General features: G+C 54.3%; 110 protein-coding genes, 5 tRNA genes and 1 other annotated feature (2 of these 116 only partly in view). Of the genes, 93 read left to right on the top strand and 22 right to left on the bottom strand.

Translation table 11 applies throughout. The annotated features are described in order from the left end of the window. The 16 genes from murA to KI379_RS19280 form a co-directional block, all read left to right on the top strand. A protein-coding gene (murA, locus tag KI379_RS19355) for a UDP-N-acetylglucosamine 1-carboxyvinyltransferase (protein WP_076169855.1) crosses the window boundary here: on the top strand, window positions 1–1,280 show its 3' portion. The gene continues 4 nt to the left of window position 1, outside the view; only the last 1,280 of its 1,284 coding nucleotides appear in the window; its start codon lies off the left edge, out of view; its stop codon occupies window positions 1,278–1,280. A 61-nt stretch (window positions 1,281–1,341) separates the two neighbouring features. After that, window positions 1,342–2,109 (top strand): cell division protein FtsQ/DivIB, encoded by a 768-nt coding sequence (locus tag KI379_RS19350; protein WP_212984438.1) that lies wholly within the window; start codon window positions 1,342–1,344, stop codon window positions 2,107–2,109. A 195-nt stretch (window positions 2,110–2,304) separates the two neighbouring features. Beyond that, window positions 2,305–3,585 (top strand): cell division protein FtsA, encoded by a 1,281-nt coding sequence (ftsA, locus tag KI379_RS19345; protein WP_076169857.1) that lies wholly within the window; start codon window positions 2,305–2,307, stop codon window positions 3,583–3,585. 61 nt (window positions 3,586–3,646) lie between these two features. Then, window positions 3,647–4,774: a cell division protein FtsZ gene (gene ftsZ / locus KI379_RS19340; protein WP_076169858.1), complete on the top strand. Its 1,128-nt coding sequence runs from the start codon at window positions 3,647–3,649 to the stop codon at window positions 4,772–4,774. 477 nt (window positions 4,775–5,251) lie between these two features. Beyond that, on the top strand, window positions 5,252–6,217 hold the full coding sequence (spoIIGA, locus tag KI379_RS19335; RefSeq protein WP_212984795.1) for a sigma-E processing peptidase SpoIIGA: 966 nt from the start codon (window positions 5,252–5,254) through the stop codon (window positions 6,215–6,217). 176 nt (window positions 6,218–6,393) lie between these two features. Then, window positions 6,394–7,116 carry an RNA polymerase sporulation sigma factor SigE gene (gene sigE, locus KI379_RS19330; protein WP_076169860.1) on the top strand — a complete coding sequence of 241 codons (723 nt, stop codon included), beginning with the start codon at window positions 6,394–6,396 and terminating at the stop codon, window positions 7,114–7,116. A gap of 77 nt (window positions 7,117–7,193) precedes the next feature. Continuing rightward, complete coding sequence (gene sigG, locus KI379_RS19325; RefSeq protein ID WP_076169861.1) at window positions 7,194–7,976, top strand: RNA polymerase sporulation sigma factor SigG; 783 nt, start codon at window positions 7,194–7,196, stop codon at window positions 7,974–7,976. 297 nt (window positions 7,977–8,273) lie between these two features. Continuing rightward, a complete protein-coding gene (locus KI379_RS19320; protein WP_076170149.1) occupies window positions 8,274–8,591 on the top strand; it encodes a YlmC/YmxH family sporulation protein in 318 nt (105 codons plus the stop codon). Between the two features lie 86 nt (window positions 8,592–8,677). Continuing rightward, complete coding sequence (gene pgeF / locus KI379_RS19315; RefSeq protein ID WP_373309596.1) at window positions 8,678–9,544, top strand: peptidoglycan editing factor PgeF; 867 nt, start codon at window positions 8,678–8,680, stop codon at window positions 9,542–9,544. Continuing rightward, complete coding sequence (locus KI379_RS19310) at window positions 9,541–10,233, top strand: YggS family pyridoxal phosphate-dependent enzyme (protein WP_212984437.1); 693 nt, start codon at window positions 9,541–9,543, stop codon at window positions 10,231–10,233. Before pgeF ends, KI379_RS19310 begins: the two co-directional genes overlap by 4 nt. Beyond that, the gene (locus KI379_RS19305; RefSeq protein ID WP_076169863.1) at window positions 10,233–10,679 is read left to right on the top strand and encodes a cell division protein SepF; all 447 of its coding nucleotides are present in this window, start codon (window positions 10,233–10,235) and stop codon (window positions 10,677–10,679) included. The genes KI379_RS19310 and KI379_RS19305 overlap by 1 nt, the downstream gene beginning before the upstream one ends. 7 nt (window positions 10,680–10,686) lie before the next feature. Next, on the top strand, window positions 10,687–10,959 hold the full coding sequence (locus KI379_RS19300) for a YggT family protein (protein WP_076169864.1): 273 nt from the start codon (window positions 10,687–10,689) through the stop codon (window positions 10,957–10,959). Window positions 10,960–10,968: 9 nt separating this feature from the next. Further along, complete coding sequence (locus KI379_RS19295; protein WP_116229546.1) at window positions 10,969–11,751, top strand: YlmH family RNA-binding protein; 783 nt, start codon at window positions 10,969–10,971, stop codon at window positions 11,749–11,751. 148 nt (window positions 11,752–11,899) lie between these two features. After that, entirely contained in the window at window positions 11,900–12,391 is a 492-nt protein-coding gene (locus tag KI379_RS19290; protein ID WP_076169866.1) for a DivIVA domain-containing protein, read from the top strand. Between the two features lie 1,088 nt (window positions 12,392–13,479). Further along, window positions 13,480–16,572 carry an isoleucine--tRNA ligase gene (ileS, locus tag KI379_RS19285; RefSeq protein ID WP_212984436.1) on the top strand — a complete coding sequence of 1,031 codons (3,093 nt, stop codon included), beginning with the start codon at window positions 13,480–13,482 and terminating at the stop codon, window positions 16,570–16,572. A gap of 179 nt (window positions 16,573–16,751) precedes the next feature. After that, the gene (locus KI379_RS19280; RefSeq protein ID WP_212984435.1) at window positions 16,752–17,081 is read left to right on the top strand and encodes a DUF5665 domain-containing protein; all 330 of its coding nucleotides are present in this window, start codon (window positions 16,752–16,754) and stop codon (window positions 17,079–17,081) included. Here KI379_RS19280 and KI379_RS19275 read toward each other — a convergent pair. Further along, a complete protein-coding gene (locus KI379_RS19275; RefSeq protein WP_089548179.1) occupies window positions 17,078–17,815 on the bottom strand; it encodes a TraR/DksA C4-type zinc finger protein in 738 nt (245 codons plus the stop codon). The genes KI379_RS19280 and KI379_RS19275 overlap by 4 nt on opposite strands. 227 nt (window positions 17,816–18,042) lie before the next feature. Between KI379_RS19275 and lspA the strand changes: the two genes are divergently transcribed. The 12 genes from lspA to pyrE all read left to right on the top strand — a co-directional run bounded on the left by lspA (window position 18,043) and on the right by pyrE (window position 31,202). Beyond that, on the top strand, window positions 18,043–18,540 hold the full coding sequence (gene lspA, locus KI379_RS19270) for a signal peptidase II (RefSeq protein ID WP_076170153.1): 498 nt from the start codon (window positions 18,043–18,045) through the stop codon (window positions 18,538–18,540). A gap of 47 nt (window positions 18,541–18,587) precedes the next feature. Further along, complete coding sequence (locus tag KI379_RS19265) at window positions 18,588–19,496, top strand: RluA family pseudouridine synthase (RefSeq protein WP_373309595.1); 909 nt, start codon at window positions 18,588–18,590, stop codon at window positions 19,494–19,496. Window positions 19,497–19,591: 95 nt separating this feature from the next. Then, the gene (locus KI379_RS19260; RefSeq protein WP_145158195.1) at window positions 19,592–20,845 is read left to right on the top strand and encodes an LL-diaminopimelate aminotransferase; all 1,254 of its coding nucleotides are present in this window, start codon (window positions 19,592–19,594) and stop codon (window positions 20,843–20,845) included. Window positions 20,846–21,064: 219 nt separating this feature from the next. Continuing rightward, on the top strand, window positions 21,065–21,808 hold the full coding sequence (tatC, locus tag KI379_RS19255; protein WP_244169251.1) for a twin-arginine translocase subunit TatC: 744 nt from the start codon (window positions 21,065–21,067) through the stop codon (window positions 21,806–21,808). A 91-nt stretch (window positions 21,809–21,899) separates the two neighbouring features. Further along, window positions 21,900–22,157 (top strand): twin-arginine translocase TatA/TatE family subunit, encoded by a 258-nt coding sequence (locus KI379_RS19250; protein ID WP_076169871.1) that lies wholly within the window; start codon window positions 21,900–21,902, stop codon window positions 22,155–22,157. A 346-nt stretch (window positions 22,158–22,503) separates the two neighbouring features. Further along, window positions 22,504–23,058 carry a bifunctional pyr operon transcriptional regulator/uracil phosphoribosyltransferase PyrR gene (gene pyrR / locus KI379_RS19245; RefSeq protein WP_105444544.1) on the top strand — a complete coding sequence of 185 codons (555 nt, stop codon included), beginning with the start codon at window positions 22,504–22,506 and terminating at the stop codon, window positions 23,056–23,058. A 1-nt stretch (window position 23,059) separates the two neighbouring features. Continuing rightward, a complete protein-coding gene (locus KI379_RS19240; protein WP_212984433.1) occupies window positions 23,060–23,968 on the top strand; it encodes an aspartate carbamoyltransferase catalytic subunit in 909 nt (302 codons plus the stop codon). Between the two features lie 110 nt (window positions 23,969–24,078). Further along, window positions 24,079–25,362, top strand: coding sequence for a dihydroorotase (locus KI379_RS19235; RefSeq protein ID WP_212984432.1), 1,284 nt, complete (start codon window positions 24,079–24,081; stop codon window positions 25,360–25,362). 98 nt (window positions 25,363–25,460) lie between these two features. Next, entirely contained in the window at window positions 25,461–26,591 is a 1,131-nt protein-coding gene (locus KI379_RS19230; protein WP_076169875.1) for a carbamoyl phosphate synthase small subunit, read from the top strand. Window position 26,592: 1 nt separating this feature from the next. Continuing rightward, on the top strand, window positions 26,593–29,805 hold the full coding sequence (gene carB / locus KI379_RS19225; protein ID WP_212984431.1) for a carbamoyl-phosphate synthase large subunit: 3,213 nt from the start codon (window positions 26,593–26,595) through the stop codon (window positions 29,803–29,805). Between the two features lie 21 nt (window positions 29,806–29,826). Further along, a complete protein-coding gene (gene pyrF, locus KI379_RS19220; protein ID WP_076169877.1) occupies window positions 29,827–30,564 on the top strand; it encodes an orotidine-5'-phosphate decarboxylase in 738 nt (245 codons plus the stop codon). Further along, the gene (gene pyrE, locus KI379_RS19215) at window positions 30,561–31,202 is read left to right on the top strand and encodes an orotate phosphoribosyltransferase (RefSeq protein ID WP_244879331.1); all 642 of its coding nucleotides are present in this window, start codon (window positions 30,561–30,563) and stop codon (window positions 31,200–31,202) included. Before pyrF ends, pyrE begins: the two co-directional genes overlap by 4 nt. Before the next feature lie 139 nt (window positions 31,203–31,341). On the opposite strand, the gene KI379_RS19210 is transcribed toward pyrE, so the two are convergent. After that, complete coding sequence (locus KI379_RS19210) at window positions 31,342–32,208, bottom strand: YitT family protein (RefSeq protein ID WP_076170154.1); 867 nt, start codon at window positions 32,206–32,208, stop codon at window positions 31,342–31,344. 211 nt (window positions 32,209–32,419) lie between these two features. Between KI379_RS19210 and KI379_RS19205 the strand changes: the two genes are divergently transcribed. The 7 genes from KI379_RS19205 to KI379_RS19175 all read left to right on the top strand — a co-directional run bounded on the left by KI379_RS19205 (window position 32,420) and on the right by KI379_RS19175 (window position 34,506). Beyond that, a complete protein-coding gene (locus KI379_RS19205; protein ID WP_163879495.1) occupies window positions 32,420–32,584 on the top strand; it encodes a hypothetical protein in 165 nt (54 codons plus the stop codon). A gap of 106 nt (window positions 32,585–32,690) precedes the next feature. Further along, window positions 32,691–32,767, top strand: a tRNA-Met gene (locus KI379_RS19200). 38 nt (window positions 32,768–32,805) lie between these two features. After that, window positions 32,806–32,882: transfer RNA gene (locus tag KI379_RS19195), tRNA-Ile, on the top strand. Window positions 32,883–32,907: 25 nt separating this feature from the next. Further along, window positions 32,908–32,993 (top strand) — tRNA-Leu (locus KI379_RS19190). A 152-nt stretch (window positions 32,994–33,145) separates the two neighbouring features. Beyond that, a tRNA-Leu gene (locus KI379_RS19185) sits at window positions 33,146–33,231 on the top strand. Between the two features lie 163 nt (window positions 33,232–33,394). Then, window positions 33,395–34,063: a uracil-DNA glycosylase gene (locus tag KI379_RS19180; RefSeq protein WP_076170155.1), complete on the top strand. Its 669-nt coding sequence runs from the start codon at window positions 33,395–33,397 to the stop codon at window positions 34,061–34,063. A 32-nt stretch (window positions 34,064–34,095) separates the two neighbouring features. Continuing rightward, window positions 34,096–34,506, top strand: coding sequence for a hypothetical protein (locus KI379_RS19175; protein ID WP_212984430.1), 411 nt, complete (start codon window positions 34,096–34,098; stop codon window positions 34,504–34,506). A gap of 30 nt (window positions 34,507–34,536) precedes the next feature. Here KI379_RS19175 and KI379_RS19170 read toward each other — a convergent pair whose 3' ends face one another. After that, window positions 34,537–35,619: an AI-2E family transporter gene (locus tag KI379_RS19170; RefSeq protein ID WP_212984429.1), complete on the bottom strand. Its 1,083-nt coding sequence runs from the start codon at window positions 35,617–35,619 to the stop codon at window positions 34,537–34,539. Window positions 35,620–35,830: 211 nt separating this feature from the next. Between KI379_RS19170 and KI379_RS34120 the strand changes: the two genes are divergently transcribed. After that, window positions 35,831–35,944: a sporulation protein YjcZ gene (locus KI379_RS34120; protein ID WP_084203873.1), complete on the top strand. Its 114-nt coding sequence runs from the start codon at window positions 35,831–35,833 to the stop codon at window positions 35,942–35,944. 104 nt (window positions 35,945–36,048) lie between these two features. Further along, on the top strand, window positions 36,049–36,540 hold the full coding sequence (locus KI379_RS19165; protein WP_212984428.1) for a hypothetical protein: 492 nt from the start codon (window positions 36,049–36,051) through the stop codon (window positions 36,538–36,540). A 32-nt stretch (window positions 36,541–36,572) separates the two neighbouring features. Here KI379_RS19165 and KI379_RS19160 read toward each other — a convergent pair whose 3' ends face one another. Continuing rightward, window positions 36,573–36,734 carry a mechanosensitive ion channel protein MscL gene (locus tag KI379_RS19160; RefSeq protein WP_076169882.1) on the bottom strand — a complete coding sequence of 54 codons (162 nt, stop codon included), beginning with the start codon at window positions 36,732–36,734 and terminating at the stop codon, window positions 36,573–36,575. A 173-nt stretch (window positions 36,735–36,907) separates the two neighbouring features. Between KI379_RS19160 and KI379_RS19155 the strand changes: the two genes are divergently transcribed. After that, window positions 36,908–37,648, top strand: a complete 741-nt coding sequence (locus tag KI379_RS19155; protein WP_212984427.1) for a glycerophosphodiester phosphodiesterase — start codon at window positions 36,908–36,910, stop codon at window positions 37,646–37,648. 76 nt (window positions 37,649–37,724) lie between these two features. Here the strand turns inward: KI379_RS19155 and KI379_RS19150 are convergent, their stop codons facing one another. From KI379_RS19150 to KI379_RS19140, 3 genes are all read right to left on the bottom strand, one after another. Further along, window positions 37,725–37,898 carry a hypothetical protein gene (locus KI379_RS19150; RefSeq protein ID WP_212984426.1) on the bottom strand — a complete coding sequence of 58 codons (174 nt, stop codon included), beginning with the start codon at window positions 37,896–37,898 and terminating at the stop codon, window positions 37,725–37,727. 164 nt (window positions 37,899–38,062) lie between these two features. Beyond that, on the bottom strand, window positions 38,063–38,257 hold the full coding sequence (locus tag KI379_RS19145) for a hypothetical protein (protein WP_089548166.1): 195 nt from the start codon (window positions 38,255–38,257) through the stop codon (window positions 38,063–38,065). Between the two features lie 203 nt (window positions 38,258–38,460). Next, window positions 38,461–38,640 (bottom strand): YjfB family protein, encoded by a 180-nt coding sequence (locus KI379_RS19140; RefSeq protein WP_234489327.1) that lies wholly within the window; start codon window positions 38,638–38,640, stop codon window positions 38,461–38,463. Between the two features lie 174 nt (window positions 38,641–38,814). Between KI379_RS19140 and KI379_RS19135 the strand changes: the two genes are divergently transcribed. Continuing rightward, window positions 38,815–39,132: a hypothetical protein gene (locus KI379_RS19135; protein WP_212967774.1), complete on the top strand. Its 318-nt coding sequence runs from the start codon at window positions 38,815–38,817 to the stop codon at window positions 39,130–39,132. A gap of 92 nt (window positions 39,133–39,224) precedes the next feature. On the opposite strand, the gene KI379_RS19130 is transcribed toward KI379_RS19135, so the two are convergent. After that, a tRNA-Val gene (locus KI379_RS19130) sits at window positions 39,225–39,297 on the bottom strand. Window positions 39,298–39,464: 167 nt separating this feature from the next. Here KI379_RS19130 and KI379_RS19125 point away from each other — a divergent pair. From KI379_RS19125 to KI379_RS19115, 3 genes are all read left to right on the top strand, one after another. Next, window positions 39,465–39,662, top strand: a complete 198-nt coding sequence (locus tag KI379_RS19125) for a hypothetical protein (protein WP_076169887.1) — start codon at window positions 39,465–39,467, stop codon at window positions 39,660–39,662. 384 nt (window positions 39,663–40,046) lie between these two features. Continuing rightward, on the top strand, window positions 40,047–40,490 hold the full coding sequence (locus KI379_RS19120) for a GNAT family N-acetyltransferase (RefSeq protein WP_076169888.1): 444 nt from the start codon (window positions 40,047–40,049) through the stop codon (window positions 40,488–40,490). 90 nt (window positions 40,491–40,580) lie between these two features. Next, on the top strand, window positions 40,581–40,820 hold the full coding sequence (locus KI379_RS19115) for a DUF3892 domain-containing protein (protein ID WP_076169889.1): 240 nt from the start codon (window positions 40,581–40,583) through the stop codon (window positions 40,818–40,820). 106 nt (window positions 40,821–40,926) lie between these two features. Here the strand turns inward: KI379_RS19115 and KI379_RS19110 are convergent, their stop codons facing one another. Next, window positions 40,927–41,664, bottom strand: coding sequence for an MBL fold metallo-hydrolase (locus tag KI379_RS19110; RefSeq protein WP_212984425.1), 738 nt, complete (start codon window positions 41,662–41,664; stop codon window positions 40,927–40,929). Between the two features lie 520 nt (window positions 41,665–42,184). Between KI379_RS19110 and KI379_RS19105 the strand changes: the two genes are divergently transcribed. Both KI379_RS19105 and KI379_RS19100 read left to right on the top strand, forming a co-directional pair. Next, the gene (locus KI379_RS19105) at window positions 42,185–42,736 is read left to right on the top strand and encodes a copper amine oxidase (protein ID WP_145131771.1); all 552 of its coding nucleotides are present in this window, start codon (window positions 42,185–42,187) and stop codon (window positions 42,734–42,736) included. 94 nt (window positions 42,737–42,830) lie between these two features. Further along, entirely contained in the window at window positions 42,831–43,148 is a 318-nt protein-coding gene (locus KI379_RS19100; RefSeq protein ID WP_076169893.1) for a DUF1292 domain-containing protein, read from the top strand. A gap of 100 nt (window positions 43,149–43,248) precedes the next feature. On the opposite strand, the gene KI379_RS19095 is transcribed toward KI379_RS19100, so the two are convergent. After that, on the bottom strand, window positions 43,249–44,724 hold the full coding sequence (locus KI379_RS19095; protein ID WP_145131773.1) for an aminotransferase class I/II-fold pyridoxal phosphate-dependent enzyme: 1,476 nt from the start codon (window positions 44,722–44,724) through the stop codon (window positions 43,249–43,251). 181 nt (window positions 44,725–44,905) lie between these two features. On the opposite strand from KI379_RS19095, the gene KI379_RS19090 reads away from it, so the two are divergent. Further along, window positions 44,906–46,189 carry an MFS transporter gene (locus tag KI379_RS19090; RefSeq protein ID WP_373309568.1) on the top strand — a complete coding sequence of 428 codons (1,284 nt, stop codon included), beginning with the start codon at window positions 44,906–44,908 and terminating at the stop codon, window positions 46,187–46,189. Between the two features lie 85 nt (window positions 46,190–46,274). On the opposite strand, the gene KI379_RS19085 is transcribed toward KI379_RS19090, so the two are convergent. Beyond that, window positions 46,275–46,901 carry a YktB family protein gene (locus KI379_RS19085; protein WP_212984424.1) on the bottom strand — a complete coding sequence of 209 codons (627 nt, stop codon included), beginning with the start codon at window positions 46,899–46,901 and terminating at the stop codon, window positions 46,275–46,277. A gap of 306 nt (window positions 46,902–47,207) precedes the next feature. On the opposite strand from KI379_RS19085, the gene KI379_RS19080 reads away from it, so the two are divergent. Both KI379_RS19080 and gndA read left to right on the top strand, forming a co-directional pair. Continuing rightward, entirely contained in the window at window positions 47,208–47,804 is a 597-nt protein-coding gene (locus KI379_RS19080) for a hypothetical protein (RefSeq protein WP_076169896.1), read from the top strand. A 181-nt stretch (window positions 47,805–47,985) separates the two neighbouring features. After that, a complete protein-coding gene (gene gndA, locus KI379_RS19075) occupies window positions 47,986–49,398 on the top strand; it encodes an NADP-dependent phosphogluconate dehydrogenase (protein ID WP_076169897.1) in 1,413 nt (470 codons plus the stop codon). On the opposite strand, the gene KI379_RS19070 is transcribed toward gndA, so the two are convergent. Beyond that, window positions 49,389–49,724 carry a hypothetical protein gene (locus KI379_RS19070; RefSeq protein WP_076169898.1) on the bottom strand — a complete coding sequence of 112 codons (336 nt, stop codon included), beginning with the start codon at window positions 49,722–49,724 and terminating at the stop codon, window positions 49,389–49,391. The genes gndA and KI379_RS19070 overlap by 10 nt on opposite strands. Window positions 49,725–49,902: 178 nt before the next feature. Between KI379_RS19070 and KI379_RS19065 the strand changes: the two genes are divergently transcribed. After that, window positions 49,903–50,418, top strand: a complete 516-nt coding sequence (locus KI379_RS19065) for a shikimate kinase (protein ID WP_244169252.1) — start codon at window positions 49,903–49,905, stop codon at window positions 50,416–50,418. Between the two features lie 310 nt (window positions 50,419–50,728). Here KI379_RS19065 and KI379_RS19060 read toward each other — a convergent pair whose 3' ends face one another. Continuing rightward, window positions 50,729–51,031, bottom strand: coding sequence for a rhodanese-like domain-containing protein (locus tag KI379_RS19060; protein ID WP_076169899.1), 303 nt, complete (start codon window positions 51,029–51,031; stop codon window positions 50,729–50,731). 135 nt (window positions 51,032–51,166) lie between these two features. On the opposite strand from KI379_RS19060, the gene aroA reads away from it, so the two are divergent. The 4 genes from aroA to ptsP all read left to right on the top strand — a co-directional run bounded on the left by aroA (window position 51,167) and on the right by ptsP (window position 56,761). Beyond that, on the top strand, window positions 51,167–52,459 hold the full coding sequence (aroA, locus tag KI379_RS19055; RefSeq protein WP_076169900.1) for a 3-phosphoshikimate 1-carboxyvinyltransferase: 1,293 nt from the start codon (window positions 51,167–51,169) through the stop codon (window positions 52,457–52,459). Between the two features lie 65 nt (window positions 52,460–52,524). Continuing rightward, on the top strand, window positions 52,525–52,968 hold the full coding sequence (locus KI379_RS19050; RefSeq protein WP_076169901.1) for a CoA-binding protein: 444 nt from the start codon (window positions 52,525–52,527) through the stop codon (window positions 52,966–52,968). A 131-nt stretch (window positions 52,969–53,099) separates the two neighbouring features. Continuing rightward, window positions 53,100–54,986 carry a glucose PTS transporter subunit IIA gene (locus tag KI379_RS19045; RefSeq protein ID WP_076169902.1) on the top strand — a complete coding sequence of 629 codons (1,887 nt, stop codon included), beginning with the start codon at window positions 53,100–53,102 and terminating at the stop codon, window positions 54,984–54,986. After that, on the top strand, window positions 54,983–56,761 hold the full coding sequence (ptsP, locus tag KI379_RS19040; RefSeq protein WP_212984423.1) for a phosphoenolpyruvate--protein phosphotransferase: 1,779 nt from the start codon (window positions 54,983–54,985) through the stop codon (window positions 56,759–56,761). Before KI379_RS19045 ends, ptsP begins: the two co-directional genes overlap by 4 nt. 107 nt (window positions 56,762–56,868) lie before the next feature. On the opposite strand, the gene KI379_RS19035 is transcribed toward ptsP, so the two are convergent. Beyond that, the gene (locus KI379_RS19035) at window positions 56,869–57,393 is read right to left on the bottom strand and encodes a type 1 glutamine amidotransferase domain-containing protein (RefSeq protein ID WP_212984422.1); all 525 of its coding nucleotides are present in this window, start codon (window positions 57,391–57,393) and stop codon (window positions 56,869–56,871) included. A 353-nt stretch (window positions 57,394–57,746) separates the two neighbouring features. Between KI379_RS19035 and KI379_RS19030 the strand changes: the two genes are divergently transcribed. From KI379_RS19030 to KI379_RS19015, 4 genes are all read left to right on the top strand, one after another. Next, a complete protein-coding gene (locus tag KI379_RS19030; RefSeq protein WP_144025411.1) occupies window positions 57,747–58,052 on the top strand; it encodes a hypothetical protein in 306 nt (101 codons plus the stop codon). Between the two features lie 111 nt (window positions 58,053–58,163). Further along, window positions 58,164–58,511, top strand: a complete 348-nt coding sequence (gene ytxJ, locus KI379_RS19025) for a bacillithiol system redox-active protein YtxJ (protein ID WP_076169905.1) — start codon at window positions 58,164–58,166, stop codon at window positions 58,509–58,511. 90 nt (window positions 58,512–58,601) lie between these two features. Next, window positions 58,602–59,615, top strand: coding sequence for a catabolite control protein A (gene ccpA / locus KI379_RS19020; RefSeq protein ID WP_076169906.1), 1,014 nt, complete (start codon window positions 58,602–58,604; stop codon window positions 59,613–59,615). A 206-nt stretch (window positions 59,616–59,821) separates the two neighbouring features. Next, window positions 59,822–60,520 (top strand): 5'-methylthioadenosine/adenosylhomocysteine nucleosidase, encoded by a 699-nt coding sequence (locus KI379_RS19015; protein WP_089548157.1) that lies wholly within the window; start codon window positions 59,822–59,824, stop codon window positions 60,518–60,520. A gap of 177 nt (window positions 60,521–60,697) precedes the next feature. Here KI379_RS19015 and KI379_RS19010 read toward each other — a convergent pair whose 3' ends face one another. Then, entirely contained in the window at window positions 60,698–61,330 is a 633-nt protein-coding gene (locus KI379_RS19010) for a GNAT family N-acetyltransferase (protein WP_089548156.1), read from the bottom strand. A 283-nt stretch (window positions 61,331–61,613) separates the two neighbouring features. On the opposite strand from KI379_RS19010, the gene acsA reads away from it, so the two are divergent. Next, entirely contained in the window at window positions 61,614–63,338 is a 1,725-nt protein-coding gene (gene acsA / locus KI379_RS19005; RefSeq protein WP_105444570.1) for an acetate--CoA ligase, read from the top strand. A 203-nt stretch (window positions 63,339–63,541) separates the two neighbouring features. On the opposite strand, the gene KI379_RS19000 is transcribed toward acsA, so the two are convergent. Then, window positions 63,542–66,658: a transglycosylase domain-containing protein gene (locus KI379_RS19000; protein ID WP_212984421.1), complete on the bottom strand. Its 3,117-nt coding sequence runs from the start codon at window positions 66,656–66,658 to the stop codon at window positions 63,542–63,544. 148 nt (window positions 66,659–66,806) lie between these two features. Further along, window positions 66,807–67,071: a binding site (T-box leader), on the top strand. A 57-nt stretch (window positions 67,072–67,128) separates the two neighbouring features. Here KI379_RS19000 and tyrS point away from each other — a divergent pair. After that, entirely contained in the window at window positions 67,129–68,382 is a 1,254-nt protein-coding gene (gene tyrS / locus KI379_RS18995; protein WP_212984420.1) for a tyrosine--tRNA ligase, read from the top strand. 143 nt (window positions 68,383–68,525) lie between these two features. Here the strand turns inward: tyrS and rpsD are convergent, their stop codons facing one another. Then, window positions 68,526–69,125: a 30S ribosomal protein S4 gene (rpsD, locus tag KI379_RS18990; protein WP_076169912.1), complete on the bottom strand. Its 600-nt coding sequence runs from the start codon at window positions 69,123–69,125 to the stop codon at window positions 68,526–68,528. Window positions 69,126–69,601: 476 nt separating this feature from the next. Between rpsD and KI379_RS18985 the strand changes: the two genes are divergently transcribed. From KI379_RS18985 to KI379_RS18965, 5 genes are all read left to right on the top strand, one after another. Continuing rightward, window positions 69,602–71,587, top strand: coding sequence for a sensor domain-containing diguanylate cyclase (locus KI379_RS18985; protein WP_212984419.1), 1,986 nt, complete (start codon window positions 69,602–69,604; stop codon window positions 71,585–71,587). Window positions 71,588–71,723: 136 nt separating this feature from the next. Beyond that, window positions 71,724–72,545, top strand: a complete 822-nt coding sequence (locus KI379_RS18980) for a hypothetical protein (RefSeq protein ID WP_076169914.1) — start codon at window positions 71,724–71,726, stop codon at window positions 72,543–72,545. Between the two features lie 207 nt (window positions 72,546–72,752). Then, on the top strand, window positions 72,753–73,868 hold the full coding sequence (locus tag KI379_RS18975; protein ID WP_212984418.1) for an aminopeptidase: 1,116 nt from the start codon (window positions 72,753–72,755) through the stop codon (window positions 73,866–73,868). Window positions 73,869–74,012: 144 nt separating this feature from the next. After that, window positions 74,013–74,258 (top strand): HPr family phosphocarrier protein, encoded by a 246-nt coding sequence (locus KI379_RS18970; protein ID WP_076169916.1) that lies wholly within the window; start codon window positions 74,013–74,015, stop codon window positions 74,256–74,258. 308 nt (window positions 74,259–74,566) lie between these two features. Further along, window positions 74,567–74,857, top strand: a complete 291-nt coding sequence (locus KI379_RS18965) for a YlaN family protein (protein WP_076169917.1) — start codon at window positions 74,567–74,569, stop codon at window positions 74,855–74,857. Between the two features lie 215 nt (window positions 74,858–75,072). Here the strand turns inward: KI379_RS18965 and cax are convergent, their stop codons facing one another. Continuing rightward, a complete protein-coding gene (gene cax, locus KI379_RS18960; protein ID WP_212984417.1) occupies window positions 75,073–76,146 on the bottom strand; it encodes a calcium/proton exchanger in 1,074 nt (357 codons plus the stop codon). A 152-nt stretch (window positions 76,147–76,298) separates the two neighbouring features. Here cax and KI379_RS18955 point away from each other — a divergent pair, with 152 nt between their 5' ends. Beyond that, window positions 76,299–76,685, top strand: a complete 387-nt coding sequence (locus KI379_RS18955; protein ID WP_076169919.1) for an Asp23/Gls24 family envelope stress response protein — start codon at window positions 76,299–76,301, stop codon at window positions 76,683–76,685. An 89-nt stretch (window positions 76,686–76,774) separates the two neighbouring features. Here the strand turns inward: KI379_RS18955 and ftsW are convergent, their stop codons facing one another. Next, window positions 76,775–78,034: a putative lipid II flippase FtsW gene (gene ftsW / locus KI379_RS18950; RefSeq protein WP_089548150.1), complete on the bottom strand. Its 1,260-nt coding sequence runs from the start codon at window positions 78,032–78,034 to the stop codon at window positions 76,775–76,777. 11 nt (window positions 78,035–78,045) lie between these two features. After that, window positions 78,046–78,393, bottom strand: a complete 348-nt coding sequence (locus KI379_RS18945) for a YugN family protein (RefSeq protein WP_076169921.1) — start codon at window positions 78,391–78,393, stop codon at window positions 78,046–78,048. A 206-nt stretch (window positions 78,394–78,599) separates the two neighbouring features. Between KI379_RS18945 and KI379_RS18940 the strand changes: the two genes are divergently transcribed. The 9 genes from KI379_RS18940 to thrS all read left to right on the top strand — a co-directional run bounded on the left by KI379_RS18940 (window position 78,600) and on the right by thrS (window position 89,587). Beyond that, the gene (locus KI379_RS18940) at window positions 78,600–79,775 is read left to right on the top strand and encodes a M20 family metallopeptidase (RefSeq protein ID WP_105444578.1); all 1,176 of its coding nucleotides are present in this window, start codon (window positions 78,600–78,602) and stop codon (window positions 79,773–79,775) included. Window positions 79,776–79,958: 183 nt separating this feature from the next. Next, a complete protein-coding gene (locus KI379_RS18935; RefSeq protein ID WP_212984416.1) occupies window positions 79,959–81,722 on the top strand; it encodes a DNA repair helicase XPB in 1,764 nt (587 codons plus the stop codon). After that, window positions 81,719–83,632, top strand: coding sequence for a helicase-associated domain-containing protein (locus tag KI379_RS18930; RefSeq protein ID WP_212984415.1), 1,914 nt, complete (start codon window positions 81,719–81,721; stop codon window positions 83,630–83,632). The genes KI379_RS18935 and KI379_RS18930 overlap by 4 nt, the downstream gene beginning before the upstream one ends. A 114-nt stretch (window positions 83,633–83,746) precedes the next feature. After that, a complete protein-coding gene (locus tag KI379_RS18925) occupies window positions 83,747–84,184 on the top strand; it encodes a YlbF family regulator (protein ID WP_076170160.1) in 438 nt (145 codons plus the stop codon). 35 nt (window positions 84,185–84,219) lie between these two features. Beyond that, window positions 84,220–84,483 (top strand): YlbG family protein, encoded by a 264-nt coding sequence (locus tag KI379_RS18920; protein ID WP_076169924.1) that lies wholly within the window; start codon window positions 84,220–84,222, stop codon window positions 84,481–84,483. 316 nt (window positions 84,484–84,799) lie between these two features. Continuing rightward, window positions 84,800–85,237, top strand: coding sequence for a hypothetical protein (locus tag KI379_RS18915; protein ID WP_076169925.1), 438 nt, complete (start codon window positions 84,800–84,802; stop codon window positions 85,235–85,237). A gap of 171 nt (window positions 85,238–85,408) precedes the next feature. Beyond that, window positions 85,409–86,314, top strand: a complete 906-nt coding sequence (locus KI379_RS18910; RefSeq protein WP_212984414.1) for a selenium metabolism-associated LysR family transcriptional regulator — start codon at window positions 85,409–85,411, stop codon at window positions 86,312–86,314. 59 nt (window positions 86,315–86,373) lie between these two features. Then, complete coding sequence (locus KI379_RS18905; RefSeq protein ID WP_212984413.1) at window positions 86,374–87,234, top strand: PHP domain-containing protein; 861 nt, start codon at window positions 86,374–86,376, stop codon at window positions 87,232–87,234. Between the two features lie 436 nt (window positions 87,235–87,670). Further along, the gene (gene thrS / locus KI379_RS18900) at window positions 87,671–89,587 is read left to right on the top strand and encodes a threonine--tRNA ligase (RefSeq protein ID WP_212984791.1); all 1,917 of its coding nucleotides are present in this window, start codon (window positions 87,671–87,673) and stop codon (window positions 89,585–89,587) included. Between the two features lie 168 nt (window positions 89,588–89,755). On the opposite strand, the gene KI379_RS18895 is transcribed toward thrS, so the two are convergent. Next, window positions 89,756–91,513: an Rqc2 family fibronectin-binding protein gene (locus tag KI379_RS18895; protein ID WP_212984412.1), complete on the bottom strand. Its 1,758-nt coding sequence runs from the start codon at window positions 91,511–91,513 to the stop codon at window positions 89,756–89,758. A gap of 190 nt (window positions 91,514–91,703) precedes the next feature. Between KI379_RS18895 and KI379_RS18890 the strand changes: the two genes are divergently transcribed. The 19 genes from KI379_RS18890 to spoVM all read left to right on the top strand — a co-directional run bounded on the left by KI379_RS18890 (window position 91,704) and on the right by spoVM (window position 112,801). After that, window positions 91,704–94,499 carry a calcium-translocating P-type ATPase, SERCA-type gene (locus KI379_RS18890; protein ID WP_076169929.1) on the top strand — a complete coding sequence of 932 codons (2,796 nt, stop codon included), beginning with the start codon at window positions 91,704–91,706 and terminating at the stop codon, window positions 94,497–94,499. 79 nt (window positions 94,500–94,578) lie between these two features. Further along, window positions 94,579–95,418, top strand: coding sequence for a diaminopimelate epimerase (dapF, locus tag KI379_RS18885; RefSeq protein ID WP_145023716.1), 840 nt, complete (start codon window positions 94,579–94,581; stop codon window positions 95,416–95,418). A 211-nt stretch (window positions 95,419–95,629) separates the two neighbouring features. Beyond that, window positions 95,630–97,513, top strand: a complete 1,884-nt coding sequence (locus tag KI379_RS18880; protein WP_212984411.1) for a bifunctional homocysteine S-methyltransferase/methylenetetrahydrofolate reductase — start codon at window positions 95,630–95,632, stop codon at window positions 97,511–97,513. A 35-nt stretch (window positions 97,514–97,548) separates the two neighbouring features. Continuing rightward, on the top strand, window positions 97,549–98,445 hold the full coding sequence (locus tag KI379_RS18875) for a YicC/YloC family endoribonuclease (RefSeq protein WP_076169932.1): 897 nt from the start codon (window positions 97,549–97,551) through the stop codon (window positions 98,443–98,445). 58 nt (window positions 98,446–98,503) lie between these two features. After that, window positions 98,504–98,764: an extracellular matrix/biofilm regulator RemA gene (gene remA / locus KI379_RS18870; protein ID WP_006209218.1), complete on the top strand. Its 261-nt coding sequence runs from the start codon at window positions 98,504–98,506 to the stop codon at window positions 98,762–98,764. Between the two features lie 16 nt (window positions 98,765–98,780). Continuing rightward, window positions 98,781–99,353: a guanylate kinase gene (gene gmk / locus KI379_RS18865; RefSeq protein WP_089548140.1), complete on the top strand. Its 573-nt coding sequence runs from the start codon at window positions 98,781–98,783 to the stop codon at window positions 99,351–99,353. 45 nt (window positions 99,354–99,398) lie between these two features. Continuing rightward, the gene (gene rpoZ, locus KI379_RS18860) at window positions 99,399–99,623 is read left to right on the top strand and encodes a DNA-directed RNA polymerase subunit omega (RefSeq protein WP_076169934.1); all 225 of its coding nucleotides are present in this window, start codon (window positions 99,399–99,401) and stop codon (window positions 99,621–99,623) included. A gap of 160 nt (window positions 99,624–99,783) precedes the next feature. Continuing rightward, window positions 99,784–101,010, top strand: a complete 1,227-nt coding sequence (gene coaBC / locus KI379_RS18855) for a bifunctional phosphopantothenoylcysteine decarboxylase/phosphopantothenate--cysteine ligase CoaBC (protein ID WP_212984410.1) — start codon at window positions 99,784–99,786, stop codon at window positions 101,008–101,010. 5 nt (window positions 101,011–101,015) lie between these two features. Beyond that, complete coding sequence (gene priA / locus KI379_RS18850) at window positions 101,016–103,553, top strand: primosomal protein N' (RefSeq protein WP_212984790.1); 2,538 nt, start codon at window positions 101,016–101,018, stop codon at window positions 103,551–103,553. 87 nt (window positions 103,554–103,640) lie between these two features. Then, window positions 103,641–104,123 (top strand): peptide deformylase, encoded by a 483-nt coding sequence (def, locus tag KI379_RS18845; RefSeq protein WP_076169936.1) that lies wholly within the window; start codon window positions 103,641–103,643, stop codon window positions 104,121–104,123. Window positions 104,124–104,129: 6 nt separating this feature from the next. Continuing rightward, on the top strand, window positions 104,130–105,062 hold the full coding sequence (gene fmt, locus KI379_RS18840; protein ID WP_212984409.1) for a methionyl-tRNA formyltransferase: 933 nt from the start codon (window positions 104,130–104,132) through the stop codon (window positions 105,060–105,062). Between the two features lie 56 nt (window positions 105,063–105,118). Further along, the gene (gene rsmB, locus KI379_RS18835) at window positions 105,119–106,444 is read left to right on the top strand and encodes a 16S rRNA (cytosine(967)-C(5))-methyltransferase RsmB (protein WP_144025416.1); all 1,326 of its coding nucleotides are present in this window, start codon (window positions 105,119–105,121) and stop codon (window positions 106,442–106,444) included. 154 nt (window positions 106,445–106,598) lie between these two features. After that, window positions 106,599–107,639 carry a 23S rRNA (adenine(2503)-C(2))-methyltransferase RlmN gene (gene rlmN, locus KI379_RS18830; RefSeq protein WP_076170163.1) on the top strand — a complete coding sequence of 347 codons (1,041 nt, stop codon included), beginning with the start codon at window positions 106,599–106,601 and terminating at the stop codon, window positions 107,637–107,639. Between the two features lie 7 nt (window positions 107,640–107,646). Then, entirely contained in the window at window positions 107,647–108,423 is a 777-nt protein-coding gene (locus KI379_RS18825) for a Stp1/IreP family PP2C-type Ser/Thr phosphatase (protein WP_076169939.1), read from the top strand. Further along, window positions 108,420–110,603 carry a Stk1 family PASTA domain-containing Ser/Thr kinase gene (gene pknB, locus KI379_RS18820; protein WP_212984408.1) on the top strand — a complete coding sequence of 728 codons (2,184 nt, stop codon included), beginning with the start codon at window positions 108,420–108,422 and terminating at the stop codon, window positions 110,601–110,603. Before KI379_RS18825 ends, pknB begins: the two co-directional genes overlap by 4 nt. A 120-nt stretch (window positions 110,604–110,723) precedes the next feature. Next, complete coding sequence (gene rsgA / locus KI379_RS18815; protein WP_212984407.1) at window positions 110,724–111,638, top strand: ribosome small subunit-dependent GTPase A; 915 nt, start codon at window positions 110,724–110,726, stop codon at window positions 111,636–111,638. A gap of 4 nt (window positions 111,639–111,642) precedes the next feature. Beyond that, complete coding sequence (gene rpe / locus KI379_RS18810) at window positions 111,643–112,305, top strand: ribulose-phosphate 3-epimerase (protein ID WP_089548135.1); 663 nt, start codon at window positions 111,643–111,645, stop codon at window positions 112,303–112,305. Between the two features lie 4 nt (window positions 112,306–112,309). After that, window positions 112,310–112,570, top strand: a complete 261-nt coding sequence (locus KI379_RS18805; RefSeq protein WP_076169943.1) for a hypothetical protein — start codon at window positions 112,310–112,312, stop codon at window positions 112,568–112,570. Window positions 112,571–112,720: 150 nt separating this feature from the next. Beyond that, the gene (spoVM, locus tag KI379_RS18800) at window positions 112,721–112,801 is read left to right on the top strand and encodes a stage V sporulation protein SpoVM (protein ID WP_036707696.1); all 81 of its coding nucleotides are present in this window, start codon (window positions 112,721–112,723) and stop codon (window positions 112,799–112,801) included. Window positions 112,802–113,155: 354 nt separating this feature from the next. Here the strand turns inward: spoVM and rpmB are convergent, their stop codons facing one another. Beyond that, window positions 113,156–113,344, bottom strand: a complete 189-nt coding sequence (gene rpmB / locus KI379_RS18795; RefSeq protein ID WP_047910965.1) for a 50S ribosomal protein L28 — start codon at window positions 113,342–113,344, stop codon at window positions 113,156–113,158. 284 nt (window positions 113,345–113,628) lie between these two features. Between rpmB and KI379_RS18790 the strand changes: the two genes are divergently transcribed. Next, window positions 113,629–115,343 carry the 5' portion of a DAK2 domain-containing protein gene (locus tag KI379_RS18790; protein ID WP_212984406.1) on the top strand. Its footprint extends 91 nt past the window's final position, so the window shows 1,715 of its 1,806 coding nt (coding positions 1–1,715); the start codon lies at window positions 113,629–113,631; its stop codon lies beyond the right edge, outside the window.

Below are 115,343 nucleotides of genomic sequence, written 5' to 3'. Positions count from 1 at the left end.
ACAAATTGGTGATTGAGGGTGGCAAAGCCCTATCAGGAACCATACGTATCCATGGAGCAAAAAATGCCGCATTGCCGATTTTGGCAGCAAGCTTGCTGGCCGCAGGCGAAGTTCGGCTGAATAATGTCCCCCGGCTGCTGGACATTGATGTGATGCTGGGCATTCTCGAAAGGATCGGCTGCAAGACGCTGCATGAGCAGGAGACGGTCACCGTGGATACATCGTCCGCCAATTCGTTTCATGTGCCGGAAGACTTAATGGGGCAAATGCGTTCCTCCATATTTCTGATGGGTCCCCTTCTGGCCAGGTTCGGCGAGGTTGCCGTTTATCAGCCGGGCGGATGTGCGATTGGCGAACGGAAAATCGACCTTCATCTGCGGGGGCTTCAGGAGCTTGGTGCGGAAATTGAGGAGAGAGATCAGCAAATTATTTGCAGGGCGCGCAAATTAACCGGTGCCGACATCCATTTGGATTTTCCCAGCGTAGGGGCTACCGAAAACATTATGATGGCGGCGGCCACCGCCAGCGGAACGACGACGATTTCGAACGCTGCGCGCGAACCGGAAATCCAGGACTTGGCCAACTTCTTGAACAGGATGGGAGCCAGCATTATCGGCGCGGGTACCGATACGATCACGATCCAAGGGGTTCAGCAGCTGACCCCGTGCACTTATGAAATTATTCCTGACCGGATCGTAGCCGGAACCGTCATGATTGCCGCGGCGGCGACGCGGGGGAACGTCACTTTGACGCACTGCAATCCCGCGCACTTGTCTTCGCTTATCCACGTGCTGAAGCGCGCTGGTGTTCAAATCAGTATTCTCAATGATATAATGAGCGTAAGCTGCATGAGCCGCCCCAAAGCGGTGGAACGGATCGTAACATCACCGTATCCGTCGTTTCCCACCGACTTGCAGTCCCAGGTCATGGTGCTGCTGTCGTTAGCCGACGGTTTCAGCGTCATGAAGGAGACGGTATTTGAAGGCCGGTTCAAGCATGTCGACGAGCTGACCCGTATGGGCGCGGATATTACAATCGACCTGAACAGCGCTTTTATCCGCGGGGTGCAGCGCCTATACGGGGCCACGGTTGAAGCCACGGACTTGCGGGCCGGCGCGGCGCTGGTCATTGCCGGTCTGGCTGCGCAGGGCAAAACGGTTGTGGAGCAGGTGCATCATATCGACCGCGGTTATGATCATATCGAAATGCTGTTCCAAAAACTCGGAGCGGATATACATCGGTTTACGCCGGTACCCAAACCGCTTGATTTAGCTAATTAACGCCACGCTTATCCCCTTCGTCAGTTGAAGGGGATAAGAGGCATTTTATGGAGAGTATCCTATGCCTAACGCCCAAATTCCTGTTTTAAAAGAAGACAAGCCTAAAAGAAAAGCCAGCAAACGTATTATTTGGATCCTGCTGCTGCTATTTATCGTGATCCTATCCGTTCTGTTCTTTCGTTCGACGATGAGCCAGGTCACGGAGGTTCATTTCAAAGGCAATACATTTACGACAAGGGACGAGCTGCTGAAGGCCAGCGGTATTCAGGTTGGCAGCCAGTTCTTCGGCGTATCTCCGTCCAAGGTGGAGAGCAGCCTGCTTAAGGTGAAATCGATCCAAAAGGCGACGGTGGACAAGCAGTTTCCGGGCGTCATTAACGTCACGATCGAGGAGTATCCTACCGTTGCGTACGAGCTTGCCGCGGAGGGGGATCTGCAGGCGATCCTTTCCAGCGGTGCGACGGTGTCGGTGAACAACACCGGAATCGCGGTAGAGAAGCCGATCCTGACGAAATGGAATGCCTCCGATCCGAACAAAGCCGCGCTCTGCAAAGTGCTGGGGCAAATTCCGAATGAACTGACCTCCGACATCTCGGAGATCATCCCGTCGCCGACGGAGTCCTTCCCGGACCGGATCAAGCTGTACACCCGCTCGCGGTTTGAGGTCATTACGGCCATCTCGCTATTAAAAGACAAGGTTGAATATCTTAACCAAGTCATAGAGACGGAAGAGCCGGGTATCATCACAATGCTGGAGGCTGATTCCTACGTTCCTTTCGAGCCTTCCGGCGAGGAAAACGGCGACCAAAATGCCACTACTCATGAATAGTAAAAAATGCTACAATTAAAATTACGGACAAGTATGAAATCTCCCTCTTTTTTCTTCTGATTTTGAAGAGATTCGTAACAAAGATTGGCAATTGAAAAATTTGTAGAAAAAAGAGGGAAAGAATCATGTATGTTGAATATGTAAAGTTGAGTGTCTTTTTACGCAGTTATTTTATAAAAACAGGAGGTGCCACGGTTGAGCAACAATGACATCATTGTTAGTTTGGACATCGGTACATCCAAAGTTCGTGCTATTATTGGGGAAGTTAATAATGGAACCTTTAATATTATTGGAGTTGGATCTGCCGACTCGGAAGGAATTCGCAAGGGTGCAATCGTAGATATTGACCAGACTGTACAATCCATCCGCAGTGCCGTTGACCACGCGGAGCGTATGGTCGGTATTCAAATATCGGAGGTCTATGTCGGCATTTCGGGGAATACTATCGGACTTCAATCAAGCCACGGTGTTGTGGCGGTATCGAATGAGGATCGGGAAATCGGCGAGGAAGACATCGAACGCGTGCTTAAGGCCGCTGAAGTTGTCGCTCTACCGCCGGACCGGGAAATTATTGATGTAGTTGCCAAACAATATGTTGTAGACGGGCTGGAGGGAATTCATGACCCGCGCGGCATGATCGGTGTCCGCTTGGAAGTGGAGGCCATCATTATTACCGGCGCTAAGACAGCCATACATAATCTTTTGCGCTGTGTGGAGAAGGCAGGACTCAAGATTAAGGATTTGGTCCTGATGTCTTTGGGAGCGGGCCAGCTGGCTTTGTCCAAGGATGAGAAGACGATGGGATCCGTTCTGGTCGACATCGGAGCGGGCTCAACGACGATTGCCGTGTTTGAAGCGGGAACGATCGCAGCGACATCCTCTTTGCCGATCGGCGGGGAATTCGTAACCAACGATATCGCTTACGGGTTGCGGACGCTGACCGACCAGGCCGAGAAAGTGAAACTGAAATACGGCTGTGCGTTAATGGCCGATGCCGCTCCGGACGTCACCTTCAAGGTGGTCCGCATCGGAAGCAATGTGGAGAAGGAGTTTACCCAGGAGGACTTGGCGGCTATCGTTGAGCCCCGGGTACAGGAAATTTTCCACCTGATCCGCGAAGAAGTGAAGCGTCTTGGTTACAGCGAGCTGCCTGGAGGTTATATTCTTACAGGCGGAACTGTTTCCATGCCTGGTGTGCTTCAGGTGGCACAGGGCGAGCTGGCGGCTTCGGTCCGAATCGCCGTGCCTGATTATATCGGGGTCAGAGATCCCGGATATACGAGCGGTGTGGGGGTACTGCACAACGTGATCCGCAACATTCGCGTACGCAGCACCAACAACACGGCGAGTGCCAATACCAGCAATGTGAAGAAAACAGTGAACCGACCGAAAGCGAATCCTGCTACCAACTCGGAGTCAGCTCAGAATCCGGGTATTATCGAACGGTTGAAGAAAATGTTCAGCGAATTCATCTAAGCAGGTTTTCCATATAACGTGGACGGGCCATCCATGCACAATGAGGGGGAGATGGGGAAATATGTTGGAATTTGATTTTGAAATGGAGAGCTTGGCTCAAATTAAAGTGATCGGTGTGGGCGGCGGCGGCAGCAACGCTGTAAACCGGATGATCGAGAATGGCGTGCAAGGCGTAGAATTCATTACGGTGAACACAGACGCCCAAGCATTGCATATGGCCAAATCGGAACACAAACTGCAAATCGGGGACAAACTGACCCGCGGATTGGGCGCAGGCGCAAATCCGGAGGTCGGCAAGAAAGCAGCCGAAGAATCCCGCGATTTGATTATGAATACGCTGAAGGGTGCAGACATGGTCTTCGTTACTGCGGGGATGGGCGGAGGTACCGGAACGGGTGCCGCTCCTGTCATCGCGGAAATCGCCAAGGAATGCGGCGCACTGACGGTCGGTGTGGTAACACGGCCGTTTACATTTGAAGGACGCAAGCGTTCCACCCAGGCTGTGCTCGGTATCGAAGCCTTAAAGGAAAAAGTCGATACACTTATCGTTATTCCGAATGATCGGCTATTAGAAATCGTTGATAAAAAAACACCGATGATGGAGGCATTCCGCGAGGCGGACAACGTGCTGCGTCAAGCGGTACAGGGCATTTCGGACTTGATCAAGGTGCCCGGCCTGATCAACCTTGACTTCGCCGACGTCAAAACGATCATGACCGAACGCGGTTCGGCTTTGATGGGGATCGGCATAGCGACAGGCGAAAACCGTGCAGCCGAAGCTGCACGTAAAGCGATTATGAGCCCGCTGCTCGAAACTTCGATCGAAGGCGCACTCGGCGTCATCATGAACATTACGGGAGGCGCGAATTTGTCGCTGTATGAAGTCAATGAAGCGGCGGAAATCGTTACCTCGGCATCGGATCCGGAGGTCAATATGATCTTCGGTGCTATTATTGAAGAGAGCATGAAGGATGAAATCAAAGTAACGGTCATCGCGACCGGGTTTGAGAACCGTCCTGTGCAGCAGCCTCAGGTGCGCAAGCAGGGAACACCGGCGCCGTCGGAACCTGCGGAATCGCGCAGCAACAACACGAACAATCTGCGTCCGTTCGGGAACCAGACAAGCAGCGATCAATTGGACATTCCAACGTTCCTGCGGAATCGTTCCCGTCAGAACAATAACGACTAAGGATGTCATTCCATCCGTCAAACACCCGCATTTCTTCGGAAATGCGGGTGTTTTTTTGTGGAAACGGGAATCCGTAGGAAACGAAACATCGCTGCTCAAAAAACTTTTGTGTGATCGGGCTCGGTCATTTCTGTCATCCGTGCCAGTGCCTGAAGGCGTTCCTCTTTACAGAGTTCATCATATGTCATTAAAGCCGGATGTAATACTTATAACAATTTGATGATAGATATGGGAGTGTCGAAACCCATTACAACGGCGGCTTACGCTTCTTTTTCCCCGAAACTTCCTCTATAAAAGAACGGAACTCGACAAAAAAAGTTCAGGAGTCCCTTCCAATTTTAGACAGACTTTGAACCGTATTGTTTTTATACTAATCACATCTCCCAAAAATGCTTAAGAGAATATCGGCGGTACCGTGTATGCGTTATGGATCCAATCATTCCATAAACATGAAAGGCGTCAGGCAGGTGATAAGCACTGATTGTGTATATTGATTTGATATTCATCACGAATCTGCTGATCGACGGTGCACTGCTCTGGCTTACAGCCTGGATGCGGAAGCTGAAGCCCCCGTGGTGGAGATTGATTGTGGCGGCTGTGGTGGGTGCCCTGTATGTCGTCATGATGTTTGTGCCGCAGCTCTCGTTTATGTATACCTTTTTAGTCAAGCTGGGTTTATCCCTGCTGATGTTATGGATAACCTTCGGTTTTGGAAGTCTTCAAAACTATATCCGGAATATGGGGGCCTTTTATATTATCAATTTTGCGGTGGCCGGGGGGATTATCGGGATACATTATTTGCTGCAAAATTCGGGAGAAATTTTTAACGGGATTTGGTTCACGGCTTCCGGCGGCATGTCGTTTGAGCTGAAGATCGGGTTCTGGTTTACCTTCATCGGGGTGTTTGGCATGCTGCTGTGGTTCAAAATGGTTCACTCGACCCGGAAGCAGCTGGAAAGCCGTTCCGTATTTATGGGCGAGGTCGCCGTCGAGATCGGCGGTCACCGGGTGACCTGCAGAGGGCTGCTGGATACGGGCAATCAGCTGAGCGATCCGCTGACGAGAACGCCGGTGATGGTCATGGAAGCTTCGCTGTGGGCGGACCGCCTGCCTTCGGGATGGTGCGAAAGACTGGCCGATGGAGAGCCGGACAAACTGGTAATGGAGCTGGAACATATGGATTTTGCGTGGCAGGACCGGCTTCGTCTCGTTCCCTATCGGGGGGTGAACCGCAGCGCCTCATTCATGCTGGCTATCAAGCCGGACACCGTTGAGGTTCGGATCGGCGACGGCGTCCATCGTTCCAGCAAGGTGCTGATCGGCCTGGACGGCGGGCAGCTGTCGGGCGACCGGTCGTATCAGGCCATTATCCATCCGAAGCTGGTTGAGGATGATGTCCAGAGTCCAGCAGCGGAGCCATTGGAAACGGCGGGTAACCTGTGATCGCAGGGGAAGGTCGAAGACCGTTTGCCTGCGGAAGACGAAACAGACGCTTACGAAGATCGTTTTCCTATGGAAAACTAATGCTTATGCTAACGATGAGAGTTTTCCTGCGGAAAACTAATGGCTTATGCTTACGAAGATCGTTTTCCTGCGGAAAACGTATAGGAGGATCAATTATGCGTGTGAAATGGAGATTGGTGGCGCAGCTGCAGTACTACAGATTCCTGTTTCTCTTAGGACTCAAAAGCGAAGAAATCTATTACATAGGCGGCAGCGAGGCTCTCCCTCCTCCCCTGACACGCGAAGAGGAAGAATATTTGCTCCAGCGGCTGTCCACCGGGGATGCGGCCATCCGGGCGATGCTGATCGAGCGCAATCTGCGGCTCGTCGTGTACATCGCCCGCAAGTTCGAGAATACGGGCATCAACATCGAGGACCTGGTGTCCATCGGAGCGATCGGTCTGATTAAGGCGGTCAACACGTTTGACCCGGAGAAAAAAATCAAACTGGCTACGTATGCCTCCCGCTGCATCGAAAACGAAATTTTGATGTATCTGCGGCGAAACAGCAAAATCCGGAGCGAGGTCTCCTTCGATGAGCCGCTCAATATTGACTGGGACGGAAACGAGCTGCTGCTTTCCGATGTGCTCGGAACCGAAAATGATACGATTTACCGGAACATTGAGGAGCAGGTCGACCGCAAGCTTTTGCACAAGGCGCTCGACAAGCTGACCGACCGGGAGCGAACCATTATGGAGCTGCGTTTTGGCCTTCAGGACGGGGAGGAGAAGACGCAAAAGGACGTGGCGGATATGCTCGGCATTTCCCAATCCTACATTTCCCGACTTGAAAAACGCATCATCAAGCGGCTGCGCAAGGAGTTCAACAAAATGGTCTAGGCAAAATTTTTATCAGGAATAAAATGACCCTCCAGGGAGATAATGTACATTAGTTTCTCCTTGGGAGGTATATCATCATGACCCGAAACAAAGTCGAGATCTGCGGTGTGGATACTTCGAAGCTGCCCGTCCTGACCAATGTGGAAATGCGGGAGCTGTTCCATGACTTACAGCAAAACAACGAACGTACAGCCAGAGAAAAGCTGGTGAACGGCAACCTGAGACTGGTGCTCAGCGTCATCCAGCGATTCAACAATCGGGGGGAGTTTGTCGACGATTTGTTTCAGGTGGGCTGTATCGGACTAATGAAAGCCATTGATAATTTTGATTTGTCTCAAAATGTGAAATTCTCAACCTATGCGGTGCCGATGATCATCGGGGAAATTCGCAGGTATTTGCGGGACAACAACCCGATCCGGGTATCCCGATCGCTGCGGGATATTGCGTACAAAGCGCTGCAGGTTCGTGATTCCTTAACGAATCAAAACTCAAGGGAACCGACGATTTTCGAAATTTCGGAAGTGCTGAACGTCCCCAAAGAGGACGTCGTCTTCGCACTGGATGCCATCCAGGACCCGGTGTCGCTGTTCGAACCGATTTACCATGACGGCGGCGACCCGATCTACGTGATGGACCAGATCAGCGACGACAAAAACAAGGACGTCTCCTGGATTGAGGAGATCGCGCTGCGTGAAGCGATGCAGAGACTGGGTCAGCGGGAAAAAATGATTTTGTCCATGCGCTTCTTCGAAGGCAAAACCCAGATGGAGGTCGCCGACGAAATCGGCATTTCCCAAGCTCAGGTATCACGTCTTGAAAAATCGGCCATCCAGCAAATGCAAAAGCACGTGAAATCGTGAATAGATGAAGTAAAGCAAGGCGGTCCGCGCTACGGGCCGTCTTTTTTTTATGGATGAGATGCTGACTGCTGCTCGGCTTCTGTCATGGGTCGTCAACTTAAAGCTCCGAGAAACCGTACACAAAGACCCTTCAAACCAACACGGAGAGGCTGAGTATTGCGGAGCATTTCGCTTCAAAACATGGGCATTTTGCCCGGCGCCGGCATATATTAATCATATATATTGAACGAGTCTGATGAATAGACTGCTAAAGGAGAGGAACATGTGAATCCAGAACGTTGGGCGGTGGACAGAAACATGAAAATATCCGATTTTCAAACGAAGGATGTCATCAACATCGTGGACGGCAAAAGGCTGGGGCAGATCAGCGATCTGGAGCTCGACCTCCGCCAGGGGCGGATCGAAGCGATCGTCGTCCCAAGCTACAGCAAGTTCAGGGGGCTGTTCGGAGGCGGCAGCGACCTGATCATTCCTTGGAGCAATATCGTCAAAATCGGATCGGATGTCGTCCTCGTCAAGATGGAGGAACTGCGGACGCTCCAGGACGAGAAGGAAGCCGCCTCCTACAGAGAGAGAACGGAGCAGGCGGACCGCCGCGGCTACCGGGATGTGTAAGGAAAGGACCGCCTTGTCAAACCAACCATTTTTGGTTTTATGCAAGCCGTGTCCATGTGGTACACTGGAGGTTGAGGTGATTGAAATTGGAACCGTTCAAGTTAAAAGAGGGCGATTCGCGCCCTTCGTTATTTATGCTGGAGCCGTGGGTTCATGAATGGAACGGCATCAGCGCCGGATTTACCGGACGGCATGGCGGCGCGGGAAGCGCGCCTTACGATACGCTTAACACCGCCTTTCATGTGGGAGACCAGCCGGAGACGGTGGTAGCCAACCGCTTGAAGGTTGCGGAAGAGCTGGGCTTTACGTTGGATGACTGGACGTGCGGGGAACAGGTTCACCGGGCAGACATCGCGGTGGTGACGAATGAAGGCCGTGGACGCGGCAGCCGGAACAGAGAGTCGGGATTTCAGGATACAGACGGGCTTCTGACAAACGTGCCCGGGGTGCTGCTGACGTCGTTTTATGCGGACTGCGTACCGCTATATTTTTACGATCCCGTTCACCAGGCTGTCGGACTGGCCCATGCCGGCTGGAAAGGGACTGTGGCCCGGATTGCCGCGTCTATGGTGGAGAAGATGGGGCAGGCTTATGGCAGCCGGCCTGAGGAGATACGCGCCGCAATCGGTCCGTCCATCGGCTCCTGCTGTTACGAGGTAGATGACAAAGTGATGAGTCATGTGCACGATTTGGCAAGTCATTTCCTGGGTAATGAACAGTACTCCCCTGCCGATTTTTACATTGCCAAACCCGACGGCAAAACCATGCTGAACTTGAAAGAATTAAATCGACAGATTATGATGAAAGCAGGAATATTGCCGACTCATATCGAATGTACATCATGGTGTACGAGCTGTCGCAACGATTTGTTCTTTTCCTACAGAAAAGACGGTGGAACGACAGGGCGTATGGCGAGTTGGATCGGGCTTAGAGAAGGGGTGAATCTTCCTTGACACTGGAAGAACGGATAAGAGAAGTCAATACGCGCATCGAGGAAGCCTGCCTTCGCAGCGGAAGATCCAGGGAAGACGTCAATGTGATCGCTGTAACCAAGTACGTGTCGACATCCATGACAGAACGAGTGCTGGATAGCGGTTTGACGCATATCGGCGAGAATCGCTGGCAGAACGCCGAGGAGAAATGGAATGCGCTTGGTTCCCGCGGGACCTGGCATTTTATTGGACATCTGCAGACCAACAAAGTCAAAGACGTGGCAGGCAAATTCGAATATATACATTCGCTGGACCGGCTTTCATTAGCCAAAGAGCTGGAGAAGGTGGCGTCAGCCCGGAATCTGGAAATTAAAACCTTTGTTCAGGTTAACATTTCTGGAGAAGATACCAAATACGGTTTGGAGCCGGAGCAGGCCGTCCCTTTTTTGAAAGAACTTCATCAATTTCCTCATATCAAGGTCGCCGGCTTGATGACCATGGCCCCCTTTGAAGGGGAGGCGGAGGATACCCGGCCCGTTTTTCGCGGGCTGCGGGAGCTAAGAGACGACATAAACCGGCATGCAATTACGCGAGAGCCATTAATCGATCTTTCCATGGGAATGTCCAACGATTTCGAAGTGGCCATTGAAGAGGGAGCCACCTGGATCCGTTTGGGCTCGATTCTAGTAGGTAAACAGGAAGGGGAATGATGAGCGTGATGAACAAGTTTATGTCTTTTTTGGGATTACAAGAGCAGGAGGAAGTCGTAGAACGGGAGCAGCTGCCGGTGGAGGAAGAAGAAGTTGAAACCCCGAGCATTGAGACACGTAGAAATACTAGAACCAACAATGTGGTCAGCATTCACTCCCAGAAAAATGTAAAGGTCATTTTGCATGAGCCGCATTCGTATGACGAAGCACAGGCCATTGCCGACCATCTGCGTGCGCACCGCACGGTGGTTGTCAATCTGCAGCGGGTCCGTTCGGATCAGGCGCTCCGCATTATCGATTTTCTCAGTGGGACGGTTTATGCCCTGAACGGCGGTATTTCCAAGATCGGCCATAACATCTTTTTGTGCACACCGGATACGGTCGAGATTCAGGGTGCCATTTCGGAATTATTATCCGAGGAACATGATTACAACAGAATGAGGTGAGCCAAGTTTGGCCCAAAACATTGATACGATTTTAACGCTGCTCTTTAATATCTACTTCTACATGATCATCATCTATGTTCTCATGTCATGGCTTCCGAACATTCGCGAGAGCTTTATCGGTGAGCTGCTCGGCAAGCTCGTGGAGCCATACCTGTCCCCTTTCCGCAAAATTATCCCGCCAATCTTCGGCATGCTGGATATTTCCCCGATCGTCGCTCTGTTCGTGCTCCAGTTCGCTATGCAGGGATTGCGGTTCATTATTTTTTCACTATTGTTTTAGGTGACTGAGATGAAATTAGACATCTATGATCACTTTCACCCGGATGAACGCGAGTTTGTGGATCGGGCATGGGAATGGGTCGTTCACGCCGGGGAATATCACGAAGTCAAGCTTACCGATTTTTTGGACCCGCGGCAGGCTTTTATTTTGCAGTCGCTGGTGAACCGACACCCCGACGTTCAGGTGCGCCTGGACGGCGGATATGAGGGGGCGGAGCGCTGCCGGGCGCTGGTGGCTCCCGATTACCGGGATTTAAGCCAAGAGGACATGGGACTGAAGGTGCTTAGCATCTACTCCGGGGATCAGAAATTTTTATCGCTGGAGCATGGCGATTATATGGGCTCCATTCTGGGACTCGGCGTAAAACGAAGCAAAATCGGGGATATCCATGTCCTTGAGGATGGATGCCATACCGTGGTTTGCGAAGAGATCAGTACGTTTCTCGACATGAACTTAACACAGGTGCACCGGATTCACGTGCTGCGCGAAATTTTGCCGATCGAACAACTGCGGACAAGCCAGGTTGAGCTGGAGCTGCAGGATATTACGGTCGCTTCTTTGCGTTTAGATGGAATTGCTTCTGATGCTTACCGCATCAGCCGGACCAAAGTGGTCGTTCCCATCCGCGCCGGCCGCTGCCGCGTCAATTGGAAAGTCGTCGAGGATCCTTCCTATCTGCTGAAAGAAGGGGACCTCGTTTCAATGCAGGGGTTTGGGCGGTTTAAAGTTATCGAAGCGGGCGGCATGACGAAAAAAGGACGCCAGCGCGTAAAAATAGGGAAATTTGTGTAGACCTACAGCAGGAATTGTCTTTTTGCTGTCGAAATGAATTATCCAAGAATATTAAAGATATCGTAACTTTTGACCGATACATTTGGGTGAGGCCCATCAGGACCGCTCGTCGACAGGGAAACCTGAACATTTTAGGAGGTGCGCATCAATGCCATTAACACCACTGGATATACATAACAAGGAGTTTGCCCGCCGAATCCGGGGTTATGACGAAGATGAAGTGAACGAGTTTCTCGACCAAGTCATTAAGGATTATGAGAGCGTGATCCGCGAGAACAAGGAACTTCAAGGTCAGCTGGCCTCATTGCAGGAAAGACTTGACCATTTCGTGAACATCGAGGAGACGCTGTCCAAGACCATCATCGTTGCGCAGGAAGCTGCGGATGAAGTGAAGAACAACGCGAAGAAGGAAGCGCAGCTCATCATCAAGGAATCGGAGAAGAATGCTGACCGCATCATTAACGAATCCTTGTCGAAGGCCCGCAAGATCGCGATGGAAGTCGAAGAGCTGAAGAAGCAAGCATCGATTTACCGTACCCGTTTCCGGACGCTGGTGGAAGCCCAGCTCGAGCTGCTCAGCCAGGATGGATGGGAAGCGCTGGAAACCCGGGAGACGCGTGAAGCGAACGAAGTATACTAGGTTTCTGCTTGGTTGACTTTTGCGGAAAAAAGGAATATAAATATATTCATATCGGTTTTTTAGCAAGTGATTGGGTTAGACTTGAAACGTAATATGAATTCGATGACGGGATAAGTAAGCTTGGGATTTGTTCCCCAGAGAGTTGGCGTATGCTGAAAGCCAATGTTCAGTCCGAAGCCGAAGATCCTCCCTGAGAAGTGAAGCTGAAACGCAGGTTTGCGTGCGTAAGCCGAACCGGGCCGCCGAACGTTATATCGGCTCCATGCCAGAAGCTTGGCATGGACTGAGGAGTCATTCTTTGATCAATGTGCTTGACCTTGCGGTTCAAGGACGATTGTTGAAAGAATGGAATTAGGGTGGTCACGCGAGCAGAAGCCTCGTCCCTTAGGGGATGAGGCTTATTTGTTTTGTTTCGGATCCCCCTAAATCCCCCTTATCCTAAGGGGGACCCCAGAGGGTTCTACCCTCTGGACACCCGAAAGTCTCCGAGGACGGAGCTGGTTTGGAGTATTGATGCCGGTTCGGATCCCCCTAAATCCCCCTTATCCTAAGGAGGACTCCAGAGGGTTCTACCCTCTGGACACCCGAAAGCCTCTGAGGACGGATCTAGTTTGGAGTTTTGATGCGACGGTTGGTGAGGTGCCCGGTTCTTCTCCGGCTGCCCCCCTTTAGGGGACCGCCTTCGGAACCTCTCATGCGAGATGGGTCTTACGCGGCTCCGCACCCGCTCGACCTGGGGCACATGCGCAGGCTGTGTGTCGGGCTGACGTAGAACATTTGAGGATAGGGCGTGTGTTTGGCTGGGAATGGGGAAGTGTGTAGAAAATCTAACTAACCAGTAGCTAGCTAACCCAACTAAACCAGTAACAAGGTAACACCATCGTCAAGCGTGCCCATCTTCACTTTGCGGGGCAAAGGAAGATGGGCGGCAAGCGGGGATACACTCAAGCACAACTAAGTCCGCTCCAAATGATGCGCCACGGAGGTTTCCGGGTGTCCAGAGGGCAGCGCCCTCGGGGTCCCTCTTACGAAGAGGGATTTAGGGAGATGGGAAGTTTTTCAAAGAATGAAAGTGAGGTATGGTGACCATGCATAAGGTCGATGTCAAAGAAAAAGCGCGCACGAGAGATCAGCGCATCCTGAAAAAATGGAACGAAGAAGGCACCTTTAAAAAATCCATCGAAAACCGTTCGGGCAAGCCGAACTTCGTATTTTTCGAAGGCCCGCCGACAGCCAACGGGGCTCCGCATATCGGGCACGTGCTGGGGCGCGTGATCAAGGATTTTGTGCCGCGTTACAAAACGATGAAGGGCTACCGCGTCGTGCGTAAAGCCGGCTGGGACACCCACGGTCTGCCGGTGGAGCTCGGCGTAGAGAAGCAGCTCGGCATCTCCGGTAAGCAGGATATCGAGAAATACGGCGTGGAAGAGTTTGTGAAGAAATGTAAGGACAGCGTGTTCGAGTACGAGAAGCAGTGGAGAGAGCTGACCGAAGCGATCGGGTACTGGACGGATCTGGACCATCCGTACATCACGCTGGAGAACAATTACATCGAGAGCGTATGGAACATCCTGTCCACGATTCACGGCAAAGGGCTGCTGTACCGCGGACATCGCGTCAGCCCGTACTGCCCTTGCTGCCAGACGACGCTCAGCTCCCACGAAGTGGCGCAGGGCTACGAAGACGTCAAGGATTTGAGTGCTACGGCCAAATTCAAGCTGCATGACAGCGGCGATTATGTGCTGGCCTGGACGACCACGCCTTGGACGCTGCCGTCCAACGTGGCGCTGGCCATGAACCCGGATATGGAATATGCCCGCGTCCAGCAGGAAGACGGCGTCTACATCGTCGCCAAAAACCTGGTTGAAGACGTGATGAAAGGCGACTATACGGTTTTGTCCACACACAAAGGCTCCGAATTTGTCGGCCAGAGCTACACGCCGCCGTTTACTTACTTCAAGCCGGAAAAAGGCAACATCATCGTCGGCGCATCCTTTGTTACGGATTCGAGTGGTACGGGGATCGTGCATATGGCGCCGGCCCACGGGGAAGACGACTACAAAACCTGCCGGGAAAACGGCATCAGCTTCGTGAGCGTAGTGAACGCCCAAGGACGTTATACCGATGAGGTTACCGACTTCGCCGGACGCTTTGTAAAAGATTGCGATCTGGACATCGTGAAGATGATGTCGGAAAAAGGAACGTTGTACAGCAAGGAAAAATATGAGCACAGCTATCCGTTCTGCTGGCGCTGTAAGTCTCCGCTTCTCTATTATGCGATGGAGAGCTGGTTTATCGAAACGACGGCCGTCAAGGATCAGCTGATCGCCAACAACAATGGCGTTACCTGGTATCCGGGCCATGTCCGTGAAGGACGCTTCGGCAAGTTCCTGGAAGAGCTGGTGGATTGGAATATCAGCCGTAACCGCTATTGGGGCACGCCGCTAAACGTTTGGGTCTGCGAATCGTGTAAAGGCGAATTTTCGCCGCACAGCTTTGCGGAGCTGAAGGCGCAGGCGGTCGGCGAAATCAGCGACGATCTGGAGCTACATAAGCCTTACGTCGATGAGGTCAAAGTGCGCTGTCCGCACTGCGAAGGCGGCGTGATGGAGCGGACGTCCGAAGTGATCGACGTTTGGTTCGACAGCGGCTCGATGCCGTTCGCGCAGCACCATTATCCGTTTGAGAACGTGGACACGTTTGAGGAGCAGTTCCCGGCGGATATGATCTGCGAAGGGATCGACCAGACCCGCGGCTGGTTCTACAGCCTGCTGGCGGTCTCCACCCTGTTCAAAGGCGTTGCGCCTTACAAATCGGTCATCGCCACGGGGCATATCCTAGACGAAAACGGCCAAAAAATGTCCAAATCGAAGGGCAACGTCATCGACCCTTGGGACATCATCAACGAATACGGCACGGACGCGTTCCGCTGGGCGCTCCTTTCGGACAGCGCGCCTTGGAACAGCAAACGCTTCTCCAAAGGCATTGTCGGTGAAGCCAAATCCAAAGTGATCGACACGCTGGTCAACACGCACGCGTTCCTGACGCTGTATGCGAACATCGACGGCTACAACCCGGCGGAGCATCCGTACCAACCGTCGGAAAACAAACTCGACCGCTGGATCCTGTCCCGTCTGAACAGCCTGATCCTGCTGGTGGACAAAGCGCTGGAAAGCAATGACTTCCTCAACTCGGCCAAGGCCATCGAAGGATTCGTCGACGAGCTGAGCAACTGGTATATCCGCCGTTCGCGCGACCGCTTCTGGGGCAGCGGACTCGGAGAAGACAAACTGGCCGCTTACGGCACACTGACGCATGTGCTGGTCACGCTGGCCCAACTAATGGCGCCATACACACCGCTGCTGTCGGAAGATATCTACACGAACCTGACCGGCGGGGAAAGCGTTCATCTGACCGATTATCCGGTTGCCGATGAGGCTCGGATCGACAAGGCGCTCGAGGAAGATATGGAAACCGCCCGCCAGGTCGTCGAGCTCGCCCGCAACGTGCGGAACGAAACGGGAATCAAGACCCGCCAGCCGTTGTCCGAGTTGATTGTGTCGCTGGACCGCGATTTTGATGTGGCCGGATACGAGGAGATCATCAAGGAAGAAATCAACGTGAAGAACATCGTCGTGGAGACGAGCGACAGCGGATTCGTCGACTTTACGCTGAAGATGAACCTGAAGGTAGCCGGCAAGAAATACGGTAAAAACATCGGGTTCCTCCAGGGCTTCCTGAAAGCGATGAGTCCGGAGGATACGCGGAACGTCGTCAATACCGGCAGCCTTAACGTCACTTCGCCGGATGGTGATGAGCTTCAGATTACAGCCGACGAGCTGCTCGTCGAGAAGCAGGCGAAAGCCGGATTTGCATCGGCCTCGGGCTATGGCATCACCGTTGCCCTCAATACAGAAATCACGCCTGAACTGGAACAGGAAGGCTGGGTCCGCGAAGTGGTGCGTGCCGTACAGGACTACCGCAAAAAACTCGACCTGCCGATCGAAAAACGCGTCACCCTGGTTCTTGATGCGGATGAAGAATTGACGGCTGCCATCCAGGCATTTGAGCATGTGCTCCGGGAAAACGTGCTGGTGAACGAGCTTGCGTTCGGGCAAGAAGCCGAAATGGAGCGCGTTGATCTCGCCGGCAAAACGCTGGGTATCCGCATTGCCGGATAATCTGCCTTTTTACCGCCATTGAATGGCAATCGCCGCTTTGGCGCATAATAGCACAACAAACGAACAAACGAGCCTTCTGGCCCGTGCGGAAATGAAAGACCATTTTCGCGCCGGCTTCGGCTCGTTTGTTGTTCATCGGAACGATGGATACCGCGCTGATCCGAGAGGAGAATGCAGAGATGCCGAATAAGAAGAGCATCATTCCCGAATCGGAAGAGGAGAAGCTGAACGTTGTGTACCGTTTGACCGTGCGAATTGCCGAAGAATTGGAGCAGGCCCGGATTGCGGAATATACCCAGCTTTTGCACAGACCTTTCCGGTTGATTATGTTAAACCTGCTGTCCGGTGCGGCGCGCGGCGTCGGGGTCGCCATCGGGTTCACCTTTTTTGCCGCTACAATTATATATGTGCTGCAGGTGCTGGGAGCGCTCAATCTTCCGATTATCGGAGACTATATTGCCGATATCGTCCGGATCGTCCAGCGGCAGCTTGAGCTGAAAACGTATTAAATGAACCCTTCATCCTCTTCGCCGAGCTGGTCCATACTGACCCCTTCGCCTTGGTCCATATATTTTCGGTACTCTTGGTTACGGACAAATTCGATCTGATTCCCGTAAATATCGGTGGCGACAAAAGCTTCATACGGCTCTACGCAGCCTTCCAGCTCGTCGGAAGCTTCGATTTCGAGCTCGTTGTAGCTGTGGACCTCACGGTCTTCAGCATAAGCCGGGCTGGTGGAGCTGCCGAAGTTTTCTACGATTTGCCACGCGTCTTCGCCGTCGAAACCGTTCTGGTCATCGCGTTCGTCCAGGCTCGTCCGGCCAAAAGGAGGCATCAGAAATTCCTCTTCAACCGGGCGGTAATTCTCGACATGCACTTTAGGCGAATGCTCTTTGCAAAAAGACGTCGTCGGAACGGCTTCCAACCGCTCGTACGGGATCGGCTTTCCGCATTCCTCGCAGACGCCATAGGTTCCCTGCTGGAATCGGTCCAGCGCCATTTCAATGCGGTCCATGTGATGGTCATCATGGTCCTGCAGCGTTAAATCGACTTCCCTGGAGTAAAGCTCGGTAGCCACGTCGCCGGGATGGTTGTCGATGTTCGACAGCTCGCCGGTCTGGTCGCGCATGGAGTCTTCCAGGCCGTAATGCTCGTTGCTGTCATCCTTTTGGCGGATGGATTCCTGCTGTTCCTTAAGCATGCTGTGCAAATGATCCAGCTGTGATTGTGTGAGATGCTGCATGACAAAGCCCCTTTCCGCTTCGGATCAACAAAACGATAAAGACGATTTCTTTTCATATCTAGAATGTGCGGATGAAGCCTGTTTTACAGAAGGAAATTGTTTTCGCCATTCCCCGTTTATGGACGGTTTCCGGCGCCCTATGCTACAATAAACAAGTCTTTACATGACGTGAAAGGCTGTGTCCGAGCGGACGGGCCTAATGAATAAGAACGGAGTGACAAATGGCTGTGGTGTACTACTTAATCGCTTTAATCGTGTTTTTGGTGGATCAGGGCGCCAAGTATTTAATTGCCACCAGATTGGAATTAGCAGAGGAAATTCCGGTGATTGGCAACTTTTTTCTGATTACCTCCCACCGGAACACGGGTGCAGCCTTCGGTATTCTTCCCAACCAGCGCTGGTTTTTTATCGTGATTACCATCGTCGTGGTGGTGGCGATTATCTGGTATATGAACCGGGTGAGAAAATCGTCTTCGCGCAAGCTGCTTCCGGTAGCGCTTAGCCTCGTCCTGGGAGGGGCGATCGGCAACTTTCTCGACCGTGCGCTGAACGGCGAAGTGGTGGACTTTTTACAATTCAATTTCGGCAGCTATACGTTTCCGATTTTTAATGTGGCCGACTCCTGCATCGTGATCGGGGTGGCGCTCATTATACTGGATTCGCTGATGGACATGAACCGAACCGAATCGAACAACAAGAGCAATGAAGGGAATGAACCGGTTTGATCGAAGAACAAACATCCGGAGCGGGGGAAAACCCGGAGAGTGCGGATATCAGGGAGTGGGTCGTTGACCCTGTCCATGCCAAAGAACGCATCGATAAATATATTACGGAATCCTGGGAGGAGGACATTTCCCGGTCCCAGGTCCAGCTCTGGATCAGCGCAGGCCATGTGCTTGTGAACGGTCAGCCGGTCAAAGCCAATTATAAGCTGGCGGCGGGCGACCACTTGGAAGTGACCGTCCCGGAGCCGGCCGCCGTCGAGATCGTACCGGAGGACATTCCACTGAATGTCGCTTTCGAGGACAAGGATGTCATCGTGGTCAACAAGCCGAGGGGGATGGTCGTTCATCCTGCGCCCGGGCATGCCTCGGGGACTCTGGTGAATGCGCTGATGTACCACTGTAAGGATTTGTCCGGCATTAACGGGGAGCTGCGTCCAGGCATCGTTCACCGGATTGATAAGGACACTTCCGGCTTGATCATGGCCGCAAAGAACGATATGGCCCACGCCTCTTTGGCCGCCCAGCTCAAAGACCACAGCGTGACCCGGCGCTATTATGCCCTGGTCCACGGCAATGTCAGCCATGATCAAGGAACGATAGACGCTCCGATCGGGCGCGATCCAATCGACCGCAAAATGTATACCGTGACGGAGAAGAACAGCAAGCACGCCGTCACCCATTTTACGGTCAAGGAGCGCTTTGGCGACTACACCCTGCTGGAGCTTCAGCTCGAAACCGGGCGGACTCACCAGATCCGGGTGCACATGAAGTTCATCGGCCATCCGCTCGTCGGAGATCCGGTGTACGGACGGAGCAAAGGCATCAAAATGAACGGACAAGCGCTGCACGCCGGCGTGCTTGGGTTCATCCATCCGGCAAGCGGCGAATATATGGAGTTCTCAGCGCCGATTCCCGGCGATATGGAGGATCTGCTGACATCGCTGCGCAGCCGTTGAAAGTACAAATCATACGATAATTAGTCCATGGCATTCCGCCATGGATTCCTTCATATTTAGGGGTGTAGAAATTGAAGTAGGAGATGAAAGAATACATGAGCATCGAACAGTACCAGCAAACGTACATTCAGAACAGCTTTGCGGACCGGATCGGCGGTTCCAATTATGGTAAAGACACAGCCATCTATAAATTTGAAAAAATCAAGCGGGCCAAAGCCCAGGCTAAAAAGGACTTCCCGGACGTAGAACTGATCGACCTTGGCGTAGGCGAACCGGATGAAATGGCTGATGCCGGCATCGTGGCCAAGCTTGCGGAAGAAGCGGCCAAGCCGGAGAACCGCGGCTATGCAGATAACGGAATTCCTGAATTCAAGGAAGCAGCAGCCAAATACTTGAAGGAAGTCTTCAACGTGGACGGCATCGATCCGCAGACAGAAGTGCTCCACTCCATCGGCTCCAAGCCAGCCCTGGCGATGCTTCCATCGGTGTTCATCAACCCTGGCGACGTGACCATCATCACCGTGCCGGGTTATCCGGTTCTGGGAACCCACACGAAATACCTCGGCGGGGAAGTATACACCGTTGAGCTGAAGAAGGAAAACAACTTCCTGCCGGATCTGAAGAGCATTCCGGAAGACATCGCTCAGCGCGCCAAGCTGATCTACCTGAACTATCCGAACAACCCGACGGGCGCAAGCGCCACGGTCGAGTTCTTCACCGAAGTGGTGGAATGGGCAAAGAAGTACGACATCGTCGTCGTTCATGACGCTCCTTACGCAGCCCTGACTTATGACGGACTGAAGCCGCTGAGCTTCCTGTCGATTCCAGGTGCGAAGGACGTAGGTGTCGAGCTGCACTCCCTGTCCAAATCCTACAACATGACCGGCTGGCGGATCGGCTTTATCGCTGGTAACCCGCTCGTCGTGAAAGCCTTCGGCGACGTGAAAGACAACAACGACTCCGGCCAGTTTATCGCCATCCAGAAAGCGGCCGCTTACGGTCTCGCCCATCCGGAAATTACGGAGAAAATTGCGGAGAAATATTCCCGCCGCCACGATATGCTGGTAGCCGTGCTGAACGAGCTGGGCTTCCAGGCCGAGAAACCGAAAGGCTCCTTCTTCCTCTATGTGGAAGCGCCTAAAGGCATTAAAGGCGGAGTCCGCTTCAATTCCGGCGAGGACTTCTCCCAGTTCTTGATCCGCGAGAAGCTGATCTCCACCGTGCCTTGGGATGATGCCGGCAGCTTTGTCCGCTTCTCCGTCACTTTCGAAGCGAAGGGCCAAGAAGACGAGAAGCGCGTCATTGCCGAAATTAAACGCCGCCTGAGCGACGTGGAATTCGAATTTTAATTCAATGTGCAGCAAGATCCGTCCCTGACATGCAGGGCGGATCTTTTTTTTTGCCGCAGCGTTATACAGCCTGCTGGAGCGGCTGAAGGAACTGGAAACAAGCCCATGATTTTTGCGGTCAAACATGGTAAAGTGGACATAGCAATACGGGCGCTTGTTTTTGAGAACAAGGCCTGAAGTGGGAGTTGAGCAGCTCTGTTTAAACATTGGAAATGGGATTTGTATGTCGAACATTTGGGCGAATTGCGGAAGCGCCTGTTCTGGATTTTGGGCGCGTTTTTGGTGTCAATGATCGCGGCGCTGTTCGTGGTGGGCGACGTGCTTCACTTCTTGAGGGGCAGGCCGCCGGCCTCACTGGTCGAATGGAACGCGTTCAGCCCGTGGGAGGGCGTTCGCATGTATATGTACATTGCCGCAGCCTTGTCGCTGGTCGTAGCGGTACCTTTTACGATGCTGCAAATTTGGGCTTTTGCCAAAAAGGGACTGCGCAAGAGCGAGCAGAAAGCGGCGCTAAAGTATGTGCCAGCTGCGTTCGTACTGCTGCTTGTCGGGTTTGCTTTTGCCTATTTTGTCGTGTTCCCGATGGCGTTTCGCTTTACGACGAGTATGACCAAAAACCTGGGATTGGTGGAGACGTACGGCATTGCGCAGTACTTTACGTTTCTGACCAACATCGTGGTTCCGGTGTCGCTTGCCTTTGAGCTGCCGGTGCTGGTGATGCTGCTGACAAGGCTGCGTGTCATCAACCCGGGACTGCTGGGGAAAATGCGTAAAGTCTCGTACATGGTGCTGGTTTTCATCGCGTGCATGATTTCTCCGCCGGAGTTTTTTTCGCATATTTCGGTGTCGGTACCGTTTATTCTGCTGTACGAAATCAGCGTTTTGATGTCCAAGCTGGTATACCGCAAGCAAATGCAGATGGATGCGGGAACCAAGGACCGGATGAATTATGGATCTGCTTAATGCAGGTTCGACCGTGGGCGTTGAAAGTGTACTGAAATCAAGTGGAGAAGATGGTTTATAAATTGGGTTTTAAGGGAGGACGATTTACGTTATGCTAAGCGATATCGGTTTGCCGGGTTTCATATTGCTGGCCGTGCTTGCGCTGCTATTATTCGGACCAAACAAGCTGCCCGGACTGGGCCGCTCGGCCGGACGCATGCTGCGGGAATTTAAAAACGAAATGAGCGACATTATGGGCGACTCGCCGCGCCAGAAGCGCAGCTCCGCCCAGGAGCCCATAACGGAACAGGGGCAGCAGCCTCAAGCGGCTCGGACGGAATCCGCCGCATCCCCGCGTCTGCCGGAATAAAATTCCACGGATCGGGAAGGCTAAGCTCGGTTGACAGCAGACGTTCAGTCTGTCATAATCATCTTTAGTTGAATAGCACCTTTAAATCAGTCCCGTGAGACTGGCAAGGTAACGTGAACCGAGGTTCACTTCGCGGCAGCATACTGTCTGCTTTAAGCCGCCCAGCGAATCTCTATGTCTATCAGCGCATGCTGATGGCTTCTAACTCCTTGCCTACGGGCAGGGAGTTTTTTTGTTATCTGGGTCCCCTCCAAGCATCTGAAGAGGCATCAAAGCCTCGCTTTGTGGGGAACCTTCACGGGTCAGCTATTTAAATCCCTTTTAGACGGAAGAAGGAGTGTGGAGCATGAGCAACGAGGTGCATGTCATTATGGATGAAACGGCAATCCGCCGTGCACTGACAAGGATTGCACACGAAATACTGGAGAGGAACAAGGGGATTGAAAATTGCGTGTTCATCGGCATCAAAACCAGGGGAGAATTTCTGGCCCAGCGCATCGCCGGCAAAATTCTCGAAATCGAAGGCACACCGGTTCCATGGGGCGCTGTTGACGTCACCCGGTACCGGGACGACCAGAAAGACAGCGCAGCTTCCTTGACTGAAGCAAACATTGGCCTGGAAAAGCTCGATATTCATGATAAAAAAGTGATTTTGTTCGACGACGTGCTGTACACGGGACGGACGATCCGCGCCGCAATGGACGCCCTGATGGACTGCGGCCGGCCGCAGATGATCCAGCTGGCGGTGCTGGCGGACCGGGGACACCGGGAGCTGCCAATCCGGCCGGATTACATCGGCAAGAACGTACCGACGGCAAGGTCCGAGCAAATTGAAGTAGCCCTCACGGAAACGGACGGCAAGGACGAAGTGACGATTATGCAAAACCGGGAGGAGAAATAACATGCTAACGATGACGCAGCTGAAGGACCGGAGCCTGCTCGGACTGAAGGATCTGGGCCGCGACGAAATCGAATCGATCCTGAACCGGGCCGCATACTGGGAAGCACAGCACGAAAAGCTGGTGCCGGTGCTGGCCTCCAAATTCGTAGCCAACATGTTTTTTGAGAACAGCACGCGGACGCGCTTTTCCTTCGAAATGGCAGAGAAACGCCTGGGTGCCCAGGTGCTGAACTTTACGGCGGCTGCTTCGAGCGTAGAGAAAGGCGAATCGATCTACGACACGGTAAGAACGCTCGAATCGATGGGGATTGACGCAGGCGTCATCCGGCTGAAGCCGGCCGGGGTACTGGAGGAGCTGTCCAGCAAAATCTCGGTTCCGCTCATCAATGCAGGGGACGGAAACAATGAGCATCCGACGCAGGCGCTGCTCGACCTGTACACGATGAAGAAACGGTTCGGCAGCCTTCAAGGCCTGACGGTGTCGATCATCGGCGACATTAAGCACAGCCGGGTGGCCCGATCGGACCTGTGGGCGCTGCGCAAGTTCGGGGCCGAAGTCAAATTCTGCGCGCCGAATAATATGACGGCACCGGAGCTGGAGCCGTTTGCCAGATACGTAACGATGGAAGAGGCGCTCCGCTCGGATGTGGTCATGATGCTGCGGGTTCAGCTTGAGCGTCATGCGACCGGCATGCTGAAATCGGCGGAGGAATACAGAGCGCAGTACGGATTGACGGAGGAGCGGGCTTCCAAATTGTCCAAGCATACACTAATTATGCATCCTGCTCCGGTGAACCGGAACGTGGAGATCGACGATGCGGTTGTCGAGTGTGAACAGTCGGCGATCTTCCCGCAAATGAGCAACGGCGTTCCGATCCGTATGGCGGTCATGGAACGGGCGATGAAATAATCAGGGATATATAGGCATACACAAATTTTATTAATAAATATACACAAAAATGAATTATTATTATACAATAGATTGGAAGCCACAGTGCCAATCAACGACCGGAGGTACTCATGATACAGATCATAACGAACGCCAGCGTACTGAACGAACAAGGGGAACAGGTAAGCAAGCATATCGTCATCGAGGACGGCATCATCAAAACATTGGTGGAACCCGATGCCGGCTGGAGTGCTCCCGAAGGGGCCGAAGTGACGGACGCTGCCGGCAAGCTGGTTACGCCCGGCTTGATCGATATGCATGTCCATCTGCGCGAACCTGGATTTGAACATAAGGAAACGATCGAGACCGGGAGCCGCTCGGCTGCCAAAGGCGGCTTCACGACCATCGCCTGCATGCCGAACACGAAACCGGTGACCGACAACCCGGAAACGGTCCAGCTGGTGCTGGAGAAGGCCCGCGAGGCGGGAATCGTGAAGGTGCTCCCTTATGCAGCGATTACAGTACGGGAGCTCGGACGGGAGCTGACGGATTTTGAAGCGCTCAAAGCAGCGGGGGCGGTCGGCTTCACCGACGACGGCGTTGGCGTACAGAACGCCAAGATGATGAAAGACGCCATGCGCCGGGCGAAAGAGCTGAACATGCCGGTGATTGCGCACTGTGAAGAGAACTCCCTGGTCGAAGGGGGTAGCGTGACGGAAGGCAAGTTTGCCGAGCAGCACGGACTGATCGGTATTCCGAACGAGTCGGAAGCGATTCATGTGGGGCGGGACATCCTGCTGGCAGAAGCGACGGGCGTGCACTACCATGTATGCCACGTCAGCACGGAACAATCAGTCCGGCTGATCCGCCAGGCCAAGGAAGTCGGCATTCACGTCACCGCCGAGGTGTGTCCGCACCATCTGCTGCTGTCGGATGAAGACATTCCGGGGCTGGACGCCAACTGGAAAATGAATCCTCCGCTGCGCTCGCCGCGGGACGTGAAAGCCTGCATCGAAGGGCTGCTGGACGGAACGCTCGACATCATCGTGACGGATCATGCGCCGCATGCGGCGGAAGAGAAAGCGAAAGGCATGGAAATGGCGCCTTTTGGCATCGTTGGCTTCGAGACGGCCTTCCCGCTCTTGTACACCAAGTTTGTGGCGACTGGCAAATGGGATCTGGCCATGCTGGTTCAGCGGATGACTTCCGATCCGGCGCGGGTGTTCGGTTTGAACACCGGGCGGCTTGAGGAAGGCGCTCCTGCTGACCTGACGATGATTGACCTGGAAACCGAAAAAGCGGTGAATCCGGAAGAGTTTGCCTCAAAGGGACGGAATACGCCGTTTACCGGGTGGAAGCTGAAGGGCTGGCCGGTTAAAACCTGGATGGACGGCAAAGTCGTGTTTGAAGCCTAAAACCGGATATAACCGGGCCGGATCGGTTGATAAAAAAGAAACAGATATAGATACTACTAGATACTAACTTAACGTAATTTGACAGAGGAGTGAGTGGGATGCAGGCAAGATTGCTGCTGGAGGACGGAACACTGTTTACGGGCAGTGCTTTCGGAGCAGAAGGTGAAACGACGGGCGAAGTCGTGTTTAATACAGGGATTACGGGATATCAAGAGGTGCTGTCAGACCCGTCGTACTGCGGGCAAATCGTCACGATGACGTTCCCGCTGATCGGCAACTACGGCATTACGCGCGACGATTTTGAGTCGGTTGCGCCATATGTGCACGGATTTGTCGTACGCCGCCATGAAACGGTGCCGAGCAACTGGCGCGCCGAGTACAGCGTGGATACGCTGCTGAAGGAATACGGGATCGTCGGCATCAGCGACATCGATACGCGCATGCTGACCCGCCTTATCCGCAGCCACGGCACGATGAAGGGGATTCTGACGACATCCGCTCAGTCCGTCGAGGAACTGAGAGAGCGTCTTGCTGCGAGCACCCTGATGACCGATCAGGTGTCGCGCGTGTCCACGAAGCATACTTACAGCAGCCCGGGCGCTAGAGAGCGGATCGTACTTATCGACTACGGCGCCAAGAGCGGTATTTTGCGCGAACTGACTTCCCGCGGCTGCGACGTGGTGGTTGTTCCGCATGATACGACGGCCGAGGAAATCCGCCGCCTGAATCCGGATGGCATTCAGCTGTCCAACGGCCCTGGGGATCCTAAAGATGTACCGCACGCGATCCAGACGATCAAGGAACTGCTCGGCGAATATCCGATCTTCGGCATCTGCCTGGGTCACCAGCTGTTCGCCCTGGCTTGCGGCGCCGACACCGAGAAGCTGAAATTCGGCCATCGCGGCGGCAACCATCCGGTGAAGGACTTGGCGACGAACCGCTGCTATATCACATCGCAGAACCATGGCTACACGGTTAAGGATGACTCCATTGCCGGCACAGAGCTCGAGGTTACGCATATCAACAACAACGACAAGACGGTGGAAGGGCTCAAACATAAGAAATACCCGGCCTTTACCGTGCAATACCACCCGGAAGCGGCCCCTGGCCCTTACGACAACAGCTATCTGTTTGACGAGTTCTTGAAAATGATTGCCGATCATAAACAGCAAAAACCTGCAAAACCGCGCCAGGCTGAACTGGCTGCAGCCGTGAAAGGAGCACGATAATATGCCTATCAATAAACAGCTTAAGAAAATCCTCGTTATCGGTTCTGGACCGATCGTCATCGGCCAGGCGGCTGAGTTCGACTATGCGGGCACGCAGGCATGCGAAGCGCTGAAAGAGGAAGGCGTCGAGGTTGTCCTGATCAACAGCAACCCGGCGACCATCATGACCGACACGAACACGGCGGATAAAGTATACATCGAGCCGATCACCCTGGACTTCGTAACCCAGGTCATCCGCCAGGAGCGCCCGGACGGACTGCTGCCGACGCTCGGCGGCCAGACCGGCCTTAACATGGCGGTGGAACTGGCGAGAGCAGGCGTGCTGGAGCAGGAAAACGTTAAACTGCTTGGCACCCAGCTTCATTCGATCGAAAAAGCCGAAGACCGCGACCTGTTCCGCGAACTGATGCGCGAGCTGGAACAGCCGGTACCGGAAAGCACGATCGTCACTACACTGGAAGAAGCGCTCGACTTCGCCGAAGAGATCGGCTACCCGCTGATCGTCCGTCCGGCGTACACGCTCGGCGGAACCGGCGGCGGCATCTGCGCGAATGAAGAAGAACTGCGTGAGACGGTAAGTTCCGGTATCCGTTACAGCCCGATCGGCCAGTGCCTGATCGAGAAGAGCATCGCGGGTATGAAGGAAGTCGAATACGAAGTCATGCGCGATGCCAATGACAACTGCATCGTCGTATGTAACATGGAGAACTTTGATCCGGTTGGCGTTCACACCGGGGACAGTATCGTCGTAGCCCCGTCCCAAACGCTCTCGGACCGTGAATACCAAATGCTGAGATCGGCGTCGCTGAAAATTATCCGCGCGCTGAACATCGAAGGCGGATGCAACGTGCAGTTCGCCCTGGATCCGCACAGCTACCAATACTATGTCATCGAGGTTAACCCTCGCGTCAGCCGCTCTTCGGCGCTCGCTTCCAAAGCGACCGGGTACCCGATCGCCAAGATGGCGGCAAAGATCGCCCTCGGCTACACCCTGGACGAAATCGTCAACCCGGTAACCGGGCAGACTTACGCTTGCTTCGAGCCAACGCTGGACTACATCGTCAGCAAAATTCCGCGCTGGCCGTTCGATAAATTCGTACAGGCGAACCGCAAGCTGGGCACGCAAATGAAAGCGACCGGCGAAGTGATGGCTATCGGCCGCACGTTCGAGGAATCGATCCATAAAGCGATCCGCTCCCTGGAAATCGGAGTGCACCGCTTCTATCTGAAAGGTACGGAAGAGCTGAGCGAGGAAGTGCTCCGCGAGCGCCTCATCAAAGCCGACGACGAGCGGATCTTCCTGATCGCGGAAGCGTTCCGCCGCGGCTACGGTTTGCAGGAAGTTCAGGACCTGACCAAGATCGACTGGTGGTTCCTCGATAAAATCCAGGGGCTGATCGCGTTCGAAGAGCAGCTTCAGGAAGACACGCTTTCTTATGAAACGCTGTACCTGGCGAAACGCCGTGGTTTCACCGACCGGGCGATTGCCGAGATCCGCAGCCAGAGCCGGGCTGGAAGCCTGACGACGGAGACGGAAGTTCGCGAGTTCCGCCTCTCGAACGGTCTGCGTCCGGTCTACAAAATGGTTGACACCTGCGCGGCAGAATTCGAAGCGACAACGCCTTACTACTACTCGACCTATGAGACGGAGAACGAAGTAACGCCGTCCAACAAGGAGAAAGTGGTCGTGCTGGGCTCCGGACCGATCCGGATCGGCCAAGGCATCGAGTTCGACTACTCGACCGTACACGCCGTGTGGGCAATTCAGAAGGCCGGATACGAAGCGGTTATCATCAACAATAACCCGGAAACGGTATCCACGGACTTCAACACGTCAGACCGCCTGTACTTCGAGCCGCTGTTCTTCGAGGACGTCATGAACGTTATCGAGCAGGAGAAGCCGATCGGCGTCATCGTGCAGTTCGGCGGCCAAACGGCCATCAACCTGGCCGGACCGCTGAGCAGAGCGGGCGTGAACATTCTCGGCACCAGCCTCGAAAGTATCGACGAGGCGGAGGACCGCAAGAAGTTTGAGGCGCTGCTCTCGAGACTGCAAATCGCCCAGCCGAAAGGCAGCACGGTTACATCGGTCGACGAAGCCGTAGACACGGCCCAATCGCTCGGCTATCCGGTGCTGGTCCGTCCATCCTACGTCCTTGGCGGACGCGCGATGGAAATCGTCTACTCCGATGACGAGCTGCTGAGCTATATGGAGCAGGCTGTTAAGATCAATCCGGAGCATCCGGTCTTGATCGACCGCTACATGCTGGGTAAAGAGGTGGAAGTCGACGCGATCTGCGACGGCGAAACCGTGGTCATCCCGGGCATCATGGAGCATATCGAGCGCGCAGGCGTGCACTCCGGCGACTCGATCGCGGTATATCCGCCGCAGCACCTGGAGGAGCATCTCAAGGAGAAGATCGTGTCCATCACGACACGGATTGCGAAGGAACTGAAAACGATCGGCCTGGTCAACATCCAGTTCGTCATTTACAACGACGAAGTGTATGTCATCGAGGTAAACCCGCGCTCTTCCCGGACGGTACCGTTCCTGAGCAAAGTGACGACGATTCCGATGGCGAACCTGGCCACGCAGGCCATTCTCGGCCGCAAGCTGAAGGACGCAGGCTACAAAGAAGGCCTCTGGCCGGAAAGCGACTACGTTTCCGTCAAAGTACCGGTGTTCTCCTTCGCGAAGCTGCGCAGAGTCGAGCCGACACTCGGACCGGAAATGAAGTCGACCGGCGAAGTTATGGGACGCGACCTGCAATATGCAAAAGCGCTGTACAAAGGCTTGATCGGCGCAGGCATGAAAATTCCGGCATCGGGTGCGATCATCGTCACCGTGGCCGACAAGGATAAGGAAGAAGCTGTGGAGCTCATGAAGGGCTACAAGCGCCTTGGTTACAAGATCTATGCAACGGAAGGTACGGCTCAAGCTTTGAACGAAGCCGGACTCAACGTAACGACCGTGCAGAAGCTCAGCGACGGCACACCGAACATCCTGGATCTGATCCGCAATGGTGAAGCGCAGTTCGTGTTCAACACCCTGACCAAAGGGAAAACGCCGCAGCGCGACGGATTCCGTATCCGCCGGGAAGCGGTAGAGAACGGCGTAGTCTGCATGACCTCGCTGGACACGGTCAGAGCGCTGATGAATATGCTGGATACCCTCAACTTCTCTTCGCAGGCCATGCCGGCTTTTGCGAACTGAGAAGGGGGAAATACTAGAAGTATGAATGATAAGTATACAGAAATGGCGGGCCGCTTGATCGTGGCCCTGGACTACCCGGATGCCGAAGCGGCATCCGCGCTGGTCCGCGAACTTGAAGGGATTCCCTGCTACTTGAAGGTGGGCATGCAGCTGTATTATGCTGCAGGGCCTGCTTTTGTGCGGGAACTGAAGTCAAAAGGCTACAGCGTATTTCTTGATCTGAAAATGCATGACATACCCAACACCGTAAGGGGTGGCGCAGAGAGCATCACCCGTCTTGGTGTGGACATGTTTAACGTCCATGCTGCCGGAGGTACGGCGATGATGAAAGCCGCGCTTGATGGAGCTGAATCCGCGCTTGTGGCCGATCCCGGCCTGAGCAGGCCGGTCATTATCGCGGTCACCCAGCTGACCAGCACCAGCCAGGAGACGCTCAACAGCGAGATCGGCATTCAAGGCAGCGTGCAGGACGCCGTGGTACACTACGCGAAGCTGACGCAGTCGGCCGGACTGGACGGCGTCGTCGCCTCGGCCCAGGAATCGGCGCTGATCCGCGAGGCTTGCGGCCAGCAATTTATCACCGTTACGCCGGGTATCCGGCCTGCGGGCTCCGCAGCAGGCGACCAGGCGCGCGTCCTGACGCCGGGCGAAGCCATTCGCCAAGGCAGCCATTACATCGTCGTCGGGCGTCCGATTACGGCGGCGGAAAACCCGCGTGAAGCTGCCGAACACATTATCAAGGAGATGATCGAAGCTTGACTACCCTAGCAGAAATTCCAGCCCGTATCGCATCCCATTTGCTTGAGATCGGAGCGGTGGCGCTCCGGCCGAAACAGCCGTTCACTTGGACCTCGGGCATCAAGTCGCCTATCTACTGCGATAACCGCCTGACGATGTCTTACCCTGAAATCCGCGAGCTTATCGCCGAATCGTTCGCTGCGATCATCCGGGCGCAGTATCCGGACGCGGAAGTCATTGCGGGAACGGCGACGGCCGGTATCCCTCATGCGGCGTGGGTTGCCCAGAAGCTGAATCTGCCGATGGCCTATATCCGCGACAAAGCGAAGGGGCACGGCAAGGAGAACCTGATCGAGGGCATCATCAAGCCGGGGCAAAAAGTCGTCGTCATCGAAGACTTGATCTCGACCGGCGGCAGCTCGCTCAAAGCGGCACTAGCCGTGAAGGAAGCCGGTGCCGAGCCGCTCGCCGTGCTCGCCATCTTCAGCTATCAGCTCGATAAAGGGGTACAAGCCTTTGCCGAAGCAGGGATTCCGCTGCAGACGTTGTCCAACTATGCGGCGCTGATGGAAGTGGCCCTGGAAAAGGGAGCCATTCAGCAGGAGGACGTCAAAGCGCTCAAAGCGTGGAGAGAAGATCCGTCATCGTTCGGAAACTAAGAGGACGACGCTTGTGTGAATTTCCTCAAATGGATTTATAAAATGATACAGCAAAGGCAGCCCCTGAGGGCTGCCTTTTTAAGTTGTTTACACGGATGATCGACCTTGCTGTAACCTTAAGCTTGATGTTGCAAATGATTTAGTGGATGGCATTTTTCTCAAAATTGCCGCCGAGCACATCGGACACATGCTCAATGGCAATAAAGGCTTTGGGATCGATCTCCTGCACGAGCGCCTTCAGTTTGGCCAGCTCAAGCCGGGTGACGACGCAATAGATGACTTGTGTATCTTCCTTCGAGTAGCCGCCTCTGGCGTACATGAAGGTCGTGCTGCGTCCCAGCCGATCCTGAATCGTTTGGGAAATTTCCTCGTATTCGTTCGAGATGATGGTGACCGACTTGGACTCGTTCAAGCCCTCGACCACGATATCCATCACTTTAGAGGCCATATAGTATGTAAATATGGAGTACATCGCGGAATCCCAACCGAAAACGAATCCGGCAACAATGAAAATGAAGACGTTCATAATCATGATGATTTGGCCGACCGGCATGCGGAGCTTTTTAGACAGCAGAATCGCGACAATTTCGGTTCCGTCGAGCGAGCCGCCGAAACGGATGACGAGTCCGACGCCAAGGCCGAGAATAAGGCCGCCGAACAGGACCGCTAATATTTTCTCATTGGTAAAAGGACTGACATGATGCAGCAGCTGCGTCGTTACAGACATGACGGCGATGCCGTAAAGGGTAGAAAAGGCGAACGTTTTTCCGATCTGCTTGTATCCCAGAAATAAAAAGGGGAGGTTGATAATAAACAGAAAAATACCGAGCGGAAAGGTCGTTACTTTGGATAAGACGATCGAAATCCCGGTGATGCCGCCATCGATGATTTCATTGGGGACCAGAAATACCTCGAGCGCTACGGCCATAAGCACGGCCCCTACCGTAATAAATACAAATTTTTTGACCAGATCCGCAAAAGACAGCTTTTTATGTGTTTTTGCCATGGACATTCCCCGCTTTCCTGAAAATTAAAATGTTAAACAACTTAGTTATCAGTATAAACGATTTTTCCGCTCAGCACAAAGCAATCTCGCTTTTTTTCGAACGTTTTCGACATTTTACTAGCCGAGATTTCTGCTGCTATGAATGAACCATGGCGTTTGCGGCAACAATAGGCATCAAAACAGCTCATCTATGAAAGGAGGGTTAGCAGTAATGCGGTGGGTGTATTTCGGCAAGCTCTACCGGACGAAATTCCAGGCAGGGTGCCTGGCGAAGAGGCTGGAGCAGGACAGCTGGATTTACGGTTATGAAGAGCCGCGGCTCGTTGAAATTTTCCGTTCAAGGAGAGGCAGGTACGGTGTCCGCTTCTTGCCATGACATGGTAGGCTCCAGTGTCCTAACACCAATTCCATAAATAAATACTTGACGCAGTGGGTACATATGCTGTATATTAATTCTTGTCGCTATTTGATATGGTTAATGACGCGGGGTGGAGCAGTCCGGTAGCTCGTCGGGCTCATAACCCGAAGGCCGCAGGTTCAAATCCTGCCCCCGCAACCAATTTAACAGCCATTATCTGTACGGTATATACTTGATCAGGGCCCTTAGCTCAGTTGGTTAGAGCGGTCGGCTCATAACCGACTGGTCGGGGGTTCGAGTCCCTCAGGGCCCACCATATAGCAATATGTAAGAAACAGCATGCCGGGGTGGCGGAATTGGCAGACGCACAGGACTTAAAATCCTGCGGTAGGTGACTACCGTACCGGTTCGAGCCCGGTCCTCGGCATACAGGTAAACCATTCGAAGGAAGCCGGTTCAGTCTTTGACTGAGCCGGTTTTTTTGTGCTCATGGGCGGTAAAAGGAATGGCAATTAAAGGATTGCCGGTATAGGCAAAACATGTTATATTAAATTTTGTCGTCACAAAAGTGATAGACAAGCCGGGATGGCGGAATTGGCAGACGCACAGGACTTAAAATCCTGCGGTAGGTGACTACCGTACCGGTTCGAGCCCGGTTCTCGGCATTGGATTGGAACAAGATGAACAGGGTAAGCTGGTCCGGATCGGGGCCGGCTTATTTTTTTAGCTGCCGTTCAATGCGGTCTGACTTTCATTGATTGTGCGTCGGAAGACGTTTTTCTATAAAAATAGGTTTATATATTTACGAGAGAGGAGAAATGCTTCATGATATTTAATAACGATTGGGACGAGCAGCTGAAGGAAGAAACCGAAAAGGACTATTTTCAGGAACTCCGTTATAAGCTGGCCAAGGAATACAAGCTTCACAAAGTGTACCCGCCGAAAGAGGACCTCTTTAAAGCGCTCAAGCTGACCCCCTATGAGGATACCAAAGTGGTCATTTTGGGACAGGATCCTTATCATGGACCCGGACAGGCCCACGGCCTTAGCTTTTCGGTCAAACCCGGCGTGCGGATTCCACCTTCCCTCGTGAACATTTACAAAGAGCTGCACAGCGATTTGGGCGTGCCGATTCCAAGCCATGGGACGCTGGTGCATTGGGCCGAGCAAGGGGTGCTGCTGCTCAATACGGTGCTGACCGTCCGGGATGGCGAGGCAAATTCGCATAAAGGATTAGGATGGGAGCGATTTACCGATGCTGTCATTGAGAAGCTGAATGAGCGGGATAAGCCGGTCGTGTTCATTCTATGGGGAAGCCATGCCCAGAAAAAAGGAGCTTTTATCGATCGGAAAAAGCATCTGGTGATCCAGTCGGTTCACCCGAGTCCGCTGTCGGTGCACCGCGGTTTTTTTGGAAGCAGGCCGTTTTCCAAAGCCAACGCGTTTTTAGCAGCCCATGGGATCAAGCCGGTCGATTGGGCGATTCCTGACAGGTAACTCATTTTCATGAGAAAGGAGGCGAAAGGGCCATGAAGAACTGGATCGGCAGGCGGGTTACCATCCTGTGCAACGACAAGCTGCATTCCCGGGTCAAGGGGACGCTTCGCAAATGGGATGAACATAACGAATGGCTCGTGCTCGGGCCGCACGACCTGAAGCTGCCGTTTGACGAGGTTTGTACGATCCGGCTTCTTCCCGAAGGGAAAAATGCCCCTGACGCCGCACCTCATTCGGTCGGATATATCATGAAGGACAAACGGCAGTTCGATAACGCCGTGTTGTTCGGGTCCGAGGTCATGATCTGGCGGAAGGACCGTCTGGAAGCATACAGGGCCACCCTGAGCTCGCATAATGCGGAGACGGTGACCCTGTCGGACGGCCGGACTTTTCGGAAAGCGGAGTGCACTTGCGTTGTCCGGTCATTACGTGGCATGCTGTGAGACATTGGTCCTGCGGCATGCTTTTTTTCTTTACTCTTTCATGTCATCGACCTTTTCCGCCAAAAACAGCCCATACCCCCGGACGATAATGATCTTGGCAATCATGTAGACGGGAATGGCCAAAATGACGCCGACGATCCCGGATACGTCTCCGCCGATCAGCAGCAGGACGATGGCCGTCATCGGATGAATGTCCAGCTGCTTGCCGTAAATAATCGGCGTCAGCAGATTATCCTGGATCTGCTGGGAGATGATGATCACGACGAGCGACCATACGGCAACGGAAGGCGAATCGATAAAACCGATGATAACGACCGGAATGGCAGCGATGATCGCACCTACGTAAGGAATCAGGTTCAGGACGATCGAGATCAGCGCGAGCAGCAGAGAGTATGGAAGCCCGATAATGAGGAAGCCGATGTACATCAGCACGCCTAGAATGAGATTCAGCACGACCCTGCCGACGATAAAGTTGCTGAGAGCCGTATCGATTTCCCGCAGCGCTTCTTTCCCTTCCTTCCGATATTTCCGTGGAAGGATGTGCAAAATTTTAGGGGGGAGCTTGCTGCTTTCTTTCAGCATGTAATACAGCACGATCGGAACGGTAGCAATAATGACCACGACATTGGATACGACGGATATAAAATTGGAGATCGAATCCGTTACGGCCATAATTAGACCGTTGAGATATTCACTCACGCGGGCATAAATTTCCGACTCGCTCGGCAGCGCCCTGGCGAAAAAGCTGTTTTTCTGAAGCGCCTCAAACTGCTTCTGCAAATCTTCCACGAAATAAGGCGCGTTTTCGGCAAAAGTGATCACCTGCTCGCGCAGCGTTGGCCATACCAGCACCGAAAACAGGGCGATCAGACCAACGAACACGAGGTAGATCGACAGAATCGAAAGCGACCTTTTCCAGTGGTGCTTTTCCAAGTAATTCACGATAGGCCTCAGCAAGTAATACATGAAACCGGCCAGCATCACCGGGACCAGCAGCAGCTTGAACAGCAGCACGATCGGATTGAAAATAAACTTTACTTTGGCACCCAAATAAATAATTAAAAGCGCCGCGATGATACCCAGACATGTACGAAAATATTTGCTCTGCAGCAATCAAATCCCCCCAGCCTTCATGGACCAGCCTATGTAACGGTCTGTTTCCTCTTTTACAACCCATTAACCAAATGTCATGAGGATGATTCAGGGAGCTCCTGCCATCGCTCCGGAAGGGTAACAGTTTGAGGCAATCCGGGTATTCGTACAGTCAAACCGCAGGTGAACTGCATAATATAGGTTGACCCCATGAAAAAGGAGGTTCAAACCTATGAGCGGAGTCGTAGGCGGCGTTGGTTATCCAGGCGGAGTTTTCAAATCGACGGGAGCGATCTTGGTCCTTTTCATCCTCTTGGTCATTATTTTGAGCTCCTGTTTTTGTTAAGGCGGAACACAACACATCCTGGCGGTATTCGGCCGGGATGTTTTTTTATGCCCGCGTTAGTTTACCTAATTACATACAGTCATTTAACCTGGGAGGGATTGAGGATGAACCAACTCGTGATCGCATTGTTCCGGACGAGACAGGATACGGCGCTGGCGGTCAGCGCGCTTTGGGAGCGTCAATTTGACAAAAAGGACGTGTCGCTGCTTGCCCTTGACAAGAGACAGTTATTTATCGTATGCCGGGATACCGGCTTGAAAGAACCCGTGTCCAGGCATGGTACCAGCGGGTTGTTCGGCGAAATCCGGGATTTAACCTCGAGCCTGACGCTGCGGGATCAAGTCACCTGGGCATCGGGACCGGCAGCGGCCAAACTTGGGGGGGCGGAAGTCGGGGGGAAGAACGACGGGCTGATTGTCAGTCTGGTGGGGATTGGCGTCCCCGAAGGGGATGCAGAAAACTATGAGAAGCTGCTGATTCAGGGGCATTTTATGGTCATTGTGGAGTGCAGTAAGGAGCGAAGCATCGAAGCGCAGCATGTTCTTGAGTCCCATGGGTGCGTCGAGACGAGAAAAGAAAAGCGTGTATCGACATAAAAAAAGGCGATCGAGTACCGATCCCCTTACTGTCAATAAATGATTCTCCGGCTTAAGTTAACGGCCGTTCCGTATTTTTTGCTGAGGATCTTGGCCTCTTCGGTGACGTAGGCGAGGATATGCTGCAGCCGCTGGGTGGCCGGCCGGATGGTTTCTTTGACTTCTCCATGGACGATGACGTCAAACACGATCATGATCGAATACCTCCTTATATGCGGGATAAATCCATGATAAAATACAACCATCAGAGAGGAATCAATTTGGATGGAGCGGTTTGTAAACTCTACGGTTTATACTCGCATTACATAAGACGGGTACGATAAGTTGGTAAGGTTTGCGAGAATACCAGTCGGGAGGTTGAAAGAAGTTGGATTCGATTATTAATTTTGCCCACCGGGGCGCATCTGCGGTATGTCCGGAAAATACGATGGCCGCTTTTGCCCGCAGTTTGGAGCTTGGTGCCACAGGGATTGAAACCGATGTTCAGTTAACCCGGGACGGCCGGCTTGTCCTGATTCACGACGAAACGTTGTCCCGGACGACAAACGGGAGCGGGTGGGTCAAAGACCATGACCTGGAAGAGCTGCGCAAGCTGGACGCCGGCAGCTGGTTCCATCCCGATTTTGGGGAGGAGCGCCTTCCGCTGCTGGAAGAGCTGCTGGAGCTGGTTCAGGACACCGGGACCGTCGTCAATATCGAGTTGAAAAATACGAAGGTACCTTATGCAGGGCTTGAGGAAAAGGTCATCGACTTGGTAAGAAGCTATAACCTGAGCGAGCGGATCGTCATCTCAAGCTTCAATCACTATTCCCTGCGGCTCTGCAAGCAGCTCGCGCCTGAAATCCGCACCGGCATTTTGTACATGGAGGGACTGTATGAGCCGTGGGAATATGCCCGCAGCGTTGAAGCCGACGCCTTGCACGCCTACCATTTTGCGGTGCTGCCTGAATTTGTGGCGGGAGCGAAGGCGGCCGGTAAGGTATACCACCCATGGACGGTCAACGAAGAAGAGGAAATGCAGCGTCTTATCGACGCAGGGGCAGCGGGTATCATCACCGACTACCCGGATAAGCTGGCGGCGCTGCTGAGCGCTTCAGTGCGCTCTTAAACAACGATAACCCGATGCCACGGCGGCATCGGGTTATTTTGTGTCTGAAAATTCTCCAGAACAGTGAGGGAACGCGTCACCCTTGATGATCCGGTGAATCCCCGTTCGACGGATGTTTACCTTTCTTCAAATCCCGCGCCCCTTCTTCCAGCACGTCTTCAATCATGTCCGTGGATGACGGCGTTTCATGATCGGGATCCGGAATGGGGTCGACCCCGGGGAAACGATCCTCTTCATTCGGTTTATTCATCGCCACACGTCCTTCCCGTAGAATCGTTGGTACTTCCATAGTGTGTTCCTTATATGTAAGGATAAACCGTTCCAAGAGCCGCTGAACCACATTTTCCTGCACCTTACGAGCCGAAAGGTTAATCGGTAAATAAAAATAAAGCCGCCCAGGCAGGGCAGCGAATATTAACGAATATGAATGAGGCGTGAAAGATGGCCGACTTCATCCAGCGGAATCCACATGGAGCCGTACACCGTCCGCATCTTTAAAGTGCCCGGATCATCGGATTTCTCGGGGATGCCGGTGATGGATTCACCATCCAAATTTTGAACGAATAATTGATGGCCGCGGCGGATCGCCATTTCAATTTCCTTTTCCATGAGACTATTCTCCCGTATCCACATACTGGTAAGACTTTTGTATCAATAACTATCTTTATCATAAGATAATTTTCGTCTGTTGGATAGAGAACGAATGTTTGATTGGTGGGGATATGGACCTAAAATATGAATATAATTTGAACGGATGTGCTGAAAAATAAAAAAAACCTCCGTCTGGAGGGGCAGAAAAGAAAGCCGAGCAGCTAAATCCGGATGTCTAGACGGTTTCCCAAATGGGGTACGGCGCTGCTATCCAGCATTTTGACCAGGGATTGACCGTCTTGCGAGGCTTGATCCTTAGCGATTTTAAGCACCTGGATGCTCACATTTTGAGCCAGCCGGGACTGGCTCATGGCCATCGATAAAGCAGGGATATCCATCATAAGCCTCCTCTATGTAAAATGGGTAACATCTATGTTATCGGATTTTCGGTGTGATTTATAAAATAGATGCCGCCCGGGAACCAAGTTCCCGGGCGTGCGATCAGAGAGGTGTCATGCTGATTTCATCCGAAAAATCCGGAATTAATACATGTCTCCACCGAAGTGATCGCGACAGTGGCATCTTTTATGGTGGCGTTTTTTGAAGTGGTGGTGCTGTTTGTGAATCTTATGGCAGGAAACATGCTTTTCTTTGTGAACCTTTTTGATTACAGGTTCCCAGTCCACTTTGACGAATATCGTTTTCTTGATTTCTTTTTTGAGGACGACTGGTTTTGGTTTGCGGACATGGCAGCGACGGCCGTGATCATGTTCGTGGAAAAAGAATTTACCCATTTGGTTACCCCACCTTTGTTGGAAAATGTGAAACCTGAGATATCGTATGTAACGGTTTCCTTAGCAATCACGGCGGAGGTCCATGCGGGAACAAAATAGATGATTATCTTAACGGGGCAGGGCCAAAACTCTGCAGGTCTGAAAATAACAAAAAAACCCTTGAAGCCTTAAGCTTCAAGGGTTTCTATAGATGATCTGCAGTGGGCTCGAACCACTGACCCCCACCCTGTCAAGATGGTGCTCTCCCAGCTGAGCTAGCAGATCGTACAAGTCAGATACATTTAATATAATAACAGCGCCGTAGTTAGCTGTCAATCATTTTATTTTGCTCACGGTGAATGGCATGCACAATTTGTTTGCCGCTCATGATTAGAAGCTATCCAAACGGGCGAAAACTAAAGTATATTTCGAAACAGAAGGAGTGGCACGGTATGCCGAACAAAGGCGGGCTGCTCGCGGCAGGGATGTGCCTGCTGCTTGCCGGATGCTCCCCCGCGGGTGAGTTTTCGGATGCGCAGGAGCCGATCAAGCCCGGTTCAACAATGGCCGACTCACCGATTATGCTGGACGTTTACGGCAAATCGGTCAGCGAGGATGTGTATTCCAAGGGCCCTATTACGCCGCCCTGATTCTTTGGACAAGACAAGGGCCCGTGCTCCGACTGCACCGGCCCTTTTTTTAGATATAAGAAAGTATTTGCATCGGAGATTCGGTTTCCTTATATCGCATGAAAAACTTCCGCAAAACGCGGTCTATCTTCCGTGAGTGTTCGTCGATAAACGTTTTTCTTATTCCTCATCCCATTTGCGCGAATACCCTTTTTGGATGACATAAATGAATGAATAGATCAAGATGGCTGATAAAATGACGATCAGCGCAATGGTCATGCCCATAACGATCCATGGTCTCCCTTCCATAGAGCTCTCATGAGTCAACTATACAGGAAAATCATTTTTTTGTATAATGATTCAGCCGTGTTTTTTATATTGATTGCATGAAAGAGAGGGTAACCGATGCCTGCAGAAATAGTATACGTGACGACCCCCGAGCAGCTGGAACATGCGCTGGACATCCGCCAGGAGGTGTTCGTCAAGGAACAAAACGTGCCCGCCGACCTGGAGATCGACGAATACGATGTGATCAGCGACAATGTTCATCATATCCTCCTTCAGGACAAGGATCAGTATGTGGCCACCGGCCGGATCATTTATTATAACAGCGATACCGCCAAGATGCAGCGAATCGCGGTTCGCCGCGAGTTCCGCACCCACGGGTTCGGCCGCATTTTGCTGATGGCGATGGAAGAGCGCGCGAGGGAACTGGGGCTGGCCTATTCCATCCTGGATGCACAGTGCCAAGCTGAACAGTTCTATGCAAAACAAGGCTACGAGGTCATTTCCAAGGAGCCGTTCGATGACGCGGGCATTCCGCATGTCCGTATGAAGAAAACACTGTAGGCTTCATTTCTTCGTATAAATCCATGTTCTCAGGGAACGATATCCATATGTCACCTTGATATATCATGACAATTTAAGGAGTGGATATCGATGGGAAACCCGGGAAGAGAACAATTTATCGCAGTACAAAAGAACGGTGACGGCGACTTGACAGCCTTTCAAACGTCGTCGGGCCGGGTGCTCGATTACGAGCAGGCGCTGCAGGAAGTAAAAGCGGGCGCCATTGCCGGAGTAAACGTTTTTAAAGGCCGTGACGGCGAGATGTACATTCGCGGGGACGCCGACGGCGATCCGTCGAATAATCTCGATAACCTGCCTACTTTTGAATAAAAGACGAGCGTCATGCTTCCAAAAATAATAGCCGGCTGCAGAGAAGGTTCATCTTTCTGCAGCCGGCTGTGTTTTTTCACCCGTAATCCACATCGACCTGCAAGGGTTACAGCGTATATACGTGCCCTTGCTCAAGGAAAGTCATTTCTCCGGTTTTTCCTACAAACTCGTCTTTATTATCTGCATAATGCATCAAGCGGATCATACGCTGAACCGGCTCCGGCAGCGATAGCAGCTCACTGAGCGTCGTATGCACCTCGCCCGGTCCTTCCAGCTGGACCTCGTGCAGGATCGTATCACAGCTGCGTTCCCGTACGAGCTTGTCCAGCAGCCCGGGGTCGAAGGTCATGTCCGCGCTGTAGAAGATCCGGCCGTTAATATAGAGGGAGAAGCTGTCTTTACCCGGAATGTGACGGTTCGGGATGAGCTCCAGCTCGATTTGCTCCGACAGGCGGCAGGGAACCCCAGGCTGAAGCGTATGTACGTCGAAGGCGTCCTCGAGGCAGGTGATTTGACCGGGTTGGGACAGACCACCCTTCAGCGTGTGCTCCCACAGGACATCACGCAAAGCTTCAGCGATATAAAGCTTCATTTTGCGATGGTACGCATATTTCATCTGGAAGGCAAGCTCCTCCAGGCCGCCGACATGATCGCCATGAATATGGGTGATCAGCACGGCATCCAAGTCATTAAACGTTTTGCCCAGTTGGTGAAGGGCGAGAGGGGCCGTAATTCCGCAATCAATCAGCAAAGTGAACGACCCGTCCCCGAGCAGGGCATTATTGTTGAAATACTTTTTGGCAAAAGCGCTGCCTGTCCCCAGCATCTGAAGCTGCAAGCTCATCGGTTGATCCTCCTGTGAATGAGCGGCATGCCGAGCATGCCGTTCGTATTTTTTTCTTTCATTATACACCACAGTTCCCAATTTCCATCTACCCCCATAATATGCTGTAAACGCGCGAAATGGGGTTTTGTCATGGCGAAGGGAAAAAGCAAAAAACCGGCACAAGCCAAAGGGGAAAAGGTCATCCGAGGCATGAGGCTCGTGACCTCCGACGTATGTGAGGCCTGTAAAACGCCCTGTGCCCGGGGAATGGCGTATGCGGCACGGATGAGAGTTCCGGGTGCGGTCGGCAAAGGGGTGCCCTGTATTTTAACCAAGAAATAAGGAGAGAAATTAGGAACTGAACCAAAAATTTGGAGCTATAGTCCCACAAGGTGGGGCTTTTTTTGTGTTTCTGGAACAAAATTCCTTCACTTTTGAGAAAAAATGTGAGTTTTGCCCGTATGGACAGCGCAACTTGCGTTTGTACTTTTCGTATATACATACAACATCACGATGGAAATGGAGGGAAATGAATAAGATGAATTGGAAGAAAGTTATGGTATGCGTATTCGCCTTTTCCCTGATGGGGGGTTCTGTGTTTGCGGATTCGATCACCCAGAAAGTCAAGGTGTGGATGAACGGCAAGGAAATCCAGGACGGCGGCTATATCATCGACGGCAAAACCTATGTCCCGATTCGGGAGTTTGACGGGGTCGTAAAGTTTAATTCAGATACGAACAAGGTTGAATTCATTAAGCCTAACGTACATATATTTCTGTTTAATGGAGATACCGTCTTCGGTAACGTCAATAAAGGGAAGCTCAAGTTTAACGTATTCTGCCAGGTGGACAGCTTATCGGACGATGTGGCGAGCGTAAAGGTGGCTATTACGGATCCTTCGGGAAAGGTCAAGGATATCCAGTCTCAGGACGTGAGCGGCAGCCAGAAGGATAATTTCTGGTTCCGGACTTACGATTTTACGTATGATTTCAGCAGCGCGGGCAAATATAAAGTGGGGTTCTACATTAAAGCCACCAAGACCAGCGATTACGTCCTCGTATCGCAAAAAGTGATCACTGCGCTGAACTGACAACCTCCGAGGAGGATAAATTGACCAGATCATGCGGACGTGATACGATACGGTGGTATGATCCATTCCAACCATAAGTGAGGTTTTTGTTAAAATGAGCGATCACAAGCATGAACACGGCGAAGCCTGCAATCATGATCATGACCATGATCACGAGCATGAGGAATTTGTTCTGACGCTGACAGATGAGAACGGCAAAGACGTGGAAATGGTTCTTGTCGAAACATTCGATGTAGGCGAGAACGTTTATGCACTGCTGCTGGAACGTGAGAATCCTGAAGCGGACGGCATCATCCTTCGCGTCGAGGAAGAGGACGAGGAAATGATGCTTTACAATATTGAAGACGAAGAAGAATGGAACAAAGTGGAAGCCGCTTATAACGAGCTGGTTGCCCAGTTGGACCAGGAGTAATCCATTTCGCCACAAGCCTACACCAAGAAACCCCCGAACCGCAGCGAAAGCGGGACCGGGGGTTTCTTTTTTTGGTGCAGGCGGTAAACAGCCGCGCGTATTAAAAAATCGGATCGGTTTCCACAATGACCTTGACGTTTTGGATATACCGGTCTTCCGGTCCTTTTACCGGCAGTCCGACGTCCACATGGTCGACGATGTAGTCGATATTGTCTTGGGAGATGACCTCTCCCGGAAGAAGGATCGGAATGCCCGGCGGATACACATAAATGAACTCGGCTATGATGCGTCCGGCCGATTCCTTGAACGGAATGACTTCCGTATCCCCGTAGAAGGCGTCCCTTGGAATGAGGGACAGCTGCGGAATTTCCGGAATTTTAACAACCAGCTCGTTGGCTGTGTTTACATTATAGTAGGTCTGTGCCAGCTCGCGGAGCGCATTCACCAGGATGGAGATGGTCTCCTCGTTATCCCCTGGCGTAATCAGGCACAGGATGTTGTACATGTCGCTCAGCTCGACTTCGATATTATACTTTTCGCGAAGCCAGTTTTCGGTCTCATAACCGGTGATGCCCAGGTGGCGGACATGGATGGTCAGCTTGGTCGGATCATAATCGTAAGTCGCTTCCCCGCCGAGAATTTCCTTGCCGAAGCAGTAGAGACCTTCAATTTCATTGATTTGCTTGCGGGCGGACTGCGCCATGTCGATGGCACTTTGGGCCATGGCATATCCGTTCAGCGCCAGGTTCCGTCTGGAGGTATCCAGCGAAGCGAGCAAAATGTAGGAAGTCGACGTCGTGGTCAGCATACTGATGATCGTTTGCACGCGCTGCGGATTGACATAGCCGTTCTTCGTGTTCAAATTCAGCACGGAACTCTGCGTCATGGAGCCGCCCAGCTTATGCACGCTCGTCGCGGCCATATCCGCTCCGGCATCCATAGCGGACATCGGCAGTTCCGGGTGGAAATGGGTCAGCACGCCGTGGGCTTCGTCCACGAGGACGGGCACATTCCGGCTGTGGGCGAGGTCCACGATCTCCTTCAGATTGGCGGAGACGCCGAAGTACGTCGGATTAATGACGAGAACCGCCTTGGTGTCCGGATGACGGTCCAGGGCCCGCTGCACGGAGCGGACGGTAATGCCGTGGTCGATCCCTAAATTTTCGTCGCGGGCCGGCGAAACGAAGACGGGCTTGGCGCCGGAGAAAATAATCGCGGACATGACCGACTTATGGACATTCCGGGGAACGATGATTTTGTCGCCGGGAGAGCACATCGTCAGAATCATGGTCATGATCGCGCCGCTGGTTCCCTGTACGCTGAAATACGTGTAATCGGCGCCGAAGGCGTCAGCAGCCAGAATCTGGGCTTCCTCGATGACGCCCGTCGGCTGGTGAAGGTCGTCCAGCGGGGCAATATTGATCAGATCTATAGAGAGGGCGTTATCGCCGATAAATTCTCTGAATTCGGTATCGGTCCCCATTCCCTTCTTGTGTCCGGGAATATGGAACTGAACGGGATTTTTTGCCGCGTGCTGTGTGAGTGCTGTAAATAAAGGGGTACGGCTATGGTCCATGTATGCTGTCACAACCTTTCATCTGTTAAAATTACAAAGCTCAGTATAGCAAATCGGGGGGCGAATGCAAGCGGCTTTTTAGCCCTGTGAAAATCTCGTCCCCATATGGGGTACACTATTAGTATAGACCATACTGCCGGGAGGATTCGCTCCATACCAAAATAGGGAAGTGGTGAAACGCGTGTCGCAAATGACGGAAGCGGCGGCAGCCCGCCGGCTGATCTCGCCCTTTTTCATCGGGCTGCTGACGATTCTATTTCTCGTTGAATTTATGAAAGGGTCGCTTCTGGTGGCCATTTTGCCGGTTTATATGAAAAACTCGCTCGGTCTCGGCGCCCATACGATCGGTCTCGCTTTTTCCCTTCAATATATCGGAGACAACCTGTTCCGCAGCCCGTCGGGCTGGATCGCCGAGCGGCTGGGGTACCGCAGAACGCTGACGGGGGCGCTGGTGCTGACCATCGTCGCGGTTGGCATGATCGCCTTCTTATCCGGCGCAGGCTGGCTGGCGCTTGCCTGTTTTATTCTTGGGGTAGGCACTTCGCCGCTGTGGCCATGCGCCATGACCGGGACGACGGCCATTTCGGGTCCGAGAGGCAGCAGCGGACAAATGATCGGCATGCTCGAGATCGCTTCGCTGGGCGGAACAGGCGCAGGACCGATCGTCATGAATTTTTTGATGGACCGTACGAACAAAAACTATCAGACGCTATTTTTTATCCTTATCGGCTGCTGCATCATCGTAGTTCTGGTTGCATTGCTCCTCCCGGGAAGAGTCAAGGCAAATGGGCAGGGGATGGAAGGAAGGACGGAATCTGTGAGGGGGTTCCTTCCACAGCTGCTCGGGAAGGCGAATCATCTATTTGCGAGCATCCGCAAGACGCTGTACGAAATCAGGCACAACCTGAAGGTCAGCTGGCTGGTGTTTCCGGCGCTGTTTCTCCAATCCTTCGTCATCGGGCTGCTCAGCCCGGTGATCACGCTGTACGTTCAAAATGAGCTGCACCTGTCTCCGAATATGTACAGCCTGCTGCTGATCGCGGGCGGGGGCATTACGGTGCTGGCGATCATTCCATGCGGGAAGCTGGTCGACCGGTTCGGAACCGCTCCCTTCCTGAATGCTGGGTTTCTGCTGGCGGCTATTTCCCTCATCATGTTCTCGGCGGTGCGCTCGCTGCCGGTTGTGTTCGCCATCGTAGGCGTGGTGGGCATCAGCTATGCCATGATCCTGCCTGCCTGGAACACCTTTGTATCGACGCATGTGCCGAAAGGCGAGCGGGGAGCGGTCTGGGGATTTTTCCTCACCCTCCAAGGCTCGGGCATGGTTGTCGGGCCGATCGTTTCAGGCCAGCTCTGGGACCGTATCGGGCATTCGATGCCTTTTGTCGCCAGCAGCATCGTCATGGCCGTGCTGTTTGTGATCCACCTCGTTTTGTCGCGCAAGAAGCGGGCAGAGGCGCCGTAACACACAAAAAAAGGATAGGGTGCCAGCGCGCTTATGCGTACCGGCTGCTCTATCCTTTAATATTTGGCTGCACCGTAAGCGGCGGCTAGAACGCCATTTTATACAGCGGCAGCAGCTGTTCAAAAGTGGAATGAATGACGGACACCAGTTGGTCTCCTTCCTCCAGCACGGGGTCCCCTTTTTCAATCCGGAGTCCGCACAGCACCTCGGATTTTTTGACGTTCTTCAGCTTTTCCGCCATTTTGGCGAAGTCTGCGGCCTTCATTTCAGACTGAGGGGTAAAGCCGGGGTCCATATGGTCCATCGACCAATAGAACGTTTTGGGGAGCTTTTTGACAGCCGCGATTCCTTTTTTGCCTTCCAGATGCTCGGCGAATACCGACTTGTTCGTGCTCTCGTAAATGATCGCAAAGATGATGAACAGATGCGTGCCGAACATGCCCACCTGAAAATGGGGAAGGGCTTTGTAGCCGCGTTTGTTCGCCGCCCAAGCCACCCAGGTATCGTTCGGCGGGTTTACCGTCCGGCGGGCATGCTTGGCCACGTGAACGAACATTTCCTCTCCGCAGAGCGCGGACAGGAATGGAACGATTTCGCTGCCTAATATTTCAAGTTTGGGGCGAACCCGCTCAATGAGCACTTCCATCCGGGGCTCCAGTCCCTCCACATTAAACACTTCAAAATCCTGCGCGTTAAATCCTGCAAACGGCATTCTTGCTGCCTCCTCCATCCAAATGCGTGTTGAATTTTTGTCCCATTATACCACAATCCGCGGCGGATCTTTAATTGGCAGGGCTTCCGGCCGGTCTTTTCGGTTTGATGCTGCGGCCTGCCGGGTAAAAATAGTCAATAATCCAAGTTACCGTTACATAGGATAAAGTATAAAATATAGCAAAGCTGTTTAGCCATCAGCTTGATAACGAAGCTGAAGAATCACCGGCCGATTCCAGCCCGCCGGTCTTAAGAAGCGGGAGAAGGAAATAGCCAAAGGCGGTCCAATTTTGAAGGAGGGAGTGCCGTGAATAAGAGCTATGAAGTGGAATACTGCAATTTGGAGCTTCGGTTTAACCGGCGGCATATTCAGGACCTGATCAAGGATTTGATTCAAGACGGCTATTCGTTGTACTGGAGCGAAAACGAAACCCTGTTCATCATCTCCGTCCGAACGGGGCGCAAACTCGTCAAGCTGCGGTTTAACCGGACGAAAAACGGTTATAAGATGGTTGGGGATTACACGATCCGGGACGCCAAGCTGGCGGAATGGATGGAGAAGCTGATCGAGGATACCCGCGGTCATGCGATCGTCAAACGTTTCAAGGACCGCCAAATTCTGATCGAGAGCATTCTATTCGGCGAGGTGATCCGGCTTGTCGAAATTTCAGGCTATCAGCAAAAAGTATTGTATCAGAAGGGTCCTTTTATGACGGAGCAGGAGATTTCCAAAATGTATTTCTCCAAAGAGGGCGACCTGCGCCTGCAGCTCCTGAGGCTTGAGCTGGATGACGAGCTGGAGCGCCTGTACGAGGCGATGCAGGCTGGAGATGCCGAAAAAGCGGAGAAAAGCAAGGAGAAGCTCGCCGCCTTGTCCAAGGATTTAATGATGCTTGAATGGTAACTTACCTTTTGTACGACAATAGAATGGAAGATCGTTCATAAACACCTCGGATGCGCTGCGGGGTGTTTTATCACGGGCAGCTGACTGCCGAACCCGGACTTCACTTTCACGCGTAAACACGTTAAAATAGGCTTGTTCTAAAATTTTCATCAAAAAATCGCAAAGAATGGAGAAAAAACATATGTCGAAACAACAAATTGGTGTCATCGGCCTTGCTGTCATGGGCAAAAATCTGGCACTCAACATTGAGAGCAGAGGCTTCACCGTTTCCGTGTTTAACCGCTCTCCAGAAAAAACGCATGATCTTTTGAAGGAAGCCGAAGGAAAAAATCTGACGGGGACTTTCTCGATTGAGGAATTTGTGAACTCGCTGGAAACACCGCGAAAAATTTTAATTATGGTACAAGCCGGCAAGGCGACCGACGCCACGATCGAGCAGCTGGTGCCTCACTTGGACGAAGGGGACATCATCATCGACGGAGGCAACGCGTACTTCCCGGATACACAGCGCCGCAGCGCGGAGCTGGAAGCAAAAGGACTGCGCTTTATCGGGACAGGCGTATCCGGCGGGGAAGAGGGAGCTCTGAAGGGACCTTCCATTATGCCTGGGGGACAAAGAAGCGCCTACGAACTGGTGGAACCGATTCTGACGGCGATTTCCGCCAAAGTGAACGGGGAGCCTTGCTGTACATATATCGGACCGGACGGTGCCGGACATTACGTAAAAATGGTGCATAACGGCATCGAATACGGCGACATGCAGCTGATCTGTGAAGCTTACCAGCTTCTGAAGGATACGCTGGATTTGAGCGCCGAAGAACTGCATGAAATTTTCTCCGACTGGAACAAGGGCGAGCTCGACAGCTACCTGATCGAAATTACGGCCGATATTTTCGCGCAAAAGGATCCGGAGACGGGCAAACCGATGGTGGACGTTATTTTGGACTCAGCCGGCCAAAAAGGCACGGGCAAGTGGACAAGCCAAAGCTCCCTGGATTTGGGCGTGCCGCTGTCTATGATCACGGAATCCGTATTCTCCCGCTTCCTGTCGGCCATGAAGGAAGAACGCGTAGAAGCGAGCAAAATTTTGAACGGCCCGAAAAAAGCACCGTTCCAAGGAGACAAAGCCGAGTTTATCGAGAACGTCCGCAAGGCGCTGTTTGCAAGTAAAATCGTATCCTACGCCCAAGGCTTCGCGCAGCTGCGCGTCGCTTCCGACGAGTACGGCTGGGATCTGCAGTACGGCAACCTGGCGAAAATCTGGCGCGGCGGCTGCATTATCCGCTCCCGCTTCCTGCAGAACATCACCGACGCCTACGAGAAAGATCCGGGCCTGAAAAACCTGCTTCTGGACCCGTTCTTCAAGGACATCATCGAGAACTACCAGGAAGCATGGCGTACGACGGTAGCGACGGCCGTGGCTCAAGGCGTTCCGGTTCCCGGCTTTGCCAGCGCCCTGGCCTATTTCGACAGCTACCGCACGGAGCGGCTGCCGGCGAACCTGCTTCAGGCGCAGCGCGATTACTTCGGGGCCCACACGTTCAAGCGCGTGGACAAGGAAGGCGTCTTCCATCACAACTGGATTCAGGAGTAATCGTTACTTGGGGGAGCCGCTTCGTTTTCTCCGCTCTGGAAAAGACCGTGCATCGCCTCCAGCAGGCAGACGCGGATCCTCTCGTTGTCGAGCCCTTGGGCAGATGACCGGCTGAGCAGGAGGACGGCGGCCTCGCCGAAATATTGAAAATTGCGCATTAGACGTGGCTTGGGAAGCTCCAGCAGGGCTGGATCTTTCTGGGCCACTTTTTTTTGGACGTAATGAAGCACCCAGAGCAGATCGTCCCGGCACAAAATGTGCTGGGGATCGAAAATTTGCTCTATCCGTTTGGGGCCTCCTAGTAAAGGGCTATGGGAATCATGCATGGCTCCTCTCGACCACTCCTCATATTCTACTGGTTATCAAGTTGATGTATGTATATGATAGAGTTCCTGCAAATAGACTTGCAGGCGAAGGACGGCATTGTCGAAAGTTTTTGGCCTGTGTTATGATATGTAGCAAGTAACGGCATGGGCAGCAGCAAGTGCAAAAAGGGGTGTTCTATTGAACCGGACTAAACAAAATATTATCTTGATCGGTATGATGGGCACGGGCAAGTCAACCGTCGGCGATCTGCTGGCTATGGAGCTCGGATACCGGCTGATCGATCTGGATGCCGCCGTTGTGGAAAAGGTCGGCATGACGATCCCGGAGATCTTCGAGCGGCATGGCGAGCCGCATTTCCGCGAGCTCGAGAACGAGACGCTGCGGCAGGTGCTCGACTCCGGAGAAGGAGTGATCGTCGCCACGGGAGGCGGCGCGGTGCTGCGCCCGGACAACTGCGAGCTGATGCTGCAGGGCGGTCTCGTCGTGGCGCTCACCGCGGATGCGGAGCATATTATTGCCAGGGTCCAAGGAGACCGGAACCGGCCGCTGCTTGCGGGCAATGCGGAGGAGCGGGTGAGAGCGCTGCTTGAGGTGCGGAGAGACGCATATCGCTTTGCCCACTGCACGGTGGACACATCGGGCCTTGCGGCGGAAGAAGTCATGCGTGCAATTTTAGCGCATTACCGCGTCTAAGCTTATCTCTGTGAAAAGCAGCAGCAGCCTGACCGGGGTCAAGCTGCTGCTGCAGTAGCTTAGGTTGCGGAAGGGCATCCAAGCCATAACTTCCCTTTGTGGGGATGATGTTTTTCGGGGCACCCCGCAAAGTACCTGAATAGGCATCGAAGCGAAAGCTTCACTTTGTGGGGATAATGTTTTCGGGGCTCCCCGCAAAGTACCTGAATAGGCATCGAAGCGAAAGCTTCACTTTGTGGGGATAATGTTTTCGGGGCCCCCCGCAAAGTACCTGAATAGGCATCGAAGCAAAAGCTTCACTTTGTGGGGATTATTCTTCTTCTTCCTCGTTCCATTGAAGCATGCCGCCGACCATGTTGACGCAGTCGATGCCGTGCTGCGACAGGTACTGGCAGGCGCGCATGCTGCGGCCGCCGCTGCGGCAGATCATGATGACTTCGCCGTCTCTCGGGATTTCGTCCAGACGGGCGGGGATTTCACCCAGCGGGATATGCTTGGCGCCGCTGATCATGCCCTGGGCCACTTCATCGTCCTCACGGACGTCGATCATCTGCAGGGACTCGCCGGCAAGCAGGCGGCGTCTCACCTCAGAAGGCTCTATTTCACGAAACATTGACAATGTTAAAACCTCTTTTCGACTGTAATCATACTGTTCATCACCTATGATAACCAAGCAGTAAATCGGCTGTCAATCCGGACAGACCCGCGGGAAGAGCCATACTACCGACTAGTGCAAAGGAGATTACACATGGACATGATCGTACATCCGACTCCCCGGCTGAGCGGGGAAATCGGAGCTCTCTCATCCAAAAACTATACGACCCGCTACCTGCTGGTGGCGGCGCTGGCCGAAGGGACAAGCACGGTATACTTCCCGGCTCACAGCGAGGACAGCGACGCCATGCGCCGCTGTATCCAGGACCTCGGCGCCACGCTCGTCGAAGACGACGAGAAGGCCGTCATTACCGGCTTCGGCAGGCATCCGCGTGACGTCAAGGAGCTGAACGTAGGCAACGCCGGCGCGGTGCTGCGCTTCCTGATGGGGACCGCCGCCCTCTGTCCGGAGGTGACGTTCGTCAATACGTATCCGGACTCGCTGGGCAAGCGCCCGCACGACGACCTGATCACTGCGCTTGAGCAAATCGGCGTGCAGGTGGAGCACAACAACGGGCGCCTGCCGATCACGATTCGAGGCGGGCAGGCGAAAGGCGGCCGAATTACGGTATCGGGCGAAGTAAGCTCGCAGTACTTGAGCTCTCTGCTGTTCCTGACGCCGCTGCTGGCGGAGGACAGCGAGATTGAGGTGACGGGCGACCTGAAATCGAAAGTCGTCATCGGTCAGACGCTGGAAGTGCTGGAGCAGGCAGGGATCGTCATTCATGCCAGCGACGACTACACGCATTTCCGCGTTCCCGGCAACCAGTCCTATCAGGCGAAAACCTATACCGTTCAGGGCGACTACCCCGGATCGGCGGCGGTGCTGGCCGCGGCAGCGGTCACGGAATCGGACGTGCTGATCAAGCGCCTGCCGGTGCAGAGCAAGCAGGGAGAGCGCGCGGTTGTCGACGTGCTTCAGATGATGCAGACTCCCCTGACGCATGAGAACGACGAAGTTCATGTTCGCGGCAACGGGAAGCTCAAAGCCGTCGAGTTTGACGGGGACGCAGCCACGGATGCCGTGCTGGCCATGGTGGCGGCCGCCGTGTTTGCGGAAGGAACCTCCCGCTTCTATAACGTGGAAAATTTGCGCTACAAGGAATGCGACCGCATCACCGATTACCTGGCTGAGCTGCGCAAAGCCGGGGCCAACGTGGAGGAGCGCCAGGCGGAGATCATCGTCCACGGGCGGCCGGAAGGGGTCGAGGGGGGCGTCGAGATCAACGCCCATTACGACCACCGGGTCATCATGGCGCTGACCATCGTCGGCTTGCGCTCCAAGCAGCCGCTGCGGATCAAGGACGCACACCACGTCGCCAAATCGTATCCGCAGTTCTTCGACCATATGAAGGCGCTTGGCGCCCAGGTGGAATGGGTAAAGTAACTCATAAGTTATAAGTACAAGTAAATCCGATCTTGAAGAAAAAAAGAGCAAAGGCGGGATGAACGATGTCATTTGAAAATCCGACCCGGGAAGAAATCAAGGAAATTCTGGAGCAGGCCGGCAACATTGCGGTCGTCGGCCTGTCCGACAAGCCGGACCGCACTTCTTATATGATTGCGGAAGCGATGCAGCAGCGCGGCTACCGGATCATTCCCGTGAACCCGACCGTTCAGGGAACCATCCTTGGCGAAACGGTCTACGCCTCGCTGAAAGACATTCCCGAACCCGTCGATATTGTCGATGTGTTCCGGCGCAGCGAATACTGCGCGGACGTGGCCAGGGAGGCTGCCGACATCGGCGCGCGGGTACTGTGGCTGCAGCTCGGCGTTGTCAACGATGAAGCCGCCAGCATCGGCGAAGAGAACGGCATGCGGGTCATTATGGACCGCTGCATCAAGGTTGAGGACTCCGTTACCCGGCCGAACCGTCCCGGCCAAAAGAACGGATAATACCTTCACTGAATACGAGGCAAGAAAGGGCCGTGCAGAGCAATCTGCAGGTCCTTTTTTCTTTTTGACAAAAAGTTGAACAACGCGTACCATTTTAAATATGTGTGTGTGTTGAGAGGAGAGTGCATGTCTTGAACTGGCTTGGATCGCTGCAGCAGCTCGGCAGAGCAGTGATGCTGCCTACGATGGTTCTGCCGTCGGCCGCCATACTGCTGTGTGTCGGCAGTCTGCCATGGGCAGCCTGGGGGCTGCCGGGCGTCGCAGAGGTGTGCACTTGGGCAGGACAGGGTATTTTTTATTTCCTCCCGTATCTGTTTGCGGTAGGAGTGGCCTGGGGACTGGCGAACCAGGCGGGACCGGCTGGCCTTGGGGCTCTGGCCGGGATGTTTATCTATGATCAAATTACGAGGCATTTGGGTAATGGTGGCATTCAGCCTTCCACGCTGATCGGCATCATTTTCGGCATGATCGCCGGCTCTGCCTATAACCGGTATAAACATATCAAGCTGCCTGAGATTGTCCAGTTTTTTGGCGGCTCGCGCTTCGTGCTTTTGTTTATGGGGCTGTTCTCCGCCCTATTTTCGTGGGTGATGGTCTTCATCGCTCCGCTGCTGCAGAAGGCGCTGAACGAGCTGACCATGCTCATGGCGCATATGGGCGGATTCGGTCTGTTTTTATACGGCATTTTGTACCGGATCCTGACGGCGTTCGGCCTTCATCATTTGCTCAACAATGTTTTCTGGTTCCAGCTGGGAACTTACAAAACCCCGTCGGGCAGCATCGTGCAGGGGGATTTGCCGCGTTATTTTGCGGGGGATCCGACCGCCGGTACATTCATGGCCGGACTGTTCCCTATTATGATGTTCGCACTGCCGGGCATCGCCTTGGCGATCATCCAGGAAGCGCGGGAAGATCTGAAGCCGAAGGTCAAGAAGACGTTTTTGACGGCGGCCTTGGTCTGCTTCTTGACCGGGGTATCGGAACAGATCGAGTTTGCCTTCTTGTTCGCAGCGCCTTATTTGTTCATCCTGCATTCGATCCTGTCGGGGATCGCGATGTGGATTACGTATGCGCTCGATATTCATCACGGGTTTTCCTATTCCGCAGGGGCGATCGATTATCTGCTGAACTTCCATCTGTCGCATAACGCGCTTCTGATTATTCCGATCGGGCTCGGATACGGCCTTATGTACTATTTTCTGTTCCGCTGGGCCATTCGGCGGTTTCAGATTCCGACTCCCGGACGCGAGGAAGGCTCCACGCTGGAGGACTGGGCAGGCAACATCCCTTATCAGGCGCCGCTCATTCTGGAAGCGCTCGGGGGCAAGGACAACATCGTTCAGGTGGAATCCTGCATCACCCGGCTGCGGCTGACGGTCAAGAACGACCGCATGATCGACAGCAATGCGCTGAAGCTGCTCGGCTCCGCGGGGCTGATCAAGCTCGGCGGGGGCAACGTGCAGGTCGTATTCGGCACCTATTCGGAGCTGATCCGCGAGGAAGTGAACAAGCTGCTGCACCGGGATTTGCCGCAGGTGCTGTTCAGCGCGCCGGTCCAAGGGAAAATGATCCCGATCGAAGAAGTGCCCGATCATATTTTCGCCGCGAAGCTGGTGGGAGACGGGGTGGCGTTCATGCCGGAGAAAGGGGAACTCGTGTCTCCGGTATACGGGACAATCATGCACCTGTACCCGACGATGCATGCCATCGGGATCTCGACACCGGAAGGGCTCGAGGTGCTGCTTCACATCGGCATCGATACGTCCCAGCTCAAGGGCGGGCATTTTACTGCGGTCGTACAAGAAGGAGACGCGGTGGAGCCCGGCCAGCTGCTGGTTAAATTTGATATCAACTATATCCGAAGTCATGCTTCATCGCTTGCCACGCCGATGGTGATCACCAACCCGGACCGCGTTAAGTCATGGAGCTTCGCTCCGTTCAAAGCCGTCAAGAAGGGGCAGACGTCGGTTATGTCCGTAGTATTACACGACAGAAATGTTGGAGGTTTGGAATCATGATACAAGGCATCGGTGCATCTGCCGGGGTAGCGATTGGAAAAGCATTTGTACTGCCGAACTGGGAATGGGACCTGCCCGAGACCGGGATCGACGCAGTAGATCTGGCCAACGAATTTGAACGGCTGTATGAGGGGATACGCACCTCCAAAAATGAGATTGAGTTTATTAAAAACGAGTTCAGGGATATGGTCGGGGAAGAGGAGTCGAGCATTTTTGACGCCCATTTGGCCATCCTGGACGATCCGGTGTTCATGAATGAAATCCAGGGCGTCATTGAGCGCCAGTATAAAGCGGCCGAGGTCGCGGTAAAAGAGGCGATCGATCATTTCGTCACGATGTTCGACCTGCTGGATGACGAATACATGAAGGAGCGGGCGATGGACATCAAGGATGTCGGCAACCGCCTGCTCAAGCATCTGCTCGGCGCACCGGAGATTACGCTGCCTGCGGATACCCAGCCGTATATCCTCGTGGCCAAGGAGCTGTCCCCGTCCCAGCTGGCGCATTTGAATCCTTCCCACGTGCTCGGCATCGTGACGATGGTCGGCGGGAAGACGTCCCATTCGGCCATTATGGCACGGGCTCTCGGTATCCCGCTCGTTGCGGGGCTGGAGAACAAGCTGAAGGATCCGATCCAGACCGGGGATTTGCTGGTCATTGACGGAGATACAGGAGCGCTGTATCTCAATCCGGATGAAACGCTCGTGGAAGAATATGTGCGGATCCGGGAGCGCCAGCTGGCGAAGAAGGAGCAGCTGGAGCTGCTGGCTGCCGTCGAAGCGATCACGAAGGACGGCTGCGAGCTTCACCTGGCCGCGAACATCAGCTCCGCCAAAGAAGTGGAATCGGCCTTGAAATACGGCGCCAATGGCGTAGGGCTGTTCCGGACGGAATTTTTGTACATGGACCGCAGCACGTTTCCGAGCGAAGAAGAACAGTTTGAGGTGTACCGCCAGGTAGCCCAGCAAGTGGGTGAGCTTGGGGCGGTGATCCGCACGCTCGACATCGGCGGCGATAAGCAGCTGGATTATTTTGCGCTGCCGGATGAGGATAACCCGGTTCTAGGCTACCGGGCGATCCGGATCAGCCTTGACCGCCAGGAGCTTTTTCAGACGCAGCTGACCGCCATTCTTCGGGCGAGCGCGTTCGGCAGGGTGAAAATTATGTACCCGATGATTTCATCGGTCGACGAAATCAGACAAGCCAATGAAGTGCTGCATCGGGCCATGGCCGATCTTGACGCAAGGGGCATCGCTTACGATAAGGACATCCCGGTCGGCATCATGATCGAGATTCCCGCCGCGGTCATCATCTCCGATCTGCTCGCGGAAGAATGCGACTTTTTCAGCATCGGCACGAACGATCTGGTGCAGTACGTATTGGCTGTTGACCGGATGAACGAGCAGATCGCCCATATGTATCATCCGTTCCATCCGGCGATTCTGCGGATGCTGCGCACGACGGTGGAAGCCGCGCACCGGGCGGGCATTCCCGTCAGCGTGTGCGGCGAAATGGCCGGCGATGAACGCTCGGTACCGATCTGGCTGGAGCTGGGCGTGGACCATCTGAGCATGTCGATCCAGTCCCTGCTGAAGCTGAAGCATCGGATACTTAACACGACGGCTTCCGATGCGAAGCGGACGGCGCAGACATGCTACCAGTTGAAGAGCAGCGTCGAAATCGAACGCCTGCTGACCGAATTTGCCGAGCCTGCCTGCGCAAATAACGAAAGCGTAAATCAGCCTCGGGGCGAAAAGGGCAGCAACGCTTCCTGACCGCCTGCCTGCCCCTGCCGTCTAAATACAGACAAGAGCCCGCCGATCCACCAAGTGGACGGTCAGGCTCTTTTTTTTGACCCGGCTGACTGCCTTTGGCCTGCTGCTTATTGCCCCGCAAGCGCATCGCAAAAGGCTTTGCCGTAAGGCGGAAGATCCGGCGGACGGCGAGCGGACACGATATGTCCGTCGGTGACAACCGCCTCGTCCTTCCAGATCGCGCCGGCGTTCTCCATGTCGTCCCGGATGCCCGGAGTGGAGGTCACGGTAACGCCCTGCAAAATTTTAGCCGAGACCAGCACCCAGCCTGCATGGCAGATTTGCCCGATCGGCTTGCGGTCCTCGTGCATTTCCTGCACCAGCTGCAGCACCTTTCCGTAGCGGCGCAGCTTGTCCGGCGCCCAGCCCCCGGGCACCAAAATGCCGTCGTAATCCCGGCTGTCCACTTCTTCAAACGAATAGTCCGATACGGCAGGAACGCCATATTTGCCGATGTAGGAATGTCCCTTCTTGTCCCCGACCAGGTGCACCTCGGCGCCTTCCTCCCTCACCCGGTATACGGGATACCACAGCTCCAAGTCTTCAAACTGGTCATCGACGAGCGCAATGACCTTCTTTCCGGCTAATCTCATGTTCAGCATGCTCCCTCCTGAGTAAATGTCCCTATGTTTCCAGTGTAACAAAAATGAATAGAACAATCATGCTTTACAAGAAAGGGATGGGCCGTTTGGTAAATAAAACAGGTGGGCTGGAGAGGAAGGAATCCAGCGCGGGCAGGGCGAATACGAAGGGGAACGACGATTTTTACAATGACTATATAAAGATGTAAAAAGATATATGGGGTGGAAATATGGGATCAAAATGTAAATGTGGGGAAGTCCTTAGACTTGACCTCCGCACGGTGATGTATACCCGTAATGTAATCATACGGCATGTTCCGGTGCTTGCTTGTGACGATTGTTCGAATTATGAGCTGCTGCCGTGCATGAGACCGGTGCTGAAGAAATGCGTCGAGACGCTCGGGGAGCGTCCTTCCCGTCGAAGCTTTTCTTTGGCAGACCACCATGAGCTGGCAGGAATGGTTCGCGAGGTGTTCCTGCGTCCCGACAGCTTGTCCCGCGAAGATTTGGAGCTGCAGATTGAAACCGAGGTCAGGGACCGTATCAACCTGCTTCTGGACTTATACAGCTTTGCCGAACAGACTGAGGACCACGAGTGGGTGGAAAATATCCGGGAGCGGCTGTCCCAGCTGTCGGCGATGCTGCCTGAATTGAACCAATTTTACGCCTGATTTACGTTTTACTGCATTTTTTCGGGTTTTTCGCTAGGTATGTTGGATTTTTCACGAGCTTTTTGATACGATAGATTCAGATTTGAATCGAAAAAAGGGGATGTATATCAAATGGCGACAATGACTAAACTGACTACTAGCGATCAGCTGCAATCCGCATTGGAAGCCTCCACAGATAAGCCTCTGCTGCTGTTTAAGCACAGTACACGCTGCCCGATCAGCGCCGGTGCGTATCGGGAAATGATGTCTTACTTGGAAGATCAGCCGAATGAAGCCGTACAGTATGGTCTGATCCATGTTGTCGAAGACCGTCCGGTATCGATGGAAGCGGCGGATCGTCTTGGGGTGCAGCATGAATCGCCTCAGGTTATTCTGGTTCAAAATCAGGCGCCCATCTGGCATACGTCTCATTCTCATATTACTTCTGAAGTGATTAAAGAGCATTTGCAACAGCTGTAAGTGTAATCATTGCACAATGCAAAATTTTGTCGTATCATTGAGTTTAATGGGTTGACGAATGAAAATTTATTTGCAATGGAGAGAAGGAATTTGACGGTAACCATTTACGATGTGGCGCGTGAAGCAGGCGTATCGATGGCCACGGTATCGCGGGTTGTCAACAACAATCCGAACGTGAAGCCTCAGACCCGGAAGAAAGTATATGAAGCAATTGAACGTTTAGGATATCGTCCGAACGCGGTGGCAAGAGGACTTGCCAGCAAGAAAACGACAACCGTGGGTGTCGTGATTCCGGACATATCCAACTCCATTTTTGCGGAGATCGCACGGGGTATCGAAGATATCGCCAATATGTACCACTACAATATCATTTTGTGTAACGCTGACAAGAGAAAAGACAAGGAAATTCGCGTCATCAACACGCTGCTTGAGAAGCAGGTGGACGGGCTGCTCTTCATGGGCGGAACCGTAACGGACGAGCATATTCAGGCCTTCCAGACTTCGGCTGTGCCGATCGTGCTCTGTGCGACGCGCGACGAGAACGGCATTTATCCTTCCGTGGATATCGATCATGAGGCGGCCGCCTTTGACGCGGTAAATACGCTGATTCGTCACGGTCACCGGGACATCGCCATGATCAGCGGAACGCTCCAGGACCCGGCGAACGGCTATGCCCGTTTCCAAGGCTACAAGAGAGCGCTGGAAGCTGCTGGCATCGAGTATCAGGAAGACCTGGTTCGCATCGGCAACTACCGGTACGAGTCCGGTGTGGAAGCGATGAAGTATTTCCTCGGGCTGAAGAAGAAGCCTACGGCGATCTTTGCGGCCACCGACGAGATGGCGATCGGCGCCATTCACAGCATTCAAGACGAAGGTCTGAAGGTTCCCGATGACTTCTCGATCATCAGTGTGGATAACATCCGCATGGCTTCGATGGTTCGTCCGCAGCTGACGACTGTAGCGCAGCCGATGTACGATTTGGGTGCGGTAGCGATGCGTCTCTTGACCAAGCTGATGAAGAAAGAAAATGTGGACAACCCTCGGGTCATTCTTCCTCACGAAACGATTTTGCGGCTCTCCGTAAGTCATGTGAACGAGGAATAAATAGACATATCCAAATATGAAAAAGGTTGAATACTCGTGAAAAAAGCTCCTTCAGGGAGCTTTTTTTGGGATGTGCGGCTATTAACAGATACGATGCGGCCATGTGCCTGTTTTCATAGCCAATTAAGGACTTATCGTCCGGAATCATATTTTTGCACAAAAATAGCATCATCGAGAACTGACCGCTTGAAAGGATTGAAGATGACATGCCAGAAATGATAGGAATCATCGGAGCCATGGATGAGGAAGTGGAACTGCTCCTTGCCGGGATGGAAGGGGCGGAGACGGTTACGAAAGCGGGTGTCAAATATGCCCGGGGTACATACAGAGGCAAGCCGGTTATCGTTTGCAAATCCGGCGTGGGCAAAGTCAATGCGGCGGTAACGACGCAAATTTTGATCGACCAGTTTGGCGTCGGCAAAGTGCTGTTTACCGGTGTGGCCGGAGCCGTTCATCCGGAATTGAACATCGGCGATATCGTCATTTCGTCGGACTGCGTGCAGCATGATATGGATGTCAGCCCGCTTGGATATGCACGTGGCGTAATCCCTTACCAGGAAGTATCGGAGTTCAAGGCGGACGCAAGTCTCATCGCTTTGGCGCAGGAAGCTTGCCAGGCTCTCGGAGAGGTCAACTGCAAGGTGGGACGTGTTCTCTCGGGGGACCAGTTTATCGCGAACGTCGATCAGGTATCCTGGTTTTATGAGCATATGGAAGGAGCCTGCGTCGAAATGGAAGGCTCTGCCGTAGCCCAAGTCTGCTATATGAACGGCGTGCCGTTTGTTGTGATCCGGTCGATGTCCGACAAGGCCGACGGTTCGGCACATGCGAATTTTGCTGAATTTACGGTGGCGTCGTCACGCCGCTCCCATGCGATTTTGGATTACATGGTGCAGCGGTTGTAGTCGGCGGCTCGACAAGCATCGAAACGATTGGAATCTAACTAAAAATCCCCAGTCCCTTGAAGAGAGGATGGAGCCGCACGATGATCGGCTCGCTTCGTCTCTCTTCCGGGAGACCGGGGATTTTTTCGGCTTGTCCGGCATATGGCAAAGGCAATCTCCGAAACATTGTGTATATGGTTAATACATAAATCGCTGCTGGAAACGGATCCGGTCAAACTGTTCCTTGGAGGATAGCGGAACGTCCCGGCCGATGCGGACCATAAGGCAGTTGGCCGGATGGGAACAGATCTCCGGATCGTCGGTGGCGTACCATACCATGTCCACGACTTTCATCAGCCGCTCCATCATTTTGCGATAGTCCCATACGCTGAGGCCGCTGGATTTGAGGTCCCAATGCCAATAGTACTCGGTCGTAAAGACAATGTAGGGCTCCATTTGGCCGCCTTCAAAAGCGGTTGTGATCATTTTCTGCCCGAGTCCCAGCGAACGGTAGCTGTTGGCCACCTCAATCGCTCCCAGCTCGATCAGGTCGGCCATATGGCCCTGCGACCAGCGTTCCTGCTCGTCCGGGTAATGGAAGGTGACATAGCCGACGATCACGTTTTCATCCCGGGTAATGATGATTCTCCCTTCCGGAAGGCCGGCGATTTCGATCAACGCCTTGTGCTGCTCTGCCGGCCTGCGGAAAGCGTCGAGATCCGGATGCATCGTAAGCTCCGCGAGTCTTCCCGGCGGTACGGGACCTTCGACAATCAGGCAGCGGTCCTCGCGGGACAGCGGATGGACATGATACAGTTTGAGGTGTTCCATCTGGACGCTCCTTTCTGCTTCTAACCTACTTATAGCAAAAAAACAAATAAATGAAAAGGGAATGGCAGGGGCATACATCCTGTGCTATAATATCTCTGACATAAATTAGTCACATTTTTTGCTGTTTCCGTAAGTGCTTAACCTGTATGCTATACCCTTTCAGCAATCATTCAAAACTCTCGTAAATCAAGTCATGATGTGTATGGTGTCAATCTATTGGCATGAACTCATACAAGATTGTAAGCGCTGCCCTAGCATGGGAGAACAGAGGGAGGATGAAAGTATGGATCAAATTCACAATGAAATCTTGCCGAGCGTGGTTTCATCATCCAATATGGGCGATTATGAACAGGCTCGTTCCGAGTTTCAATGGGAAGATGTGGAGAAACATTTCACCTGGTATGACACAGGCAAGGTAAATATGGCTTACGAGGCAATTGACCGCCATGTGGCGGAAGGACGCGGATCGAAGACGGCGCTCCTGTACAGCGATGCTTCCCGTGACGAGTCATATACCTTTGCGGAGATGAAGGAGCAGTCCGACAAATTCGGTAACGTGCTGCGTAAATACGGTATCGGTAAGGGAGACCGGGTGTTTATTTTTATGCCGCGGAGTCCGGAGCTTTATTTCTCCCTCATGGGTATTTTGAAAGTGGGAGCCGTCGTTGGACCGCTCTTTGAAGCGTTTATGGAGACGGCCGTCAAGGATCGGCTCGAAGACAGCGGGGCCGTCGCCCTGATTACGACGCCACAGCTGCTTGGGCGCGTCAAGAAGGATGAGCTTCCCGACTTGAAGCATATTTTCGTCGTTGGCGACAATGTACAGACGGACGACAGCATTATTGATTATAAGCAGGAAATGAACGAAGCGCCTGCGGACCTGCAGATCGAATGGCTGGACCGCAGCGACGGATTGATTATTCATTATACTTCCGGTTCCACCGGCAAGCCGAAGGGCGTATACCACGTTCAGAATGCGATGATTCAGCATTACTATACGGGGCGGATCGTCCTTGATCTTCGGGAAGACGATACCTATTGGTGTACGGCTGACCCGGGCTGGGTAACAGGGACATCGTACGGCATTTTTGCCCCATGGCTGAACGGGGTAACCAATGTCATCCGCGGCGGACGCTTCAGTCCGCAGGATTGGTACGGCACGATTGATAAATACAAAGTCACGGTGTGGTACAGCGCTCCGACTGCTTTCCGGATGCTGATGGGGGCCGGGGCCGATGTGATCTCCCAGTTTGACCTCAGCAGCCTCCGCCACGTTCTGTCCGTTGGCGAGCCGCTGAACCCTGAAGTCGTCCGCTGGGGCGAGAAGGTATACGGGCAGCGCATTCACGATACATGGTGGATGACCGAAACGGGCGGGCAGCTGATCTGTAACTATCCTTCCATGGCCATCAAGCCTGGCTCGATGGGACGCCCGCTTCCAGGGATCGAGGCCGCTATCCTGGACGATAATGGCAAGGAAGTGGCGCCATATACGATGGGCAATCTGGCCATTAAGGCCCCTTGGCCCTCGATGATGAACCAGATTTGGAAAAACCCGGCCAAGTATCAGGAGTATTTCAGAATTCCCGGCTGGTATATTTCCGGGGACTCGGCATACATGGACGAAGAAGGTTATTTCTGGTTCCAAGGCCGGATCGACGATGTCATCAACTCGTCCGGCGAGCGGATCGGACCGTTCGAAGTCGAGAGCAAGCTTGTCGAGCACCCGGCGGTTGCAGAAGCCGGCGTCATCGGCAAGCCGGATGCGACGAGAGGCGAAATCATCAAGGCGTTTATCTCGCTTCGCGAAGGTTACACCGAGTCGCAGGAGCTTAAGGACGAGATCTACCGCTTCGTCAAAGAGGGATTATCGGCCCATGCTGCACCGCGCGAAATTGAGTTCAAGGATAAACTGCCGAAGACGCGTTCCGGTAAAATTATGCGGCGCGTGCTGAAGGCCTGGGAGTTAAACCTTCCGACAGGCGATTTGTCCACAATTGAAGACTAAGCACTGAATCTAGCGTTACCTTTGCTAACGGTAAGGGATACCGCCGTAAACAGAATAAAGAACAGCCGGTTGCTCAGGGTTATACCCTGACAGCCGGCTGTTTTCGTTATCCCGATTTTTCGGATAAACCGCTCTATACAATACAAGAGGCAATCCCATACCGGGATTGCCTCTTGTGATGCTATATCTGCTTGCCAGGTCCATTACTTTTTCTCAAAGTAGGCGCCCGGCGATTTTGGCGATTCGCCTGCGCTATTTACCGCAGATACGAAGAAGTAACCTTTGATTGGAGTCGATGTGGTGTACGATAAGCCAGGCTCCGTGCTGGTGCCTAATTTAACATACGGACCGTTCGGATTCGTACTGTAATAAACATCGTACTCTGTGACCATTTCCTGGGCTCCTGCGGCGGTCCACTGGAATTGGATTCCGGTCTCCGTAGCAGCCATTTGAAGCCCGCTAGGAGCGGCTGGAGCCGTCTGAGGCGCCTGTTCCGTTCCCGGTGTCTCTCCGGATGCCACACCGCCGTCCGGATTGTCCTGCCCGTCGTTTTGTCCTTGTTCCCCGTCCGGATTGTCCGTGCCTCCGATAATGTTGGTCAATCCGCCGCCCAGGCCGACGGTCATGCTCGGTGCGGACTCCTTGCCGGCCACGTCCACGGCCGTGACATAGAAGCTGGATCCGCCGCTCGCAGCGCTGGTAAAGGATGACCCTTCTCCGACGAGAAGGCTGGCCTGTCTCCGGTAGGAGCCGCCGTTATCCGAGCGGTACAGCCGGTAGCCGACGACATCGGATTGTCCGGTAGGACTGAAGGTGATGACGGCCTTGCTGCCGTTCCACGAGATCGAAGCGTTCGATGGGGCAGCCGGTGCGGCGCCGTCGTCTACGCGCGGATCGATCTTGGTCGGCATGTCGCTGTTGGCATCCCTCGGGATGTAGTAAGACAGCGCATTGTGGCCGCCCTTCATTTTGGCAAACGCGTTCTCCAGCTCTTTGATCAGCTCGGAAATCGGCTTTTCCCGTTTGACGACAACCTTCTCCTTGAGCATGTCATCCGGCGTACCATCCTGCGGGATATAGTTTACGCCGTTGTAGGTAATGTACTTCTCTTTGGCTATGCCGTCGTCGCTTTCCGTCGGAACGTATTTGCTGTTGAAAATGTCGGTCACGAACCGGTCCGTGAGCGATGTCGGCAATTTGCCGCTGTAGGCGGACACCGTCTTGGTTACGATGCCGTCCGGTTTATCGAACTTCGAAGTCTTGAACAGCTCCGGTTCTCTGTCGATCACCTCGTTCATCACGAGGGTCCAGATGGACTGGGCGCGTTTCTTCGCCGCCTTGGTGGTCAAGGTGTTCTTTTGTTCCTTATAGCCAGCCCAGACCCCGAGCGTCACGTCAGGGGAATAGCCCAAAAACCAGACGTCGCCGTAATTCTGGGTCGTACCCGTTTTGCCGACGATCGGCACGGTTTTAAAATGCTTGTAATTTTTGCGGACGACATCGCCGGTTCCTTCGGTGATGACGGTCCGCAGCATGTCGGTCATCAGATAGGCCGTCTGCTTGGAAAAAGCCTGCACTGGCTTGGCTTCGTGCTGATACACGATGTTGCCTTTGGAGTCGGTGATTTTCTCGATCATGTAGGCGTCGTTAAACTGGCCGTTGTTCGCAATGGCGCTGTAAGCATTGGTCAGCTCTTCAACCGTCACACCGTAAACGAGGCCGCCCAGCACGCCGGTCTTTGCACCATAATCATCCGGTTGCAGGGTCGTGATCCCGAGCTTCTTGGCAAAGCTCCAGGCGTTCTGGATTCCGACAACGTTATTGTATAGTTTAAGCGCGACCGTATTCACGGAATTGTTGAGTGCGGAGCGCGCCGTCATCAATCCTTTATATCCCGAAGTTGAGTTTTTGGGAATATGATACCCTTTTTGCCAGTCCGGCAAAATGATCGGCGAATCGTCAACCACGCTTGCCGGCTGAATGGCCCCTGATTCAATCGCCGGCAGATAAGCGGCAATCGGCTTCATCGTCGATCCCGGCTGGCGGATCATCTGGGTCGCATAGTTCATCTGTTCTTTGTTAAAATCGCGGCCCTCGATCATGCCTAGAATGGCGCCGGTCTTGTTGTTGATCATCATGGCCGCCGTTTGCTCGGCCCCCTTGGTTTTGCTGTCAGGAGAGAAGTTGCTGTCATCCTCGGCGATTTTATGCATCGTATTGTACACCTTTTTATCAATGGTGGTATAGATCCGATACCCGCCCGTGCTGAGCTGCTGCCGGGCTTCTTCAAGCAGGTCGCCGTCCTGCTTCGCATCGTCCCCGGGAACCTTGCCTTCCGCCTGCTCATTCAGCTGCATGATGATTTGGGCGCCTTGGCGCTCCGTTTCCATCATCAGATAAGGGAAGGTGGCGTATGCCTTCTCCACATGGGGAGCCAGCTGCTTACGGATGTCGAAAGCGAGCGCTTCCTTGTACTGCGCCTCCGTGATTTTGTTCTCCTCAAGCATCCGCCGGAGCACCAAATGCTGCCGGTCGATGGCGCGTTTAAAGTTGGCTTCGTTAAACTCGCCTTTGCCGTTGAAGGCCGAATATCTGGAAGGCAGCTGAGGAAGACCGGCCAAATAAGCCGCCTCGGCGACGTTCAATTTACTGAGATCACTAATATTAAAAATGCCTTTGGCTGCGGCCTGAATACCGTACAGATTGTAGCCGCTGGATCCGTTGCCGAACGGAACCTTGTTTAAGTATGCCGTTAAAATTTCTTCTTTCGTCATAAACCGCTCCAGCCGGAGCGCGAGCAAAATTTCCTTGAATTTCCGGTCTTCCGTTTTGTCCAGGTTCAGGAAAACGCGTCTGGCCAGCTGCTGGGTGAGCGTGCTTCCTCCGGTCTGCACGGATTCATGCAGAAGCTTCTGTTTGACGGCACGGAGCGTGCCCTTGATGTCAACACCCTTATGTGTAAAAAAGTTATTGTCTTCAATCGATACGACGGCGTCGATGACGATGGGCGGTATCTGCTTATACTCCACGGGGCGCCTGTCCTCATCGGTCCGAAGCTGTCCGATGGGGGTGCCGTCACGGAAGTAGGCGAATCCCGTAATGGAGTTCTCGCTCATCTTCTGGTCAATCAATGCCCTGGAACGGACCGGATCATCCTTCACGATGGAAGTGAGGTACCCGGCTGCCGTACCGCCGGCGAACAGCGCTCCCATAACGATAACGACCAGCGTCCACATCGCGGTAAGGCCGATGATGCGGCCGTAGGACCGTTTTTTCGGAGCGGTCTGCTCTTCCGGCTTTTGTTTGTTATCTTCAACCATTCGTGGCTATCCTCCTTTTGACGGAACTATTATAGCATAAATTGCGTATTTTGAATGCAGAGATCGAATCGTGGCCAAATGGATGGCAATCATTGACTTTTTTCGGGTGTGTGGTATAAATAGGGTTAATCCAAAAAGAACATATCGTCAAAAGGCAAAGAAAGACTCCAGTAGAAGGGAGCCTGGGCTGATCAGAGAGCCGGTGGGTGGTGCAAACCGGCAGCCTCTCCCTTTGAATTACCGTCTTGAGCCGTCCGGAGGAACGCGCGTCACCAGGAGCGTAAGTAGTCTGGCACCGGACCTGGCAGTCCGTTATCGTAATGAAGTGAAAGCAGTGGGTGAAAGGGGATCGTCCCCGAAACGGCTGCTTTAATTAGGGTGGTAACGCGAGCAGGCTCCTTCTCGTCCCTTGGGACGCGCAGGAGCCTTTTTGCTGTACATTCTAACGGATCAGAGAGAGGTTGATGACGATGAACTGGGAACAACTCACGCCGGCCCAGAAGGAAGAGATTGAACGCCAACTGGCTGTCATCAGGAGGGGGACGGTCGAAATCCTGCCGAACGAAGAGCTGGAACGCAAGGTAATCCGGTCGGTTGTGCAAGGACGTCCGCTCAAGGTAAAGCTGGGTCTTGATCCATCCGCTCCGGACATTCATATGGGGCACACGGTAGTGCTGCACAAGCTGCGGCAGTTTCAGGAGCTGGGCCATGAGGTGCAGCTGATCATCGGGGATTTCACGGGCCGGATCGGCGACCCGACCGGGAAATCGGAAACCCGCAGGCAGCTGACGGAAGAGGACGTGAAGCGGAATGCGGAAACCTACCAGGCTCAGGCGTTCAAAATATTAAGTCCGGACAAAGCGAAGGTATACTACAACTCCGAATGGCTCGGACCGATGACCTTTGCCGACGTGATCGGGCTCGGTTCCAAAGTGACGGTGGCCCGGATGCTGGAGCGAGACGATTTTTCCAAACGGTATGCCGGCGGTCTCCCGATCAGCATTCACGAGTTTTTCTACCCGCTGATGCAGGGCATGGATTCGGTGGCGCTGGAGACGGATATCGAGATCGGCGGTACGGATCAGACGTTTAATCTCATGATGGGCCGCACCTTGCAGAAGGAATACGGGGCAGAACCGCAGGTGGCGGTTACGCTGCCGCTGCTGGAAGGGCTGGATGGCGTGCAGAAGATGAGCAAAAGCCTCGGCAATTACATCGGAATCGATGACGCACCGAACGAAATGTTCGGCAAAACGATGTCGGTGCCGGATGGTCTGATGGTGAAGTACTTCGAGCTGGCCACGGATATAACGAATGAAGACCTTCGGATTCTGCGCGAAGGATTGGAAGGCGGCCGTATCCACCCAAGGGATGCCAAAATGAGCCTGGCGGCAGCCTTTGTCCGGATGTACCACGGGCAGGAGGCGGCCGAAGCGGCCCGGCAGCATTTCGTCACGGTCTTTCAGCAGCGTGCGCTTCCTGAAGATATCGAGCTGCGCGATATCCCCGCAAACGAGCTGCAGGGAGGGGCCATCCGGCTGGTCCGGCTGCTGACCCTCATCGGATTTGCTTCTTCCAACAGTGAAGCCAGAAGGAGCATTCAGCAAGGATCGGTCAAGCTGAATGAAGTGAAAATCGAGGATCCCCATGCGGAGATCGCGGTCCGGGACGGCGATATCGTTCAAGCGGGAAGACGCAAATTTGCCAAGCTCCGGCTGCTATAGAAGATGTAAGAAGCTGTGAGAAGGCTGGGAGAGGCCAGGGGGATACTACCACGATACATAGGGCTGCCAGTCAGCCCTGTTTTTCATCCAGAACAAACAAAAAAGCCCGGAACATAAAGTTCCAGGCTTGGTTGCAGCAAATATTAACGGTTGTAGAATTCGACGATTTGTCTTTCGTCGATGTCTTGGGAAAGCTCGGCGCGCTCTGGGAAACGGATGTATTTACCTTCCAAAGCTCCATCGTTGTACTCCAGGTAGCCTGGCAGATGCGTACGGTTTTCCAGCGCTTCTTTAATAGAAGAGAGGCTGCGGCTTCTTTCGCGAAGACCGATCACGTCGCCTGTGCTTACTTGGTAGGAAGCAACGTTTACTTTCTTGCCGTTAACAGTCACGTGACCGTGAGCGACCAATTGGCGCGCTCCTGCACGGGAGTTAGCGAAACCAAGACGGTAAACAAGGTTGTCCAAACGGCTTTCCAGCAAGAACATGAAGTTTTCACCGGCAATACCTTGCATTTTTTGCGCTCTGTCGAACAGCGTGCGGAATTGCTTTTCACCCAAACCGTACATGTGGCGCAATTTTTGTTTTTCTTGAAGCTGCATACCGTAGTTGCTCATTTTTCTCCGTTGGTTAGGACCGTGTTGTCCCGGAGGAAAAGGGCGTTTCAATTCTTTACCAGTACCGCTCAGGGAAATTCCCAGACGACGGCTCAATTTGAACTTTGGACCTGTGTAACGTGCCATGTTATAGTAGACTCCTTTATTTTTCGAATAATTTACAGTAGGGCTCTATTTGCGCCGTATTTGTTTACCTGTGCGTCCTAGTACGAACTGCACAACTGACGGGAAAGTTCAGCCGCTGTCCTGTCAGCAACAAATGACGTGAGGGTGACACAACGTTACGCCCAAATCAAGACTATATTGCAGTCTTTTTCAACAATAGATTTTATATTATAGAGTAGGCAAAAGTCAAGGCCTGACATTGTGCTGGAAAAGTCTAATTTTGTCGATAGGGCTATAGTCCTAAAAAAGTAGGACGAATATCTGAAATATGAGTGCAAAATTGCTTGGAACAGAGTAGAATATGATTATTATAACACATCCGACATAACCCGACTTTGTCAGGGGATTTTCATATTGCAAGGATGACAATGATTGATTGTGATTCTATGGTGCCTTGAAAGACACCCTCTGGGCACGGTGTAAAGGAGCGCCTGTCTATGTCAGAACACCAACGAGAAACAACCAAGCATCAAAGCCTGTTCCAGACGAATACCGAGCTGGCGTTTTCCTCAGAGTCGGCTACTTCCTGGCTGCAGGAGATCGACTTGTCCATTCATGATTTGCCCTATGTGGATCACGTGATTCAGGAAGCCTTTCTCCAATGGTGCACCGAAGGGCAGGCGCTGACGTTAAGCGGACAAGCCCTGTGGGCCGTGACAGATTACGAGGGGCGGTGGATCGAAGGCGATGAAGCTCTCCTTGCGGAACCTTTCTGCGGTTTGACGGGAGAGATCGGGCGCTGCCTGGAGTCCGGGGAACAAGTCTGGGTCCATCCTGATGACCCGGCGGATCGCGGAAGCTCCTGGGTCACGACGGTTATTCCGGTCTTTACACGCCGGGACCATGCGCTGGTATGCCTTCTGGTCTGCGGAATCCCCGCACGCTTTTTTGATGAAGGAATCCGGGACACCGTTGCCGCGATGGCGCTTCACTATCGTTCCTGCCTGTACAAAAGCTTTAAGTTCGCCCTCGTATCGGACATTCTGAAGGTACAGGAAAGCACGGAACGGGAAGCCAACCGCCGGTCCATCCTGTTCCAAATCATGCAGCGGATGCATGATCAGATCGACGTCGAGACTGTGCTGACGGAAGTTCTGGACAGCCTTGAAGTACTGTACCCCACTATCCGGGCGAGGCTGCTCATGTCCCAGGACCACCAGAGCCGCAATCCGCGGGTAGAACCGCTCGTATTTCATCCCTGGGGCGAGGATATCTGCGTCAGGTCTTTTATGGATGGAAGGCTCATGATGCAGGATGGCAGCGGCGAAGGAATGGAAGGCCAGACCGAAATCGCCATACCGCTCGGCGGCAAGCAGGGCGTCTACGGGGTGCTGCATCTGGTGATGTCCCGGGAGCTCCGGGAAGATTTAGATCTGCAGCTGATCAGCATGGTGGTCGACACGGCGGGGAACGCGTTCGAGAATGCGAAGCTCTACGAGCAGTCGAACCTGCTGATTCATGAGCTGCGCCTCATTAACGAATTGACCCAGCGGCTGAACCAGAGCCTCAAGCTGGGGGATATCTACAAGTTTGCCAGCGAGGAGATGCTGGATATTTTTCAGGCGGATTACTGCTGCTTCCTGCAGTACAATGAGGAGCGGGACGTTCTGGAGGTCATGGCATCCAACGTTCCCGGTCTTGCCCCGTCTTTTGACGCAGAGTACGGCTTCGGCGGACTTGTCTTTCATAAAAAGGAACCTGTAATTCTGTCAGACTATTCGCTGAACGGCAAAGTCCCCTCAAAGCTGATGGAAATCACGCATTCGCAATCCCTCATCGCTTCACCGCTGACCGTAAACGGCAAGGTAATGGGGGCGATTCTGCTGACGCACCGCAGCCCTCATTATTTTTCCTATGACAACTACCGGCTTCTGCAGACCTTGTCCAGCCACATCGGCCTGTCGGTGAGCAACGCGCTGCTCCACGCCGAGCTGAGACGGATGGCCAACCGGGACATGCTGACCGACATGTACGCCCGCCATTACCTCGATAAGATGATTCAGCAGTATCAAGTGAGCGATTTTTGCGGGTCTCTGATCGTGGTGGACATTGATGAATTCAAACAGGTTAACGATACATACGGCCACCAGAAAGGGGACGACATTCTCAGGCAGGTCAGCGATATCGTGAAATCCTCCATCCGGGAGGAAGACGTGCCTGCACGCTGGGGCGGAGAAGAGCTGGCTGTGTATATGCCGCAGCTAGGGGTGCACCAGGCGGTCAAAGTCGCTGAAGTGATCCGGAGCCGGGTCGCCCGGGAGACAAGCCCGTCCGTAACGATTTCAAGCGGAATCGCGGAATGGTGCTGGACGGACCCGCAGGTGAGTGTAGACAGCTTGTTCTACAGAGCGGATATGGCCCTCTACAGGGCAAAGAACAGCGGACGCAACCAAATCCAAATGGAAAACATGAACGATATGTAGCAGGCGGCCTCACTCCCGGGTGGGGGCGCCTTATTTTTGCATGAACTGGCCGGGCGGGGGACAGCCTATAAAGCAAAAAGGACCTATGATCGAAAAATGAACCTTGGTTCATTTTGTCCGGAAAGGCAGTTTTCCCATGATGAAAAAAATGGTACTTCCCGCCTTGCTGCTGCTCGGCCTTTGCGGCGGTTTGACAGGCTGCGGCATGTTTCAGGACTCGAAATCGCCGGAGGAGTGGTTTTCCCAGACGATTACCGGACTTGCCGGCATCGATTCGTTTTCATTTAGCGGACTGGCTTCGGTTCGTGCCCAGGATCAGGGGCAGGTGCAGAACTTTGCTTACACCGGCAGGCTCACGGGGCACGACCAGCTGACCATGGAGAGCGTGATCCCTACTGGGGAGGCGGTTCAGACCACGGGACTCCAGGCACGGGGAATCACCGGGAAGACCGTGAAGGTGACGAATTTCCGCAGGCAGGACGGGGGATGGGTGAGGCTGTCGAGCGAAGCGAACCCTGAGGATAACTCTCCTTCATTAACCCGGTTAAACCCTCTGCAGCAGCTCGACGGCATTCATGGGCTTCCCAAAAGCATCAAGGTGGAGTCCAGCGCGGGCCGCGGCACCAAAGTTCTGCGGATCGAACTGGAAGGCTCCAGCGCAAAGGACTTTTTGGCGAAGCAGCTTGAATCGGAAATGGAGGGTCTCCGCAAGCAGCCGGGATACACCCATGCACAGTCGGGGCAAAAGCAAAAGCTGCAGACGCTCTGGAATCAGGGGGACAAGCAGCTGCGGCAGATGCTGAACGACGCCCAGGTCAGCACGGTCTATCATTTGACGATTAACCGCAAGTCCGGATTTCCGGTCCGTCTGACCTCCGAGAGCGCGATCGACTATATCAATCTGGACGGTGCGCAGACGCGGGAGACGATGGTCAATGATGTATCATTCCAGCCTTAGGCTCGCCCGGTGACGACAAGTTCCATACCGGACGATCGGGCGGCTGCTCATTTGGTCATCATCCGACCGGCAGACTTGGGGCTTTCCGCCTGCATCCGGAGGGCTCATGCTGACGGGACTTGCCATGCGTGCTACAATAAGTCTGAATGAATTAACCTTTGTTCAAATAAATAGCTTACAGGTTATGTCAAGGGGAGGAAATAAGTAATGCGTGATCCTAGAATTCAAAAACTGGCGGAAAACCTCGTCGGTTATTCCGTGAACGTACAGCCGGGGGAGAACGTCCTTGTCGAGATGATCGGCTCGGAGCGCGACCTGCTGAAGGCCGTCATTGATGAAGTTGGCAAACGGGGAGGACGTCCGTTCGTACAAATTACCGACAAATCGGTGCAGCGTACGATGCTGATGAACGCGAGCGAAGAGATGCTCAAGACATGGGCGGACATCGACCTGAACCGGATGAAGCAGATGGACTGCTATATCGGCATCCGTGCCGGAGAGAACGTCAACGATCTGGCCGACGTTCCTGACGAAAAGGTAAAACTGTTCAATTCGCTCTATAATCATCCGGTACATAGCGGGCAGCGCGTCAACCACACCAAATGGGTGGTGCTGCGTTATCCGAACCCAAGCATGGCGCAGTTGGCCAATATGAGCACGGAAGCCTTTGAGGACTTCTATTTTGACGTATGCAACCTCGATTACGCCAAGATGGACAAAGCGCAGGATCCGCTTGCCGAGCTGATGAGAAAGACGGACAAGGTCCGTATCGTCGGCCCGGGCACCGATCTCAGCTTTTCCATCAAGGGAATCGGCGCCGAAAAATGCGCAGGCGAGAAGAACATTCCGGACGGCGAGGTATACAGCGCACCGGTACGTGATTCGGTCAACGGCACGATCAGCTACAACACCAGCACGGTATACAACGGCATTTCGTTCGAAAATATCAAGTTTACCTTCAAGGACGGAAAGATCGTGGAAGCGACCAGCAACGAAACCGAGCGCCTGAACAACATTTTGGACTCGGATGAAGGGGCACGTTATATCGGCGAATTCGCGATCGGGTTTAATCCGTACATTTTGCACCCGATGAAGGACATTCTGTTCGACGAAAAAATTGCCGGCAGCATCCACTTCACCCCGGGTCAAGCCTATGAAGTAACGGATAACGGCAACCGCTCCTCCATCCACTGGGATATCGTGCTGATTCAGCGTGAAGACTACGGCGGCGGGGAGATCTACTTCGACGACGTGCTGATCCGCAAAGACGGCATCTTCGTCATTCCGGAACTGCAGGGGCTGAACCCTGAAAACTTGAAATAGGAATAGCTGAAGAAGGGAACCCGGCCCGTGAGGCCCACGGTTCAGCGCTTTTCAGAAATTCCTTGCGCGAGAAAGCGGATTCAATGTATCATAAAAGTGGTAAAATCATAGTATACTTGATATCAAAAGCTACGGAGGGATCCTATGTCCAGTAACAACGCAGCTGTTGTAGAAATCGCCCAAACGGCAAGCCAATTTACCTCTTCGATCGTACTTCAAGCGGAAAACAAGTACATCGATGTCAAAAGTATCCTCGGTCTGTTTACGACACTCGTAAGCAGCCAAAGCTATGAGCTTCATGTTCATGGACCGGATGCGGACGAGGCTAAAACGGCGATGAAGGAAGTGTTTGCCAAACACGGCCTGAACGTCAACGTGGTCTCTGAGTAAGCGATGAAGAAGAGCGCACCTGCTGGCAACAGTAAGGGCGCTTTTTTTAAAGTCATAACCTTGATATGTACCGGGGTTATTCTAGAACCTTGCACCGCCGCCAGCCTTCCCCTCAGAGTCCCTTTGCGCCGCGCTTGGCATTGAAACCCGGGGTCTTTGCGGACGATGGGCCAGAGTTTCCTGTTCCTTCGGCTTCCCGGGGACGTTTTTCTGGGCCAGGTTCTTGTATTGGTGTTCAATTTCGTCTAATATTAAGAATAGAATACAAGGGTGTAATTGTAGGATTTTGGACATAGGGGGGAAGATGCATGACTTCATCTGAGCTGCAGGAGCAGTTGAATATTAAGGCGATTAATCTGCTGAAAGATGATGCAGAGAAAATAGAGAAGCTTATTGAAGTACAAATGGAGAATCTGGCCACACGCTATTGCCCTCTCTATGAGGAAGTGCTGGACACCCAGATGTACGGATTTTCACGTGAGGTTGATTTTGCCGTACGTGCCGGTCTTGTGCCCGAACTTACAGGCAAACAGCTGGTCAGTGAGCTGGAGAAGAATCTGGCCAACCTCTATGAAGCCCTGAACAACAGGGAAGCCTAAATCATCAGCCTGTCACAAGCAGGCTTACATAAGATGCAGAGTACAGACCACCTGTGTTTCTGTATCACACGATGATGAGTAGTTGCAGCTTGGCCTTCACATTGGAGGTCCCGAGATTTATAAATTTATACGTATAAAAAGGCATGCGCTCCAGCGGAGTGCATGCCTTTTTTGCGGTTCCCTGCTATGCAGGGTTAAGAGCTTAAGCTGCCTTGCTACACCAAGAAAAACGATACGCCCAAAATAACGTATACGACCAGCAGCAGCAGACCTTCATACCAGTTCGTTTTGCCGTCCTGGATAATAGACTTGGCAATAAATACCGACACGCCAATCGCAAGCAGCTCTATGGTCGTAAACACCAGGTCCATCGTGGTAGGCCCGAAAAAGTAGCTGACCAGCACCAGCACGGGGGCGACGAACAAAGCGATCTGCAGGCTGCTGCCTACGGCGATTTCGACCGCTGCGCCGATCTTGTTCTTCATAGCCAGCATGACGGCCGCACTGTGCTCTGCCGCATTGCCGATGATGGCCACGAGGAACGCACCTACGAACAGCTCGCTAAGCCCAAATCGCGTCGTAAAGGTCTCCAGTGTATCTACCAGCCATTCACTCACGAAAGCGACCATAACGGTCGCCAGAAGGAGATACAGGATCGATTTGCCCTTGGACCATTCCGGCTCGCGTTCATGAGGCAGCTCTTCATCCTCTTCGTCCGTGACATCCGCCAAGTACTTCTTGTGCGTAATCATCGAGAAGACCAGCCAGGCAAGGTAAGCCACGATTAAGATACAAGCTACGATAAGGCTCAGCAGCTGGGTATCGCTTCCGGTAATGGAATGGCTGCGCAGGAAGACCGCAGGCACGATCAGAGCGATCACGGCGACGAGCATCAGCGAGCCGTTCATACCCGCCAATGATACGTTGAAGCTCTGAATTTTAAACTTCAGTCCTCCGGCAAAAATGCTGAGTCCCAGTACCAGCAGCAAGTTGCCGATTACCGAGCCGGTCAGACTGGCTTTGACCATGTCGAACAAGCCTTCCTTCACGAGGAAGATGGCGATAATCAGCTCCGCTGCGTTACCGAAGGTGGCGTTCAGAAATCCACCGAGCCGCTGTCCGGCATAATGCGATACGTTCTCCGTCGCTTTGCCCAAAAATCCGGCCACAAAGATGACAGAAATCGCGGACAGAATAAACTGCAGCGTTGCGTCCCAGCCTGCGAAATGTCCCACAGCACTAAGGATAAAGAAGGCGATGAGCAGGGTGGGGCTGATCCATTTTTTCAATTTTTGACACCTCTTGCCTTATGTAAGTTCGATTCTTATTCAATATACCCAAATTGCATAAGGTTGTAAACAAATCGGCAAGGCTTGGGATTTGCTTTTTGGGCCTGTTAGGATTTACAATAACGGATAATGGATGTAAAGGAGGATGGAGCATGTCGGAACAACTCCAACTAGAGAATGGAACCATACGGATTGCAGATGATGTCGTAGCGAAAATCGCCGGACTGGCCGCACTCGAAACACCAGGGATCGCAGCTATGTCGGGTGGTTTGTCGGAAGGATGGGCCAAGCGCCTGAGCGGAAAAAACGTGCAGAAGGGTGTCACGGTGGAGGTAGGCCAGCTGGAAGCGGCCATTGACCTGCGAATCATCGTGCTGTACGAAACCCCGATTCACGAAGTATCCCGCATGCTTCAGCAAAACGTGCGTGAAGCTGTCGAAAGCATGACCGGTCTGCGTGTGGTCGAAGTGAACGTGAAAGTGGAAGGCGTCGCTTTTAAAGATGACATGATTGAAGAGGTACCTACGCGCACCAAATAAGCACACGAATAAGACGAAAAAAAGACTAGGGGACTTAGGCGTCCTCTAGTCTTTTTGGTATGAGTCGCTTCAGGGTATCCCCTGAAGGTTCAGTTAAAGCGGCGCGTCTGATTGCGGGAGGAGACGGCGACCGACGGTTTCTTGACGGTCACCGACTTCACCTGTTCCTGCTTCGACGGCAGCGTACTGATCCGCGAGATGCTGAGCATGATCCCCATGCTCGCCATCATGATCAGCAGGGAAGTTCCGCCGTAACTGATGAACGGCAGGGTTACCCCGGTCAGCGGGATCGTTTGGGTGACGCCTCCGATGTTGATGAACGCCTGGATGGCAATCAAGCCCATAATCCCGATGCCGACAAGCGTTCCGAACGGATCGGGGCACCTCAGCGCGATGATGATTCCGCGCCAGATGAAGTAAATATAGACGATCAGGAAGATCGACGTTCCGATAAACCCGAACTCTTCGCCGATGACGGAGAAGATAAAGTCGTTATAGGGGTTGGGCAAATAATGAAGCTTCTGGACGCTTTTGCCGAATCCGGCTCCGGTCAACTGTCCTTCACCGATAGCGGTCAGCGACTGCAGCAGATTGTAGCCCTCCCCCTGAGGATCCTTAGTCGGGTCCAAGAAGGCGTTAATCCGGCCGAGCTTATAGTTGCTCGATTGCACTGCCTGCTCCCCGCTATGGGACACCGACTTGATCAGGGCGTTAGCTCCAAGCACGAGACTCGCACCGAGGATCAGCAGCAGGGCTGACCCTATCATATGCTTGAGGCTCGCGCCGCCGGCATAGATGATCAGGGCGCTCGTGGCCACCAGAATGAGGCAGGAACCGAGGTCCGGCTGCATCATGATGAGCCCGGCGACGAAGCCGACAATAACCATGACCGGGATATAGCCTGTCCGCAGGTCTCGGAAGCGCTCCCCTTTTTTGCTGATCAAAGCGGAAAGGTACAGGATGATCGCGATCTTCGCGATTTCTGTCGGCTGGATGCCAAGAGATCCGACACCGAACCAGCTTCGGGCACCGTTTAGGCTTTTCCCTATGAAAAGTACCAGCACTAGCATAATGACTGTCACAATAAACAGCGGGGCAAACAGCTTCTTGTACCTGGAATAAGGAATGTTCATCGCGACGAACATGGCGACAGTGCCCAGAACTGCCCATACGAACTGCCTCTTAGTAAAGTACAGTGAGTCGTAGTGAAACTTCTCACTGGCGATGGCCAAGCTCGAACTGGCGCTGAATACCATGACCAGCCCAAAACCAACCAACAGCAAGGTGAGGATGAGCAGTTGGAAATCCGGCGTCCCTCTCTTGGTTTGTTGGGGTTTTTCTTCTCTCATAAGAGACCTGCTTAGGCTTCCAGAGCGGCTTTAAACTGCTGAAGCTTCTTGGTTGCAATCCCCATGATGGACGACGGAATCGGAGATTCGTATTCCAGCCCGTGAGGGAAGGTTGCTTTGCCCATGTACACGGCTTCAATTTGCAGCACAGCGCTTGGGTGTTCCAGCTTGCCCTCCACCGCACGGGTGTTGATCCGTACGAAATACTCCGAATTGGTGTTTTTATCTTCGATCTTATAGTCATATGTAGCGCGGTAGTATTCCCACTGCCAGCGGACAAAGCCTACTTTCTCGGCTACTTCGTCCATAAACGCCAGGTCGGCTTTGATGCCGTCCAGTCCCGTATTTTCAAAAATCATGGTTACTAAATCCTCCTCTATTGGTTGCCTGTAAAGTTCTTTACTCATGATATTATGTTTTAAACACTTGTGCAAGCCTTGGCAGTATTGGGGCGATACCCCATCTTAAGCGTTTCTGCTACAATAGAAAAAAGGGTTCACAACCGCGATGTGGGATGACATATCGGCAACTTAACATCCATTCTATGGCGAGAGGACGGATACATATGAAAGAAGAAGCATTGCTCAGCAAGCTGCAGCCGCAAATGGTGGAGTGGAGGCGGTATCTGCACCGGCATCCGGAGCTGTCTTACCACGAGGAGAAGACGTCGGCGTTCGTGGCGGACAGGCTGCGAGAGCTGGGGATCGACGTCCGGACGCGGTTTGGCGGCGGATACGGGGTAGTCGGCGTATTAAAAGGAAGCAAGCCGGGGAAAACGGTTGTGCTGCGGGCGGACATGGACGCGCTTCCGATCCAGGATGAAAAGTCGTGCGATTATTCGTCCGAGGTTCCGGGCGTCATGCATGCTTGCGGTCACGACGGGCATACGTCGATCCTGCTGGCGGTGGCGACATACTTCAGCGCCCGGAAGGAAGATCTTCCCGGAGAGATCCGGTTCGTATTTCAGCCGGCGGAGGAGGTATGTCCGGGCGGAGCCAAGGGGATGATCGAGGCCGGCGTTCTGGATGGGGCCGACGCGGTGTACGGCGTGCACTTATGGACGCCGTTCCCGGCAGGAACCGCGGCCAGCACGCCGGGGCCGATGATGGCGGCAGCGGATGAGTTCTTTATCGATATCATCGGTAAAGGCGGCCACGGTGGCATGCCGCACGTGACGGTGGACAGCGTGGTGGCCGGATCGGCGCTGGTCATGCAGCTGCAGAGCATCGTCAGCCGTTCGGTCAACCCGCTTCGGCCGGCGGTCGTTACGATCGGAACGATCCAGGGCGGAAGCGCACAGAACGTCATCGCCGAATCGTGCCGGATTACCGGGACCGTACGGACATTTGATGAGGAGACGCGCCAATTTATCCGCGAACGGATCGAAGAAATAACCCGACTTACGGCGCAGACTTATGGAGCGGAGTCGAAAATTCAATATTTGATGGGTTACCCGCCGCTTGTGAATGATGAAGCGGAGACGGAAAGGTTTTTCCGCGAAGCGCCGAAGGTGTTCGGGGAGTCGAAGGTGGAGCGCTGCGAGAAGATTATGCCTGCGGAGGACTTCGCATATTATTTGCAGGAAATCCCCGGGTGCTTTATGTTTGTGGGCGCAGGCAACGAAGAGCTTCAGGCCGTCTACCCGCACCATCATCCAAGGTTTGACTTTGACGAATCGGCCATGCTGAGCGCCGCCAAGCTGCTGGTGACGATGACCCAATCCTATCAGGGATGGGAATAGGCAGGCTCGGGCCGCCGAGTCTCCCCGGTCTTGCAGAGAAAGGGTTCCTGAAGGCACGAATGTTTTGGCGGACGATGGGAAAACTTGAAATGGAAGAGGAAAAGTTCATTTCCGCTCTAGGAGATGAACTTTTTCATATGTTTGAGGCTGAAAGAACCATTCGGATTGAAAGAAGGGGATTTGATGAGCGATACAAAAGCGTGCATCGTGCAGCGGGACCGGACCGTCCTGCTGGAATGCGGACATCCGGGGTTTGAGGAAGCCCGCGGGAAGCTGGCCCATTTTGCAGAGCTGGTCAAGAGTCCTTCTGCGTTTCATACGTACCGGATCACTCCGTTATCGCTTTGGAATGCCGCTTCACTGGGATGGACCGCGGAGGAAATCGTCGACGCCCTGGCTTCGATTTCCAGATGGGAGGTTCCATCCGCGTTAATCCAGGACATCCGCAGCCTGGTGGGCAGATACGGGAAGCTCCGGATCGAGGCGGGGAAGGCGGAAGCCGGGAAGCTCCGGCTGACGGCATCCGATCCGCAGCTGCTGGATGAAGTGCTGGCGATCCCCGCTGTGCAGGCCAGCGGGCTGCGGCGCGCCGCGCCGGAGCAGGCCGAGCTTGATGCGATCCGCCGCGGACGGATCAAGCAGGAGCTGACGCGGCTCGGATATCCGGTCCTGGACTTGGCCGGATATCATGAGGGACAGCCGCTGCAGTTGGGCTGGAAAGCGCAGGGCGGCTCATTTGCGCTGAGGGACTACCAGCAGGCGGCGGCCGACGCTTTTGAGGGGGTGGCTGGGAGCGGAGGCAGCGGGGTGCTGGTGCTCCCTTGCGGAGCCGGGAAAACGGTCATCGGCCTTGGCGTGCTGCAGAAGCAGCAGTGCGAGTGCCTGATCCTGACGTCGAACGCGACCTCCGTCGGACAGTGGATCGCGGAGCTAACCGACAAGACGACGCTCGATCCTTCCCAGATCGGGGAGTATACAGGGCAGAAAAAGGAGGTGCGCCCGGTCACCGTGGCCACCTATCAAATTTTGACGCACCGCCGCTCCAAAGAGGACGAGTTTGAGCATATGCGTCTGTTTAACGAACGGAACTGGGGGCTCATCATTTACGATGAGGTGCATCTGCTGCCGGCTCCGGTGTTCCGGGCGACGGCCGATATCCAGGCGACCCGCCGGCTGGGACTGACCGCTACGCTCGTACGGGAGGACGGCTGCGAGCAGGATGTATTTTCGCTGATCGGGCCGAAACGCTACGAGATGCCATGGAAGGAGCTGGAGTCCATGGGCTGGATTGCGAAGGTCGAATGCACGGAAGTCCGGGTGGCGATGGAGCCGGAGCTGCGTGAAGCATACGCGTATGCAGAGGGCAAGGAGAAGTTCCGCATCGCCGCCGAAAATCCCGGCAAGCTCGAGGTCGTCCGCAGGCTGCTCGCTAAGCACCCTGACGAGAGCATCCTTATTATCGGCCAGTATATCGATCAGCTGAAGCAGCTGTCCGAATCGCTGGGCATTCCGCTGATTTCGGGGCGAATGGCGCACAAGGAACGCGGAAGGCTCTACGAGTCTTTTAAACGGGGAGAGATCAGAGTGCTGGCCGTTTCCAAGGTAGCCAATTTCGCCGTCGACCTGCCGGACGCTTCCGTGGCGATTGAAATATCGGGCAGCTTCGGCTCCAGGCAGGAGGAAGCCCAGCGCCTGGGGCGGATTTTGCGTCCGAAAACCGGAAACAACCGGGCATATTTTTACGCACTGGTATCCCAAGAAAGCAAAGAAGAGGACTTTGCCATCCGCCGTCAGCTGTTCCTTGTCGAACAGGGGTACGAGTATTCCGTCCGATATGATTCGGATCCCGGGCTGTTTCGTTCGGGGTCCAGTCATGAGCGGGCTTCTTCCCGTCCTGCGAAGGACCGTCCCATTCCAGACCTAAAGGAGGCATCATTCCGACCATGAGCACTGAAATGAACGAAGACCGGCCGCAGGAATCCGCGATCCGGTCCATCCTGCGTACGCTGGCTCCGGAGGACGCCGAGCTGCTTAAACGGCTGATCGTCCGTTTTGCCGGGCAGCCGTTCAGCGACGACGCCCGGATCACGGTGAAGAGCAGCGGCCGGAGCGGTGCGGAGCTCGAGCTGTCCTTTATCCGCTTGAGACGAGCCGGCCTGATCCAGGCGGTGAAAAAGGCTTGGGGAGAAAAGCTCTACTACATTCCCCTGGAAAGCCTGGGTCTATTGTATCGGCAGTTTTTCACCCCCAAAGCAGAAGCTGTCCCGGATGGTAATGTGCATCGGATCAGCGAAGCCAAGCCGGGCCTGGCTTTGGATCTGCTGCATGCGCTTGCGGCTGCGGCCGAGCACGGGCTTCCCTTAACGGCGAAAGGAACGGTACATAAGAAAAATATCCAGAAGCTGCTGGAAGCCGTGCACCTGAAAGATTCCGACCTTGAAGCGCTGCAGCTCCAATACGCGCATGCTGAAACCTATCCGCTCGTGGCTGCGGTGCTGCTCGATATGATGCTGTGCCTCGGCCTTGCGGTGAAAGAAAGCCAGGGGATTCTGCTGGAAGAAGAGCAGCTCGGCGAGTGGCTGGGGCTGTCTGAACAGGAGATGAACCGGGTGCTGCTCCCGGCGGTGTTGGACCGATATGGCATGAGCAGCCCGGCGCTGCAGCATTTCCGTTACCTTCTTTGCCATCCTTCTTTCCAACCCGGCGTCTGGTACGATATGACGAATATGCTGGATTGGATGGAGCGGGAGGTTCTGCTCACCCGGTCCGTTTCGGAAGCGGGAGCCCGGGCATGGATGACGGCGATGGCGGGGTTTGGCTGGGGCGATACCGGTGAGGACGGCAGCGGACGCGGCTGTTTCCGGTGGGCCATGGATCCGGCCTTCGTTCTGGCTTCGGGCGGCGAAGATCGAGAGATGGCGGGAGAGGGGCGCTTCTATGTACAGCCGGATTTTGACGTCATCGTTCCACCGGATGTGCCGTACCGGATCCGATGGAAGCTGCTTGCCTGCTCGGAGCGGGTACAGAGTGAACGGATGTCCATATACCGTTTGACCCGCAGCAGCACGGCCTGGGCGGTGGAGAACGGCATGAGCGCGGCCGAAATGACGCAACTGCTGGACAACTTCTCGAGCGGTGGCGTTCCGGAGAACGTAAGGCTGGCTTTGGAGCAGTGGGGCCGGGAAATCGGCCGGACCCGCTTTGAGGAAGCCATGCTGCTGTCGTGTTCGGTTGAAGAAGACGGCGATCGGATCGAAGCGCATCCGAAGCTGAAGGGGCATTTGCAGCGGATCGGTCCGAAGCATTTTCTCGTGAACCCTGGCGCGGTGCCGGAAGTGCGGAAAATTCTGGATTCGTCGGGACTCTCTCCTTTAAAGGCGATCGCTGAACCCGGCCGGACCGTTTCCGCATATCCGCTGATCCATGACTCCACACCGGACCTGGCAGGGCAGCGGATCGATGAAGAAAAGTTCCGCCAAACCGGGCTTTCCGCCGCCGGCGGTCTGGTGTACAGCGGCCGGAATATCCAGTATTTCGAGCCGGATTCCGACATTCCGAAGCCGGAGTCCCTGTTCCCGGGTTACGGGCAGGTTCCGAAAATGTGGACCCAGGATTTCCGGAATTATCACGGAACGACGGCCCAGCACATTATGGAACAGGCCTTGGAATGGCAAACCAAGGTGCTCATATCCCGCGGAGGCAGCCGTTTGGAATTCATCCCCCGGGCGATTCGGAGCCACCCATGGGCGGTGGAAGGAACTCTTTTTGATCCGGAACGGGACGGGTATGAGGACGGGACTCTGCTCTCGCCGGGGGATTGGGAGCAAATCCGGCTGATTGTGCCTTCTTTCACCTGAGGGTATCAGCAGGAAGTGCGTTCAAACCTCTTCTTATGGGCCAAAGGTTATGATATGATAAAAGAGTCTACTCCTGACGGAGGAGAACATTCTTATAGAATTGGGATGAAGTTCATGAGCGTATCGGAGATCAACACGGTCGACATGGCAGCCGTGCTGATGAACGCCTATGAATTAGGCGATATGATCAATCAGTCGGTTGAGGTGTCCGATTATTTATATTGGAAGCAGCAGGTTGGCAGCAATCCGGCCGTACAGGAGCTGGTCCGGCTTCTGGCGAAGAAGAAGGAGCTTTTCGAAGAGACCCAGCGTTTCGGCCATTTCCATCCGAATTACCACAGTGCCAAGGATGAGGTCAAGGCAGTAGAGCAGCAGCTGGAGCAGTTCGAGGAAGTGAGACGCTTCAAGCTGGCCGAGCAGAACTTGGATGACATGCTGCACCAAATGTCCGAAATGATCGCTTATTCCGTATCGGATACGATCAAGGTGCCGGGCAACGATTCGCATCTGAAAGGATGCGGCGGCGGGGGCAAATGCTCCTGCGGCGGGTAAAATATAGAGAGCCAGTATAAGTGAGGTGGGAAATCATGTTTGCAGAACGGACGGGGTATATCATTTGGGTTAGCGATATCAAGGCAGCGCGGAATTTGGAGAAGTACGGGACCGTTCACTATATATCTCGCCGGATGCACTATGTCGTCATGTACGTGAATGCGGACCGGGCTGAGGAAGTAGCCAAAAATATCCGGCGCCTTTCCTATGTGCGTAAAATTGAACGCTCCTACCGCAACGAGATCAAAACGGAATATTCGAGCGACGTAACGGATAAGACCAGATTTTATGGCTTATAGTAGGAGGTTCATCTGCCTGTCATCAGTTTCAATCCCACCTGGAAAGTAATCGTATGGTCAGGAAGCAGCCGAATTCGGCTGCTTCTTTTTTTAGATCATGGCTTCCGGCTTCAGCGCCGGCAAAGCCTGTGCATCCAGCAAGGAAAATATCCAATTTGCACGGATATAGACTGCCTCGATGTGCCGGTCCTCTTTTATGTATATGAAAATATGCCGGGATACGTAGTTTGGAGCTTGTGAAGAACGTGGTAATGATGTAATATAATAGGCATAAATACATAGATACAAAGTCCTATGTAGTGGAGAGTGATAGTCCATGCGCGACAAAGGAATGGAAAGATGGAGCACCTATGAACCTTTTTTTGTGACCTTAGGGGATAAGCGGGTGGCCGATATCGTCATTACCCATCATGCGAAGACAAGGTACAACGACCGGATTCATAGTGATATCCATAGTATAGATGATATAGCCGCATGGATGTGGGAGTGCCTGAAGCAGGGCCGGATCGCTCCCTACTACCGGAATGAGAAGGACGTTTACCTGATTGACGAGGATCTTGTCGTCGTCGCGGAGTTTGCGGAGATCGAAGGGGAAACCGACATCAGCGGAAATCCGCTGCACAAGATGATTATCGTGACGTTCCTTGGCAAAATGTCGGAGACGATCGAGCTGAGGGACCTGAAGTCTTATTATTCCTGGCTGCGCCATTCGCGGAGAATGACGTTGATTAAAAATACTCGCAAGCGGAAATAACCGCGTTTTGTAAGCGTGAGCATGGATTCCCCCTCCGGGAAGCCATGCTCATTTTTGTTGATTCATGTGCCGGGTTTCGCAGTCTTTATCTGCCGCTGAAATGTTAAACGGCGTTGGTGGTTCACGGCCGAATCGGATACAATATAAGAACGACGAGGGGGAGAGCATGCCATGAATTTTCACCAGCTCCACATTTTTTATACCGTGGCGGAACGTGGGAGCTTCTCGGCGGCGGCGAGCGCGCTGCACATGACCCAGCCAGCCGTTACGATGCAGATTCAGTCCCTGGAGGAATATTTCGGGACGCGCCTGCTGATCCGCTCCACCAAGAAGATCGAGCTGACCGAAGCGGGGATCACCCTTTTGCCGTATGCGGCAAAGAGCATCGCCCTGGTCAAGGAAACGGACAATGCGATGGCATCGCATACCCATATGCTGCAGGACCGGCTTCAGCTCGGCTCCAGCCTCACGATCGGCGAATACTTCCTGCCGCGGCTGCTCGGTCCGTTTGGACAGCAGTATCCGCACATCAGCATTATGATGAAAGTGATGAACACCACACAGATCATCGAAGAGATTACGAAGCATCAGCTGAATTTCGGCCTGATCGAGGCGACGATCCACCATCCGGATATGGTCATCGATCCCGTCATGCAGGACGAGCTGAAGCTGATCGTCCCCATCGGCCATCCCTTGGCGGAACGGGAATCGGTCGATCTGGAGGAAGTGCTTGCCTATCCGTTTGTGCTGCGGGAAAAAGGGTCGGGCACGCGCCAGGTGATGGAAAGTGTGCTGATCCACAAGGGGATCGATCCGCAAAGCCTGCAGACCGCGATGGAGCTTGGCAGCACGGGAGCGGTGAAATCCGCCGTCGAGGCCGGTTTCGGCATTACGATGCTGTCGCCGGCCTCGGTCAAGCATGAAACCGCACTGAACCTGGTGACCATCATTCCGATCCGGGACGCCGAATTTAAGCGGCAGTTTTATGCCATTCATTTGAAATCCACCCTGCTTCCGCTGTCTGCCGTGACCTTTCTGAATTTTCTCAAACAGCAACAGGAGCAGCAGGGGGAATAGGGCCAAGCCGACAGTTAAAGGAATATTACAGCTTAAAACACTGAATAAGTGAAGGAGGAATGGACTTGTCCGCAGATCAGAAATACGGTGACCTGCATACGCATACGACGGCTTCCGACGGTATGCAGCCACCCGCAGAGAACGTTCGGATAGCTCATGAGAAAGGGCTAGCAGCCGTGGCGATTACCGACCATGACACCGTGGGAGGCATTCCGGAAGCACTGGAAGCCGGGCAGCGGCTCGGCATCACCGTCGTTCCCGGCGTCGAAATCAGCACCCGTGCCGGCGGCAAGGATATACACGTCCTGGGCTATTACATCGACATAACACATGAGCCGTTTTTGAACCATCTCGCCGAGCTGAGACAGACCCGGGAACGGCGTAACGATCAAATGATTGCCAAGCTGCAGCAGCTTGGAATTTCCATCACGCTCGAGGAGGTCATTTCCGGGCTGGGGCGCGAGCTGAAGCCGGATGAAAGCGTCGGACGGCCGCATATGGCCGACGTATTGGTCAAGAAGGGCTATGCCTCCGACATGCGGGACGCCTTTAACCGCTATTTGGGCGAGGATGCGCCTGCCTACGTATCCGTTCCGCGGATCACACCTGCGGATGCCTGCGTTTGGATCCGGGAAGCCGGCGGAACGCCCGTGCTGGCCCATCCGGGGATCTACGGCGATGACGCGCTGGTGGAGCGGATTGTTAGGGAAGCGAAACCTGCCGGAATCGAAGTCTACCATTCCGACCACGGCCCGGCCGATGAGAAACGGTACCTGAGGATGGCTGATGAGCATGGGCTGATCGTCACGGCGGGCTCCGATTTTCACGGGGAACGGCAGGGCGTCGTCTTCCATGGCGATATCGGCAGCCGTACGATCCCGGTGACCGTATTGGAACAGCTTCAGCGGGGAACAAAATAGTCATGGGTACCCGGGCAAGTTTTAACCTTTTTTTGCAAAATTGGAAAATTGGGCTTGCGCCAGGCTTGCAGGCCGTACTATAATGTTGAACCAAGCAACAAGCACAAACAGTAAGGCGATGACCAAAGACATGATTTCGATCCAGGACTGCCCAGAGAGAGAAGTGAGTGGTGCAAGCTTCTCCTGACACCGGTTCAGAAATTACCCCTTTGCAGCCGTCCCTTTGAACCCGCTGTCCAAGCGGCGGCAGTAGAAGGAACCGGTTAATCCCCGATATCGGATGCTTAATAAGGACTTTGCATATGTACGTGTTCGGATGAACCGTCGGATGCAGGTCGAATTAGGGTGGAACCACGAGCTGAACGCACTCGTCCCTTGGGATGAGTTGCGTTTTTTTGCGTTCACCAAATCGACCGAATTTGACGGAGGGAAAAACATGAACAAGGAAATACAAATCAAGCTGCCGGACGGCTCGGTAAGAGCATTCGAGCAAGGCGTCCGGCTGGAGAGCATCGCCGAATCGATCAGCAGCAGCCTCGTGAAAAATGCCGCAGCAGGCAAAATTGACGGGATCCTGGTGGATCTCAGTACGCCGGTGGAGCAGGACAGCAGCATTGAAATCGTGACGGTGGACAGTCCGGAAGGGATCGAGGTGTACCGGCACAGCACAGCGCATTTATTGGCGCAGGCTGTGAAGCGTTTATTCGGAGCATCTTCCGTCAAGCTGGGGATCGGGCCGGTCATCGAGGACGGATTTTATTACGACATGGATCTTCCAAGCCCGCTGACGAGCGATGATTTATCCCGGATCGAACGGGAAATGAAGCGGATTGCAGAAGAGGATCTGCCGATACGGCGGAAGGCGGTCAGCCGTAAGGAAGCGCTGGACCTGTTCGCGCAGCTGCAGGAGCCGCTGAAGCTTGAGCTTATCCGGGACCTGCCCGAGGACGCCGAAATTTCGATTTACGAGCAGGGAGAGTTTGTGGACCTGTGCCGAGGACCGCACCTTCCTTCCACGGGTAAAATCAAAGCGTTCAAGCTGCTGAGCGTAGCCGGAGCCTATTGGCGCGGAAGCTCGGACAACAAGATGCTGCAGCGGATTTACGGCACCGCCTTCCCCAAGAAGGCTCAGCTTGACGAGCATCTTCACATGCTCGAGGAAGCGAAGAAGCGCGACCATCGCAAGCTGGGCAAGGAGCAGGGATTGTTCCTGTTTTCGGAGGAAGCGCCGGGCATGCCGTTTTACCTCCCTAAAGGCATGACCATCCGCAATGAACTGGAGAAGCTGGAGCGTGAGCTGAACGCCGCTAGAGGATATGAAGAGGTCCGCACCCCGCTTATGATGAACAAGCGGATGTGGGAGGAATCCGGGCACTGGGATCACTACAAGGACAACATGTATTTTACCCAGGTGGACGAGACGGAATATGCGCTGAAGCCGATGAACTGCCCCGGGCATATGCTGATTTTCAAAAGCGGCCTCCGCTCCTACCGCGAGCTGCCGATCCGGCTGGCCGAATTCGGACAGGTTCACCGCCACGAATATTCGGGCGCGCTGAGCGGCATGATGCGTGTGCGGACGTTTTGCCAGGATGACGCTCACCTCTTTGTCAGACCTGACCAAATCGAGGAGGAAATCACCGGCGTCATCGACCTGATCGACCATATGTACGCCATATTCGGCTTCTCATACCGGATCGAACTGTCGACGCGGCCGGAGGATTCCATGGGCTCGGATGAGCTGTGGGAGCAGGCCGAGCAGTCGCTGCGCAGCGTGCTGGAGCGGCGGGGGATCGAATACCGCCTGAACGAGGGGGACGGAGCTTTCTACGGTCCGAAAATCGATTTTCATATTCTCGATGCCCTAAAGCGCAGCTGGCAGTGCGGGACGATCCAGCTCGATTTTCAAATGCCGGAGAAGTTTGGTCTCAGCTATGTCGGTGAATACAACCAGAAGCATCGCCCGGTCATCATTCACCGCGCCGTCTACGGCTCCATCGACCGTTTCATCGGCATTCTGACGGAGCATTACTCGGGAGCTTTTCCGCTGTGGCTGGCACCGGTCCAGGCCAAGGTCATCCCGGTATCCGAGCACGATCTGGATTATGCTTATCAGGTTAAGCAGTCGCTTGCGAAAGAGGGCATTCGGGTTGAGGTCAGCGCCAAAAACGAGAAGCTGGGCTATAAAATCCGCGAAGCCGAGCTGGAAAAAGTGCCGTACGTGCTCGTCGTCGGCAAGAGCGAGCAGGAGGCGGGTGCAGCGGCGGTCCGCAAGCGGGGCGAAGGGGATCTTGGCATGCAGAAGCTGCCGGATATCATCGAGCGACTAAACCGGGAAATCCGGGAGAAATAAACCGGACAGACATTAAATCAGGAAGACATCAAAAAAGGCTGTATCCCACCCGCTCTCAGGAACGGAGGATATAGCCTTTTCTATTATGGGTGCTGAAGCTTACGGACGTTCATTGAGCACGGCTCAACCGTCTTCTTTCTATATTTAGAAATCTAAAGCTTTGTATGATTATTTAATGACGCTCGGAAGCGACTTGATCAATTCCTCGTCAGGCGTGACGATCAGCGTCCGCTGGTGATCATAAATGACAAAGCCCGGTTTGGCGCCGCTCGGCTTATGCACATGGCGGATCAGGGTGCAGTCGACCGGTACACTGCTGGATTCCTTGGCCTGGCTGAAGTAAGCGGCCAATTGGGCGGCTTCCTCCAGGGTCTGGTCCCCGAACTGGCTGCTGCGGATGACGACGTGGGACCCGGGGATATCCTTGGTGTGCAGCCACGTATCACTTCCGCTGGCCAGCTTGTTAGTTACGTATTCGTTCTGCAGGTTGTTTTTGCCTACGTAAATTTCGATGCCCTCGGATGATGTGAACACATGCAGCGTAGGGCGGTCGTTTTTCTTCTTTTTGCGCGTTTTTTTGCTGCGGTCGCGGAGATATCCCTGCTGAACGAGCTCCTCACGGATTTCGTCGATATCGTTCATGGATGCATGGGCCAGCTGCTGGAGCAGGTCGTCCATGTAGCGGATCTCTTCCTTCGTAATAGCAAGCTGCTCGTCGATGACGGCCAGACTGTTTTTGTACTTATTATATTTCTTGAAATACCGCTGTGCGTTATCAGAAGGACTGAGCAGCGGGTCCAGCGGAATGGCCACTTCCTTCTGGTCTTCGTCGTAGAAGTTGGTCAGCACCGCCTCCTTGTCCCCCTTTGCAATCGTATGCAGGGAGGCAAACAGCAGCTCGCCGTAAATCCGGTATTGGTCCGCATCGGCGGCTTCCTCCAGATCGGCGTGCAGGTGGTCCAGCTTTTTAATGTTTTTGGCGCGCTCATTGTGCAGGAAACGCAGCAGATCGCTCGTTTTTTGCTTGACGGTGTCGCGCTCGGCTTTTTCACCGTAATAATCCTCCATGCATGTGCTGATGGATTCATAGCGTTTGACCTCTTCCTGAATCATCGTCAGCTCGACGGCGGAAAAAACCATTTTCCCCTTGGTGTTCGCCCCTGACATCGGCTGGTACGCCTGCTGTCTGACGCTGTCCATCAGCCCGGTAAAGGCGTTCCATAGGGCGCTTCGGCGTGCTTCGCCAGCTTCGGGCCCTTCTTCCGAGTAGGACTGAAGGCCGGCGCGGTGCACGATCTCCTGCGCAACCAGCGGGCTTACGCCGCTGAACGTATCCACGATCCACGAGATCGGTTCTGCATCCGCTTCCTCGGTATATTTTTGTGCAAATAGCTCTCCTGTAACCTCAAGCGGATTCAGCTTATGCTGCTGCGGAGGCTCCGTATAGGAAAAGCCCGGCATGACGACCCGGTAGCTGCTGATGCTCGGGGTGACATGGTGGATGCCGTCCAGAATCGTCCCGCTCGAAGGGTCTGACAAAATAATGTTGCTGTGCCGGCCCATCAATTCGATGATGAGCTGCTTTGAAGAGACGTCCCCCAGCTCATCCCGCTGTCTGACCGTAATATGAATGATCCGCTCCATTCCAACCTGCCGGATGTCTTCGATGATGCCTCCTTCGCAGTGCTTGCGCAGCAGCATGCAGAACATCGGCGCCTCCTGCGGATTCAGAAAGCTTCGTTCGGTGAAGTGCACCCGCGGATACGTCGGGTTGGCCGACAGCAGCAGCTTGGCGTTGCCCTCCCGGGTCCGGAGGTGAAAGAGCAGGTCGTGATCGTTGGGCTGGTATATTTTACTGATCCGGGCGCCCTGAATGCTTTGCAGCTCATGGACAAGGGCCCGCGTTACGATTCCATCTAATGCCATAGTGTATCTCCCATCTTTACGCTGTACTTGGTTACGATTGCCTCCATACTATGATGCCATAGTTTGGCCAAAAACTTAAGAGGCCAGGCTTGTGATATTTTAGGCCCTGTCCGAATACATTTACGATAGAACAGGTGGAAAAGCTGTTGAACACCCGCAGCGCACAAAGACCGGGAGGGAAAGGGAAGCTATGGAACAAAAAAAATGGCATCAGTTGGACGCGGAAGAACTGCAGCATGTCCTCGGCGTTCACCCGCATCAGGGCCTTTCGGAAGAAGAGGCGGAGGAAAGACGGAAGAAAAACGGATGGAACGAGCTTTCGGAAGGAAAGCGTATTTCTCCTTTGGCCTTATTTTTGAACCAATTTAAAGATTTCATGGTGCTGGTGCTGATGGGGGCAACGCTGGTTTCGGGCCTCCTCGGCGAATACCTGGACGCCATCACCATTATCGCCATCATTTTGCTGAACGGGGTCCTCGGTTTCATCCAGGAGTTCAAGGCGGAACGCTCCCTGCGCGCGCTGAAGCAGCTGTCCGCTCCGGGAGCGAAGGTGCTTCGGGGAGGCAAGGTAGTTCAGGTGCCGGCCAAAATGCTCGTTCCCGGGGACGTTGTTCTGCTGGAAAGCGGAGACCGTGTGCCCGCCGATGTCCGCTGGCTGGAAACGAGCAGCTGTTATATTGAAGAATCCGCGCTGACCGGGGAATCGGTGCCGGTAGGCAAGCATGCCAAGCCTATTCAAGAAGCGGACGTGCCCCTTGGCGATCAGAAGAACACCGGCTTCATGGGAACCATGATGACGCGGGGGACCGCCAAAGGCGTTGTCGTACGCACCGGCATGGATACGGAAATGGGGAAAATCGCCGATCTGATCCAGAATACAGACTCGCAGGAAACGCCGCTTCAGCACCGCCTGGAGCAGCTCGGCAAAATGCTCATCATCCTGTCGCTGGGGCTTACGGTCATGGTCGTCGTTGCCGGAATTTTGCATGGACAGCCTGCCGTCGGCATGTTCCTGGCCGGCGTCAGCCTGGCCGTAGCGGCGATTCCCGAAGGACTGCCTGCCATCGTGACCGTGGCGCTGGCGCTCGGCGTGCAGCGGATGATCAAGCGGAAAGCGATCGTGCGCAAGCTGCCGTCGGTCGAAACGCTGGGCTGCGCATCGGTCATCTGCTCCGATAAAACCGGAACGCTGACACAGAACAAAATGACCGTTACTCGCGTATGGGTCGGGGGAAGAAGCCTGGAGGTCACCGGCGACGGTTATGCGCCAACCGGACAAATCCTCGAAGAGAAGAAGCCGGTCGACGTGAAGAACGACCAGGGGCTGCGCAGGCTGCTCCAGATCAGCGCGCTGTGCAACAACGCGGAAATTTACGAAACGGCGGCTCCGGAGTCGCACGGCAAGCGCAAAGGCAAGGAGGAGCCTCAAGGCCCGGTATGGGAGCTGAAAGGGGATCCGACCGAAGGGGCGCTCATTACCCTCGCTTCCAAAATGGGGATGACGACGCAGTCCTTGTCGGCACTGTATCAGCGGGATAAGGAATTTCCGTTTGATTCCGAACGGAAGCTGATGTCGGTCGTGGTGAGCCACCAGGGCGGTAAAATTTTATGCACCAAGGGCGCGCCCGACGTGCTGTTGAACCAGTGCACTTATATATTGTGGGAAGGCAACGTTGTGCCGTTTACCGGCACGCTCCGGCAGAAGGTGCTTGCCGCCAACGAAGAGATGGCTTCCTCCGCGCTTCGCGTGCTGGGGACGGCATACCGCGACCTGCGCCCGCATGATTCGCTGGACAGCGAAGCGGACGCCGAGAGCCAGCTCGTCTTCGTCGGCCTCGCCGGCATGATCGATCCGCCGCGCCGCGAAGTGCGCGATGCGATCAGCACCTGCCGCCGCGCGGGCATCAAGACGGTGATGATCACCGGCGACCATGGCACGACTGCCGAGGCGATCGCCCAGCAGCTTGGCATTATGCCGCGCGGAGGCGAAGCCATGTCCGGCCAGGAGCTGTCGCAGATCGATGACCAGGAGCTCGATGCGAAGGTCGACAACGTGTACGTGTACTCGCGCGTATCTCCTGAACATAAGCTGCGCATCGTCAAATCGCTGCAGCGCAAAGGCCATGTCGTCGCCATGACCGGCGACGGCGTCAACGATGCGCCTGCCATCAAGGCGGCGGACATCGGCATTGCCATGGGCATTACCGGTACCGACGTCACCAAGGAAGCATCGGCGCTCATCCTGAGCGACGACAACTTCTCGACGATCGTGGCGGCAATCGAGGAAGGCCGGAGCATCTATGAGAATATCCGCAAATTCATCCGGTATTTGCTTGCATCGAACGTCGGCGAAATCTTGACGATGTTCTTTGCGATGATGCTCGCCCTGCCGCTGCCGCTGCTGCCGATCCAGATTTTGTGGGTCAACCTCGTGACCGACGGCCTGCCGGCGATGGCTCTGGGCGTGGATCAGCCGGAGAAGGACCTCATGGAGCACAAGCCGCGCGGGGCCAAAGAAAATATATTCGCCCGCCGGCTGGGATGGAAAATCATCAGCCGCGGCTTCCTGATCGGTCTGTGCACGCTCGGCGCGTTCTGGCTCACTCTCCGCGTGGATCCGCACAACGCCGCTCAGGTCACCAAAGCCCAATCGGTAGCTTTCGCCACGCTCGTTATGGCCCAGCTCATCCACGTGTTCGACTGCCGGAGCTCCAGATCGATCTTCCACCGCAACCCGCTGCAAAACAAGTACCTGGTGCTGGCGGTGCTGTCCTCGGTCCTGCTCATGCTCGGCGTCATGTACATCGAGCCGCTGCAGCCGATCTTTAAAACCGTGCCGCTCGGCTTCCGCGAATGGTGCATTACGATCGTCGGCGCCGGCGTGCCTACCTTCCTGATGGGCATCGGCAGCGTATGGGGCGGAAGACGCAACAAGCGGCGGGGAAGCGGCCGCCTCGTGGCGAAAAGTACAAACATTTCTGCATAAAGTCAATAGCACGGCCCGGTCCTTTGAGGTATGCTAGTGGACAGTAAAAAGCTAGCATAACAAAGGAGTGGCACCATCCATGGAATTTACAAAAATGCACGGACTCGGGAACGACTTTATCGTTATTTACGGCGAGAAGGCTCTGCCGGACAACGCGGCAGAGCTCGCCTTGAAATGGTGCGACCGCTATTTCGGCATCGGAGCGGACGGACTGGTATATATTTTGCCGTCGGAGAAGGCGGATTTCCGCATGCGCATCATCAACTCGGACGGCTCGGAAGCGGAGCAGTGCGGCAACGCCATCCGCTGCGTGGCAAAATACGTGTACGACCACGGCTATGTCAGCAGTGAGCAAATTACGATCGAAACGCTTGGAGCCGGCGTGCAGCCGGTAACGATCCATGTGGACAACGGCCTGGCCGCCACCGTCACGGTGGATATGGGCGAGCCCGTGCTCGACGGATTGAGCGTACCGACGACGATTGACGCGAACCCGGTCGTGGATGCGCCGATCGAGGCTGACGGCCGGCAGTTCCGGTTTACGGCCGTGTCGATGGGCAATCCGCACTGTGTCATTTACGTGGACGATGCGGTGAACTTCGACCTCGCCACCTGGGGACCAAAGCTGGAAGTGCACCCGGTATTCCCGAAAAAGGTGAACGTCGAATTCGCGACCGTGAAGGACCGCGGTACCGTGGACATGCGCGTCTGGGAGCGCGGCGCCGGTCCGACGCTGGCCTGCGGAACCGGGGCGTGTGCAACCCTCGTATCCTCCGTGCTGAACGGTTTGACCGACCGGTCGGCATCGATCCGGCTGAAAGGCGGAGACCTGTTCATCGAGTGGAGCGAGAAAGACAACCACGTCTATATGACCGGCCCTGCGGCTGTCGTGTATACGGGAAGCGTCCAGGACGTTTAATCGCCCGGACTTTTGAAAAACCTGCGTTAACACCTTAATAGCCCGGGGAGCGTATCGGCGGATACGATCCGCCGGGCTTTCCTGCTTCTTGGCTGTGCAGATCGTCCAAATCCGACTCTAGTAAAATAACTGGAGGATTCTATGACTTATCTTGTGCGCCGATTTATGATACATTAATGTGAAACTACTTTTTCGGGGTGGAGGAGCCAACATGAAACCGGATTTGCGTCAAGCGTGGGATCAACAGGTGCTGATCGGCGACGGAGCGATGGGCACTTTTCTATATCAAATGGGCTTTCCTGTGGGAATTTCCTATGAAGAACTGAACCTGACCTCTCCGGAGGTCATCAAAGATGTTCACCGGCGTTATGTGGAAGCCGGGGCTCAAATCATTGAGACCAATACGTTTTCGGCCAACTTCGACAAGCTGTCCAAATACGGCCTGGAGTCGAAGGTGGAGGATATCAACCGGGCGGGTGTCCGGATTGCACGGGAAGTAGCGGGATCCGCCGGCTATGTGGTCGGAGCCATCGGTTCCATCCGCGGCGGCAAACGAACCAACGTGTCGACGGCCGAGCTTAAGAAATATTTCGAGCAGCAGATTCAGGCCCTTCTGCAAGAAGGAGTGGACGGCATCCTGCTCGAAACCTTCTACGATGTGGAAGAACTGTATCTGGCCTTGTCTATCGTGCGCAAGCTCAGCCCGCTGCCGGTCATCTGCCAGTTCGCGGTTGAGGATGTAGCCCGGACCTTGGACGGCTATACGATGCCGGAAGCTTTCCGGATGATGCAGCAGCAGGGCGCGGACGTGATCGGCTTCAACTGCCGCACGGGCCCTAACGGCATCATGAGCGCGATGAAGACCCTCGGCGGCCACTTGTCCGTGCCGATGTCGGTGTATCCGAATGCCGGGGTTGCCGATTATGTGGATGGGGAATATCAGTACGGGGCCAAGCCGGATTATTTCGGCCAGATGGCGGTGAAATTCGCCGATCTCGGCTCCCGGATCATCGGCGGCTGCTGCGGGACGACGCCCGCACATATCGCGGCCATTTCGTCGGCGCTTCAGGGCTACGAGCCGCAGCCGATTACGTACGGGCCGATTGACATCGCCCCTGCCCCGATCGAAATTCACGAACATCTCGCGCCAGACGGCGGCGGTGAAGGCAAAGGCGGCAGCCCGAACCTGGTTGACCTCGTCAAAGAGCGTCACACCGTCATCGTGGAGCTGGACCCTCCCCGCGATTTGGATATCGCCAAATTTATGAAGGGGGCGCAGGTGCTGAAGGATGCCGGGGCGGACGCGCTGACCCTCGCCGACAACTCGCTTGCGGTTACGCGGATGAGCAATATGGCTCTCGGCCATCTGGTGCAGGCGCAGACCGGTATGCGCCCGCTGGTGCACATCGCCTGCCGGGACCGCAACCTGATCGGAACGCAGTCGCACCTTATGGGCTTTGACGCCCTTGGCATCGATCACGTGCTGGCTGTCACGGGCGACCCCGCACGCTTCGGGGATTTGCCGGGATCGAGTTCCGTATACGATTTGACTTCTTTTGAGATTATACGAATGATCAAGCAGTTAAATGAGGGAATCGCCTTCTCCGGCAAGCCGCTCAAGCAAAAGGCGAACTTCGTCGTCGGCGCGGCGTTTAACCCTCACGGGAAGCATCTCGATAAAGCCGTGCTGCGATTGGAACGCAAAATCGCTGCCGGCGCCGATTATATTATGACCCAGCCGGTGTACGATCCGGAGCTGATCCGCGCACTGAAGGAAGCGACGAGCCACCTCGACATTCCGATCTTCCTCGGCATCATGCCGCTGGCGAGCGGGCGCAATGCGGAATATCTGCACAACGAGGTGCCGGGAATTCAGCTCTCGGACGATGTGCGCCGCCGGATGAGCGGCCTGGAAGGCGAAGAAGGAAGAGCCATGGGGGTTGCCATTGCCAAAGAGCTGCTCGACGTGGCGATGGAGCATTTTAACGGAATTTACTTAATGACGCCGTTTATGCTGTATGAGATGAGCGCCCAGCTCATCAGCCATGTGTGGGAGAAATCCGGACGCCGGCAGTCCCCCTTGTTTCACAGATAGTTATCAATTACAATAGTGTAATGGATGTGGTGCCGATGTCTTTCAGCATGACCGGTTACGGTCAATCCGCCCTTCATTTCGGAGGGTATAAAGTGGAAATTGAAGTGAAATCCGTGAACCACCGATACTGCGAAGTGGTCATACGCCTGCCGCGTGAATGGACACGCTTTGAGGACCCTTTGAGAAGAACGGTACAGCGGTTTGTCAAGCGCGGCCGGATCGATGTCTTTATTAACAAGGAGGCGGAAGAGAATACCGCTCCGCCTGTTTTGTTAAATCATAAAGCCGTCAATACTTATATGGAGGCGGCGCGTGAGGTATCCGAGAGGCATGGCCTGAACGGCGAACTGACGGTAAGAGACCTGCTGTCCCTGCCGGGCGTCTTTCTCACACCCGAGGAAGTCGGGACAAACCAGGATCCGGAGCCTGAAGAGTGGGGACGCGTGCTTGAAGAAGGTCTTGTAAAGGCCATGGAAGGACTCGTCGCGATGAGGACTTCCGAAGGAAGCTTCCTTGCCCGTGATGTGGAGCAGCGCCTGAACCGGCTGGAGAAGCTTCACGGAGAAATGGTACAGCTCGCACCCAGCGTAGTCGAAGAATACCGCAATAAGCTCAGACAAAGGCTGGCTGAACTGAATGACGGTTCGTTTGCTTTTGATGAACATAAATTTGGCATGGAAATTGCTATTTTTGCAGACCGCTGCAATATCGATGAGGAATTGATACGTCTGCACAGCCATTTTGAGCAATGCAAAGGATTACTTCGTGCGGATGAACCGGTCGGAAGAAAACTCGATTTTCTGATTCAGGAAATGAACAGGGAAGTCAATACGATTGGATCCAAGGCCAATCATCTGACTCTGGTAAACCGTGTTGTCGAAATGAAAGCGGAGCTGGAAAAAATTAGAGAGCAACTGGCCAATATAGAGTAAGGCACAATTTCGACAGAAAACAGGAGAGAGTCAAATGAATAGGGGGAAGAACCTGAATATGGCAATCAAACTCATTAACATCGGCTTCGGGAATATTGTATCGGCTAACCGTATCATTTCGATTGTAAGCCCCGAATCAGCGCCTATTAAGCGGATTATTCAGGAAGCAAGAGATCGCCACATGCTGATCGATGCGACCTATGGGCGCAGGACGCGCGCCGTAATCATTACGGACAGCGACCATGTCATCCTGTCAGCGGTGCAGCCAGAGACGGTGGCTCATCGCCTGTCCAGCAAAGATGACGATAATGACGAATAACAAGATGGGGAGTAATATGTCAAAAGGAATATTGTTTGTATTGTCAGGACCTTCCGGGGTCGGTAAAGGAACCGTGTGCAGCGCGCTGCGCGGGAAGCTGCCGGATTTGGTCTATTCGGTATCGGCGACGACACGGAGTCCGCGCCAGGGAGAAGTGAACGGGGTCAATTATTTTTTCAAAACCCGTGACGAATTTCTGGATATGATGCAGAATGACCAGCTCCTGGAGTATGCGGAGTACGTGGGGAACTATTACGGAACGCCGCGCGATTTCGTAGAGAAGACGCTGGAGAGCGGAAACGATATTATTCTGGAAATTGAGGTACAGGGTGCCCTTCAGGTCAAACAGAAGTTTCCCGAGGGGGTATTTATTTTCCTGCTGCCGCCTTCTCTGGACGAACTCAAGGACCGGATCATCGGGCGCGGTACGGAGAACCAGGCGACGATCGACCACCGCATGACGGTGGCGGTTGACGAAATCAATTTGATGCAGCATTATGACTATGCGGTGGTTAATGATCAGATTGATTGCGCCTGCAAACGAATAGAATCGATTATTATCGCCGAACATTGTAAAATCAAGCAATAAACGAAGACAGCAGCCATTTGAGAATAATAAAAGAGGTGTCGCCAAGTGTTGTACCCATCGATTGATGAAATGATGAATAAAGTCGACAGTAAATACTCGCTGGTCGTCGCGGCCTCCCGCCGTGCGAGACAGCTGCGCGAGGGCGCAAAGACCGACCTGAAGCATCCAAGATCCCACAAATACGTGGGCGTGGCGCTTGAGGAAATTTATGGGGATATGATTCGGGTGATTCCGGAACCGGTCGCCGAACGGGATGAGAATAAGGCGTAAGCCTGTTCTTCCCGGGACGGGGCTTTTTCTGCTGTTATGCGGCAGGTCTAACAAGAACTCATATTAAGTTTGCAGCAAGAGCGTATAGACGTCTTCCAGATACAACCGCAAGGTTGTATTTTTTTCTCTATCTAAATGAAACGGAAAGCGGGGAAATCGTATGTTAACCGGCAAAACCATCGTGCTCGGCGTGACGGGTGGAATCGCGGCGTTCAAGGCGGCCAGTCTGTGCAGCAAGCTGGTGCAAAAAGGCGCAGATGTCCACGTGGTCATGACGGAATCGGCGAAGCAGTTTATTACGGAGCTGACCTTTCAGAGTCTGTCCAAAAATCCGGTATACAGCGACACGTTCGATGAGCGCGATCCATCCGTTGTCTCCCATATCCATTTGGCCGATGAGGCCGACCTCGTTCTCATCGCACCGGCTACAGCCAATATGATCGCAAAAATGGCCCATGGTCTGGCGGACGACATGCTGTCGACGACGCTGCTGGCCACCGAGGCGCCGGTCATGATCGCACCGGCCATGAACGTGCATATGTATGCCCATCCGGCCGTTCAGGCCAACATGCGGCTGCTCGAGTCCCGGGGCGTGATGATGATCGAGCCCGGCGAAGGACTGCTTGCCTGCGGCTATGTGGGCAAGGGACGGCTGGAGGAGCCGGAAACGATCGTCCAGGTGGTGGAGCGCTTTTTTACGGCTCGCAATGAATCCGTACAAGGGCAGGGTCTGCTCCGCGGGAAAAAGGTCATCGTCACCTCGGGCGGAACGGTTGAACGGATCGACCCGGTGCGTTACATCACCAACGATTCTTCCGGGAAAATGGGGTTTGCCATCGCCAAGGCCGCCAAAGACATGGGCGCGGAGGTGCATGTCGTTTACGGCCATACGGACGTTGAGCCCCCTTCGGACGTGGACGCGGTGAAAGTCCAGTCCGCAGAGGATATGTACCGGGCGGTGCTGGAACATTGGGAGGACAGCGACCTGGTCATCAAGGCGGCGGCTGTTGCGGATTACCGTCCGAAGGTGACGGCCGCAAGCAAAATGAAAAAGTCGGGGGATACGATGACGCTCGAGCTCGTCAAAACGGTGGATATTCTGGAGGAGCTCGGCAAGACGAAGACAAAGCAGTTTTTGATCGGATTCGCAGCTGAGACGAATGATGTGGAGAAATATGCCCAGGATAAGCTGAAACGGAAAAACGCCGATCTGATCGTGGCCAATGACGTAACGGCGGAGGGAGCCGGCTTCAGATCCGATACCAACATCGTTCAGGTGTACGATGCCGGCGGACTGGTCGAACAAATGCCCGTAATGACCAAGGACGAAGTGGCCCGGCGCCTGCTGACGATCGCTGCGGCCCGGATGAACGGGGCTTTGTCCTGATGGAGATGCGTGTGGCAAAGGTGATCGTCGACGTCCCGGTGCGTGATACCGACCGTCCCTTTGACTATCTCATTCCCGAATCCATGCGGGCATGGATCGAGGTGGGAAGCCGGGTAGGTGTGCCGTTCGGCCACCGCACGGTCCAGGGATTCGTGGTCGGCCTTGAGCCGGAGCCGGCGGCTGCCGGCATGAAGCTTAAGGCCATCCAGGAAGTGCTCGACGTCATTCCGCCGCTGTCCGAAGAGCTGGTTGAACTGGCCGGGTGGATGAGCCGCAGGTATGCCTGCCGGATGATTACGGCGCTTCAGGTCATGGTGCCTACGGCCCTCAAGGGCAAGGCCGAACGGTTTATCTCGCTCGGAACCCCGCAGCCGAAGGAGGCTGAGGATTTGTATTCCGGCGGCTTGTTCGAATTGGAACTGGAGCCTTCCGGTGGCGAGCGGGCGATTCTTGATTTCGTCGAAAAAAAGGGTGAGGTCACCTCCAAGCAGCTGAGCAGACAGTTTCCGGACAGCGCACCGGTGATCAAATCGCTGCTGCGCCGGGGCGTGCTGCAGGAAAACCAATCCATCAAGGACAAGCTGCAGATCAAGACGCTGAAAGCCGTCGATCTGGCGGTAACGCCGGACGAAGCGGAGGCTGCGCTGGCGTCGTTCGCGCCGAAAGCACAGCGTCAGCGCGAGGTGCTGCAGTTTATTGTGGAAATGAAAGAGATGCTTCCGCTTGCGCTGAAGGATGTCCTGGCGACGCTGCAGGTGTCGGCCGTGACCGTGAAAGGGCTGGCGGATAAGGGTTACATTACGATTGAGGACAAAGAAGCGTTTAGGGATCCTTACCGGGGTCGCTGGTTTAAGCCAAGCGATCCGCTGCCGCTGACCGCGGAGCAGCAGAACGCCTATGACCGTATTGTCTCGGTGCTCGATGCGCAGCGGCACGGGGTGTTTCTGCTGCATGGGGTTACAGGCAGCGGGAAGACCGAAATCTACCTGCAGAGCATCCAGCGCTGCATTGCGCAGGGCCGGCAGGCCATCGTGCTCGTGCCGGAAATTTCGCTGACGCCGCAGATGGTGGAACGGTTCAAAGGGCGCTTCGGCGACCAGGTCGCCGTCATGCACAGCCGCCTGTCGGGCGGGGAGCGCTACGACGAATGGCGTAAAATCCGCGAAGGCCGGGCGGCCGTTGCCATCGGCGCCAGATCGGCGGTGTTCGCGCCGTTTGCCAAGATTGGGCTCATCATTATGGACGAGGAACATGAAACGTCGTACAAGCAGGAAGAAAGCCCGAAATACCATGCCCGGGACGTGGCCGTCCAGCGGGCGATGCAGCACGGCGCGGCGGTCATTCTGGGCTCGGCGACGCCTTCGCTTGAGAGCTACCATGCCGCGAGATCGCAGGCGAACGACGAGTTTGCGCCAATGCTGCTCGAGATGAAGGCCCGGGCGCTCGGCAATGAGCTGCCGGGAGTACAAATCATCGATATGCGGGAAGAATTAAAAGAAGGCAACCGCTCCATGTTCAGCCGTTCACTGCATCAGGCGGTTGCGGCCCGGCTGGAACGCAAGGAGCAGACCGTGCTGCTGCTCAACCGGCGCGGCTACTCCACGTTCGTCATGTGCCGCAGCTGCGGCTACGTGGCCGGCTGCCCCGAATGCGACATTTCGCTGACGTACCATCAGAAATCGAACAACCTCCGCTGCCATTACTGCGGCTATGCCGAGCCGGCGCCGTCCGTGTGCCCGGAATGCGGAAGCGAGCATATCCGCTATTTCGGCACCGGTACACAGCGCGTTGAGGAAGAGCTTGCGAAGCTGTTTCCGGGGATCCGGGTGATCCGGATGGACGTGGATACCACGACGGAGAAGGGATCGCACGAGAAGCTGCTGAAGCAGTTCCGGGACAAAAAAGCGGACGTGCTGCTGGGCACCCAGATGGTGGCCAAAGGGCTCGACTTTCCGGACGTAACGTTGGTCGGCGTCATTACGGCCGACTCGGCGCTCAACCTGCCGGATTTCCGGGCCGCAGAGAAGACGTTCCAGCTGCTGACCCAGGTCGCCGGCCGTGCCGGCCGCCACCAGCTCCCCGGGGAGGTCATGATCCAGTCCTATACGCCGGATCATTATTCGATCATTCACGCCAGCGGGCACGATTACGATTCGTTTGTCAGGGAGGAGCTGAAGCATCGGCGGAACCTGCATTATCCGCCGTACTGCCGGCTGATTCTGGTCACGCTGTCGCATGAGCAGCTGCCGTTTCTTGTCCGGATGGCGGAGAACATGGTATCCGTCCTCCAGGGCAAAGCCCGGCAGAAGGGCTGGTATGGCAGCCTGGACCGGCTGACCTCGGACGCTTTTGACGTGCTGGGGCCGGTGGCATCTCCTGTGCCCCGGATAAAAAATAGATACAGATTTCAATGTATGATAAAATGGCGTGGGACCATCGACGCTGTCGGCCTGGTCAGGGAAGCCGCCGAGCAGCTCGAGGATACCGCGCAGAATCCGAAGCTTCAAATCAGTATCGATGTAGACCCGCAAATGCTGATGTAGCGTTCTTAAGCGGCGTACCGTCATCATATGGAATCATGGATGAATAACCAACAATGAATATTTGAACCCGATAAGGAAGGTGTCAGCATGGCGATCCGAATTATTGTGAAAGAACCGGATGAGGTTTTGCATAAAACCGCTAAAGAAGTGAAAGAAGTTACCCCTAATGTCAAAAAGCTGCTGAACGACATGGCGGACACGATGTACGATGCGGAGGGCGTTGGCCTGGCCGCGCCGCAGGTCGGCATTTTGAAGAGACTGATCGTCGTCGATGTCGGCGATGAGCACGGCCTGATCAAGATGGTCAACCCGGAAATCGTAGCCAAGGACGGCGAACAGTTCGGCCCGGAGGGCTGCCTGAGCATTCCCGGATTAAACGGAGACGTGCGCCGTGCCGAGCAGGTTACGGTGAAAGGGCTGGATGAGAACGGCAAGGAAGTGACGATTACGGGCACCGGCCTGCTGGCCCGCTGCTTCCAGCACGAAATCGATCATTTGGACGGCGTGCTGTTTACCGACATTGCAGAAAGAGTGTATGAGTATACGCCGGAACGCGCCGGAAAGGAGTAATGCCTGATGAATATCGTTTTTATGGGGACGCCCGCGTTTGCCGTTCCCAGTCTCCGCATGCTGCTTGCGGAGGGCTACAACGTCGTGGCCGTCGTCACGCAGCCGGACCGTCCGCAGGGACGGAAGAAGGTGCTGATGCCGACGCCCGTCAAGGAAGTGGCGCTTGAGCACGGTCTGCCGGTGCTGCAGCCGCAGCGCATGCGCAATCCCGAAGCGGTAAGCGAGCTCGCGGCTTACAAGCCCGACCTGATCGTTACGGCCGCCTACGGGCAAATATTGCCGAAAGCGGTGCTGGATCTGCCGGCCAAGGGCTGCGTCAACGTCCACGGATCGCTTTTGCCGAAATACAGAGGCGGCGCACCGATTCAGCGCTGCATCATCAATGGCGAGACGGTGACGGGCATTACGCTCATGTACATGGCCGAAGGGTTGGACACGGGCGACATGATCGCCCAAGTGGAGGTACCCATCACCGACGAGGATACCTCGGGAACGCTGTTCGAGAAGCTGAGCACCGCCGGGGCAGCGCTGCTCAAAGAGCAGATGCCGCGGCTGCTGGAAGGCGGCGTCCCGGTGACGGTGCAGGATGACTCGCAGGCTACATACGCCCCGAACCTGAAGCGTGAAGACGAGAAAATCGACTGGAGCAAGCCGACGCGTGATATTTACAATCAAATTCGCGGCCTGGTGCCTTTTTCCGGGGCGTTTACGTTCTGGAACGACGACGTGTTCAAGGTCTGGGGCTCCCGCAAAGGAGAGAAGGCCTCCAAGGAAGCGGCTCCGGGAACGGTGCTTCAGCTTACGCCTGAAGGTATTGAAGTGAAAACCGGCGACGGGGCCCTGTGGCTGACCGATATTCAGCCGAGCGGCAAGAAGGCGATGGATGCCGGGCAGTTTATCCGGGGAACCAGCATGACGCCCGGGACGGTGCTGAAGTGAGCGGACGCGGAACCCAAGAACGGAAGGGCCGCCAGCCCTCGGCACGCGAGCTGGCGATGGATATTCTTACACGCGTGGAGCAGGAAGGCGCCTACAGCAACCTGCAGCTGAACGCTGCGCTGCAGCGCGCGAACCTGTCCCGCGAGGATGCCGGCCTTGCGACCGAGCTCGTGTACGGTCCGATCTCCCGGATGAACACGCTGGATTATTTCCTGAACCGCTTTGTCAGCAAAGGCGTGAGCAAGCTGCAGCCCTGGGTGAGAAGCCTGCTGCGGCTCAGTCTGTACCAGATCATGTACCTGGACCGCATTCCTTCCCATGCCGTGGTCAATGAGGCTGTGAACTTGGCCAAGCGCCGCGGCCACCAGGGCATTTCCGGCATGGTGAACGGTGTGCTCCGGAACGTGCTGCGCAGTCCCGACAAACTGGTTCTGCCGGAAAGTCTCGGACCGGCCGAACGGATCGCGCTGGAGCATTCCCATCCTGAATGGCTGGTTCAGCGCTGGATCGGGCAGTACGGGGAAGAAGCGGCCGAGGCGATCTGCCGGGCGAACAACGAGCCTCCGGCCGTCAGCGTCCGGGTCAACACGACGATGATCAGCCGCGACGGCCTGCTAGGTGAGATGGAGGAGAAAGGCATGGACGCGGTGCCGTCTCCGCTTACGCCGGAAGGCATTCTCGTCCGCAGCGGGGGCAACATGGCCCTGACCGGCTGGTACCGAGACGGCCAGCTGTCCGTGCAGGACGAGAGCTCGATGCTGGTCGGGGATGCGGTAGGTCCCGAGCCCGGCATGAGGGTGCTCGACTGCTGCGCCGCCCCCGGTGGCAAGACCGCGCATATGGCCGAGCTCATGCGGGACGAGGGGAAAATCATCGCCAACGATCTGCACGAGCATAAGCAGAAGCTGATCCGCGAGCAGGCCGAGCGGCTCGGGCTGGACGCCATCGAGCCGGTAACCGGCGATGCGCTGGAACTGGCCGGACGGTATCCGGCGGCGTCCTTCGACCGCATTCTGCTGGATGCCCCATGCTCCGGCCTTGGCGTTATCCGGCGCAAGCCGGACCTGAAATGGGCCAAGACCCCGGGGGACATCGAGGAGATCGCGGCCCTGCAGTACCGGCTGCTGGAATCGGTGTCGGCTCTGCTCCGGCCCGGCGGCATTCTCGTGTACAGCACGTGTACGATCGAGCCGCGGGAGAACGAAGAGAACGTCGAGCGGTTCCTGCGGAACCACCCGGAGTTCGCCATAGCGCCGGAAGCGCCCCCTGCCTGGGAACGGCTGCTGGGCACGGCGCTGCCGCGGGGTGGCGGCGTACAGATTTTGCCCCAGCATTTTCATAGCGACGGATTTTACATTGCACGGATTCAGAGACTCTCCTAAACTAGCGGACCGCCCGCACGGGCAGCCGCTGCTTCCTGTAACCCGCCGGGCGCGAGCTTGGCGGGTTTTCTCTTTTACCGTTACTTTTATTTGTGTTAAAATAGGAAGAATGAGAAACAATAAGCATATGAATGAAAAGACAGGTGTGGTGAAGATGAAACCTTTTATATATGATTTGAATTTGGAAGACCTGCAAGATTGGGCGAAGGAAAACGGCGAGCCCGCGTTCCGCGCCGGCCAGATTTTTGACTGGCTCTACGTCAAACGGGTCAACAGCTTTGACGAAATGACGAACCTCTCCAAGGAGCTCCGCAAAAAGCTGGACGACCAGTTCCAGTTTGTGACGCTGCAGGAAATTACGAAGCTGGAATCTAAGGACGGAACCGTCAAGTTTCTGTTCGGCCTGCATGACGACCATGCGATTGAAACGGTCATCATGAAGCATAGCTACGGCAACAGCATCTGTGTCACGACCCAGGTCGGCTGCCGTATCGGCTGCACCTTTTGCGCCTCGACGCTGGGCGGTCTGAAGCGGAACCTGACGGCCGGGGAGATCGTGGCCCAGGTGGTTCAGGCCCAGAAGATTCTGGACGAGAAAGGGGAGCGCGTCAGCAGCATCGTCATCATGGGCTCGGGCGAGCCTTTTGAAAACTATGAAGCGACGATGAAGTTCCTGCGTATTATGATTCATGAAAAAGGACTGAACATCGGGCAGCGGCATATTACCGTCTCCACGAGCGGCATCGTGCCGAACATTTATAAATTCGCGAACGAGGACACCCAGATCAATCTGGCGATTTCCATTCATGCGCCAAACGATGTGCTCCGCTCGAAGCTGATGCCCGTGAATCGCCGTTATCCGTTCGAGGATGTTATGGAATCCCTTCGCTATTACCTGGCCAAAACAGGCCGGCGGATTACGTTTGAGTACGCGCTGATCGGCGGCGTTAACGACCGTCCGGAGCATGCCCAGGAGCTGGCGAACGTGCTCAAGGATATGCTGTGCCACGTCAACCTGATTCCGGTCAATCACGTACCGGAGCGGAAGTATGTCAGAACGTCCCGTAACGATATATTCCAGTTTCAACGGGTTCTCGCCGATAGCGGCGTGAACGTGACGATCCGCCGCGAGCAGGGCCACGATATCGCGGCTGCCTGCGGACAGCTGCGGGCCAAGCACATGGAGTTGAGGTGAGAGGAATTTGATCAAAACTGTTCATGTCAGTAACGTTGGCCGGGTTCGCTCGGTCAATGAAGACTCGGTATGGGTCGGCCAGCTGCCGCAGGGCTATACCCTCGGGATCGTCGCTGACGGCATGGGAGGGCATCAGGCAGGCGATACGGCCAGCCGGCTGGCCGTCGAAACCATGACGGGCGACCTGTCCTCGCTAGAATCCGGCATTTCGCCGGAAGGCCTGAAGGCCGCGCTTAGCGACGCCATCCTGCACGCCAATGATGTGATTTATACCGAGGCCTCCAAACACGAGGAATTTTACAATATGGGAACGACGGTCGTGGCCCTGCTCCTGAGCGGGGAATCCGGCTACATTGGACATATCGGCGACAGCCGGGCCTACAAGGTTGCCGGCGGCGAGGTCGTCCAATTAACGGAAGACCATAAACTGGTGTATGAATTGTACAAACGCGGACAAATCAGCCTGGAGAACATGAAAGTCCATCCGATGCGCAATGCGATTACGCGCGCGCTTGGAACGGACGCCGACGTGTCCGTGGACCTGTATCCCATCAGCCTCTCCCCCGGAGAGGTGCTGCTCTTGTGCAGCGACGGCTTAAGCGATCTGGTCAGCTCCGAGCACATCGGGCAAATATCCGGAAACCGTGAGCTGCCGCTGGAAGAAAGAGCGGACCGTTTACTTCAACTGGCACTTCTCGCCGGAGGCGATGACAACATTACCGTCGCCCTGTTCGAACTTCAAGACGAAGTCGCCGGGCAAAGCATAAAGGAGTGGGATTCATGATCGGACACGAATTGGGCGGTCGTTATGAGGTGATCGAGCGGATCGGTGGCGGCGGAATGGCACTCGTTTACAAAGCTCATGATATTTTATTGGGCAGGAACGTAGCTATTAAGGTGCTGCGCCAACAGTTTGTGCACGATGAGGAATTTATTCGCCGTTTCCGCCGGGAGGCACAGTCAGCGGCATCGCTATCGCATTCGAACGTGGTCAGCATTTATGATGTGGGCCAGGAAGACGACATTCATTATATCGTTATGGAATACGTCGAGGGACATAATCTCGACGAGATCATCAAGGAGCGGGCTCCCCTGCAGGTGGACGAAGCGGTGCGAATCGCCTCGCAGATTTGCGACGCGCTGGATCACGCGCATCAGAATCAAATCATCCACCGGGATATCAAGCCGCATAACATTATGATCGGCCGCAACGGCCGGGTAAAGGTAACGGATTTCGGAATCGCCCGTGCCGTTACGTCGACGACAATTACGCAGACGGGTTCGGTGGTCGGATCGGTACATTATTTTTCTCCGGAGCATGCCAAAGGCGTGGTGACCGGGGAAAAGTCGGATTTATATTCTCTTGGTATCGTACTGTACCAGATGCTGACCGCACGTCTGCCGTTTTTGGGGGAGAGCCCGATCAGCGTGGCGCTTAAGCATCTTCAAGAGGAGTTTGAGGAGCCGCGTGAGGTGAATCCTCTCATTCCGCAGAGTGTCGAGAACATTATTCTGAAATCGATGCGCAAAAATCCGCAGGAGCGTTACCAGTCGGCCAAGGAAATGCTTCAGGACCTGGAGACGTGCCTGCTGCCGGAGCGCCGGAATGAGCCGAAGATCGAGTTTGACGATATGGACGATGAGGATCGGACCCGCGTCATTCCGGCCATCAAGCCACAGCCGCGCTCCATTTCGAGAGCGAAAGCGCAGGCCGTGGAGGATGATGACGAGGCGGACGAGCCGGCGGTCGGCAAAGGCAAGCCAAAGAAGAAAAAGTCGGGCAGGGCGGCGCTGTGGATCAGCTTGACCCTGGTCGTTCTATTGGCTTTGGGCGGTGTGGTGTGGTACGTCAACCAGAAGCTGGTCGTGCCGAATGTCACCGTGCCGAGCGTCATTAACATGACCGAAGATCAGGCGCGCAAAGCGCTCAGCGACAAGGGGCTGCTGGTGGAAGATCCGGTCATCCGGAAGTACAACAAGGACTTTGGCGATGGCATCGTCTATAAACAGAGCAGGCCGGAGGGCACGGTCGTCAAAGAAGGCGCGGCGATTCAGCTGACGGTGAGCACGGAGAAGCCGAAGGTACCGATGCCTGACGTGAAGGGTTCTACGTTTGACGATGCGAGAAAGGCGCTGCTTGATAAAGGGGTCAAAGAGAATAACATTAAGCAGAAACCGGAGTACAGCGACAATGTTGAAAAGGGATTGATCATCAGTTCCGACCCTGGAGCTAACGAAGAAATCGATGTGGATAACCAGGAGATCACCCTGACGGTCAGCCAAGGCCCAGAAACCGTAAAAATGCCCGATTTGATCGGCAAGACACTGCAGGAGGCACAGGATCTTCTAACGCAGAAGAAGCTGAAGCTGCTGCGGGTCGTCGAAGAAGACAGCTATACGGTGGAAAAAGGGAAGGTCATCAAGCAGTTCCCGTTTGACCCGAATACCCAGGCCACGCCGAACGCCGAAATCACGCTCACGATAAGCAAAGGCTACCCGGTGGATGCCCTGAACTATACGCTGAACCTGCCTGTGGCTCCGGTCGAGGAAGGCAAAAATACGAAAATCCAGATCAAATACTCCGACGCCCATACCGAAGGCAAAACGGTCGATTGGGGAACGAAGACCGTCCAAACGACGCAGGTGCTGCCGATCGATCTGGTGGTTGATCCGAACAGGGATGCCGTCGTCACGGTGCTTCGCGACGGACAGGTGTTCGACACGTATTCGGTGCGGTACACCGATGTACAGAACGGCACCGTGCCGCAGATCGAGCTCCCTGCCATGGGAGGCGAGGATCCCGGCGATCCGGGCCATGAGGGTGATCCCGGTGATCAGGGAGATTCCGGCAACGGGGATAATCAAGGATCAGACGAGACCGGATTTCTGAATGACCAGCCGGGGAAGGGCAAAGGTAAGGACAAGGGTAAGGGGCCCGACACCGAAAACGTCATTTACAGATAACCAACGTGTCATTCGGCCATATTGAATAGATGTCAAAGTTAGTTAACGTTTAACAATCATATTATCTCCGGCTCCTGCCTCACCGGCAGAAGCCGGAAAGAAAGAGAGGCCTTGCAATGTATGCCTGATGGAGTAATCGTGAAAGCTCTGAGCGGATACTACTATGTCAAACCGCTGGAGAATGGAAAAGCCGTAGGAAGCGCCGAAGCCGTACAGTGCCGCGCGCGGGGGATCTTCAAGAAGAGAGGCACCTCTCCGCTTGTCGGGGATCATGTGGTGTACTCCCTTACCGAGAACGGTGAGGGGATGGTGGATGAGATCAAGCCCCGCCGATCCGAACTGATCCGCCCGCCTGTTGCCAATGCGGAGCTTGCGGTCCTGCTGTTTTCCGTTCGTGAACCGGATCTCAACCTGTCCCTGCTTGACAAATTTCTGGTCCATATTGAGCATTCCGGCCTGGAGACGATCATTTGTCTCACCAAACAGGATCTGCTTGCCGCGGATACGGATGCCCAGGACCCGGTAATGGCCGTCAAGGAGCTTTATGAGCGGATCGGCTATGAGGTTCTGGTTACGAGTTCACGTTCCGGCCTGGGAAGCAGCGAGCTGAAGGAACGCCTTACGGGCGTCATCAGCGTGTTTTCGGGCCAATCGGGCGTCGGCAAGTCCTCGCTTCTGAACCGGCTCGTTCCCGGACTTTCCCTCGAGACGAGCGCCATCAGCATGAGACTGGGGCGGGGAAAGCATACGACACGCCATGTAGAGCTGATCGAGCTCGATAACGGCGGGTTTGTCGCCGATACACCGGGGTTCAGCCAGCTCGATTTCCTGGAGCTCGGCGTCGAGGAATTGTCCACCTGCTTCCGGGAATTTGCGCCTTATGCGGAGCTATGCAAATTCCGCGGCTGCAGCCATACGCACGAACCGGGCTGCAAAGTCATTGAGGCGAAGGAGAGCGGGACTATCGCATCAAGCCGCTACGAGCATTATGTGCAGTTTTATACGGAAATGAAAGAAAAGAAGCGGAGGTATTAACACGATGATTAAAATCGCACCATCGATATTGTCGGCGGACTTCGCCAAACTGGGTCAGGAGGTTGCCGAAGCGGAGAAGTCCGGAGCCGACTGGATTCATGTGGATGTCATGGACGGGCACTTTGTGCCTAATATTACGCTGGGGGCGCCGATCGTCAGCGCCATTGCCCCCCACACGACCCTGCCGCTGGATGTGCATCTGATGATCGAGAATCCGGAGCGGTACATCCCTGATTTCGCCAAGGCGGGAGCGGCTTTCATTACGGTGCATGCGGAAGCCTGCACGCATTTGCACCGCGTTGTGCATATGATTAAAGAGCTGGGCGTAAAGGCGGGGGTTGCCCTGAATCCGGGCACACCGGCGTCTGCGATCAGCGAAGTGCTGGAGGATCTGGACCTGGTGCTGGTCATGACCGTTAACCCGGGCTTCGGCGGACAGGCGTTCATTCCGCGCACCGTTCACAAAATCCGCCAAATCCGCCAGCGGCTCAACGAACTGTCGCTGTTTAACGTCCATATCGAAGTGGACGGCGGCATTACGTCCGAGACGGCGCCGCTGGTCACCGAGGCGGGTGCCGACGTGCTGGTGGCGGGGAGCGCCGTGTACGCACAGCCTGACAGAGCTGCTGCCATTTCGGCCATTCGCCGCAGCGTCGGGGGAAAATAATTTCATGAAATTCAAAGACGCGCTGTATCTGACTTTGGCCAGTATCGGAACAGGCCTGTTACTCGGTATATTTTCCATTCTGAAATCGCCGTTTAATGCCATCGCCTCGCTGATCGCGGTGGTGCTGGCCATTTATTATTTCCGGAAAAACGAACGCAAGGGATTAAGGATCGGCTACGTCATCTTTTCGATCCTGTACTACCTGCTGTTTATCTTTATGCTGTCGGTCTACCAATTTTATCAATTGTCTCCGGCCTCAGCTTGAGGCTTAAGGCATAGGGCGTGCTCTTTGAGCATACATATGGTTACATGAGTCAAGGTTCTCATGTAACCTTTTTTTTGTTCCGTCTTAACATTGATCTGGTTCAGGGCATACCATACCGTGATGACATGAGAATGATGGGGAGGGTGAGATATGAAATTTTATACGTTTAAGCTGCCAAAGTTTTTGGGAGGATTCGTGAAGGCTCTTTTAAACACGTTTCACAAAAGCTGATCTTGATACCCTTTGGTATGCCGCTTGCACAACCGTAAACGGCTTCGCCTTATTGAAGATCATAGAACATACAAGGTTCAGCGGAGCTGAACGATTCTATGATCGCAAGAAAAACTTCTGCTTCACGCGGTCTGTCTTCCCATGAGAGCGCATCAATAGACGTTTTTCTTACAGGCGGAGCTCACGTTTCGCGGATGAAATATAAGGCCGGTATAAGAACACAGGCGGATTGACCCTTATATTTCAAAAAAAACCTCTGACAGATGCCAGCGGCATGGCTGCCAACTGATACCGGCCAAAGGCATTAAAAAAGCACCTGCTGGAAACTAGGTGCTTTTTGCTTATATGTCATTACTAAACGCGGGTAACTTTACCTGCTTTCAACGCGCGAGTGCTTACATAAACGCGCTTCGGTTTGCCGTCAACGAGGATACGAACCTTTTGAACGTTTACACCCCAAGAACGACGGTTACGGTTGTTAGCGTGGGATACGTGGTTACCGCTGCCTGGTTTTTTGCCAGTCACATAACATTTGCGAGACATAGATTACACCTCCTTAGCTCCAAACACCTGCATAAAACAATACTTGTATATTTTATCATAGCAAAAAATGCTTCGTCAACCGCCTGCAAAAACATTTATTTCTGGGGTGTCTTATAGTACAATGTTGATTAGCCCATACTATTTTGAGATGGGATCAATTAACATTTATTTTTTTGAATAGGATTATCCGAAAATTGGACGAATGGCGAAACGAAAACGTGCATTGATTCGTATTTATAAGGACGCCAATGGCTTAGGGATCAAGCTAGGAAGGGGATTTATCATTGAGTAAGCGTTCTTTGAATGGAACTGATTTTACCGCTATGGTTCTGGCTGGGGCGGAACAATTGCAGCAGCATGCCGAGCATGTCAATTCATTGAATGTGTTTCCGGTACCTGATGGTGATACGGGCACGAACATGAATCTGACGATGGGTGCCGGTGTAGTAGAACTGAAGAGAAACAATTCGAATTCGATCGGGCACAGCGCAGGCGTGCTGTCCAAGGGACTGCTCATGGGCGCGCGGGGGAACTCCGGCGTGATTACCTCCCAATTGTTCCGGGGCTTTGGACGCTATGCCGCAACCTATGATGAACTGAATGCGGTTCAGTTCGCGCAGGCGCTGCAGACCGGAGTTGACGCAGCTTACAAGGCGGTGGTCAAGCCGGTGGAGGGCACGATCCTGACGGTTGCGAAGGAAGCCGCGAAGCATGCGGTATTTTTGGCACGGCGCACACCGGATATTACGGAGCTCATGGAACAGGTGCTCGCCAAAGCAAAAGAAACGTTAGCCCAGACTCCGGAGATGCTCCCTGTCCTGAAGCAGGTGGGGGTTGTCGATTCGGGGGGACAAGGTCTGGTTTATATTTACGAGGGATTTTTGCAATATTTGCACAGCGTCAGCGAAGGCGGCTATGCCTACCAGTCCTTTGCGGCACCGAGTGCGGTACAGCCGGCCCAGGATCAACCGGCGGCAGCAAGAACCCAGGTAAAGCCAGCGCCCGTGGCGACAGAAGTGCCGGATATTGCGCAGTCCCGCCTGGAAACGGAAGACATCGAATTTTTATATGATATGGAATTTTTCATTAACCGGAAGTTAGGGGATGCGGCAGGTACGCATTTCGACGAGGATCAATTCAGGAAAGCGTTGTCAATGAACGGGGATTCGATTATCGTCATTGCCGATGATGAGATCATCAAGGTTCACGTGCATTCCAAAGCACCGGGCGAGGTGCTGAATTTGGCGCTGCGTTACGGCGAAATTACCCAGATTCATATTCTGAATATGCGCGAGCAGCACCGGGATCTGCTGTCGGCCGGGATGGACATCGCACCGATGCCGGAGATTTTTGCTGATATTCCGGTCGAATCGATGGATCATACGCCGGAAGAGGCGCCCGCCGAGCCGCCGGCCGATGAACTGGCACCTTACGGGTTTATCGCTGTGGCCTCCGGACAGGGTATTGCGGACATTTTCAAGAGCTTGGGCGTCGATGTCGTCCTCTCGGGCGGCCAGACGATGAACCCGAGCACGGAGGACTTTGTGAACGCGATCGCGTCCATTTCCGCGCACCATATTTACATTTTGCCGAACAACTCCAATATCGTGCTGGCCGCCCAGCAGGCGGGAGAACTGCTTGAGGGCGAACGCAGCGTGAAGGTCATTCCGAGCAAGACGGTGCCTCAGGGCATTGCTGCGGCATTCGCCTTTTCGGAGGAAGATTCCGAGGAGACGAATACGAGCAGCATGCTGGAAGCGATCGGCCGGATCAAGTCGGGTCAAGTGACCTACGCCGTGCGCGACTCGCAAATCGATCAGCTGGATATTAAAGCCGGCCAGTTTATCGGCATCGAAAATTCGAAGATCGTGACGGCTGCCGAAGGTCTTCTGCCTGCATGTCAGGAGCTTCTGACCAAGATGCTGGAGAACGGGGACGAAATTGTGACCATTCTCGCCGGGGAAGAGGCGAACCCGGAAATGACGGGCGAGTTGGCTGC

Origin of the sequence: Paenibacillus cineris (genome assembly GCF_018333335.1) — a bacterium.
Classification (GTDB): domain Bacteria; phylum Bacillota; class Bacilli; order Paenibacillales; family Paenibacillaceae; genus Paenibacillus_AQ; species Paenibacillus_AQ favisporus.
This window is presented reverse-complemented; position numbering and strand designations above follow the sequence as displayed.

Coding starts and splice junctions, on each gene's coding strand:
- KI379_RS19350 (WP_212984438.1), top strand. CDS start 1,342: ATGCCTAACGCCCAAATTCCTGTTTTAAAAGAAGACAAGCCTAAAAGA.
- ftsZ (WP_076169858.1), top strand. CDS start 3,647: ATGTTGGAATTTGATTTTGAAATGGAGAGCTTGGCTCAAATTAAAGTG.
- sigE (WP_076169860.1), top strand. CDS start 6,394: ATGCGTGTGAAATGGAGATTGGTGGCGCAGCTGCAGTACTACAGATTC.
- sigG (WP_076169861.1), top strand. CDS start 7,194: ATGACCCGAAACAAAGTCGAGATCTGCGGTGTGGATACTTCGAAGCTG.
- KI379_RS19320 (WP_076170149.1), top strand. CDS start 8,274: ATGAAAATATCCGATTTTCAAACGAAGGATGTCATCAACATCGTGGAC.
- KI379_RS19305 (WP_076169863.1), top strand. CDS start 10,233: ATGAGCGTGATGAACAAGTTTATGTCTTTTTTGGGATTACAAGAGCAG.
- KI379_RS19295 (WP_116229546.1), top strand. CDS start 10,969: ATGAAATTAGACATCTATGATCACTTTCACCCGGATGAACGCGAGTTT.
- KI379_RS19290 (WP_076169866.1), top strand. CDS start 11,900: ATGCCATTAACACCACTGGATATACATAACAAGGAGTTTGCCCGCCGA.
- ileS (WP_212984436.1), top strand. CDS start 13,480: ATGCATAAGGTCGATGTCAAAGAAAAAGCGCGCACGAGAGATCAGCGC.
- KI379_RS19280 (WP_212984435.1), top strand. CDS start 16,752: ATGCCGAATAAGAAGAGCATCATTCCCGAATCGGAAGAGGAGAAGCTG.
- KI379_RS19275 (WP_089548179.1), bottom strand. CDS start 17,815: ATGCAGCATCTCACACAATCACAGCTGGATCATTTGCACAGCATGCTT.
- KI379_RS19260 (WP_145158195.1), top strand. CDS start 19,592: ATGAGCATCGAACAGTACCAGCAAACGTACATTCAGAACAGCTTTGCG.
- KI379_RS19250 (WP_076169871.1), top strand. CDS start 21,900: ATGCTAAGCGATATCGGTTTGCCGGGTTTCATATTGCTGGCCGTGCTT.
- pyrR (WP_105444544.1), top strand. CDS start 22,504: ATGAGCAACGAGGTGCATGTCATTATGGATGAAACGGCAATCCGCCGT.
- KI379_RS19240 (WP_212984433.1), top strand. CDS start 23,060: ATGCTAACGATGACGCAGCTGAAGGACCGGAGCCTGCTCGGACTGAAG.
- KI379_RS19235 (WP_212984432.1), top strand. CDS start 24,079: ATGATACAGATCATAACGAACGCCAGCGTACTGAACGAACAAGGGGAA.
- KI379_RS19230 (WP_076169875.1), top strand. CDS start 25,461: ATGCAGGCAAGATTGCTGCTGGAGGACGGAACACTGTTTACGGGCAGT.
- carB (WP_212984431.1), top strand. CDS start 26,593: ATGCCTATCAATAAACAGCTTAAGAAAATCCTCGTTATCGGTTCTGGA.
- pyrF (WP_076169877.1), top strand. CDS start 29,827: ATGAATGATAAGTATACAGAAATGGCGGGCCGCTTGATCGTGGCCCTG.
- KI379_RS19210 (WP_076170154.1), bottom strand. CDS start 32,208: ATGGCAAAAACACATAAAAAGCTGTCTTTTGCGGATCTGGTCAAAAAA.
- KI379_RS19205 (WP_163879495.1), top strand. CDS start 32,420: ATGCGGTGGGTGTATTTCGGCAAGCTCTACCGGACGAAATTCCAGGCA.
- KI379_RS19175 (WP_212984430.1), top strand. CDS start 34,096: ATGAAGAACTGGATCGGCAGGCGGGTTACCATCCTGTGCAACGACAAG.
- KI379_RS34120 (WP_084203873.1), top strand. CDS start 35,831: ATGAGCGGAGTCGTAGGCGGCGTTGGTTATCCAGGCGGAGTTTTCAAA.
- KI379_RS19165 (WP_212984428.1), top strand. CDS start 36,049: ATGAACCAACTCGTGATCGCATTGTTCCGGACGAGACAGGATACGGCG.
- KI379_RS19160 (WP_076169882.1), bottom strand. CDS start 36,734: ATGATCGTGTTTGACGTCATCGTCCATGGAGAAGTCAAAGAAACCATC.
- KI379_RS19150 (WP_212984426.1), bottom strand. CDS start 37,898: ATGAATAAACCGAATGAAGAGGATCGTTTCCCCGGGGTCGACCCCATT.
- KI379_RS19145 (WP_089548166.1), bottom strand. CDS start 38,257: ATGGAAAAGGAAATTGAAATGGCGATCCGCCGCGGCCATCAATTATTC.
- KI379_RS19140 (WP_234489327.1), bottom strand. CDS start 38,640: ATGATGGATATCCCTGCTTTATCGATGGCCATGAGCCAGTCCCGGCTG.
- KI379_RS19125 (WP_076169887.1), top strand. CDS start 39,465: ATGCCGAACAAAGGCGGGCTGCTCGCGGCAGGGATGTGCCTGCTGCTT.
- KI379_RS19120 (WP_076169888.1), top strand. CDS start 40,047: ATGCCTGCAGAAATAGTATACGTGACGACCCCCGAGCAGCTGGAACAT.
- KI379_RS19115 (WP_076169889.1), top strand. CDS start 40,581: ATGGGAAACCCGGGAAGAGAACAATTTATCGCAGTACAAAAGAACGGT.
- KI379_RS19110 (WP_212984425.1), bottom strand. CDS start 41,664: ATGAGCTTGCAGCTTCAGATGCTGGGGACAGGCAGCGCTTTTGCCAAA.
- KI379_RS19105 (WP_145131771.1), top strand. CDS start 42,185: ATGAATTGGAAGAAAGTTATGGTATGCGTATTCGCCTTTTCCCTGATG.
- KI379_RS19100 (WP_076169893.1), top strand. CDS start 42,831: ATGAGCGATCACAAGCATGAACACGGCGAAGCCTGCAATCATGATCAT.
- KI379_RS19095 (WP_145131773.1), bottom strand. CDS start 44,724: ATGGACCATAGCCGTACCCCTTTATTTACAGCACTCACACAGCACGCG.
- KI379_RS19085 (WP_212984424.1), bottom strand. CDS start 46,901: ATGCCGTTTGCAGGATTTAACGCGCAGGATTTTGAAGTGTTTAATGTG.
- gndA (WP_076169897.1), top strand. CDS start 47,986: ATGTCGAAACAACAAATTGGTGTCATCGGCCTTGCTGTCATGGGCAAA.
- KI379_RS19070 (WP_076169898.1), bottom strand. CDS start 49,724: ATGCATGATTCCCATAGCCCTTTACTAGGAGGCCCCAAACGGATAGAG.
- KI379_RS19060 (WP_076169899.1), bottom strand. CDS start 51,031: ATGTTTCGTGAAATAGAGCCTTCTGAGGTGAGACGCCGCCTGCTTGCC.
- aroA (WP_076169900.1), top strand. CDS start 51,167: ATGGACATGATCGTACATCCGACTCCCCGGCTGAGCGGGGAAATCGGA.
- KI379_RS19050 (WP_076169901.1), top strand. CDS start 52,525: ATGTCATTTGAAAATCCGACCCGGGAAGAAATCAAGGAAATTCTGGAG.
- ptsP (WP_212984423.1), top strand. CDS start 54,983: ATGATACAAGGCATCGGTGCATCTGCCGGGGTAGCGATTGGAAAAGCA.
- KI379_RS19035 (WP_212984422.1), bottom strand. CDS start 57,393: ATGAGATTAGCCGGAAAGAAGGTCATTGCGCTCGTCGATGACCAGTTT.
- KI379_RS19030 (WP_144025411.1), top strand. CDS start 57,747: ATGAGACCGGTGCTGAAGAAATGCGTCGAGACGCTCGGGGAGCGTCCT.
- ytxJ (WP_076169905.1), top strand. CDS start 58,164: ATGGCGACAATGACTAAACTGACTACTAGCGATCAGCTGCAATCCGCA.
- KI379_RS19015 (WP_089548157.1), top strand. CDS start 59,822: ATGCCAGAAATGATAGGAATCATCGGAGCCATGGATGAGGAAGTGGAA.
- KI379_RS19010 (WP_089548156.1), bottom strand. CDS start 61,330: ATGGAACACCTCAAACTGTATCATGTCCATCCGCTGTCCCGCGAGGAC.
- acsA (WP_105444570.1), top strand. CDS start 61,614: ATGGATCAAATTCACAATGAAATCTTGCCGAGCGTGGTTTCATCATCC.
- KI379_RS19000 (WP_212984421.1), bottom strand. CDS start 66,658: ATGGTTGAAGATAACAAACAAAAGCCGGAAGAGCAGACCGCTCCGAAA.
- tyrS (WP_212984420.1), top strand. CDS start 67,129: ATGAACTGGGAACAACTCACGCCGGCCCAGAAGGAAGAGATTGAACGC.
- rpsD (WP_076169912.1), bottom strand. CDS start 69,125: ATGGCACGTTACACAGGTCCAAAGTTCAAATTGAGCCGTCGTCTGGGA.
- KI379_RS18985 (WP_212984419.1), top strand. CDS start 69,602: ATGTCAGAACACCAACGAGAAACAACCAAGCATCAAAGCCTGTTCCAG.
- KI379_RS18980 (WP_076169914.1), top strand. CDS start 71,724: ATGATGAAAAAAATGGTACTTCCCGCCTTGCTGCTGCTCGGCCTTTGC.
- KI379_RS18975 (WP_212984418.1), top strand. CDS start 72,753: ATGCGTGATCCTAGAATTCAAAAACTGGCGGAAAACCTCGTCGGTTAT.
- KI379_RS18970 (WP_076169916.1), top strand. CDS start 74,013: ATGTCCAGTAACAACGCAGCTGTTGTAGAAATCGCCCAAACGGCAAGC.
- KI379_RS18965 (WP_076169917.1), top strand. CDS start 74,567: ATGACTTCATCTGAGCTGCAGGAGCAGTTGAATATTAAGGCGATTAAT.
- KI379_RS18955 (WP_076169919.1), top strand. CDS start 76,299: ATGTCGGAACAACTCCAACTAGAGAATGGAACCATACGGATTGCAGAT.
- ftsW (WP_089548150.1), bottom strand. CDS start 78,034: ATGAGAGAAGAAAAACCCCAACAAACCAAGAGAGGGACGCCGGATTTC.
- KI379_RS18945 (WP_076169921.1), bottom strand. CDS start 78,393: ATGATTTTTGAAAATACGGGACTGGACGGCATCAAAGCCGACCTGGCG.
- KI379_RS18940 (WP_105444578.1), top strand. CDS start 78,600: ATGAAAGAAGAAGCATTGCTCAGCAAGCTGCAGCCGCAAATGGTGGAG.
- KI379_RS18935 (WP_212984416.1), top strand. CDS start 79,959: ATGAGCGATACAAAAGCGTGCATCGTGCAGCGGGACCGGACCGTCCTG.
- KI379_RS18930 (WP_212984415.1), top strand. CDS start 81,719: ATGAGCACTGAAATGAACGAAGACCGGCCGCAGGAATCCGCGATCCGG.
- KI379_RS18925 (WP_076170160.1), top strand. CDS start 83,747: ATGAGCGTATCGGAGATCAACACGGTCGACATGGCAGCCGTGCTGATG.
- KI379_RS18920 (WP_076169924.1), top strand. CDS start 84,220: ATGTTTGCAGAACGGACGGGGTATATCATTTGGGTTAGCGATATCAAG.
- KI379_RS18915 (WP_076169925.1), top strand. CDS start 84,800: ATGCGCGACAAAGGAATGGAAAGATGGAGCACCTATGAACCTTTTTTT.
- KI379_RS18910 (WP_212984414.1), top strand. CDS start 85,409: ATGAATTTTCACCAGCTCCACATTTTTTATACCGTGGCGGAACGTGGG.
- KI379_RS18905 (WP_212984413.1), top strand. CDS start 86,374: ATGGACTTGTCCGCAGATCAGAAATACGGTGACCTGCATACGCATACG.
- thrS (WP_212984791.1), top strand. CDS start 87,671: ATGAACAAGGAAATACAAATCAAGCTGCCGGACGGCTCGGTAAGAGCA.
- KI379_RS18895 (WP_212984412.1), bottom strand. CDS start 91,513: ATGGCATTAGATGGAATCGTAACGCGGGCCCTTGTCCATGAGCTGCAA.
- KI379_RS18890 (WP_076169929.1), top strand. CDS start 91,704: ATGGAACAAAAAAAATGGCATCAGTTGGACGCGGAAGAACTGCAGCAT.
- dapF (WP_145023716.1), top strand. CDS start 94,579: ATGGAATTTACAAAAATGCACGGACTCGGGAACGACTTTATCGTTATT.
- KI379_RS18880 (WP_212984411.1), top strand. CDS start 95,630: ATGAAACCGGATTTGCGTCAAGCGTGGGATCAACAGGTGCTGATCGGC.
- KI379_RS18875 (WP_076169932.1), top strand. CDS start 97,549: ATGTCTTTCAGCATGACCGGTTACGGTCAATCCGCCCTTCATTTCGGA.
- remA (WP_006209218.1), top strand. CDS start 98,504: ATGGCAATCAAACTCATTAACATCGGCTTCGGGAATATTGTATCGGCT.
- gmk (WP_089548140.1), top strand. CDS start 98,781: ATGTCAAAAGGAATATTGTTTGTATTGTCAGGACCTTCCGGGGTCGGT.
- coaBC (WP_212984410.1), top strand. CDS start 99,784: ATGTTAACCGGCAAAACCATCGTGCTCGGCGTGACGGGTGGAATCGCG.
- priA (WP_212984790.1), top strand. CDS start 101,016: ATGCGTGTGGCAAAGGTGATCGTCGACGTCCCGGTGCGTGATACCGAC.
- def (WP_076169936.1), top strand. CDS start 103,641: ATGGCGATCCGAATTATTGTGAAAGAACCGGATGAGGTTTTGCATAAA.
- fmt (WP_212984409.1), top strand. CDS start 104,130: ATGAATATCGTTTTTATGGGGACGCCCGCGTTTGCCGTTCCCAGTCTC.
- rsmB (WP_144025416.1), top strand. CDS start 105,119: ATGGATATTCTTACACGCGTGGAGCAGGAAGGCGCCTACAGCAACCTG.
- rlmN (WP_076170163.1), top strand. CDS start 106,599: ATGAAACCTTTTATATATGATTTGAATTTGGAAGACCTGCAAGATTGG.
- pknB (WP_212984408.1), top strand. CDS start 108,420: ATGATCGGACACGAATTGGGCGGTCGTTATGAGGTGATCGAGCGGATC.
- rsgA (WP_212984407.1), top strand. CDS start 110,724: ATGCCTGATGGAGTAATCGTGAAAGCTCTGAGCGGATACTACTATGTC.
- rpe (WP_089548135.1), top strand. CDS start 111,643: ATGATTAAAATCGCACCATCGATATTGTCGGCGGACTTCGCCAAACTG.
- KI379_RS18805 (WP_076169943.1), top strand. CDS start 112,310: ATGAAATTCAAAGACGCGCTGTATCTGACTTTGGCCAGTATCGGAACA.
- spoVM (WP_036707696.1), top strand. CDS start 112,721: ATGAAATTTTATACGTTTAAGCTGCCAAAGTTTTTGGGAGGATTCGTG.
- rpmB (WP_047910965.1), bottom strand. CDS start 113,344: ATGTCTCGCAAATGTTATGTGACTGGCAAAAAACCAGGCAGCGGTAAC.